General features: G+C 73.7%; 95 protein-coding genes and 1 pseudogene (1 of these 96 running past the window's edge). 58 read left to right on the top strand and 38 right to left on the bottom strand.

From position 1 onward, the window contains the following. Together groL and AB0M03_RS14985 are read left to right on the top strand one after the other, a co-directional pair. Positions 1-897 carry the 3' portion of a chaperonin GroEL gene (groL, locus tag AB0M03_RS14990; RefSeq protein WP_363491890.1) on the top strand. It extends 732 nt beyond the left edge of the window, so only the last 897 of its 1,629 coding nucleotides appear in the window; the start codon falls outside the window, past its left edge; its stop codon occupies positions 895-897. 181 nt (positions 898-1,078) lie between these two features. Beyond that, complete coding sequence (locus tag AB0M03_RS14985) at positions 1,079-2,083, top strand: LysR family transcriptional regulator (protein ID WP_363491889.1); 1,005 nt, start codon at positions 1,079-1,081, stop codon at positions 2,081-2,083. A gap of 91 nt (positions 2,084-2,174) precedes the next feature. Here the strand turns inward: AB0M03_RS14985 and AB0M03_RS14980 are convergent, their stop codons facing one another. Beyond that, positions 2,175-2,504, bottom strand: a complete 330-nt coding sequence (locus AB0M03_RS14980; RefSeq protein WP_095874485.1) for a WhiB family transcriptional regulator — start codon at positions 2,502-2,504, stop codon at positions 2,175-2,177. Positions 2,505-3,085: 581 nt separating this feature from the next. On the opposite strand from AB0M03_RS14980, the gene AB0M03_RS14975 reads away from it, so the two are divergent. The 5 genes from AB0M03_RS14975 to AB0M03_RS14955 all read left to right on the top strand — a co-directional run bounded on the left by AB0M03_RS14975 (position 3,086) and on the right by AB0M03_RS14955 (position 10,020). Further along, complete coding sequence (locus tag AB0M03_RS14975; RefSeq protein ID WP_014136228.1) at positions 3,086-3,697, top strand: response regulator transcription factor; 612 nt, start codon at positions 3,086-3,088, stop codon at positions 3,695-3,697. A 249-nt stretch (positions 3,698-3,946) separates the two neighbouring features. Further along, a complete protein-coding gene (gene shbA / locus AB0M03_RS14970; RefSeq protein WP_363491888.1) occupies positions 3,947-4,639 on the top strand; it encodes an RNA polymerase sigma factor ShbA in 693 nt (230 codons plus the stop codon). A 280-nt stretch (positions 4,640-4,919) separates the two neighbouring features. Next, positions 4,920-6,422, top strand: coding sequence for an IMP dehydrogenase (gene guaB, locus AB0M03_RS14965; protein ID WP_363491887.1), 1,503 nt, complete (start codon positions 4,920-4,922; stop codon positions 6,420-6,422). 217 nt (positions 6,423-6,639) lie between these two features. Beyond that, the gene (locus AB0M03_RS14960) at positions 6,640-7,767 is read left to right on the top strand and encodes a GuaB3 family IMP dehydrogenase-related protein (RefSeq protein ID WP_363491886.1); all 1,128 of its coding nucleotides are present in this window, start codon (positions 6,640-6,642) and stop codon (positions 7,765-7,767) included. A gap of 360 nt (positions 7,768-8,127) precedes the next feature. Beyond that, positions 8,128-10,020 carry a serine/threonine-protein kinase gene (locus AB0M03_RS14955; RefSeq protein ID WP_363491885.1) on the top strand — a complete coding sequence of 631 codons (1,893 nt, stop codon included), beginning with the start codon at positions 8,128-8,130 and terminating at the stop codon, positions 10,018-10,020. Between the two features lie 58 nt (positions 10,021-10,078). On the opposite strand, the gene AB0M03_RS14950 is transcribed toward AB0M03_RS14955, so the two are convergent. Next, the gene (locus AB0M03_RS14950) at positions 10,079-10,615 is read right to left on the bottom strand and encodes an SHOCT domain-containing protein (RefSeq protein WP_363491884.1); all 537 of its coding nucleotides are present in this window, start codon (positions 10,613-10,615) and stop codon (positions 10,079-10,081) included. A gap of 57 nt (positions 10,616-10,672) precedes the next feature. Between AB0M03_RS14950 and AB0M03_RS14945 the strand changes: the two genes are divergently transcribed. The 7 genes from AB0M03_RS14945 (at position 10,673) to AB0M03_RS14915 (ending at position 22,660) form a co-directional block, all read left to right on the top strand. Next, positions 10,673-11,743 (top strand): hypothetical protein, encoded by a 1,071-nt coding sequence (locus tag AB0M03_RS14945; protein ID WP_363491883.1) that lies wholly within the window; start codon positions 10,673-10,675, stop codon positions 11,741-11,743. A 147-nt stretch (positions 11,744-11,890) separates the two neighbouring features. Beyond that, positions 11,891-13,669, top strand: a complete 1,779-nt coding sequence (locus tag AB0M03_RS14940; protein WP_363491882.1) for a serine/threonine-protein kinase — start codon at positions 11,891-11,893, stop codon at positions 13,667-13,669. Positions 13,670-13,757: 88 nt separating this feature from the next. After that, on the top strand, positions 13,758-15,392 hold the full coding sequence (locus AB0M03_RS14935; RefSeq protein ID WP_363491881.1) for a succinic semialdehyde dehydrogenase: 1,635 nt from the start codon (positions 13,758-13,760) through the stop codon (positions 15,390-15,392). Between the two features lie 89 nt (positions 15,393-15,481). Next, complete coding sequence (locus tag AB0M03_RS14930) at positions 15,482-17,281, top strand: GMC family oxidoreductase (RefSeq protein WP_363491880.1); 1,800 nt, start codon at positions 15,482-15,484, stop codon at positions 17,279-17,281. A 66-nt stretch (positions 17,282-17,347) separates the two neighbouring features. Beyond that, on the top strand, positions 17,348-18,829 hold the full coding sequence (locus AB0M03_RS14925; RefSeq protein WP_363491879.1) for a hypothetical protein: 1,482 nt from the start codon (positions 17,348-17,350) through the stop codon (positions 18,827-18,829). 984 nt (positions 18,830-19,813) lie between these two features. Beyond that, positions 19,814-21,409, top strand: a complete 1,596-nt coding sequence (guaA, locus tag AB0M03_RS14920) for a glutamine-hydrolyzing GMP synthase (RefSeq protein ID WP_363491878.1) — start codon at positions 19,814-19,816, stop codon at positions 21,407-21,409. A gap of 171 nt (positions 21,410-21,580) precedes the next feature. Next, positions 21,581-22,660, top strand: coding sequence for a Rieske 2Fe-2S domain-containing protein (locus AB0M03_RS14915; RefSeq protein WP_363491877.1), 1,080 nt, complete (start codon positions 21,581-21,583; stop codon positions 22,658-22,660). A gap of 28 nt (positions 22,661-22,688) precedes the next feature. On the opposite strand, the gene AB0M03_RS14910 is transcribed toward AB0M03_RS14915, so the two are convergent. Then, positions 22,689-22,922: a hypothetical protein gene (locus AB0M03_RS14910; RefSeq protein WP_363491876.1), complete on the bottom strand. Its 234-nt coding sequence runs from the start codon at positions 22,920-22,922 to the stop codon at positions 22,689-22,691. Continuing rightward, entirely contained in the window at positions 22,919-24,430 is a 1,512-nt protein-coding gene (locus AB0M03_RS14905) for a PspC domain-containing protein (protein ID WP_363491874.1), read from the bottom strand. The genes AB0M03_RS14910 and AB0M03_RS14905 overlap by 4 nt, the downstream gene beginning before the upstream one ends. 132 nt (positions 24,431-24,562) lie before the next feature. Here AB0M03_RS14905 and AB0M03_RS14900 point away from each other — a divergent pair, with 132 nt between their 5' ends. The 7 genes from AB0M03_RS14900 (at position 24,563) to pcrA (ending at position 35,229) form a co-directional block, all read left to right on the top strand. Next, positions 24,563-26,008, top strand: a complete 1,446-nt coding sequence (locus AB0M03_RS14900; RefSeq protein ID WP_363491873.1) for a PspC domain-containing protein — start codon at positions 24,563-24,565, stop codon at positions 26,006-26,008. Continuing rightward, the gene (locus tag AB0M03_RS14895; protein WP_363491872.1) at positions 26,001-26,687 is read left to right on the top strand and encodes a response regulator transcription factor; all 687 of its coding nucleotides are present in this window, start codon (positions 26,001-26,003) and stop codon (positions 26,685-26,687) included. The genes AB0M03_RS14900 and AB0M03_RS14895 overlap by 8 nt, the downstream gene beginning before the upstream one ends. A gap of 289 nt (positions 26,688-26,976) precedes the next feature. Then, complete coding sequence (locus tag AB0M03_RS14890; RefSeq protein ID WP_363491871.1) at positions 26,977-28,176, top strand: acyltransferase; 1,200 nt, start codon at positions 26,977-26,979, stop codon at positions 28,174-28,176. Positions 28,177-28,240: 64 nt separating this feature from the next. Further along, positions 28,241-29,761, top strand: coding sequence for a glycosyltransferase family 39 protein (locus tag AB0M03_RS14885; protein ID WP_363491870.1), 1,521 nt, complete (start codon positions 28,241-28,243; stop codon positions 29,759-29,761). 144 nt (positions 29,762-29,905) lie between these two features. After that, complete coding sequence (locus AB0M03_RS14880; protein WP_363491869.1) at positions 29,906-31,087, top strand: hypothetical protein; 1,182 nt, start codon at positions 29,906-29,908, stop codon at positions 31,085-31,087. An 839-nt stretch (positions 31,088-31,926) separates the two neighbouring features. Beyond that, positions 31,927-32,565: a hypothetical protein gene (locus AB0M03_RS14875; RefSeq protein WP_363491868.1), complete on the top strand. Its 639-nt coding sequence runs from the start codon at positions 31,927-31,929 to the stop codon at positions 32,563-32,565. Positions 32,566-32,649: 84 nt separating this feature from the next. Beyond that, positions 32,650-35,229, top strand: a complete 2,580-nt coding sequence (gene pcrA / locus AB0M03_RS14870; RefSeq protein ID WP_363491867.1) for a DNA helicase PcrA — start codon at positions 32,650-32,652, stop codon at positions 35,227-35,229. Positions 35,230-35,293: 64 nt separating this feature from the next. Here the strand turns inward: pcrA and AB0M03_RS14865 are convergent, their stop codons facing one another. Continuing rightward, the gene (locus AB0M03_RS14865; RefSeq protein ID WP_363491865.1) at positions 35,294-36,082 is read right to left on the bottom strand and encodes a M23 family metallopeptidase; all 789 of its coding nucleotides are present in this window, start codon (positions 36,080-36,082) and stop codon (positions 35,294-35,296) included. A gap of 87 nt (positions 36,083-36,169) precedes the next feature. Beyond that, positions 36,170-36,958, bottom strand: coding sequence for an alpha/beta fold hydrolase (locus tag AB0M03_RS14860; protein WP_363491864.1), 789 nt, complete (start codon positions 36,956-36,958; stop codon positions 36,170-36,172). Positions 36,959-37,260: 302 nt separating this feature from the next. On the opposite strand from AB0M03_RS14860, the gene AB0M03_RS14855 reads away from it, so the two are divergent. After that, positions 37,261-37,668 (top strand): cobalamin B12-binding domain-containing protein, encoded by a 408-nt coding sequence (locus tag AB0M03_RS14855; protein WP_363491907.1) that lies wholly within the window; start codon positions 37,261-37,263, stop codon positions 37,666-37,668. 74 nt (positions 37,669-37,742) lie between these two features. On the opposite strand, the gene AB0M03_RS14850 is transcribed toward AB0M03_RS14855, so the two are convergent. Beyond that, entirely contained in the window at positions 37,743-39,350 is a 1,608-nt protein-coding gene (locus AB0M03_RS14850) for a DUF5691 domain-containing protein (protein ID WP_363491863.1), read from the bottom strand. A gap of 61 nt (positions 39,351-39,411) precedes the next feature. Beyond that, a complete protein-coding gene (locus AB0M03_RS14845; RefSeq protein WP_363491862.1) occupies positions 39,412-40,728 on the bottom strand; it encodes an SWIM zinc finger family protein in 1,317 nt (438 codons plus the stop codon). A gap of 265 nt (positions 40,729-40,993) precedes the next feature. Between AB0M03_RS14845 and AB0M03_RS14840 the strand changes: the two genes are divergently transcribed. From AB0M03_RS14840 to sucD, 5 genes are all read left to right on the top strand, one after another. After that, the gene (locus tag AB0M03_RS14840) at positions 40,994-42,100 is read left to right on the top strand and encodes an AAA family ATPase (RefSeq protein ID WP_363491861.1); all 1,107 of its coding nucleotides are present in this window, start codon (positions 40,994-40,996) and stop codon (positions 42,098-42,100) included. A 59-nt stretch (positions 42,101-42,159) separates the two neighbouring features. Then, entirely contained in the window at positions 42,160-44,520 is a 2,361-nt protein-coding gene (locus tag AB0M03_RS14835) for a DUF5682 family protein (RefSeq protein WP_363491860.1), read from the top strand. Positions 44,521-44,645: 125 nt separating this feature from the next. Then, the gene (locus tag AB0M03_RS14830) at positions 44,646-45,842 is read left to right on the top strand and encodes a VWA domain-containing protein (protein ID WP_363491859.1); all 1,197 of its coding nucleotides are present in this window, start codon (positions 44,646-44,648) and stop codon (positions 45,840-45,842) included. A gap of 348 nt (positions 45,843-46,190) precedes the next feature. Next, entirely contained in the window at positions 46,191-47,366 is a 1,176-nt protein-coding gene (sucC, locus tag AB0M03_RS14825) for an ADP-forming succinate--CoA ligase subunit beta (RefSeq protein ID WP_363491858.1), read from the top strand. A 16-nt stretch (positions 47,367-47,382) separates the two neighbouring features. Continuing rightward, positions 47,383-48,273, top strand: a complete 891-nt coding sequence (gene sucD, locus AB0M03_RS14820; RefSeq protein WP_363491857.1) for a succinate--CoA ligase subunit alpha — start codon at positions 47,383-47,385, stop codon at positions 48,271-48,273. Between the two features lie 77 nt (positions 48,274-48,350). On the opposite strand, the gene AB0M03_RS14815 is transcribed toward sucD, so the two are convergent. Further along, a complete protein-coding gene (locus tag AB0M03_RS14815; RefSeq protein WP_363491856.1) occupies positions 48,351-49,955 on the bottom strand; it encodes a LuxR C-terminal-related transcriptional regulator in 1,605 nt (534 codons plus the stop codon). A gap of 117 nt (positions 49,956-50,072) precedes the next feature. On the opposite strand from AB0M03_RS14815, the gene AB0M03_RS14810 reads away from it, so the two are divergent. Continuing rightward, positions 50,073-51,431: a DUF6350 family protein gene (locus AB0M03_RS14810; RefSeq protein ID WP_363491855.1), complete on the top strand. Its 1,359-nt coding sequence runs from the start codon at positions 50,073-50,075 to the stop codon at positions 51,429-51,431. Between the two features lie 111 nt (positions 51,432-51,542). Here AB0M03_RS14810 and AB0M03_RS14805 read toward each other — a convergent pair whose 3' ends face one another. Then, positions 51,543-52,253: a hypothetical protein gene (locus tag AB0M03_RS14805; protein ID WP_363491854.1), complete on the bottom strand. Its 711-nt coding sequence runs from the start codon at positions 52,251-52,253 to the stop codon at positions 51,543-51,545. A gap of 431 nt (positions 52,254-52,684) precedes the next feature. Between AB0M03_RS14805 and purN the strand changes: the two genes are divergently transcribed. Further along, positions 52,685-53,344, top strand: coding sequence for a phosphoribosylglycinamide formyltransferase (purN, locus tag AB0M03_RS14800; protein ID WP_363491853.1), 660 nt, complete (start codon positions 52,685-52,687; stop codon positions 53,342-53,344). Continuing rightward, a complete protein-coding gene (gene purH / locus AB0M03_RS14795) occupies positions 53,341-54,921 on the top strand; it encodes a bifunctional phosphoribosylaminoimidazolecarboxamide formyltransferase/IMP cyclohydrolase (protein WP_363491852.1) in 1,581 nt (526 codons plus the stop codon). The genes purN and purH overlap by 4 nt, the downstream gene beginning before the upstream one ends. 71 nt (positions 54,922-54,992) lie before the next feature. On the opposite strand, the gene AB0M03_RS14790 is transcribed toward purH, so the two are convergent. From AB0M03_RS14790 to AB0M03_RS14780, 3 genes are all read right to left on the bottom strand, one after another. Beyond that, positions 54,993-55,658 (bottom strand): RDD family protein, encoded by a 666-nt coding sequence (locus AB0M03_RS14790; protein ID WP_363491851.1) that lies wholly within the window; start codon positions 55,656-55,658, stop codon positions 54,993-54,995. 130 nt (positions 55,659-55,788) lie between these two features. Beyond that, positions 55,789-56,223: a DUF2752 domain-containing protein gene (locus AB0M03_RS14785; RefSeq protein WP_363491850.1), complete on the bottom strand. Its 435-nt coding sequence runs from the start codon at positions 56,221-56,223 to the stop codon at positions 55,789-55,791. Further along, positions 56,220-56,621 carry a hypothetical protein gene (locus tag AB0M03_RS14780; protein ID WP_363491849.1) on the bottom strand — a complete coding sequence of 134 codons (402 nt, stop codon included), beginning with the start codon at positions 56,619-56,621 and terminating at the stop codon, positions 56,220-56,222. Before AB0M03_RS14780 ends, AB0M03_RS14785 begins: the two co-directional genes overlap by 4 nt. Positions 56,622-56,935: 314 nt before the next feature. On the opposite strand from AB0M03_RS14780, the gene AB0M03_RS14775 reads away from it, so the two are divergent. The 6 genes from AB0M03_RS14775 to AB0M03_RS14750 all read left to right on the top strand — a co-directional run bounded on the left by AB0M03_RS14775 (position 56,936) and on the right by AB0M03_RS14750 (position 62,449). Next, positions 56,936-57,790 carry a bifunctional methylenetetrahydrofolate dehydrogenase/methenyltetrahydrofolate cyclohydrolase gene (locus tag AB0M03_RS14775; protein ID WP_363491848.1) on the top strand — a complete coding sequence of 285 codons (855 nt, stop codon included), beginning with the start codon at positions 56,936-56,938 and terminating at the stop codon, positions 57,788-57,790. Between the two features lie 5 nt (positions 57,791-57,795). Beyond that, entirely contained in the window at positions 57,796-58,209 is a 414-nt protein-coding gene (locus AB0M03_RS14770; RefSeq protein ID WP_363491847.1) for a DUF3017 domain-containing protein, read from the top strand. Positions 58,210-58,424: 215 nt separating this feature from the next. Next, complete coding sequence (locus AB0M03_RS14765) at positions 58,425-59,417, top strand: malate dehydrogenase (protein WP_363491845.1); 993 nt, start codon at positions 58,425-58,427, stop codon at positions 59,415-59,417. 72 nt (positions 59,418-59,489) lie between these two features. Then, positions 59,490-60,803 carry a hemolysin family protein gene (locus AB0M03_RS14760; RefSeq protein WP_363491844.1) on the top strand — a complete coding sequence of 438 codons (1,314 nt, stop codon included), beginning with the start codon at positions 59,490-59,492 and terminating at the stop codon, positions 60,801-60,803. Positions 60,804-60,833: 30 nt separating this feature from the next. After that, the gene (trpS, locus tag AB0M03_RS14755) at positions 60,834-61,871 is read left to right on the top strand and encodes a tryptophan--tRNA ligase (RefSeq protein WP_363491843.1); all 1,038 of its coding nucleotides are present in this window, start codon (positions 60,834-60,836) and stop codon (positions 61,869-61,871) included. Then, positions 61,871-62,449, top strand: coding sequence for a 2'-5' RNA ligase family protein (locus tag AB0M03_RS14750; RefSeq protein WP_363491842.1), 579 nt, complete (start codon positions 61,871-61,873; stop codon positions 62,447-62,449). The genes trpS and AB0M03_RS14750 overlap by 1 nt, the downstream gene beginning before the upstream one ends. 22 nt (positions 62,450-62,471) lie before the next feature. On the opposite strand, the gene AB0M03_RS14745 is transcribed toward AB0M03_RS14750, so the two are convergent. From AB0M03_RS14745 to AB0M03_RS14730, 4 genes are all read right to left on the bottom strand, one after another. Then, positions 62,472-63,935, bottom strand: coding sequence for a hypothetical protein (locus AB0M03_RS14745; protein WP_363491841.1), 1,464 nt, complete (start codon positions 63,933-63,935; stop codon positions 62,472-62,474). Positions 63,936-64,003: 68 nt separating this feature from the next. Then, positions 64,004-66,469 carry a CDP-glycerol glycerophosphotransferase family protein gene (locus AB0M03_RS14740; protein WP_363491840.1) on the bottom strand — a complete coding sequence of 822 codons (2,466 nt, stop codon included), beginning with the start codon at positions 66,467-66,469 and terminating at the stop codon, positions 64,004-64,006. A 238-nt stretch (positions 66,470-66,707) separates the two neighbouring features. Further along, the gene (locus AB0M03_RS14735; RefSeq protein ID WP_363491839.1) at positions 66,708-70,256 is read right to left on the bottom strand and encodes a bifunctional glycosyltransferase family 2 protein/CDP-glycerol:glycerophosphate glycerophosphotransferase; all 3,549 of its coding nucleotides are present in this window, start codon (positions 70,254-70,256) and stop codon (positions 66,708-66,710) included. Positions 70,257-70,359: 103 nt separating this feature from the next. Continuing rightward, a complete protein-coding gene (locus tag AB0M03_RS14730; protein ID WP_363491838.1) occupies positions 70,360-70,995 on the bottom strand; it encodes a methyltransferase domain-containing protein in 636 nt (211 codons plus the stop codon). A 222-nt stretch (positions 70,996-71,217) separates the two neighbouring features. Between AB0M03_RS14730 and AB0M03_RS14725 the strand changes: the two are divergent. The 3 genes and pseudogenes from AB0M03_RS14725 to AB0M03_RS14715 form a co-directional block, all read left to right on the top strand. Then, a pseudogene (locus AB0M03_RS14725) lies at positions 71,218-72,069 on the top strand (glycosyltransferase); the annotation flags it as partial. Between the two features lie 385 nt (positions 72,070-72,454). Beyond that, positions 72,455-73,378, top strand: coding sequence for a YihY/virulence factor BrkB family protein (locus AB0M03_RS14720; RefSeq protein ID WP_363491837.1), 924 nt, complete (start codon positions 72,455-72,457; stop codon positions 73,376-73,378). Between the two features lie 135 nt (positions 73,379-73,513). Continuing rightward, positions 73,514-74,395: a class I SAM-dependent methyltransferase gene (locus tag AB0M03_RS14715; protein WP_363491836.1), complete on the top strand. Its 882-nt coding sequence runs from the start codon at positions 73,514-73,516 to the stop codon at positions 74,393-74,395. Between the two features lie 24 nt (positions 74,396-74,419). On the opposite strand, the gene AB0M03_RS14710 is transcribed toward AB0M03_RS14715, so the two are convergent. Continuing rightward, a complete protein-coding gene (locus AB0M03_RS14710; RefSeq protein ID WP_363491835.1) occupies positions 74,420-75,697 on the bottom strand; it encodes a serine hydrolase in 1,278 nt (425 codons plus the stop codon). Positions 75,698-75,823: 126 nt separating this feature from the next. On the opposite strand from AB0M03_RS14710, the gene AB0M03_RS14705 reads away from it, so the two are divergent. Further along, entirely contained in the window at positions 75,824-76,069 is a 246-nt protein-coding gene (locus AB0M03_RS14705; protein WP_363491834.1) for a hypothetical protein, read from the top strand. Between the two features lie 99 nt (positions 76,070-76,168). Then, positions 76,169-77,746, top strand: coding sequence for a hypothetical protein (locus tag AB0M03_RS14700; RefSeq protein ID WP_363491833.1), 1,578 nt, complete (start codon positions 76,169-76,171; stop codon positions 77,744-77,746). Between the two features lie 73 nt (positions 77,747-77,819). On the opposite strand, the gene AB0M03_RS14695 is transcribed toward AB0M03_RS14700, so the two are convergent. From AB0M03_RS14695 to sdhC, 4 genes are read right to left on the bottom strand one after another with little or no spacing between them, the layout of a single operon-like run. Further along, positions 77,820-78,593 (bottom strand): succinate dehydrogenase iron-sulfur subunit, encoded by a 774-nt coding sequence (locus AB0M03_RS14695; protein WP_363491832.1) that lies wholly within the window; start codon positions 78,591-78,593, stop codon positions 77,820-77,822. After that, positions 78,593-80,335, bottom strand: coding sequence for a succinate dehydrogenase flavoprotein subunit (sdhA, locus tag AB0M03_RS14690; RefSeq protein ID WP_363491831.1), 1,743 nt, complete (start codon positions 80,333-80,335; stop codon positions 78,593-78,595). The genes AB0M03_RS14695 and sdhA overlap by 1 nt, the downstream gene beginning before the upstream one ends. A 27-nt stretch (positions 80,336-80,362) precedes the next feature. Beyond that, positions 80,363-80,854, bottom strand: a complete 492-nt coding sequence (locus tag AB0M03_RS14685; RefSeq protein ID WP_363491830.1) for a succinate dehydrogenase hydrophobic membrane anchor subunit — start codon at positions 80,852-80,854, stop codon at positions 80,363-80,365. Positions 80,855-80,860: 6 nt separating this feature from the next. Continuing rightward, on the bottom strand, positions 80,861-81,241 hold the full coding sequence (gene sdhC, locus AB0M03_RS14680; RefSeq protein ID WP_363491829.1) for a succinate dehydrogenase, cytochrome b556 subunit: 381 nt from the start codon (positions 81,239-81,241) through the stop codon (positions 80,861-80,863). A gap of 252 nt (positions 81,242-81,493) precedes the next feature. Between sdhC and AB0M03_RS14675 the strand changes: the two genes are divergently transcribed. Beyond that, positions 81,494-82,258, top strand: a complete 765-nt coding sequence (locus AB0M03_RS14675) for a hypothetical protein (RefSeq protein WP_363491828.1) — start codon at positions 81,494-81,496, stop codon at positions 82,256-82,258. 28 nt (positions 82,259-82,286) lie between these two features. On the opposite strand, the gene AB0M03_RS14670 is transcribed toward AB0M03_RS14675, so the two are convergent. Together AB0M03_RS14670 and AB0M03_RS14665 are read right to left on the bottom strand one after the other, a co-directional pair. Continuing rightward, complete coding sequence (locus AB0M03_RS14670; RefSeq protein ID WP_363491906.1) at positions 82,287-82,784, bottom strand: 2-oxo-4-hydroxy-4-carboxy-5-ureidoimidazoline decarboxylase; 498 nt, start codon at positions 82,782-82,784, stop codon at positions 82,287-82,289. A gap of 372 nt (positions 82,785-83,156) precedes the next feature. Beyond that, positions 83,157-83,900 carry an SDR family oxidoreductase gene (locus tag AB0M03_RS14665; RefSeq protein ID WP_363491827.1) on the bottom strand — a complete coding sequence of 248 codons (744 nt, stop codon included), beginning with the start codon at positions 83,898-83,900 and terminating at the stop codon, positions 83,157-83,159. 184 nt (positions 83,901-84,084) lie between these two features. Here AB0M03_RS14665 and AB0M03_RS14660 point away from each other — a divergent pair, with 184 nt between their 5' ends. The 8 genes from AB0M03_RS14660 to AB0M03_RS14625 all read left to right on the top strand — a co-directional run bounded on the left by AB0M03_RS14660 (position 84,085) and on the right by AB0M03_RS14625 (position 94,547). Continuing rightward, the gene (locus AB0M03_RS14660) at positions 84,085-85,674 is read left to right on the top strand and encodes a methylmalonyl-CoA mutase family protein (RefSeq protein WP_363491826.1); all 1,590 of its coding nucleotides are present in this window, start codon (positions 84,085-84,087) and stop codon (positions 85,672-85,674) included. A 333-nt stretch (positions 85,675-86,007) separates the two neighbouring features. After that, a complete protein-coding gene (locus AB0M03_RS14655) occupies positions 86,008-87,165 on the top strand; it encodes an amidohydrolase (RefSeq protein ID WP_363491905.1) in 1,158 nt (385 codons plus the stop codon). A gap of 266 nt (positions 87,166-87,431) precedes the next feature. Beyond that, on the top strand, positions 87,432-88,496 hold the full coding sequence (locus AB0M03_RS14650; RefSeq protein ID WP_363491825.1) for a BMP family ABC transporter substrate-binding protein: 1,065 nt from the start codon (positions 87,432-87,434) through the stop codon (positions 88,494-88,496). 276 nt (positions 88,497-88,772) lie between these two features. Then, on the top strand, positions 88,773-90,344 hold the full coding sequence (locus AB0M03_RS14645; RefSeq protein ID WP_363491824.1) for an ABC transporter ATP-binding protein: 1,572 nt from the start codon (positions 88,773-88,775) through the stop codon (positions 90,342-90,344). A gap of 3 nt (positions 90,345-90,347) precedes the next feature. Continuing rightward, a complete protein-coding gene (locus AB0M03_RS14640; RefSeq protein ID WP_363491823.1) occupies positions 90,348-91,502 on the top strand; it encodes an ABC transporter permease in 1,155 nt (384 codons plus the stop codon). Next, the gene (locus AB0M03_RS14635) at positions 91,499-92,764 is read left to right on the top strand and encodes an ABC transporter permease (RefSeq protein WP_363491822.1); all 1,266 of its coding nucleotides are present in this window, start codon (positions 91,499-91,501) and stop codon (positions 92,762-92,764) included. Before AB0M03_RS14640 ends, AB0M03_RS14635 begins: the two co-directional genes overlap by 4 nt. Then, positions 92,761-93,159 (top strand): cytidine deaminase, encoded by a 399-nt coding sequence (locus AB0M03_RS14630; RefSeq protein ID WP_363491821.1) that lies wholly within the window; start codon positions 92,761-92,763, stop codon positions 93,157-93,159. Before AB0M03_RS14635 ends, AB0M03_RS14630 begins: the two co-directional genes overlap by 4 nt. Before the next feature lie 110 nt (positions 93,160-93,269). Next, the gene (locus AB0M03_RS14625; protein WP_363491820.1) at positions 93,270-94,547 is read left to right on the top strand and encodes a thymidine phosphorylase; all 1,278 of its coding nucleotides are present in this window, start codon (positions 93,270-93,272) and stop codon (positions 94,545-94,547) included. A gap of 42 nt (positions 94,548-94,589) precedes the next feature. Here the strand turns inward: AB0M03_RS14625 and AB0M03_RS14620 are convergent, their stop codons facing one another. After that, the gene (locus AB0M03_RS14620) at positions 94,590-95,144 is read right to left on the bottom strand and encodes a Uma2 family endonuclease (protein WP_363491819.1); all 555 of its coding nucleotides are present in this window, start codon (positions 95,142-95,144) and stop codon (positions 94,590-94,592) included. 28 nt (positions 95,145-95,172) lie between these two features. Next, a complete protein-coding gene (locus tag AB0M03_RS14615) occupies positions 95,173-96,459 on the bottom strand; it encodes an MFS transporter (RefSeq protein ID WP_363491818.1) in 1,287 nt (428 codons plus the stop codon). A 63-nt stretch (positions 96,460-96,522) separates the two neighbouring features. On the opposite strand from AB0M03_RS14615, the gene AB0M03_RS14610 reads away from it, so the two are divergent. Further along, on the top strand, positions 96,523-97,479 hold the full coding sequence (locus tag AB0M03_RS14610; RefSeq protein ID WP_363491817.1) for a LysR family transcriptional regulator: 957 nt from the start codon (positions 96,523-96,525) through the stop codon (positions 97,477-97,479). A 199-nt stretch (positions 97,480-97,678) separates the two neighbouring features. On the opposite strand, the gene AB0M03_RS14605 is transcribed toward AB0M03_RS14610, so the two are convergent. Together AB0M03_RS14605 and AB0M03_RS14600 are read right to left on the bottom strand one after the other, a co-directional pair. Beyond that, on the bottom strand, positions 97,679-98,080 hold the full coding sequence (locus AB0M03_RS14605) for an SRPBCC domain-containing protein (protein WP_363491816.1): 402 nt from the start codon (positions 98,078-98,080) through the stop codon (positions 97,679-97,681). Continuing rightward, positions 98,077-98,388, bottom strand: a complete 312-nt coding sequence (locus AB0M03_RS14600; protein WP_363491815.1) for a metalloregulator ArsR/SmtB family transcription factor — start codon at positions 98,386-98,388, stop codon at positions 98,077-98,079. The genes AB0M03_RS14605 and AB0M03_RS14600 overlap by 4 nt, the downstream gene beginning before the upstream one ends. A gap of 113 nt (positions 98,389-98,501) precedes the next feature. On the opposite strand from AB0M03_RS14600, the gene AB0M03_RS14595 reads away from it, so the two are divergent. Next, positions 98,502-99,647 carry an adenosine deaminase gene (locus AB0M03_RS14595; RefSeq protein WP_363491814.1) on the top strand — a complete coding sequence of 382 codons (1,146 nt, stop codon included), beginning with the start codon at positions 98,502-98,504 and terminating at the stop codon, positions 99,645-99,647. Positions 99,648-99,901: 254 nt separating this feature from the next. Then, the gene (locus AB0M03_RS14590; protein WP_363491813.1) at positions 99,902-100,330 is read left to right on the top strand and encodes a hypothetical protein; all 429 of its coding nucleotides are present in this window, start codon (positions 99,902-99,904) and stop codon (positions 100,328-100,330) included. 62 nt (positions 100,331-100,392) lie between these two features. On the opposite strand, the gene AB0M03_RS14585 is transcribed toward AB0M03_RS14590, so the two are convergent. The 4 genes from AB0M03_RS14585 to AB0M03_RS14570 all read right to left on the bottom strand — a co-directional run bounded on the left by AB0M03_RS14585 (position 100,393) and on the right by AB0M03_RS14570 (position 104,119). After that, the gene (locus AB0M03_RS14585) at positions 100,393-100,575 is read right to left on the bottom strand and encodes a PspC domain-containing protein (RefSeq protein ID WP_363491812.1); all 183 of its coding nucleotides are present in this window, start codon (positions 100,573-100,575) and stop codon (positions 100,393-100,395) included. A 294-nt stretch (positions 100,576-100,869) separates the two neighbouring features. Next, the gene (locus AB0M03_RS14580) at positions 100,870-101,484 is read right to left on the bottom strand and encodes a VanZ family protein (protein WP_363491811.1); all 615 of its coding nucleotides are present in this window, start codon (positions 101,482-101,484) and stop codon (positions 100,870-100,872) included. A gap of 420 nt (positions 101,485-101,904) precedes the next feature. Beyond that, complete coding sequence (locus AB0M03_RS14575; protein WP_363491810.1) at positions 101,905-103,395, bottom strand: HAMP domain-containing sensor histidine kinase; 1,491 nt, start codon at positions 103,393-103,395, stop codon at positions 101,905-101,907. 43 nt (positions 103,396-103,438) lie between these two features. Then, positions 103,439-104,119 (bottom strand): response regulator transcription factor, encoded by a 681-nt coding sequence (locus AB0M03_RS14570; protein ID WP_363491809.1) that lies wholly within the window; start codon positions 104,117-104,119, stop codon positions 103,439-103,441. Positions 104,120-104,387: 268 nt separating this feature from the next. On the opposite strand from AB0M03_RS14570, the gene AB0M03_RS14565 reads away from it, so the two are divergent. Continuing rightward, entirely contained in the window at positions 104,388-105,335 is a 948-nt protein-coding gene (locus AB0M03_RS14565; protein ID WP_363491808.1) for a SigE family RNA polymerase sigma factor, read from the top strand. Between the two features lie 187 nt (positions 105,336-105,522). Here the strand turns inward: AB0M03_RS14565 and AB0M03_RS14560 are convergent, their stop codons facing one another. The 5 genes from AB0M03_RS14560 to deoC form a co-directional block, all read right to left on the bottom strand. Next, entirely contained in the window at positions 105,523-106,164 is a 642-nt protein-coding gene (locus AB0M03_RS14560; protein WP_363491807.1) for an ATP-binding protein, read from the bottom strand. A 92-nt stretch (positions 106,165-106,256) separates the two neighbouring features. Beyond that, positions 106,257-106,649, bottom strand: coding sequence for a hypothetical protein (locus AB0M03_RS14555; RefSeq protein WP_363491806.1), 393 nt, complete (start codon positions 106,647-106,649; stop codon positions 106,257-106,259). Between the two features lie 179 nt (positions 106,650-106,828). Continuing rightward, positions 106,829-107,731, bottom strand: a complete 903-nt coding sequence (locus tag AB0M03_RS14550) for an aldehyde dehydrogenase family protein (protein WP_363491805.1) — start codon at positions 107,729-107,731, stop codon at positions 106,829-106,831. Next, positions 107,724-109,211 (bottom strand): aldehyde dehydrogenase family protein, encoded by a 1,488-nt coding sequence (locus tag AB0M03_RS14545; protein WP_363491804.1) that lies wholly within the window; start codon positions 109,209-109,211, stop codon positions 107,724-107,726. Before AB0M03_RS14545 ends, AB0M03_RS14550 begins: the two co-directional genes overlap by 8 nt. A gap of 5 nt (positions 109,212-109,216) precedes the next feature. Beyond that, a complete protein-coding gene (deoC, locus tag AB0M03_RS14540; RefSeq protein ID WP_363491904.1) occupies positions 109,217-110,203 on the bottom strand; it encodes a deoxyribose-phosphate aldolase in 987 nt (328 codons plus the stop codon). A gap of 171 nt (positions 110,204-110,374) precedes the next feature. Here deoC and AB0M03_RS14535 point away from each other — a divergent pair, with 171 nt between their 5' ends. The 4 genes from AB0M03_RS14535 (at position 110,375) to AB0M03_RS14520 (ending at position 113,361) form a co-directional block, all read left to right on the top strand. After that, entirely contained in the window at positions 110,375-110,986 is a 612-nt protein-coding gene (locus AB0M03_RS14535; RefSeq protein WP_363491802.1) for a TetR family transcriptional regulator, read from the top strand. 128 nt (positions 110,987-111,114) lie between these two features. After that, entirely contained in the window at positions 111,115-111,879 is a 765-nt protein-coding gene (locus AB0M03_RS14530) for an ABC transporter ATP-binding protein (RefSeq protein WP_363491800.1), read from the top strand. Then, complete coding sequence (locus tag AB0M03_RS14525) at positions 111,876-112,613, top strand: ABC transporter permease (protein WP_363491798.1); 738 nt, start codon at positions 111,876-111,878, stop codon at positions 112,611-112,613. Before AB0M03_RS14530 ends, AB0M03_RS14525 begins: the two co-directional genes overlap by 4 nt. A 103-nt stretch (positions 112,614-112,716) precedes the next feature. Continuing rightward, the gene (locus AB0M03_RS14520; RefSeq protein WP_363491796.1) at positions 112,717-113,361 is read left to right on the top strand and encodes a PH domain-containing protein; all 645 of its coding nucleotides are present in this window, start codon (positions 112,717-112,719) and stop codon (positions 113,359-113,361) included. A 141-nt stretch (positions 113,362-113,502) separates the two neighbouring features. On the opposite strand, the gene AB0M03_RS14515 is transcribed toward AB0M03_RS14520, so the two are convergent. After that, on the bottom strand, positions 113,503-115,206 hold the full coding sequence (locus AB0M03_RS14515; protein ID WP_363491794.1) for a phospho-sugar mutase: 1,704 nt from the start codon (positions 115,204-115,206) through the stop codon (positions 113,503-113,505). Positions 115,207-115,343: the final 137 nt, after the last annotated feature.

Here is a 115,343-nt window from a genome sequence, read left to right as displayed (position 1 = left end):
CCGCTGCTGATCATCGCCGAGGACGTCGACGGCGAGGCGCTGTCCACCCTCGTGGTCAACAAGATCCGCGGCACCTTCAACGCGGTGGCCGTCAAGGCCCCGGGCTTCGGCGACCGCCGCAAGGCGATCCTCGGCGACATCGCCGTCCTCACCGGCGGCACCGTCATCTCCGAGGAGGTCGGCCTCAAGCTCGACCAGGTCGGCCTGGACGTGCTCGGCACCGCCCGCCGCGTCACCGTCACCAAGGACGAGACCATCCTCGTCGACGGTGCCGGCGACTCGGACGCCGTGGCCGGCCGCGTCGGCCAGATCAAGGCCGAGATCGCCGCCACCGACTCCGACTGGGACCGCGAGAAGCTGCAGGAGCGCCTGGCCAAGCTGGCCGGCGGCGTCTGCGTCATCAAGGTCGGCGCAGCCACCGAGGTGGAGCTCAAGGAGCGCAAGCACCGCCTGGAGGACGCCATCTCCGCGACCCGCGCCGCGGTCGAGGAGGGCATCGTCGCCGGCGGTGGCGCCTCGCTCGTCCACGCCGCCAAGGTCCTCGAGGGCGGCCTCGGTCTGTCCGGCGACGAGGCCACCGGTGTCGCGGTCGTCCGCAAGGCGCTCGCCGAGCCGCTGCGCTGGATCGCCCAGAACGCCGGCCTGGAGGGCTACGTCATCACCTCCAAGGTCGCCGACCTGGAGACCGGCCACGGCTACAACGCCGCCACCGGCGAGTACGGCGACCTGGTGAAGGCCGGCGTCATCGACCCGGTCAAGGTCACCCGCTCCGCCCTGGAGAACGCCGCCTCCATCGCCTCCCTGCTCCTCACCACCGAGACCCTCGTGGTGGAGAAGAAGGAGGAGGAGGCCGACAACGGCCACGGTCACTCGCACGGCCACGGCCACTCCCACTGACCCCGAGTCGGCCACCCCGGAGGCCCGGCCCTCCCGCCCCACGGCGGGAACGGCCGGGCCTCCGGCGTTCCCGGAAGCGGGGACGTGCCGACGCACAGGGGCTCCTGTCGTGGTTGCCCGGGCGGGCACGGCCTGGGGCGTTCGGTTCCGTCGGGGTCAAAGGGTGGCTTATAACTGAGCCATGATCGAGGCCCGCCACCTTCGTGTTCTCCGTGCCGTCGCCCGGACCGGCTCCTTCTCCGCGGCCGCCCGCGAGCTCGGCTGCACCCAGCCGGCCGTCAGCCAGCAGATGAAGGCGCTGGAGAAGTCGGTGGCCACCCCCCTGGTGGTCCGCTCCGGGAAGGGCATGCAGCTCAGCGAGGCGGGCGAGGTGCTGCTGAAGCACGCCTCCGGCATCCTGGCCGGTCTGTCCGCCGCGGAGGAGGAGGTGGCGGCGATCGCCGGCCTCCGCTCGGGCCGGGTGCGGCTGGTGTCGTTCCCGACGGCGAGCTCCACGCTGGTGCCGCGGGCGGTGGCCCAGGTCAGGGCGGCCAGCCCGGGGATGCGGGTGTCACTGGTGGAGGCGGAGCCGCCGGAGTCGCCGGGGATGCTGCGGGCGGGGGAGTGCGAGGTGGCGCTGGCGTTCCGGTACCCGGACTCGCAGGGCGGTGCCGCGGTGGCACCCTCCCCGCACGCCTCGCCCCGGGAGGCCCGTGCGGCGGCGGTGCTGGAGGCGGCCGCCTCGGCCGCGGCGACCGATTGGTCGGACCTGGTGGTGCAGCCGCTGCTGGACGATCCGCTGGTGGTGCTGGTGCCGGCGGGCCACCGGCTCGCGGACCGGGACGGCCGGCAGCCGGTGGGGCTGGGGGAGCTGGCGGACGAGCCGTGGATCGCGGGCTGTCCGCAGTGCCGCGGGCACCTGGTGGAGCTGTGCGCCGGGGCGGGCTTCGAGCCCCGGATCGACTTCGCGACCGACGACTACCCCGCGGTGGTGGGCCTGGTGGCGGCCGGGCTGGGGGTCGCGGTGCTGCCGGGCATGGCGCTGGACGCGGTGCGCCGCGAGGGGGTGGCGGTGGTGCCGCTGGCGACCACCGCGGGGGAGCCCGTGCGGCGCGAGGTGGTGGCCCTGACCCTGCCGGACCTGGCCGGGGTGCCCGCGGTGGGCCTGATGCTGGATCAGCTCACGGCAGCGGCCGCCGCCCGCTGACCGGTCGGCGGCCGCCCTGCCTGGTCGCCGCTGAAACGTTTCTTCACTCTCGGCCCGGCCGGACCCCGGTGCGCCGAGTCCTGATCGCACCTCACCGCCGGACGTTCGCCGGCATGGCCAGCGGCACCTCGGCCAGCTGCCGGTTGCGGGAGCGGCCGAGCAGTTCCTCGCGCTCGTCCTCGGTCAGGCCGCCCCACACACCGTACGGCTCGCGCACGGCCAGTGCGTGCGCCGCGCACTCGGCCCGCACCGGGCACCGCATGCAGACCTCCTTGGCACTGGCCTCGCGCGAGCTGCGCGCGGCCCCGCGCTCGCCCTCGGGGTGGAAGAAGAGAGAACTGTCGACGCCGCGGCAGGCGGCGGAGAGCTGCCAGTCCCAGAGGTCTGCGTTGGGGCCGGGGAGGCGGGAGAAATCTGCCATGGCTCATTCCCTTCAATGACTCAGGACTCGGGCTCGGATCGACGGCTGCGAAAAAGGACTCGGGGCCCGCTAGCTGCGGCGAGGCTGCACGGGGCCGGTACGGACACCTGGAAATATGACTTACGCCACTCACCAGGACAAGTCACCCACACACCGACACAACAGTCAATGACCGTATGGAAGCTATAAAAACGGACAAACAGGGCATGGTGGTGGTCAGGCTCCGCGTGGCAATCGGGTGGCAGTGCGCCGGGTCGTCCCGGGGTGCGAGCCCGGGGCTCCGGGCGTACGCACCTCCCGGGCGGCGCGCCGGCCGCAGGAAACTGCGGCGTGTGCACCGCGCGGTGGCTGATCGGTGATGGGTCGGCCACGTACAGTGGTGGGGATGGCCCCGAAGGCCGTAACTCATTCGAGTGACGGTCGTTGGATGTACGGAGGCGGTTAGCGGGCGCCGGACGCCGGGAACGATCGCGGGTGGCATCGGCGATCAGAACGGGGTCCGTCGCCAATCGGCCGTGTCGGAGAGAGTTCGTACCAGCCAGGAGGCTCAACGTGACGCGGATCAGCTGCGGAGGACGGTCATGACATCCGTCCTCGTCTGCGACGATTCCCCGCTCGCCCGGGAGGCGCTTCGCCGAGCGGTCGCGACCGTGCCCGGCGTCGACCGGGTGACCACTGCGACGAACGGTGAGGAGGTCCTCCGCCGCTGGGTGGCCGACCGCTCCGATCTCGTTCTGATGGACGTCCGGATGCCCGGCCTCGGCGGGGTGGAGACGGTCCGGCGGCTGCTGTCCGCCGACCCGGGCGCCCGCATCATCATGCTCACCGTCGCCGAGGACCTGGACGGTGTCGCCCTCGCGGTCGCCGCCGGCGCCCGCGGCTACCTGCACAAGGACGCCTCGCGCGCCGAGCTGCGGGCCACCGTCACCCAGGCGCTCGCCGACCCGACCTGGCGCCTCGCGCCGCGCCGGCTCCGCAGCCCCGACATGGGAGCGGCCCCGACGCTGACGGCCCGTGAGATCCAGGTGCTGGAGGGCATGAGCCACGGCCGCAGCAACGCGGAGATCGGCCGTGAACTGTTCCTCTCCGAGGACACCGTGAAGACGCACGCCCGGCGCCTCTTCAAGAAGCTCGGCGCATCGGACCGCGCGCACGCCGTGGCGCTCGGCTTCCGCTGGGGCCTGGTCCGCTGACAGGGTGCCGCTTTTGCGGCTCCCCGGGCTCGGACGTGTGACGTCGTGGTCCCGAGGCTGCACCATGGAGGAGTGGAGCACCTCGGGGACCAGCGGACGGGTACTGCGGAGACGAGTGCAACCGCAGCAGGAACGACGGGCACAGGGGCGGGAGGCGGCGCGGTGGGTACGGCGATCACGCATAACGTTCCGGTGCACAACTCAGGACGCGATGCCGCGTTCGTCGGACCGACCAGGCACCATGGACCGATGCGTGACGACGAGGCCGCCGCCCCCGGCGAGGCCCGGCCCGACGAGGCACAGCCCGGCGGTTCGGGCGCCGCGCCGTACGCCGCGCCGGGCGCGCCGCGCCGGCCGGTGCTCGGCAACGGGCCGTCGCCGCAGCTCAACGAGGTCGTCGCGGCCGCCGTCGCCGGCGAGGGCCCGGCCGTCGACGCCCTGCTCGCCTACGTCCACCCCCTTGCACTGCGCTACTGCCGCGGCCGGCTCGTCCGGTTGCCCGGCGGTGCCCGGCACCACGTGGACGACGTGGTGCAGGAGGTCTGCGTCGCGGTGCTGTGCGCGCTGCCGCGCTACCGCGACGAGGGCCGGCCCTTCGAGGCCTTCGTCTACGGCATCGCCGCCCACAAGATCGCGGACCTGCAGCGGGCCGCGATGCGCGGCCCCGGTTCCACCGTGATCCCGCCCGACGACCTGCCGGAGACCCCGGACGAGTCGCTCGGCCCGGAGGAGCGCGCGCTGCTCAGCAGCGACGCCGCATGGATCAAGGAGCTGCTCTCCAACCTGCCGGCCCGCCAGCGCGAGCTGGTGCTGCTGCGGGTCGCCGCCGGCCTGTCCGCGGAGGAGACCGGCGAGGTGCTCGGGATGTCCCCGGGGGCCGTCCGGGTCGCCCAGCACCGCGCGCTCAGCCGACTTCGCGCGCTCGCGGAAGAGTCCTCCTGACTTCTGGGTTGTCAAGGAGGGCGCCAACCGACACTCCGGACACCAGTACCATGAGGTATCGGCGCCTGGGCAGGTCGCCAAAGTTTCGTGGGTGCGACCGGGGTTCCCTTGGAGGAACCTCCGAGCATTGCGGTGTCTTGGCGGTCCGCCCGTGCCGGTGCGCGCGGGTGCGGCGACGGTTCTGACCCAGGCCGACGCCCCGCCCTCCTGAGACCAACGCTCCGGACGCCCTCAGCCGGAAGCGATCAGATCAACGGCCGCCACGGAAGGTCCCCACACGATGTCTTACAACGCCGCAGGCGTACCCGAGAAGTTCGCGATGCTCGGACTCACGTACGACGACGTCCTGCTGCTGCCCGGGGCCTCCGAGGTGCTGCCGAACCAGGTCGACACCTCCTCGCGGGTCTCCCGCAACGTCCGGGTGAACATCCCGCTGCTGTCGGCGGCGATGGACAAGGTCACCGAGTCCCGGATGGCCATCGCCATGGCCCGCCAGGGCGGCGTCGGCGTGCTGCACCGCAACCTGTCGATCGAGGACCAGGTCGGCCAGGTCGACCTGGTCAAGCGCTCCGAGTCCGGCATGGTCGCTGACCCGATCACCGTGGGCCCGGAGGCCACCCTGGCCGAGGCCGACGCGCTCTGCGCCAGGTTCCGGATCAGCGGCGTGCCCGTCGCCGACCCCGAGGGCCGGCTGCTGGGCATCGTCACCAACCGCGACATGGCCTTCGAGTCGGACCGCAGCCGCCAGGTCCGCGAGATCATGACCCCGATGCCGCTGATCACCGGCAAGGTCGGCATCTCCGGCGAGGACGCCATGGCGCTGCTCCGCCGGCACAAGATCGAGAAGCTCCCGCTGGTCGACGACGACGGCCGGATCAAGGGCCTCATCACGGTCAAGGACTTCGTCAAGGCCGAGCAGTACCCGAACGCCGCCAAGGACGCCGAGGGCCGGCTGCTCGTCGGTGCCGCCGTCGGCGCCTCCGCCGAGGCCTTCGACCGCGCCCAGGCCCTGGTCGGCGCCGGCGTGGACTTCCTGGTGGTCGACACCTCGCACGGCCACAGCCACAACGCGCTGGCCTGGATCGCCAAGATCAAGTCGGCCGTCAAGGTCGACGTCATCGGCGGCAACGTCGCCACCCGCGACGGCGCCCAGGCGCTGATCGACGCCGGTGTCGACGGCGTCAAGGTCGGCGTCGGCCCGGGCTCCATCTGCACCACCCGCGTCGTCGCCGGCATCGGCGTCCCGCAGGTCACCGCCATCTACGAGGCCTCCCTCGCCTGCCGCGAGGCCGGCGTGCCGGTCATCGGCGACGGCGGCCTGCAGTACTCCGGCGACATCGGCAAGGCGCTCGCCGCCGGTGCCGACACGGTCATGCTCGGCTCGCTGCTGGCCGGCTGCGAGGAGTCGCCCGGCGAGCTGCAGTTCATCAACGGCAAGCAGTTCAAGTCGTACCGCGGCATGGGCTCGCTCGGTGCCATGCAGTCGCGCGGCCAGGGCCGCTCGTACTCCAAGGACCGCTACTTCCAGGCCGAGGTCGCCTCGGACGACAAGCTCGTGCCCGAGGGCATCGAGGGCCAGGTGCCCTACCGCGGCCCGCTCTCCGCGGTGCTGCACCAGCTGGTCGGCGGCCTGCGGCAGACCATGGGGTACGTCGGCGCGGCCACCATCGCCGAGATGGAGAGCAAGGGCCGCTTCGTCCGGATCACCGCGGCCGGCCTCAAGGAGAGCCACCCGCACGACATCCAGATGACCGTCGAGGCCCCGAACTACACCAGCCGCTGATCCGGCGGGCAGGTCGGTTCGACCACCGGGGGCGCGGGGGACCGCGCGCGGCGGGAGGTGCAGGCAGCATCCTCCCGGCCCGCGCGGTCCCCCGCGCCCCTTTCTCCGGTCCGCCCGTGTCGCGGACGGTGGGGCGGGCGTCCGGGCAGGTGCGGGATACTGGGGGGCGGCCCGGGGTGACCCGGCCTGGAGAAGCAAAGCAGCAGAAGGGCTCGAAGTGACTGAGATCGAGATCGGGCGAGGCAAGCGCGGCCGCCGGGCGTACGCCTTCGACGACATCGCCGTCGTCCCCAGCCGCCGTACGCGTGACCCGAAGGAGGTCTCGATCGCCTGGCAGATCGACGCCTACCGCTTCGAGCTGCCCTTCCTGGCGGCCCCGATGGACAGCGTGGTCTCGCCGCAGCAGGCCATCGCCATCGGCCGCCTCGGCGGTCTCGGCGTGCTCAACCTCGAAGGCCTGTGGACCCGTTACGAGGACCCGCAGCCGCTGCTCGAGGAGATCGCCGCCATCTCCGACGAGGCCGCCGCGACCCGCCGCCTCCAGGAGATCTACTCCGAGCCGATCAAGGCCGAGCTGATCGGGCAGCGCATCAAGGAGGTGCGCGACTCCGGCGTGGTCACCGCCGCCGCGCTCTCCCCGCAGCGCACCGCCGAGTTCTCCAAGGCCGTGGTCGACGCCGGCGTCGACGTCTTCGTCATCCGCGGCACCACGGTCTCCGCCGAGCACGTCTCCTCCGCCGCGGAGCCGCTCAACCTCAAGCAGTTCATCTACGAGCTCGACGTGCCGGTGATCGTCGGCGGCTGCGCCACCTACACCGCCGCGCTGCACCTGATGCGCACCGGCGCGGCCGGCGTGCTGGTCGGCTTCGGCGGCGGTGCCGCGCACACCACCCGCAACGTGCTCGGCATCCAGGTGCCCATGGCCACCGCGGTCGCCGACGTGGCCGCCGCCCGCCGCGACTACATGGACGAGTCCGGCGGCCGCTACGTGCACGTCATCGCGGACGGCGGCGTCGGCTACAGCGGCGACATCGCCAAGGCCGTCGCCTGCGGTGCGGACGCCGTGATGATCGGTGCCGCGCTCGCCCGCGCCACCGACGCCCCCGGCAAGGGCCACCACTGGGGCATGGAGGCCGTCCACGACGACGTGCCGCGCGGCAAGAAGGTCGACCTGGGCACCGTCGGCACCATCGCGGAGATCCTCACCGGTCCGTCCCACACCCCGGACGGCACGATGAACCTCTTCGGTGCGCTGCGCCGCGCCATGGCCACCACCGGCTACTCGGAGCTCAAGGAGTTCCAGCGCGTCGAGGTGACCGTCAACCCGGCGCTGAACCACGGCTGATCCGGTCGGCGCACCTGCGCCTGTGAAGCCCCCGGCCGCTGCGGCCGGGGGCTTCGGCGTACGCGGTGAAGGCCTGTCAGGGGTGGCCCCGGGTGGAGTGATCGTGCAGCCGGATGGGAGAATTCGTGAACGTGTGCGAGCCGGTGGGACGACCGACCCGCTCGCGCCAGTGCTTTTTCGGCCACGAACGGGGCCCCGGCCGGTTTCCGACCGTCCGAAGCCTGCGGGGCCGATTGGTCCAGGGCCGAAGCGACAGGGGATGATGGACACTTGGCGTTCTGAGCCCCGGGTGGCGCCGCCCGCTGCGGCCCGATGCGCCGTCATGAACACACGGCCAGCAAAACATGGGGGAGCGCACCGATGACGCAGCCGCAGGAGCCCACCGGCCGTCTGCTCGCCGGCCGGTACCGGTTGAGCGAGGTGCTCGGCCGTGGCGGGATGGGCACGGTCTGGCGGGCCGAGGACGAGATGCTCGGCCGGATCGTCGCCGTCAAGGAACTGCGGATGACCGACGCGGTCGACGAGGACGAGAAGCACCGCCTGATCGTCCGGACCCTGCGCGAGGCCAAGGCCACCGCCCGCATCCGGCACACCGCCGCCGTCACCGTCTTCGACGTCGTCGAGGAGGACGAGCGGCCCTGGATCGTCATGGAGCTGGTCGAGTCCCGCTCGCTCGCCGACGTCGTCAAGGACGACGGCCCGCTGGAGCCCGCCCGCGCCGCCGCCATCGCCCTCGACGTCCTGGGCGTGCTCTGCGCGGCCCACGAGCACGGCATCCTGCACCGCGACGTGAAGCCCTCCAACGTGCTGATCGGCGACGACGGCCGGGTGGTGCTCACCGACTTCGGCATCGCCAGCGTCGAGGGCGACACCTCCGTCACCTCCACCGGCATGCTGGTCGGCGCCCCCTCGTACATCTCGCCCGAGCGGGCCAGGGGCAAGAAGCCCGGCCCGCCGGCCGACATGTGGTCGCTCGGCGGCACCCTCTACGCGATGGTCGAGGGCAACCCCCCGTACGACCGCGGCTCGGCGCTCGCCACGCTCACCGCCGTGATGACCGAGGACCTCACCCCGCCGGCGAACGCCGGACCGCTGCGGCCGGTCATCGAGGGGCTGCTGGAGAAGGACCCGGAGAAGCGGCTGGACGCCTCCGCGACCCGCGCCATGCTGCGCCGGATCGTCGCCGAGGACACCGCGCGCGCCGAGGCCACCACCCAGCAGGCCGTCCCGCTGGCCGGAACCGGGCGCACCACCGCCGCGGCGACGGCCGCAGCGGCGGCGCCGGCCGCCGCGAAGCAGCCCGCGCCGGCGAAGCCCGCAGCCGCACCGCCGACCGCCCCGCCCGCCGAGCCCAGGCGGGGCGGCGTCGGGACCGTCCGGGTCGGCAGCCGCTCGGCCGAACCGCTGCCGGTCGCCGCCACGGCCGCCGCTGCCGTGCAGCCGGCCCCGCCGACCGAGCCGATGCCCGCCATGCCCGGAGGAGCGGGCGGGAACGGGCGGCAGGGTGGTGTCCCGCGCCCGGCCCTGCTGGCCGGCGGCGCGCTGCTGCTCGTCCTGGTGCTGGTCGGCACCGTCCTGCTGATGCGCGACACCGGCGGCAAGCACAAGGCCGGCCGGTCCACCGACTCCGCGGCCTCGGCCTCCGCCCCCGCGACCACCGGCGGCTCGGCGGCCCCGGCCGTCTCCCCGCCGTCCGGCGCGCCCTCCTCCGCGGCCCCGGCCTCCCCCTCGGCGAGCGCGCAGGCCCCGGACACCGCCGCCCCGGGCACCCCGGCCCCCGGCACGCCCGCCCCCGGCGGCGACGGCGCCGTCCCGGCGGGCTACCGGACGGTCCGCGACGGCTCCGGCTTCTCGATCGCGCTGCCCGACTGGATGGCCGACAAGGGCCAGGACTACGACGCGACCAGCCGCAAGTTCGAGGGCAACGGGCTCAAGCTGGTGGTCGACTGGACGGTCGGCGCCGGCGAGAGCGCGCTCGCCGACTGGGAGGACAGCGAGCGCAGCCAGACCTTCCGCAACTACAAGCGCGTCCAGCTGAAGGGGATCACCTACCGGGGCTGGACCAACGCCGCCGACTGGGAGTGGACGTACGGCAGCAGCACCACCTACCACTCGCTGAACCGGGGCTTCGTCACCGGCGAGGGCAAGTACGGCTACGCCCTCTACTGGACGACCACGGACGCGGACTGGAACTCGGCGGCCAACGCGGCGGCCCGCACGACCGGCTTCGCCACCTTCCAGCCCGCCCCCTGACACTCCGACGCGCAGGCGGCCCGGACGCGCACCACCGTCCGGTCCGCCTGCGCACCGGTCAGCCGATCAGGCGCTGCTTGGCCCGGGTGAACTCCTCGTCGGTGAGCGCACCGGCGGAGTGCAGTGCGGCCAGCCGCTCCAGCTGGTCCAGCAGGTCGGCCGGGGGCGCCGCAGCGGCCGGCGCGGCGGTCTGCGCCTCGGCGGCCAGGCGGCGGGCCTCCGCGGCCGCGGTGCGCACCCGCTCGGCGAACGGCTCGGCCTTCACCACGTCCTCGAAACGGTGCGCCCCGGTCAGCGCGACCACCTTCAGCACCTCGCCGTTGATCCGGGAGCGGGTCACCGTCACGTCGGTCACCGCGGTCAGCGCAACCGGCACCGGCGGCTTGCCGTCCTTGAGGAAGAGCAGCCGATGGCTGGTCAGCACCAGGGCGCCCTTGCGGAAGTGGTCGGGGTGGCGCCCGGCGGTCGCCGCGACGGGCTCCTCGCCCGGTACGGCCCCGGCCTCCACGGTGCGCACGGCCGCGTTCCTGGCGTCCTGGTTGTTGCCGCTGCCGAGCACGTCGAAGGCCACGTCGATCAGATCCGTCCAGTCCATGCTGCGAGCTTATGGCGTGCGGCGACGTACCCTGGCCGGGTCGAGAGGAAGTCGGACATGCAAGCGGCCCCCGGTCAGTTGGTGGCCGGACGGTACCGGGTGACGGACCGTCCGACGGGAGCCGGCCTGCCCGCACAGGACGTGCACACGGGCGCGCCGGTGCTGCTGCACGCCCTCGACCTGCCCGAACTCCTCGTGCCCGGCCAGCTGTACGACGAGCCGGACCCGCGCGAGGGGCACCGGCTCGCCGAGCGGGTCGCGGCCGCCGCCGAACGCGCGCCCCGGCACCCCCGGCTGCTGGTGGAGCCCGGCGCGGCGGCCGAGCAGGGCGTGCTCTGGATCGCGTCCGAGCGCCTCGCCGGCGCGCCGCTCGCCGAACTCGCCGGGGCCGGCCCCGTCCCGCCGTACCGGGTCGCGGAGCTGGCCGCGGACCTCGCCGGCGCCCTGCGCGCCCTGCACGAGGCCGGGACCACCCACGGCAACGTCACCGCCGACGCGGTGACCGTCTGCGAGGACGGCGCGGCGATGCTCGGCGGGCTGCTCCTCGGCACGGCCGAGGAGGCACTCTGCGAGGAGCTCGGCGGCGGGGTGCCGCACCGGCTGTACGAGGTGCGGGCCGACCTGCTCGGCCCCCGCGCCGAGCGCTGGCCGGCCGATGCCGGCCCGCCCGCCGACTGCTGGGCGCTCGGCGTGCTGCTCTACCGGCTGCTGACCGGCCACGGCCCCTACCCGGAGGGCGATCTGCCGACCCTGCTCGCCGCCGTCCGCGACGGGCGCCGCTACCCGGCCGACGGCTGCGGGCCGCTGCGCGGCCTGGTCGAGGAGCTGCTGGACCTCGGGCCGGAGGCCCGGCCCACCGCGGCCGCCGTCCAGCAGCGCCTGCGCGCCCTGCTGGCGGGTGCCCCGGAGCCGTTCGGGCCGGCGGAGGAGACGCCGCTGCTGCCGGTGCCGCGCCCGGCCGGCCCGGTCGTGCCGCACCCCCGCGGGCGGACCCGGGGCGAGGGCCGGCTGCCGGTGCCGCGCGGGCCGTCCCGGGTGCCGCCGGCGCTGCTCGGCCCGCTGCTCGTCGGCGGGGTGATGCTGGCCCTGCTGGCCGCGCTCGCCGCGGTCGTCCTGACGGCCGGCTGAGGCGGAGCGGCGGGCGCCGGGCCCCTTTTTCGGGCCCCGGCGCAGGGCCGCCTAATCTGTGGTTGGAAGATGTCCGTGCGGTGAGTCTGCGGTGCACCGATACCTCCGTCACGGTGACGGTGGACTGAGTATGGGGGAGCGGTCGCCATGGGCGTGCAGGACCGGTCGACGGAGGGCACGGACACCGGCCGGGTACTGGCCGGCCGCTACGCGCTGGGGGACCGCCTCGGCCGCGGCGGCATGGGCACCGTGTGGCGCGCCCGCGACGAGATGCTCGACCGCGAGGTGGCGGTCAAGGAGCTCACCGTCAGCCACCTGCCCGAGGAGGAGCTGGAGATCCTGCAGTCCCGCATGAAGCGGGAGGCCAGGGCGGCCGCCAGGATCAAGCACCCCGGTGTGATCACCATCCACGACGTCCTGGAGGACGACGGCCGGCCGTGGATCGTCATGGAGCTCGTCGACGGGCGCTCGCTCGCCGACGTGATCAGCCAGGACGGCACGCTGCTCCCGCGCGAGGCCGCCGAGGTCGGCCTGCAGGTGCTCGCCGCACTGCACCGCGGCCACCAGCTCGGTGTGCTGCACCGCGACGTCAAGCCGGCCAACGTGCTGCTGGAGAAGGGCACCGGACGGGTCGTCCTGCTGGACTTCGGCATCGCCACCTTCGAGGGCTCCACCGAGCTCACCCGCCCCGGCGACCTGGTCGGCTCGCCCGACTACCTGGCGCCCGAGCGGGCCCAGGGCGAGCGGCCGGGACCGGCCTCCGACCTGTGGGGCCTCGGCGCCACGCTGTACGCCGCGGTGGAGGGCGAGTCGCCGTTCCGCCGCACCTCCCCGCTGACCACCCTGGCCGCCGTCGTGGGCGACCCGCTGCCGGAGCCCCGCCGGGCCGGCGCGCTCGGCCCGGTGCTGGCCGCGCTGATGACCAAGGACGCGGCCCAGCGGCCCACCGCCGACGAGGCCGCCAGGATGCTCCGCCAGGTGACCGCCGGGCACACCATCGGGATGAAGGCGCAGCCCGGCCCCGCGCACCGGGTGCCGACCCAGCAGGTGCCGGTGGTCGACCGGACGGAGTCGCCCGCGGGCCCGGCCGCCGGGGCCGTCCCGACCGCGCCGACGCTGCCCGTCCCGGACGGTGCCGCACCGGCCCCCGCTGCCGCACCTGCCGCTGCCGCACCTGCCGCGGCCGTCCCGGAGGCGGCCGTCCCGCCGGTGGAGACGACCCCGCCCGTCGGGCCCGCGGCGGGCGGTGCCGGCAGGCGGGGCCGCCGCGCCCGGACCCTGCTGGTCGCCGCGCTCGTCGTCGCCCTGCTGGCCGCCGGCGGCGTGTACGCCTACCAGAGCCGCCCCGGCACCGGCGCCACCCCGGACGACGGGAAGAGCACCGCCACCCCGGACGACGGGAAGAGCACCGGCACCCCGCAGATCACCGTGCCGACGACCGGCCCGTCCGACACCCCCGGCCCGGCGCCCAGCGGCTACAGCTGGAAGCAGGACGCGGCGGGATTCCGCTTCCCGCTGCCGAACGCCGTCAACGGGAAGCCGTGGCTGCGCTCCACGGACAACAACGAGATCTACTACAGCCCCGACAACAAGGTGCACTACCTGCAGTTCGCGGTGACGGTCGGTCAGCCGCTCACCCCGCTCGAGCACTTCGAGCAGATGGAGGAGAGCATCGCCAAGAACCGGCCCGCCTACCGCCGGGAGAGCCTGAGCAAGATCAAGGTCAACGGCCAGGAGGGCGCGGTCTGGGAGTTCAGCTACCAGTCGCTGGACGGCTCCGGCGTCCGCCGCCACCTCAAGGAGGCGGAGTTCCGCACCGAGGACGGCACCTCCTACGACGTACTGGTCGCCTCGCCGGAGAAGGACTGGCAGGAGGCGTTGCGGCGCTTCACCATCGTGCTGAACAACTTCTCGGTGGAGCGCTGATCCTGCACGGGGCGTGACCGGGCCGGCACGGAAAATGGGTGTTACCGGCGGGTACACATCCGGGCCGGGAAGGCCTAGGCTGCGCTCCATGACGGACACCACGGCAGACACCCAGGCCCGGGCCACCGACGAGGCCGGACGCAACCCCGCGGCCCCGGGCGGCGCCCGCACGGTCGCCGCGGCCGTCACCCCCGCCCTGGTCGCCCGGCTCGCCCGCGGCATCACCACCGGCGAGGACGCGGAGCTGGTGGTGACCGCGGCCCCGCTCACCGGCGAACCGCTGGCGAGCCTGCCGCAGTCCACCCCGGCCGCCGTCGAGGAGGCCTACCGGCGCGCCCGCCGCGCCCAGAAGGCCTGGGCCGCCCTGCCCGTCCGCCGACGCGGCGCCGTCCTGCTGCGCTTCCACGACCTGCTGCTGGCCCGGCAGGACGAGGTCCTCGACCTGATCCAGGCCGAGACCGGCAAGACCCGGCTGCACGCCTTCGAGGAGGTGCTGGCCGCCGCCTCCGCCGCCCGGCACTACGGCCGCAAGGCCGCCTCCTACCTGCGCGACCGCCGCCGCGGCGGCGCCCTGCCGGTGCTCACCCACACCCTGGAGGGCCGCCGCCCCAAGGGTGTGATCGGCCAGATCTCCCCCTGGAACTACCCGCTGGAGCTGTCCGTCAGCGACGCGCTGCCCGCCTTCGCGGCCGGCAACGCCGTGGTCAACAAGCCGGACACGCAGACCGCGCTCACCGCGCTGTGGGCCCGCGAGATCCTCGTCGAGGCCGGCCTGCCCGCCGACCTCTGGCAGATCGTGGTGGGCGACGGCCCGGTGGTCGGCCCGGCCGTGGTCGAGCACGCCGACTACGTCTCCTTCACCGGCTCCACTCGCACCGGCCGCCAGGTCGCGCAGCAGGCCGCCGGCCGCCTGGTCGGCGCCTCCCTGGAGCTCGGCGGCAAGAACGCCCTGCTCGTCCTCGCCGACGCCGACCTCGACCGGGCCGCCGAGGGCGCCGTCCGGGCCTGCTTCTCCTCCGCCGGCCAGCTCTGCATCTCCATCGAGCGGCTGCTGGTGCACCGCTCGGTCGCCGACGAGTTCCTCGCCCGCTTCACCGCCCGCACCAGGGCGCTGCGGCTCGGCGGCGGCCTCGCGTACGGCGCCGACATGGGGTCGCTGGTCTCCGGCCGTCAGCTGGAGACCGTCACCCGGCACGTCGAGGAGGCCGTCGAGGCCGGCGCCACCGTGCTGGCCGGCGGCCGTCCCCGCCCCGACCTCGGCCCGCTGTTCTACGAGCCCACCGTGCTCGACGGCGTCACCCCCGGCATGGCGGTCTGCACCGAGGAGACCTTCGGCCCGGTCGTCTCGGTCTACCGCTTCGACACCGAGGACGAGGCCGTGGAGATCGCCAACTCCACCCCGTACGGCCTGAACTCCAGCGTCTGGACGAAGGACGCCCGGCGCGGCCGCGCCGTCGCCGCCCGGCTGCACACCGGCACCGTCAACGTCAACGAGGCCTACGCCGCCGCCTACGGCTCGGTGGCCTCCCCGATGGGCGGCATGGGCGACTCCGGCCTCGGCCGCCGGCACGGCGCCGAGGGCATCCTGCGCTTCACCGAGGCGCAGACCGTCGCCACCCAGCGGCTGCTGCCTATCGGCCCCTCGCACGGGCTGGACGACGAGCGGTTCGCGGCCCTGCTGACCACCGGCCTCAAGGCCCTCAAGGCCTTCGGCTTCCGGTAGGCCCGCACGCGCCGGGGCGGGCCCCACCCGGCCGCCCGCGGCCGGCCCGTACCGCGGACCACCCCCACCCTCGAAGGAGCAGCGGCACCATGGCGGACAACGGCGGATTCGACTACGACGTGCTGGTGGTCGGCTCGGGATTCGGCGGCTCGGTCGCCGCCCTGCGCCTCACCGAGAAGGGCTACCGGGTCTGCGTCCTGGAGGCCGGCCGCCGCTGGTCGGCCGACAGCCTGCCCAAGAACTCCTGGGACCTGCGCAACTACCTGTGGGCGCCCGCCCTCGGCCTGTACGGCATCCAGCGCATCCACCTGCTGAGCAACGTGCTGGTGCTGGCCGGCGCCGGCGTCGGCGGCGGCTCGCTCAACTACGCCAACACCCTGTACGTCCCGCCGAAGCCCTTCTTCGAGGACCGCCAGTGGGGGCACATCACCGACTGGCAGGAGGAGCTCGCCCCGTACTACGACCAGGCGCAGCGGATGCTCGGCGTGCGGCTCAACCCGACCGTCACCGCCGCCGACACCCACCTGAGGGCCACCGCCGAGCGGATGGGCGTCGGCGACACCTTCCACCTGGCCCCGGTCGGCGTCTTCTTCGGCGACGGCAAGGACTCCGACGGCAGCTGCTCCGCCGCCCCCGGCGGCGAGGTGCCTGACCCGTACTTCGGCGGCGCCGGCCCCGCCCGCCGGGCCTGCACCGAGTGCGGGGAGTGCATGACCGGCTGCCGGCACGGCGCCAAGAACATGCTGATCGAGAACTACCTCTACCTGGCCGAGCAGGCCGGGGCCGAGGTGCGGCCGCTGACCACCGTGACCGGCCTCACCGAGGACGCCGACGGCGGGTTCTCCGTCACCACCGTCGCCACCGACCGTCGCCGCAAGGGCCCGCGCGCCGTGCTGCGCGCCCGCCAGGTCGTCCTGGCGGCCGGCACCTACGGCACCCAGACGCTGCTGCACACCATGCGCGACACAGGCCGGCTGCCGCGGATCTCCGCCAAGCTCGGCTTCCTGACCCGCACCAACTCGGAGTCGCTGGTCGGCGCGCTCACCGACAACCGCCGCTACCGGCGGAAGACCGGCGCGGACAAGGCCGACTTCACCCGGGGTGTGGCCATCACGTCCTCGATCCACCCGAACGAGAACACCCACATCGAGCCGGTCCGCTACGGCAAGGGCTCCAACGCCATGGGCCTGATGACCATCCTGCAGTTCCCGCACCGCCGCTCCAACCTGCTGTCCTACCTGGCCACCACCGTCCGCCACCCGGTGCTGTCGGCCCGCAACCTGTCCAAGTACCGCTGGTCGGAGCGGACGATCATCGGCCTGGTCATGCAGTCGCTGGACAACTCGCTGACCACCTTCCGCAAGCCGAAGGGCCTCGGCCGCGGCCTGCTCACCGCGAAGCAGGGCCACGGCGCACCCAACCCGGAGCACATCCCCGAGGGCGAGGAGGCCGCGCGCATCCTCGCCGACGAGATCAACGGCTTCGCCGGCACCAACATCGGCGAACTGATGCGGATGCCGATGACCGCGCACTTCCTCGGCGGCTGCCCGATCGGCGAGGACGCCGAGCACGGCGTCATCGACCCCTACCACCGGCTGTACGGGCACCCCGGCATCCACGTGGTGGACGGCGCAGCCGTCTCCGCGAACCTGGGCGTCAACCCCTCGCTGACGATCACCGCGCAGGCCGAGCGCGCCATGTCGCTCTGGCCGAACAACGGCGACGCCGACCAGCGGCCCGCCCAGGGCGGGGCCTACCGCCGGGTGGCCGCCGTCGAGCCCAAGCAGCCGGCCGTCCCCGCCGGGGCCTTCGGTGCGCTGCGGCTGCCCCTGCTGCCCGTCCCGACGGTGCCGGCCCGCAAGGACCCGGCCCGGCCGACGGCCGATTGACACCCCTCCGCCCCCGGTGGGAGAACGGTGCTTCCGACCGTCGGGCGGGGGACTTGGGGGAGCACCATGCCGATTTGCAGGGGCTGCGGGGCGGCCTCGGCGGGGTGGGCGCGCAGCTGCGCCGCCTGCGGCCGGGCCTTTCCGCCCGCCCGCTCCGATGACGGCCACCGGGCCGGCACGGCCGGACGGATCGGTGAGGCCGGACGGATCGGCGAGGTCGGCGAGGTCGTGGAGACCGCGCCGGACGGCCGCTGGGGCCTGGGCGTCCCGTACCGCCCGGAGCGACCCTGGGCGGCCGCGGGCAGCAGGCTGCTCGCCGACTGGCTGCCCGCGCTGAAGGCCGTCGCCGCCCCGACCGGCCTGCTGGTGGCCGCGGCCGTACTGCTGGCCCTGCCCGAGCGCCTGCTGTGGCCCGTCACCGCCGAGTACGGCGACCGCCTGCGTGCCTCGCTGGCCCTGGTACTGACCGCGTTCGGTGCACCGCTGCGCCTGCAGGCGGGCCCCGGCGCCGAGCTGTGGACACCGGGGCCCGGCCTCCAGCTGCGGGTCGTGCCGCTGCTGGTCGGCGCCGGCTGGCTCGTCCTGCTCGGGCTCGGCCTGCGGGGCCGGCGGCGCGCGAACGGCCCTGCCGACGCCGGGTCGGTGCTCGCCGAGTCGGCGCGGACGGCGGCCGCGGCCGCAGCCGGCGCCCTGCTGCTGGGCGCCGTCGGCCGGGTCACCCTGCTGCCGAAGGGGGCCGGTCCGCAGGAGGGCGGCGCGACGGTCGAGCCGGGGCTGCTGTCCGCCGCCGCCGGTGCGGCGCTGGCCGCCGCCCTGCTCGCCGCGGCCGTGCACGGCTCCGGCCCGGTGCGGGCCTGGTTCGCGCGGCGCCCCGCGCTGCACGGCCTGCCGGGCGCGGCCCGGGCGGCCGGCCCCGCGCTGGCGGGCACGCTGGGTGCGGCCGGCGCCGCCGCGCTCGTCCTGGCCGCGGTGCTGCCGCAGGCGCCGCCGGTGTGGGTGTGCCTCCCGCTGGCGGTCAACGGCGGACTGTTCCTGCTCGCCCTCGGTTCGGGCGCCGTCCTGCAGTTCCGCGACCGCGGCCCGGGGGCCGGTTGGGAGCGCGAGCTGTCGCTGTTCGACCCGGACGGGACGGCCGGGCCCTGGCCATGGGCGGTGCTGCTCGCGGTGGCGGGCGCGCTGCTGCTGGCCCGGTCGGTGCACCGGCAGCGGCTCGGCCCGGCGGACCGGCTGACGGCGGCGGCGCTGTACGCCTGCGCACTCACCGCCCTCGACGCCGTGGCGGGGCTGTCGGTCCGTTCCGCGGCGGCGCCGGGCGGTGACGCCGGGGCCTCCTGGGCGATCGCGGCCGACACCGCCCTGATCGCCCATCTGCTCTGGGCGGCGGTCGGAGCACTCCTGCTGCCGCCGCTCTTCGCCCGGCTGCGCCCGGCGCACGGGGCACCGCCCGCGCCGGCGCACGGCCCGGCCCACACGCCCCCGCCGCCCGGGCCCGCGGTGCCCTTCGCGGGAGAGGTCCTGGACTCGCACCGGGACCGGCACCGCACCTGATCGGTCGCCCGGGTCCGGACAGGGCAAAGGGCCCCGCGGGGGAACGGGGCCCTTTGTCGTTCAGCACGCGGCGTCAGGGCTGCGCCGGGTGCTGGGGTGACGGCGCCGGGGGAAGTGCGCCGTCGTGTCGAATGGCTTGGGAACGGCGGCAGGTCGCCCGGTGGTGTACGGGCCCCTCCGCGTGCGCGGGCCGGGTCGGCCCCTCACGGAGCGTGAGGTGATAACCGTTGTCGTCGCCGGGCCGCGGACTCTCCGCAGCACCGGCCGCGCCGCCCTCGCGAGGCGGTCGGCCAACCCCCACAACCAGCATCGTGATGGACGGAAGCCGTACTGTGCAACCGATTCGGCGCACTTCGACAGAGTCCGTTTCCCGTTGGTGATCCCTCCGTCCCTCCGGTCGGCGGGGCGGCGCGGGTGCCGCCCCGCCGGGGCCGGGTGGGAGTGTCGACTACGCTGCGTAGTAGTTGCAAGCAGGGGCGCACAGGGGCGTGCACAGGGCGGCCGAAGGGTGGGACGGGGCGGCCGGGGAGTGGTACGGCCCGTGGGTACGGGCGGGGCGCAGGTGCGCCCGAGAGGCGGGGAGGTCGGCGCCGGCGCCGACCTCCCCGCCCCGACGGTCCGTTCCGGTCGCGGCCGGGGTCGCTGTCCCCTGCTGCCCGGCAGCCGCACCGCCGCGCGGTCCCACGGCGGGCCGCCGGCCCGCCACGCGCGGGGGTGGACCGGATCGGGGTCCACGCGTGGTCCTGCCGACCGTCCGGTGCTGCCCGGGCCTGGCGGGCTCGGTGCGGTCCGTACGGTCATGCGGTGCAACGATTCGCTTGACGGCCGGTCACGGCCCCGGCGGTCGGCAAGCGGGTGAACCGCCGACGTGCGGGCGCAAGGGGGACGGCGGAACGGCGGCCCGGCCGCCGGGCGGTCCGAGCGTTCGAGCCGCCCCGGTAGACTCGGCTGCAGACACTCCCCACACCCGCCGGAAGGCCGTCCGTGTCCTCTGCTTCCCCGGACCAGTCCGCAACCGAGAACGACACCGTCCTGGTCGTCGACTTCGGTGCCCAGTACGCCCAGCTCATCGCCCGCCGGGTGCGTGAGGCCCGGGTCTACAGCGAGATCGTGCCGAGCACCATGCCGGTCGCCGAGATGCTCGCCAAGAACCCGAAGGCGATCATCCTCTCCGGCGGGCCTTCCTCGGTCTACGAGGAGGGCGCGCCGCGGCTCGACCGTGCGCTGTTCGAGGCCGGTGTCCCGGTCTTCGGCATGTGCTACGGCTTCCAGCTGATGGCGATCACGCTCGGCGGCACCGTCGACAACACCGGTGCCCGCGAGTACGGCCGCACCCCGCTGACCGTCAGCCGCACCGGCTCCACCCTGTTCGAGGGCGTCCCGGCGCAGCACTCGGTGTGGATGTCGCACGGCGACGCCTGCTCGGCCGCGCCCGAGGGCTTCACCGTCACCGCCTCCACCGACGTGGTCCCGGTCGCCGCCTTCGAGAACGACGACCTCAAGCTGTACGGCGTCCAGTACCACCCCGAGGTGCTGCACTCCGACCACGGCCAGCAGATCCTCGAGCACTTCCTGTACCGCGGCGCGGGCATCGCGCCGGACTGGACGACGCACAACGTCGTCGACGAGCAGGTCGCGCTGATCCGCGCGCAGGTCGGCGACAAGCGCGCCATCTGCGGCCTGTCCGGCGGTGTGGACTCCGCGGTCGCCGCCGCCCTGGTCAACAAGGCCATCGGCGACCGGCTGACCTGCGTGTACGTCGACCACGGCCTGATGCGCAAGGGCGAGACCGAGCAGGTCGAGAAGGACTTCGTCGCCGCCACCGGCGTGCAGCTGAAGGTCTTCGACGCCAAGGAGCGCTTCCTGACCGCGCTGGCCGGGGTCAGCGACCCGGAGCAGAAGCGCAAGATCATCGGCCGGGAGTTCATCCGGGTCTTCGAGCAGGCGCAGGCCGAGATCGTCGCCGAGGCCGGCGAGCACGGCGAGTCGGTGGAGTTCCTCGTCCAGGGCACCCTGTACCCGGACGTGGTGGAGTCCGGCGGCGGCACCGGCACCGCGAACATCAAGTCGCACCACAACGTCGGCGGCCTGCCGGAGGACCTCCAGTTCCAGCTGGTCGAGCCGCTGCGCAAGCTGTTCAAGGACGAGGTCCGGATGGTCGGCCAGGAGCTCGGCCTGCCCGAGGAGATCGTCCAGCGCCAGCCGTTCCCCGGCCCGGGCCTCGGCATCCGGATCGTCGGCGAGGTCACCGAGGAGCGCCTGGACCTGCTCCGCGAGGCCGACGCCATCGCCCGCGAGGAGCTCACCGCGGCCGGCCTCGACGGTCAGATCTGGCAGTGCCCGGTCGTGCTGCTCGCCGACGTCCGCAGCGTCGGCGTCCAGGGCGACGGCCGCACCTACGGCCACCCGATCGTGCTGCGCCCGGTCTCGTCCGAGGACGCCATGACCGCCGACTGGTCGCGCCTGCCCTACGACGTGCTGGCGAAGATCTCCACCCGGATCACCAACGAGGTCCGCGACGTGAACCGCGTCGTGCTGGACGTCACCAGCAAGCCGCCGGGCACCATCGAGTGGGAGTGATCCCGCCGGCCGATCGCACGGCCGATTGAACAACCGCGCCGCCGCTTCCGTACCAGGGAGTGGCGGCGCGGCTGTGTGCGCCGCCGGACCTGCAACAGAACACGCAAAGCAACGGGCAGAATCGGACCGGACCTGTCAGCAGTTGACAGGCCGTGAGGGAAGGGCGACGGCATGACCGGGGCGCACGACGGACACGGACGGCCCGACGGCACCGCGCGGCACTCGCCGTCGCCGCACACCCCCTCCCGCCGCGAGGAGTGGAAGCGCACCGCCACGCGGTACGCGACCCTGCCGCTGCGGTTGTTCCTCGGCCTCACCTTCGTGTACGCCGCGTTCGACAAGCTCTCCGACTCCCACTACCTGGCCGGGGCGGGCGACGCCGCCTCCTTCGTCTCGCAGACCCAGGCCGCCGAGGAGAGCAGTCCGATCGGCTGGGCACTGGGCCCCGCGCTCCATGCGCCGACCTTCTTCGCCCTGCTGATCGCCTTCGGCGAGCTCGCCGTCGGCCTCGGCACCCTGTTCGGGCTCTGGGGCAGGCTCGCCGCGGCCGGCGGCGCCGTGATCAACCTGACGCTGTTCCTCACCGTCAGCTGGAACGTCTCGCCCTACTACCTCGGCAACGACCTCGCCTACCTGATGGCCTGGACGCCGCTGGTGCTGGCCGGCACCCCGTACCTGTCCGTCGACGGTTACCTCGCCCGGCGCGCCGAACGGGACCGCCTGCGCGGCCTGCCCGAGGGCGCCGTCCGCCGGCGGGCGCTGCTCGACGGCGGGATCGCCGCCGTCGCCCTCGGCGGCGCCGGGCTGCTCGCCGGCTCGCTCACCGCCACCTTCGGCCGCGACCGCAAGGCCGTCGCCGACAACCCGCCCACCCCCGCGACGCCCGGCTCCACCAACCCGGCCCCGGGCGGCAGCCCGAGTGGCTCGCCCACCGGCGGCAGCAAGGTCACGGTGGCCGCCAAGGACGTCCCCGTGGGCGGATCGGCCCAGGTCAAGGACCCGGCCACCGGGGACGCCGTCTACATCGTGCAGCCCACCACCGGGCAGTACTGCGGCTTCTCCGCGATCTGCACCCACTCCGGCTGCACCGTCGACGCCCCGCGCGACGGCCGGATGTACTGCCCGTGCCACGGCTCCCGCTTCGACGCCAAAACCGGCGCGGTGGTCAACGGCCCGGCCACCAAGCCGCTCCCCAAGTACACCGTGACCAAGAGCGGCGACCGGCTGGAGCTGGGCCCGCAGCAGGCCTGAGCCGCGCGGCCCGCGGACTCCCCGCCCCTCACGGCTCCCGGGGCGGGGAGGGCGGCGGCAGTTCGCCGCCCCGGCCCCGCCGGGCGACCGCCGCCACCGCTCCGGCCAGGCCGGCCGCCCCGAGGCCGATCAGCGCCACCGGGATGACGATCCGGCCGTTCACCGTCCGGTCGTTCAGCGACGCCACCAGGTAGACCGCGGCGACCACCGTGAACAGCGTTCCCGAGATCAGCGAGAACAGGTCGAGCCGGTGCTTCCTCATGCCTGGGCCACCTTGATGTCTCCGAGCCCGACCGTCAGCGTGAGGTCGAGCTTCCCGCGGGAGGCCGTCCCGCTCGGCGGGTGCAGCGTGTACGTGTGGTTGTTGTTGGTGCCGGACAGGTGCTCCCCGTTCGGCAGCCGGATGTCGCCGGCCAGGTTGCGCACGGTCAGCTCGACCTCGACGTCCTGCCGCAGCAGCACCTTCAGGTCGCCCGCGCCCAGCCGGACGGAGCTGGTCAGCGTCGCGCCGGCCGGGTCCAGCCCGGTCAGGTCGAGGGTCGCGTCGCCCGCCCCCAGGTCGTAGCGCTCCTGCAGCGCCGCGGCGCTCACCGGTGCCCAGGTGCGGTCGCCGACGCCGGCGTGCAGTGCCGCACCGGAACCGCCCGCCACCGCCAGCACCAGGGTCAGCAGCAGCGCCGGGACGGCCAGCCCGCGGGCCCGCCCGAACTTGGCGCCGACCAGCTGCACCAGGCCCAGCGCCAGCAGCGCGGCCGCCAGCACCGTCGCGATGCGCACGGGCTCGCCCTGCCGGTCGGCCAGCCACCAGGCCAGCGCACCCGCACCGGCCGCCAGCAGCACCCCGACCCCGCCGAGGCCCGCCCCGCCGCGCCGCCCGTGCCGCTGCACGGCCGGCGATCGCGGGGGCTCGGGCGGCCCGGTCGGCGTCTTGCGCAGCGGATCGCCCTCCGGCAGGTCCGTCCGCTGCCACCAGGCCTGCGCCGGCACCCCCGGCGGCGGCGTCTGCGCACCGTACGGATTGCGCTCCGGGTGCCGCGGGTCCCACAGGTACCCGCTCGGGCCCGGCGGCGGCGTGTCCTGCGGGACCAGGCCTGCCGCGCGGTCCCGGGCGTGCTGCGCGGCGCGGTCCTCGCGGGCGGCGCGCAGCTTCTCGTGCATCTCCGCCTTGCGGGCCTGCCACTCCGCCTGGAAGTCCTCGCCGAACCGGCGCTGCCAGGTCTTCCAGTCCAGCTGCTCGACCGGTTCCTCCAGCCGGTCGTACGGGCCGTCCTGGCCCTGCGGGACCGCACCGCCGCGGGCCCGGCGGCGCCGCTCCGGGTCGTGGCGGACCGCCAGGAACACCAGGCCGCCGAGCAGCAGCAGCGGGAAGAGCTGCCCGCCGTCGCCCATCGAGGAGAAGAACACCCCGGTGCCGATCACCGTCAGCAGCACCGCGCCGATCGACTGCCCGTCCACCCGGCCGGTCAGCACCCGCTGCAGCTCCGTCCGCCCCGGCTCCCCGTCGACCGGCTCGCGCGGCACGATCAGCCACGCCAGGCCGTACAGGAACAGGCCGAGGCCGCCCGACAGGCAGAGCACCGCGACGACCACCCGGAACACCACCGGGTCGATGTCGAGGTGGCGGCCGAGCCCGCCGCACACGCCGGCCACCACCCGGTGCTGCCCGCTGCGGGTCAGCGGCGGGCGCTGCGCCGCGGGCGGCGGGGTGTCCCCGGCCGGTGCGTCGGCGGCGGTGTCGGCCTGCGCGGCCGTGCTCTGCTCGTCGGTCATGGCACCATCCTGGTGGCTGCCGGGCCCGCGCCCAACCGCCCGTGGCCCCGGACGGACCCTGATCTGTCCCTGAGGGACTTCCGGGGCCGACCCTGATGCACCGCCACCGCTTGACATGAGACCGTCTGTGGCGTGGCAGCACCCGGCAGCGAGACCCAACACAGCGAATCCGACGCCCCGACCGTCCCCGGCGGGCCGGCCGACCCGCCCTACCGCCGGCTGTACCGCAGCCCGCACGGGCGGATGCTCGGCGGTGTGGCGCACGGGCTGGCCGTCCACCTCGGGCTGCCCGTCAGCTGGGTCCGCGGCGCCTTCGTGCTGCTCTTCTTCGCCCAGGGCATCGGCGCGCTGCTGTACGCCGCGTTCTGGTTCGTGGTGCCGATCGGCATCGGCGAGCCCGCCCCCGGCGCGGCCACGCAGTGGGCGTACGTCAACGGCTCCTTCGTCCGGGTCGGCGCCGGAACGAGGGCCGACGGGCCGACCAAGCGCGAGCGCCGCGGCCTCGGCCGCCTGCGCGACGTGCTCCAGCGGACCTTCCACGGCCTGCCCGCCGACGCCCCCGCCCCGCAGGCCGGCGCCGCCGCCCCGCCCGCCGGCGGCCGGCGCACCGGGGGGATAGGCCAGCTCCTCGCCCTGCTGATGCTGGTCGTCGGCATCGTCGCCCTGCTGAACGCCCTGCACATCCAGACCGCCAAGCCGTACGTGTGGCCGCTGCTGACCATCGGCGTCGGCGTCGCCCTGGTCTGGCGGCAGGCCGACGACTCCCGCTGGCAGCGCTGGTTCGGCCTGGACGAGGGGTCGAAGCGGCGCAGCGCCTTCGCCCGGGTCGGCGCCGGTGTGCTGCTGGTCGTGGCCGGCATCGTCGGCTTCCTCATCCTGCAGGGCAGCGGCTCCACGGTGGCCTCGATCGTCGAGGCCTCGCTCGCGGTGCTGGCCGGCATGCTCGTCCTGGTCGGCCCGTACGCGCTGCGGATGTGGCAGGACCTCGGCGCCGAGCGCACCGCCCGCATCCGCGCCCAGGAGCGCGCCGAGATCGCCGCCCACGTGCACGACTCGGTGCTGCACACCCTCACCCTGATCCAGCGCAGGGCGGAGGACCCGAAGGAGGTGCTGCGCCTCGCCCGCGCCCAGGAGCGCGAGCTGCGGCTGTGGCTGTACCGCCCGGAGGCGGTCGCCGAGTCCGCGCCGGACACCCTCGCCGAGCACATCAGGGCCGTGGTCGCCGAGGTCGAGGACCGGCACGGGGTGGCCGTGGAGCTGGTCTGCGTCGGCGACTGCCCGATGGACGAGCGGATCGCGGCGCAGATGCAGGCCGCGAGGGAGGCGATGGTCAACGCGGCCAAGTACGGTGGCGGGGGACCGGTCCAGGTCTACGCGGAGGTGGAGGGGAGGACGGTGTCGGTGTTCGTCCGCGACCACGGCCCCGGCTTCGACCCCGACGCGGTGCCCGAGGACCGGATGGGCGTGCGGGAGTCGATCGTCGGCCGGATGAAGCGCAACGGCGGCACCGCACGGGTGCGGCCGGCGGCGGGCGGCGGCACCGAGGTCGAGCTGGAGATGGAGAGGGCAGATGACTGACGCAGGGGGAACCGTGCCGGAGCGCACCGCGCGCGTCGTCCTGGTGGACGACCACCGGATGTTCCGCACCGGTGTGCGGGCCGAGATCGGCCGCACCGAGACCACGGGGATCGACGTGGTGGGCGAGGCCGACGACGTCGAGTCGGCGGTGCAGGTCGTCGCCGAGACCCGGCCGGACGTCGTGCTGCTCGACGTCCACCTGCCCGGCGGCGGCGGCGTCGAGGTGCTGCGCCGCTCCGCGCCGCTGATGGGCGAGCAGGGCGGGGTGCGCTTCCTGGCGCTGTCCGTCTCCGACGCCGCCGAGGACGTGATCGGCGTGATCCGCGGCGGTGCCCGCGGCTACGTCACCAAGACCATCACCGGCACCGACCTGGTGAACGCGATCTTCCGGATCGCCGACGGCGACGCCGTCTTCTCGCCGCGCCTCGCCGGGTTCGTGTTGGACGCCTTCGCGGCCACCGACACCCCGCCCGTCGACGAGGACCTCGACCGGCTGACCCAGCGCGAGCGCGAGGTGCTGCGGCTGATCGCCCGCGGCTACGCGTACAAGGAGATCGCCAAGCAGCTGTTCATCTCGGTGAAGACGGTGGAGAGCCACGTCTCCGCGGTGCTGCGCAAGCTGCAGCTGAGCAACCGGCACGAGCTGACCCGCTGGGCGACCGCCCGCCGCCTGGTCTGACCGCGGCGGGCTCCCGGCACGGCGGCCGCCCGGGGCGTGACGAGCATCACCTCGGCCCCCGGGAGGGGCCGCCGGGCCCCGGGTGTCCGCTCCGACCAGCGGCGGGGCCCCCGCCGGGGGGTGGATCAGGAGTGCGCGAACGGCGCCCGGGGCTGCTGAGCCACATGCAACTCTCGGGGTGGATTCATGCGTCTATAGGATGAGCCCCGCCCGTGCCGGACCACATCCTCCCCGAGCTCCGGTGGGCCACCCGACCCCCCGGACCGAGAGCGCGGCTATGACCTCCCCCGTGAAGACATCGGCATCTGTGCCCGTGCAGTACCAGCAGGTGGCCGCAGAACCGGGGCAGGGAGCCCCCGAGCCGCCGGCCCCCGCCGTACGGCCCAAGCGCCCCCGCCTCTACGTCCTGGACGGCCTGCGCCTGATAGCCGCGCTCGGCGTCCTCGCCTGGCACTGGCTCGGCGTCGAGCGCTTCCCCGACATCTGGCACGGATCGCCGGGCAAGCTGATGCCGCTCGGCCACCTCGTGGGCGCCTACAGCTGGACGGGCGTGGAGCTGTTCTTCCTGATCAGCGGCTTCGTCATCTGCATGTCCTGCTGGGGCCGCTCGGTCGGCGACTTCGTCACCTCCCGCGTGGTGCGGCTCTTCCCGGCGTACTGGGTCTGCGTGCTGCTCACCACGGCCGTCCTGATGGTCGTCCCGAAGATCTGGGGCGACAACACGCACCGCCCGGACCCGTCGCGCATCCTCACCAACCTGAGCATGGCCAACATGCCGCTCGGCGTGGACAACATCGACCCGGTCTACTGGACGCTCTGGGCCGAGCTGCGCTTCTACATCCTCTTCGGCGTGATGGTGGCCTTCGGCCTCACCTACCGCCGGGTGCTGGCCTTCTGCGGCGTCTGGGGCTTCATGGCGCTGATCGCCGGCTCGGTCGACATGCCGCTGCTCGTCACGGTGTTCCAGCCGACCTACGCCTGGTTCTTCATCGGCGGCATCGCGATCTACCTGATGTACCGCTTCGGCCAGAACCTGCTCCTCTGGGGCATCCTGGGCTTCTGCTGGCTGATGTCGCAGCACCAGATGAAGGGCGTCATCGGCGGCTACGAGTACGGCGCGCGCCACAACCTGTCCTGGGCGATCACGGTGTCCATCACCACCGCCGCGTTCGTGGTGGTCACCGCCGCCGCGCTCGGCGCGTTCAACCGGATCCAGTGGAAGTGGCTGACGGTCGCCGGCGCCCTCACCTACCCGCTCTACCTGCTGCACCAGGAGATCGGCTGGCAGTTGATCGCCCGGATCAGCCGCCACCTCGCCCCGTACCCGACGTTCTTCGTCGTCACGGCGATTATGCTGCTTGCCGCGTGGCTCGTGCACCGACTGGTCGAGCGCCCGCTGGCGCCGGTCATGAAGCGCCTCATGGAGAAGGCCTTCCAGCAGGTGCGCGCCGCCGACGGCGCGCCGGTGCCGGCGGCCCGCAAGCACTGACGGAGCGGCTCAGGGCCTCCTCCGCCACCATCCGACGACGACCACCTCTGGAGACCCGACAGCCATGACCGCGAGTGTCGCTGACCGAGACCGCCACCTGGACCCGGAAACCGCCGGGTCCACGGCGGCGGGCCGGCTGACGGGGGGAGCACGCGCTCTGCTGACCAGGGCCGTCTGGCTCTGGCCCGCACTGTTGACACTGGCGCTGGGCGTCCGCGGCAGCTGGCGTCCACAGCTGTGGCGCGACGAGCTCGCCACCTGGAGCGCCGCCACCCGCAGCACCGGCGAGATGTTCGACATGCTCAAGCACGTCGACGCCGTCTCCGGGCTCTACTACCTGTTCATGCAGGGCTGGATCGGCCTCTTCGGCGACTCCGCGGCGGTGATGCGGCTCCCGTCGGCCCTGGCGATGGCGGGCGCGGCGGTGTTCGTGACGCTCACCGCGCGCAAGGTGTTCGACGACCGCACCGCCCTCTTCGCCGGCCTGCTCTTCGCCGTCGTGCCGTCGATCTCCCGGTACGCGCAGGAGGCCCGGGCCTACGGCTTCGTGGTGCTGGCGGTCTCCGCCGCCACCTGGCTGCTGCTGCGGGCGATCGAGCGCCCCGTCCTGCTGCGCTGGCTGCCCTACACGGTGGCGGTCACCGCGGCGGGCCTGTTCCACATGGTGTCGCTGCTCTTCCTGTCCGGCCACGCGGTGATCGTGTTCTTCCAGTGGCGGCGGGAACGCAACCGCAAACTCCTGACGGGCTTCGGCGCCTCGGTGCTGATCGGCCTCCTGCCGGTCGTCCCGCTCGTCCTGATCGGGCAGCGCCAGGTCGGCCGGCAGATCTCCTGGCTGGAGACCCCGTGGCTGCAGACCTACATCGAGTACTGGCACAACCTGTTCGGCTCGGCCCTGGTCAGCGGCTGCTTCCTGGTGCTGGCCGCGATCCCGGGCGGCTGGGCGCGGCACCGCCAGCGGGTCTTCGAGATCGGCACGGTCGCGGTCCTGCCGATCGCGATCAGCTGGGTCCTCTCGCACGGCCCCAGCGTGTACTTCTTCGAGCGCTACCAGCTCTACACCGTGCCCGCCTGGTGCATCCTGGCCGCGGCCGGGCTCAACTCCCTGCGCCCCCGCATCCTCGGCGTCGTGGGCCTGGTGCTGGTGGCGGCGATCGGCATCCCGGACCAGCAGAAGCTCCGCACCTCCGTCTCGCACGAGCAGACCGACGGCCGGCGGGCCGCACAGGTCATCGCCGACCGGTACCGGCCCGGGGACGGCTTCGCCCCGATCCGCGGCGACGACAAGTGGATGATGATCGACCTGGAGATCCGCTACTACCTGCCGGACCGGGTGAAGCTGAAGGACGTCCTGATCGCGAAGGACGCGATCGAGCGCGGCGACCTGTTCGCCGCGAGCTGCCCGGCACCCGCCGACTGCCTGGGCACGCCGCGGATCTGGGTGGTGGCCATGGGCAACGGCGAGGACCCGCTGGAGCGCTTCCCGAAGAAGCAGGCCGCGGCGCTCCGCGCGTCGTACGAGCAGACCGAGATCAAGCACGTCCGGGGCCTGACGGTGGCCCTGTGGGAACGCACGTCCGACTGAGCGTCACGCTGGGTTGACGCCGCGTTTGCATTGTGCGGCGTCTGGGGCTGTCATCGTGAGGTGTCGCGTTTCCCGACTCGGTCCCGGCACCGGGAGCACGCGATGTCCACCGGTGCCGGAACCGCCTCCGCCACTGGGGTGCGAGTGTCCGCCGAACCAGCCGTCCGCAGCGCCGAGCCCGAACGGGCCGAACGGCGCCGCGACCGGCTGAGGACGGCCCTGCGCTCCGCCGCGCCCGCACTGCTCGGCTACGCCGCGGTCCGGGCCCTCGGCGTGCTCCTCCTCGTCGTCTGGGGCGCCCGCCGCGGCACCCCCGGCCTCGGGCGGCTCAGCACCCTCTGGGACGCCTACTGGTACAACCGGATCGCCACCCGCGGCTACGCCGGGACGGCGCCGGTGCCGGGCCCGTACGGTCCCTACGAGCCGTACGCGTTCTTCCCGGCCCATCCGGCGCTGGTCCGGCTGGTCGACACCGTGCTGCCGCTGCCGGCCAACCGGGCGGCACTGCTGGTCGCCTGGACGGCCTCGCTCGCCGCCGCCTGGGGCGTGTACGCCGTCGCGTCGCGGCTCTACGGGCAGCGGGCGGGCGTCGTCGCCGCCGTCCTGTGGGGGGTCACCCCGTACGCCGTGGTGGAGAGCGCCGCCTACTCCGAGCCGCTGTTCACCGCCCTCGCCGTCTGGTCGCTGTACGCCGTGCTGACCCGGCGCTGGGTGTGGGGCGGGGTGCTCTGCCTGCTGGCGGGGCTGGCCCGGCCGACCGGGATCGCGCTCGCGGCGGCGGTGTCCCTGACCGCCCTGTGGGAGCTCGTCCGGGGGCGCGGCGGCCCGCGAGCGGCGCTCGCCGCCGTCCTCGCACCACTCGGCTTCCTCGGTTACCTCGCCTGGGTCGGCGCCGTGAAGGGCCGCTGGGACGGCTACTTCCGGGTGCAGGACGCCTGGCACTCGCACTTCGACTTCGGCCGCAGCACCCTGCGCTCCTTCGGCGACCTGCTGACCGACGCCGACCAGGTCTGGCTCACCCAGGTCGTGGTCGCCGTCGTCCTGATCGGGTCGGTGGTGCTCCTCGGCATGTCCGCGATCCAGCGCCAGCCGCTCCCGCTGCTGCTGTACAGCGCCGCGATGCTCGCCCTGGCCCTGGGCGACGCCGCCTACTTCAATTCGCGGGCGCGCTTCCTGCTGCCGGCCTTCGCCCTGCTGCTGCCGGTCGCGACCGGCCTCGCCCGGGTCCGCAGCCGTGCGTCGCTCGTCCTGCTGCTCTCCTCCGCCGCCGTGGTCTCCGCGGCGTACGGCGGATTCGTGGCCTTCGTCTACCCCGACGCCCCCTGAGGAACCGTCGGCCCGACGGGCCGTCCGCCTGCCCCCCTCCGGGGCCCGGGCCGACGGACGGCCGCCCGGCGCCGCCTGGTACGGTGACGGGTCATCTGGTCGTATCGAACCGGCGTGCGGACTTCCGAGATCGGGGGAACCGCTGACATGACAGCCGGTCAGTGCTGCAGGTGAATCGCGTGGACCCGGCCCGCCGCGGCGGGCCTGCGCGGGCCTGCAGGGCGGCGCAGAGCCCAGGAGAGAAACAGCGGCCATGAGTGTGACCGACAGACCGGCGGCGCGGGCAGGCCCGCCGAAGCGCGGCACCGCCGCGGCCGGCCGGGGCCGGGTCGGCCGGGTCCTGGTGGACCTGGTCAAGCCGCTGGCCGTCTACGGCGTCGTCAAGGCAGCGGGCCTCGCCGTCTTCCTGTGGCTGCTGCACTACTCCCGCGAGTACCGCCACAAGCCGATCGGCCTCGGCGGCGGCCGCCGCCCGTGGGACGTCCTCGGCACCTGGGACGGCTGGTGGTACCAGGACATCGCCTCCCGCGGCTACCACCCCCAGGTGCTGTCCGCACACGCCCAGCTCTCCGAGGTGCGGCCCAACTCCGCGGCCTTCTTCCCGCTCTACCCGGGCCTGATGCGCGGAGTCTCGGAGGTCACCGGGCTCGGAGCGTACGGCGCGGGCATCCTGATCTCGGTCGTCGCGTCCTTCGTGGCCGCGGCCGGCATCTTCATGGTCGTCCGGCTGATGGGCGGCACGCGGGCCGGCGTCGTCGCGACCGGCCTGTGGGGCCGAGTGGGCGGTCTACTCGGACTCACTGTTCGTCGCGCTCGCCTCCTGGGCGTGCTGGGCCGTCATGACCAGGCGCTGGCTGACCGCCGGCACGCTGGCCTTCGTGGCGGGCTTCAACCGGCCGACGTCGGCGGCGATCATCGCCGCGGTCGGCCTGTCCGCGCTGATCGCGCTCTTCCGCCGCAAGGACGGCGTGCTCCGCCCGCTGACCGCCATGCTGATCGCCCCGTGGGGATTCCTCGGCTACCTGGCCTGGGTCGGCTGGGCGATGGGCCGGCCCACCGGCTACTTCATGATCCAGCGCTCCTGGAACCCCTACTTCGACGCCGGCAACTTCATGATCCACGCCATCCCGGAGATCATGATCGGCCGCTTCCACTACCTCTGGCCCTGGCCGCTCGCCGACATGTTCAGCCTCGCGGTCCTCCTGCTGGTGCCCGCCCTGCTCTTCCTCCTCCTGCGCCGGCGCCCGCCGCTGGTGCTGATCGTCTTCACCCTGCTCACCATCGCCTCGACCGTCACCAGCCAGCAGATCTTCTCCAACGTGCCGCGCTACCTGCTGCCGGCCTTCCCGCTGTGGATCCCGGTGGCGCTGGCCCTGCAGCGGCTGAAGTGGACATCGCTGGCGCCCGTGCTGCTCTTCTTCGACGCGGCCTCCGGCTGGTACGCCGGCTACCTGATGTTCCAGCTCGGCACCCCGTAGCGGCCGCCGCCGTGCCGTGGGCCCGGGGGCGGTTCGGCCGACCCGGGCCGGAGTGTCGGCGGCGGGTCATACACTCGGAATGCCATGACTAGCCTCTTTGACGACCTCCCGCTCCCCGGCTTCGAGAGCCCCTCGCTCGGGTCGAGCCCCGCCCACGACGAGCCGCCGATGGACGAGGAGCCGCCGTTCGAGGAGGCCATCCCGGACGGGCTCTTCGAGACCGACTTCACCGAGGAGCCGGACCGGGACGCCTGGCACCGCAACGGCGCCGCCCGCACCGTCGTCGACCCCGAGCAGCTGCTCGCCGGTATGAACGACCCGCAGCGCGACGCCGTCCTGCACCACGGCTCGCCGCTGCTGATCGTCGCCGGCGCCGGCTCCGGCAAGACCCGGGTGCTCACCCACCGGATCGCGCACCTGCTCGGCGCCAGGGGCGTGCAGCCCGGCGAGATCCTGGCGATCACCTTCACCAACAAGGCCGCCGGGGAGATGCGCGAGCGCGTCGAGGAGCTGGTCGGTCCGCGGGCCCGCGCGATGTGGGTCTCCACCTTCCACAGCGCGTGCGTGCGCATCCTGCGCCGCGAGTCCAAGCTGCTCGGCTTCACCTCGTCGTTCTCCATCTACGACGCGGCCGACTCGCAGCGCCTGATGGCCCTCGTCTGCCGCGACCTGGACCTCGACCCCAAGCAGTTCCCGCCGAAGTCCTTCACCGCCAAGATCAGCAACCTCAAGAACGAGCTGATCGACGAGGAGACGTACGCCGACCGGGCCGCCAACCCGATGGAGAAGAAGCTCGCCGAGGCGTACACCCTCTACCAGCGGCGCCTGCGCGAGGCCAACGCGCTGGACTTCGACGACATCATCATGACCACGGTCAACCTGCTCCAGGCCTTCCCCGACGTCGCCGAGCACTACCGCCGCCGCTTCCGGCACATCCTGGTCGACGAGTACCAGGACACCAACCACGCCCAGTACACCCTGGTGCGCGAGCTCTCCGGCGGCGCTCTCTCCGACGCGCCGAAGCTCACCGCCGACGGCGAGTTCGTCAACCCGAACGCGGCCCGGCTCGCCCAGATCCCGCCGGCCGAGCTCTGCGTGGTCGGCGACGCCGACCAGTCGATCTACGCCTTCCGCGGCGCGACGATCCGCAACATCCTCCAGTTCGAGGAGGACTACCCGAACGCCACGACCATCCTGCTGGAGCAGAACTACCGCTCCACGCAGACCATCCTCAGCGCCGCCAACGCCGTCATCGAGCGCAACACCAACCGGCGCAAGAAGAACCTCTGGACGGCCGGCGACCAGGGCGAGCGGGTGGTCGGCTACGTCGCCGACGACGAGCACGGCGAGGCCCAGTTCATCGCCGACGAGATCGACCGGCTCACCGACAGGGACGAGGCCCGCCCCGGCGACGTGGCGATCTTCTACCGCACCAACGCGCAGTCCCGCGTCTTCGAAGAGGTCTTCATCCGGGTCGGCCTGCCGTACAAGGTCGTCGGAGGCGTCCGCTTCTACGAGCGCAAGGAGGTCCGGGACATCCTGGCCTACCTGCGCGTCCTCTCCAACCCCGAGGACACCGTCCCGCTGCGCCGCATCCTCAACGTGCCCAAGCGCGGCATCGGCGAACGCGCCGAGGCGATGATCGACGCCCTCGCCGCCCGCGAGCGGATCAGCTTCGCCCAGGCGCTCCGGCGCGTCGACGAGGCGTACGGCATGGCCGCGCGCTCGGCCAACGCGGTGAAGAAGTTCAACGCGATGATGGCCGGGCTGCGGCAGGTCGTCGAGTCCGGCGCCGGCCCGGCCGCCGTGCTGGAGGCCGTCCTGGAGGAGTCCGGCTACCTCGCCGAGCTCCAGGCCTCCACCGACCCGCAGGACGAGACCCGGATCGAGAACCTCCAGGAGCTCGCCTCCGTCGCCCTGGAGTACGAGCAGGACCCGGGCGAGCGCCCCGAGGGCGAGGACGCCGAGGGCGCCCCGCCGGTCGGCTCGCTCGCCGACTTCCTGGAGCGCGTCGCCCTGGTCGCCGACTCCGACCAGATCCCGGACGACGAGGAGGGGCAGGGCGTCATCACGATGATGACCCTGCACACCGCCAAGGGCCTGGAGTTCCCGGTGGTCTTCCTCACCGGCATGGAGGACGGGATCTTCCCGCACATGCGGGCCCTCAACCAGGTCAAGGAGCTGGAGGAGGAGCGCCGGCTCGCCTACGTCGGCCTCACCCGCGCCCGGCAGCGGCTCTACCTGACCCGCTCGGTGCTCCGCAGCGCCTGGGGCCAGCCCGCCTACAACCCGGCCTCCCGCTTCCTGGAGGAGATCCCGGAGACCCTGGTCGAGTGGAAGCGCACCGGCGCGGCGGCCGTCCCGGCGACCCGCGGCTTCTCACCGTCCTCCTCGGGCCCCTCCCGTTCCTACGGATCCTCCGGCGGCGGCTCGGCCCGCTCCACGGTGGCGCCGCAGCCCGGCTGGGCGAAGTCGGCGCGGAAGGTCACCGAGCGCGAGGTCGTCGGCCTGGCGGTCGGCGACCGGGTCAGCCACGACACCTTCGGGCTCGGCACCGTCGTCGCCACCCAGGGCGCCGGCGACCGCGCCCAGGCGACCATCGACTTCGGCAGCTCCGGGCGCAAGCAACTGCTGCTGCGCTACGCCCCGGTCGAGAAGCTCTGAGCGGGTCGAGAAGCTCTGGGCGGGTGACCACGCAGGGGCGCCCGAGTGCCTTCCGAGGACGCGGTCAGCGGCGCCGCGGGTCCAGGCCGTGGGCGAGCAGCCAGGGCAGCGGGTCGACCGGAGCCCCGCCGGCGGGCCGTACCTCGAAGTGGAGGTGCGGCCCGGTGGCGTTCCCGGTCGCTCCCGCGAGGCCGATCACCTCGCCCGCCCGGACGCGGCCGCCCCGCACCCGGTACCCGCTCAGGTGCGCGTACCAGGTCTCGGTGCCGTCCGCCGCGGTGACGACCGCCAGGTAGCCGTACGAGCCGCTCCAGCCGGTGGTCACCGTGCCGTCGGTGACCGCGCGGACGGGCGTGCCGGCGGCCACCGGGAAGTCGAGGCCGGTGTGCCGCGCCGCCCGGTGCGGCCCGGCCTGCCCGAAGCGGGCGCTCGGCCCGGGTGCATCGACCGGCAGCACGTACGGCGGCCGCACGGCCTCTGCGGGCCGCTGCTCGTCCTCGCGTTGCCGCTCGGACTGCCGCCGGGCGGCGAGCGCCGCCCGGGCCAGTTCGCGGTCGGCCCGGTCGTCGTCGGGCCGCTGGCCCGCCGGCCCGCGCGAGGGGGTGTGGGGGCCCGACTGCGGAGGGCCGGGCAGCCTGGTGCGGTCGGCGTGGACGGTCGCGGCCGCCACCCCGAAGACCCCGAGGGTGGCCGCGGAGGGCAGTGCGACGGTGAGCACCGCCCGCCGGGTGGTGCTCGGGCGCGGGCCGCGGTGCTGGGCGCGCGGCCGGTCGGCGGTGCCGGCCGACCCGGGCAGCGGCCGGTGGATCGGGATACGGATCGGGATGCGGACGGGGGAGCGTCTGACCGTCATCGCGCCGCCTCCTCGGAATCGGGAGTGACCGGGAGAAAACAGTCGAGACTGTAGTCCTTGATCACGAGCGCGGACGAAGTGCGCATCTCAGCACGCGTGGCGCTCCGTCAGCGGGCCCGCCGCCCAGGCCTCCAGGGCGTGTCGGACGGCGGCCACCGCCCGCGGATGGGCCGGCAGCCCGATGTGTCCGGCGCCCGGCACGGCCACGTGGTCGGTGCACAGGTCGGGATGGTCGAGGCGGGCGTTGCGCCTCGGCAGCACCACCTCGTCCAGTTCGCCCCGGACGCAGGTGAAGTGGCTGGTGCACTGCGGCGCGGGCAGCCGCAGCTCGGTCAGCAGCTCGCTGCCGGGGCGCAGTTGCCGGGTGATCGGGAACGGGTTCGGCAGCAGCGCGGCCGAGGTGCCCCCGTGCGGGGTGGCCAGGGTGACCACCTCGGGGGCGAGTTCGTGTCCGCCGAGCCGCTGCACGTAGTAACGGGCGATCAGGCCGCCGAGGCTGTGCCCGACCAGGGCCACCGGCCGGCCGCCGTGCGCCTGCACCGCCCACTCGACGTGCCGGGCGAGCAGGACGGCGGCCGCCCGGACGTCCCGGGTGAGCGGCGAGTAGTTGAGGGCGTGCAGGTGCGTCCAGCCGTGCCGGTGCAGGGTGCGGCGCAGCGGCGCGAAGACGGCCCGGTTGTCGGCGAAGCCGTGCAGGAGCAGCACGGGGTCGTGCCGGGGCCGTGCGGCCGGCGGCACGGGCCGGTCGGGGCAAGGTCGGGGCCGCTGCTCCGGCGGGATGCCGGTGGGGTAGCGGACCAGGTGGGTGGCGAGCGCGGCGGCTTCCGCGCCGGCTCCGCGGACGGTGGCGGCCGTCCGCTGGAACGGGATGGTCATGCGGCTCTCCCCGGCAGGACACGGCGCGGGGGCCCCTGCGGCGGCCGACGCAGGGGACAGGGAAAGGGGCGGTACCTGGGCGCGCCCGGCAAGGCCCGCCGGGCGTGCGACGCGTGCGGTCGGACACGCCCCGGGGTCGGCTGCCGGGCAGCCCTGTGATTTTCCCCTGCGGTGGGCGGGCGAAAACCGTGGAGCCCTTCCGGCGGGGTTACGCTGCCTCCAGGTCCGTCGGAGGCTGTTGACACCGCGTCCGCGTCCGAGCGGTCGGCCGGACGGTGGACGACGAGGTCCGGGAGGCAGTGATGGGTGTGTCGGGGCCGATCCGCGTGGTGGTCGCCAAGCCGGGTCTGGACGGTCATGACCGGGGCGCGAAGGTGATCGCCCGCGCTCTGCGCGACGCCGGTGTGGAGGTCATCTACACCGGCCTGCACCAGACGCCGGAGCAGATCGTCGACACGGCGATCCAGGAGGACGCCGACGGCATCGGGCTGTCCATCCTCTCCGGTGCCCACATGACCCTCTGCGCGAGGGTGCTCGAACTCCTGCGGGAGCGCGAGGCCGAGGACATCAAGGTCTTCTGCGGCGGGATCATCCCGGACGAGGACATCGCGAAGCTCAAGGAGCTCGGCGTGGCCGACGTCTTCACCCCGGGCACGCCCACCCGGTCGGTGGTCAGCTGGGTCGAGGCGAACCTCCGCCCGGCGGGCTGAGCGCAGCCGATCGGCGTCCTTCCGGGCCGGGCCCCGCTCCGCGCGGGTGCCCGGCCCTCCGCCGTGCCCGCGTGTCAGGGCGCGAGTTCGGCGAGCATCACGGCCCGCAGCCGGAGCGTCTCGGCGAGCCGGGTGAAGGTGTCGGCCCAGGCGGTGTCCGGTGCGGCGTCGGCGACGAGCGCCTCCACCGCGGGGGCGGCCTCCGGGGCGAGCGCCCGCTCGGTCATGCCGAGCACGCCGCTGTGGCTCCACGGGTAGGCGCCGGAGCCGGCGGCCCGCTCCAGCGCGGCGACGACCGCGGTGGAGAGCGGGGGCGTCCACGGGGTGGCGCAGGCGCCGAGCAGTTGGAAGGCGTCGCCGAGCCCGTTGGTGCGGATGAACGCGGCCGTCCAGGCGGCCCGCTCGGCCGGCGGCAGGACGGCGAGCAGCTTGGCGGGCGCCCCGGCGGCCCGGCCGGCGCCGGCGGAGCGGGGGGCCGGGCCGAGCAGCGCCCGGGCCCAGGCCTCGTCCTGCTGGCGGACGGCGGCGCGCGCCCAGGCCTCGCGCAGGTCGGCCGACCAGTCGGTGCCGTCGGCCTCGCCGCCCTCGCGGGCGGGCAGCCTCAGCAGCTGCTCCGGGGCGAGCCCGGTGGACTCCGTCCACAGCGCGAGCGGGGCGGCCGCCACGATCTCGCCCAGCCACCAGGACCGCTGCCCGCGGCCGGTGGGCGACTTGAGCGGGACGCCGTCCCGCTGCATGGCGGTGTCGCACTCGGCGGGCGGGTGGACGGCGAGCCGGCCGTCGAGCGGTCGCACGCAGGCCTGCGCGCGCTCCGCCATCCGGGCGGCCAGGGCGGAGCCCGGCAGGGTGGAGAGCAGCTCGGCGGCGGTGCTGCGGACGTTCTTGCTGCGGTCGCCCAGGGCGGCCTCCAGGAACTCCTCGTCCGCCGTGGAGAGGCCCTCCTGCAGGGCGTCCAGGAACAGCAGGCGGTCCTCGGCGCGCTCGGTGGCCCAGGTGCTGCGGAGCAGGGCGAGGCCGGCCGCAGGATCGCTGCGGCGCAGCCGCGTCAGGTGGGTGACCCGCTCGGCGAACAGGCCCTCCTGCCAGATCTGCTCGCCGGCCGCGGGGCCGCCGTCGTCCGTTGCCCCGGTCTCTCCGGAAGGGCCGGCGCCGGTCGTGCGGGTGACGAACCGCCAGTCGGTGTTCCGCTCGGCGAGCCAGCGGCCGAGCGGCCCGGCCAGTGCCACCACGTCGGGGCGCAGCTCGCTGCGGGCGCGGGCGGTGTCCAGCAGTGCGGGGACGTGCGCGGGCGGCAGCCGGTACCCGTGCGCCCGGGCGGCGGCCAGCCACTGGGGGAGCAGCTCGGTGAGGTTGGCGAGGCTGGTGTCCGGCCCCCGGCCGCCGAGCAGGAAGCCCAGGCGGCGTGCGGCGGGCTCGGGCAGCTCGGGCCGCGGGTCGCCGTCGGCCGGCGCCGGGACGGCGGACGGGGGCAGCGCGCAGCTGCCGGCCCGGCGCGCCACGACGGTGAGCGCCGCCAGGTCGAGCAGGGCCGTCGCCGGGTCGGTGCGGTCGACGGCGTCGGCCGCGCCGGTGAACGCGGGGGAGCCGCCGACGCCGGGCAGCGGGCGGCGGTCGGTGCCGAGCAGCGCGGCGGTCTGCAGCTCGGACCAGCTGTCGTGGGCGGTGGTGGTCGGTGCCGTCACGGCCGGCCTCCCGTCGGGTGGGTCTGGTGTCGGTGGCGGGAGGTGCCCGCCCGGGGCGCGGTCACTGGCCGAGGCCGATCGCGCGGCCGTCGGCGGACCAGGCGGTGACCGGGGCGAACCCGGCGTGCCCGTACTCGCCGAACAGGGTGACCGGGTGCCCGGCGGAGACCGCGGCCAGCCGCCAGAGCGCCTGCTCGGGCGTCGAGCCGCGCCTGACCGGAACGGCGCTGCGGCCGTCCGTCAGCTGCCAGCCCTCCGGCCCGAGGACGGGCACCACCGCGCCCAGCACGGCCGGCCAGGCGTCCAGCCACGGGTCGTCGGCGACGGCCTCGCCGTAGCCGGCCACCGCCTCGGCGGGGGAGACACCGGCCGGCGGCCCGGGCGGGGCGGCCTCCGGCTCGCCGTACCGGGTGCCGAGGACGGCGCGCAGCGGGCGGGCGCCCGGGTGGTAGGCCATGTCGGCCTCCAGCACCCGGCCGGTCGGCAGCGCGACCTCGGGCGCCTTGCCGGGGCTGCCGAAGGAGAGCAGCAGGGCCGGGCGGCCGGTCTTGGCGCCGCGCAGCCAGATCCGGCGGGTGGTCAGCCGGTCGTCGGCGGTGTCCCGGCTGCCGAGGACGTGCCAGCGGTCGCGGACCGTCGGCCCGGCCAGCACCTCCTCGGCGCCGGTGCTGAACCCGACCCGGGTGCGGACGGTCGCGGCGAGCGGCGCGGGGAGCTCGCCGACCCGGCCGTAGGCGCCGGCCAGCAGGTGCAGCAGGGCGTACTCCTCCAGCAGGCCGTCCTGCGGGGTGTGCGCCAGCTCGCGGGCGCGGGCGGCGAGGCCGGGGGCCTGGGCGTCGACCATGCGGGCGGCGACCTCCTCCCAGCCGCCGGAGGCGTGGTCGGCCAGCCCGTGCCGGACGCCGTCGGCGAGCCGCAGCCGCAGCTCCTGGGCACCGGCGGCGACCCGGGCGGCCCGCTGCCCGGCGCGCCGGGCAGCGGCCGCGTCGTCCTTGGCGGACTCCCGGCGCTCCTGCTGCCGGACGGCCTTCTGCTCGGCGGCGTCCCGGCGCTTGGCCAGCCACTCGGCGACCCACTCGGGCTGCTCGGCCCCCTCCGCGACCGCCGGTGAGCCGGCGCTCCACAGCAGCAGCAGGCCGAGCACGTGCTTGCACGGGAACTTCCGGCTGGGGCAGGTGCACCTGTACGCCGGCCCGGAGAGGTCGACACAGGGGAAGTGCGGCGTCTTCCCGCTGCCCTTGCACGCGCCCCACAGCGCGCCGCCGCCCCACCCGGCGCCCGTCCACGGCGCGGGCGCGGACAGCTTGCCGGCCGCCTTCAGCGACGCCTGGTCGGGCGCGAGCGACAGGACGTGTTCGTTGCTCCAGCGTTCCTCCATGCCGACGACGCTAGGGCGGGCCACTGACAGCCGGGCGCGGAGGAACTGACGGCCGGTCACCGTGGCGTCCGCGGTTGTCAGTGGCCCGGTGCATGGTGGTTCCAGCAGGCCGAAAGGGCGTACGAAACGCCCGTCCGGCCGTGCCCGACCGCGCCCGTGACGGGTTCTCCGCGACCGATCCGGCGCCGACCCGACGGTCCGACGATCCCGATCAGCCCGTGCCCTGCCACAGCCATGCCCGGCGGCCCGTACCCAGGAGTTGCAGATGACCACCGAGACGACCACTCGTACGAGTGAAGTCCTCCGCCTCCACGCCGAGGACGCCTTCGCGGCCGAGCTCGACGCCCTCGCCGCCGCCGACGACCGCCCCCGCCCCGCGCGCTGGCGGCTCTCGCCCTGGGCCGTCGCCACCTACCTGCTCGGCGGCGAGCTGCCCGACGGCACCGTGATCACCCCCAAGTACATCGGCCCGCGCCGCGTGGTCGAGGTCGCCGTCACCACCCTGGCCACCGACCGCGCCCTGCTGCTGCTCGGCGTGCCCGGCACCGCCAAGACCTGGGTCTCCGAGCACCTGGCCGCGGCCATCAGCGGAGACTCCACCCTGCTCGTCCAGGGCACCGCAGGCACTCCCGAGGAGGCCGTCCGCTACGGCTGGAACTACGCCCAGCTGCTCGCCAACGGCCCCAGCCGCCAGGCCCTGGTGCCCTCCCCGGTGATGCGCGCCATGGCCGACGGCAAGATCGCCCGCGTCGAGGAGCTCACCCGCATCCCCGCCGACGTGCAGGACAGCCTGATCACCATCCTCTCCGAGAAGACCCTGCCGGTGCCCGAGCTCGGCGACGAGACCCAGGCCGTCCGCGGCTTCAACCTCATCGCCACCGCCAACGACCGCGACCGCGGCGTCAACGACCTCTCCTCCGCGCTGCGCCGCCGCTTCAACACCGTCGTGCTGCCGCTGCCCGCCACCCTCGACGAGGAGGTCGACATCGTCGGCCGCCGGGTCAACCAGCTCGGCCGCTCCCTCGACCTGCCCGAGCTGCCGACCGGCGCCGAGGAGATCCGCCGCGTCGTCACCGTCTTCCGCGAGCTGCGCTCCGGCATCACCGCCGACGGCCGCACCAAGGTCAAGACGCCCAGCGGAACCCTCTCCACCGCCGAGGCGATCTCCGTGCTCACCAACGGCCTCGCCCTCGCCACCCACTTCGGCGACGGCATGCTCCGCGCCTCCGACGTCACCGCCGGCATCGTCGGCGCCGTCGTCCGCGACCCGGTCGCCGACCGGACGGTCTGGCACGAGTACGTCGAGGGCGTGCTCCGCGAGCGGGACGGCTGGAAGGACTTCTACCGCGCGGCCCGCGAGCACACCCGCTGACGAGCCCGACCCGCCGCCGCGACCCACCCAGAGAACCACCGAGAGCGAGGTCCACGACCATGAGCGCAGAGGTCACCCTGCTCGGCGTCCGCCACCACGGGCCCGGCTCCGCCCGGGCCGTGGCCGCCGCCCTGGAGCAGCTCAAGCCCGATGCGGTGCTGATCGAGGGCCCGCCCGAGGCCGACGCGATCGCCGCCCTGGCCGCCGACAAGGAGATGCAGCCGCCGGTCGCCCTGCTCGCCCACGTCGTCGACGACCCGGCCAGGGCCGCCTTCTGGCCGTTCGCGGTGTTCTCCCCCGAGTGGGTCGCCCTCCGGTACGCCGTCGACCACGACGTCCCGGTCCGCTTCGTCGACCTGCCCGCCGCGCACACCTTCGCGCTCGCCGAGGCCCCGTCGGGCGTGCCGGGGGGCACGTCCGACGAGGCGGCGGACGCGGAAGCGGCCGGCGGGGGCACCGGCGACCCGATCGCCGCCCTCGCCGCAGCCGCCGGCCACGACGACCCCGAGCGCTGGTGGGAGGACGTCGTCGAGCACCGCTCCCCGGGCGACGACGCCCTCGCCCCCTTCGCCGCGGTCGCCGAGGCCATGGCCGCCATCCGCGACGGCGCCCCCGCCGGGCCGCACACCCGCCGCGACGAACTCCGCGAGGCGTACATGCGCCAGCAGATCCGCGCCGCCCGCCGGGCCGGCCACGAGCGGATCGCCGTGGTCTGCGGCGCCTGGCACGTCCCCGCCCTGCAGACCATGCCGACCGTCGCCCACGACCGCGCCCTGCTCACCGGCCTGCCCAGGGCGAAGACCGAGATCACCTGGGTGCCGTGGACGCACCGCAGGCTCTCCCAGCACACCGGCTACGGCGCCGGCATCGACTCGCCCGGCTGGTACCACCACCTCTTCACCAGCCCCGACCGGCCGATCACCCGCTGGATGACCGGCATCGCCGACCTGCTCCGCGCCGAGGACCACCCGGTCTCCTCCGCGCACGTCATCGAGGCCGTCCGGCTCGCCGAGACGCTCGCCGTGATGCGCGGCCGCCCGCTCGCCGGCCTCGGCGAGACCCTCGACGCCGTCCGCTCCGTCATGTGCGACGGCTCCGACGTCACCCTCGCCCTCGTCCACGAACGGCTGGTCGTCGGCGACGCCCTCGGCGAGGTGCCCGACGGCGCCCCAGCCGTGCCGCTCCAGCGCGACCTCGCCCGCCTCCAGCGCAGCCTGCGCCTCAAGCCCGAGGCCGCCGAGCGCGAACTCGTCCTCGACCTGCGCAAGGAGCTGGACGCCAACCGCTCCCGCCTGCTCCACCGGCTGCGCCTGCTCGGCATCGACTGGGGCGTCCCCGCCCGCTCCGCCGTCAACTCCACCGGCACCTTCCGGGAGACCTGGCGGCTGCACTGGGAGCCCGAGTACGCCGTCCGGGTCGTCGAGGCCGCGCACTGGGGCACCACCGTCGAGGACGCCGCCTGCGGCAAGGCCGCCCGGCAGGCCGCCGACGCCCCCGACCTCGCCGTCCTCACCGGCCTGGTCGAGCAGTGCCTGCTCGCCGGCCTCACCGGCGCCCTGCCCGCCGTGATGCGCGTCCTCGCCGACCGCGCCGCTCTGGACACCGACGTCGCCCACCTCGCCGCCGCGCTGCCCGCCCTCGTCCGCGCCCTGCGCTACGGCGACGTGCGCGGCACCGACGGCAGCGCACTCGAAGAGGTCGCCCGCGGCCTCGCCGAGCGGATCAGCGTCGGCCTGCCGCCCGCCTGCACCGGCCTGGACGCCGACGGCGCCGCGACCATGCGCGCCCACCTCGACGCCGTGCACACCGCCGTCGGCCTGCTGCCCGCCGCCCCGGCCGACACCGCCGGCGACACCCCCGCCGACCGGTGGGCCGCCGCCCTGCGTTCCCTGGCCGCCCGCGAGCCCTCCGCCGGGCCCGCCACCGGCGTCCCCGGCCTGCTCCGCGGCCGCGCCGTCCGGCTGCTCCTCGACGACACCCGGATCGACTCCGCCGAGGCCGGCCGCCGGATGGGCCTGGTGCTCTCCCCGGCCGGCGCCCCCGCCGACGCGGCCGGCTGGATCGAGGGCTTCCTGGCCGGCGGCGGCGCCCTGCTGCTGCACGACGCCGCCCTGCTCGGCCTGCTCGACGACTGGCTGACCGGCGTCCCCGGCGACACCCTGATCGACCTGCTGCCGGTGCTGCGCCGCACCTTCTCCGTACTGGAGGCGGGCGTGCGCCGCACCATCGGCGAGCGCGCCGCGACCGGCCCGCTCGGCACCGCCGTCCCGCTCGCCGCGGCAGCGCGGCCCGAGGCGTTCGACGAGCCCCGCGCCGACGCGGCACTCCCCGTCCTCGCCCTGCTCCTCGGGCTCCCGGGCACCGTCGCGCCGGCCCCGCTGCCCTTCGTCCCGCGCCAGCCCGACGGCCGCAACAGCTGACGGCCGCCGCCCGCCGGGCTGTCAGACCCGGCTGGTTGCATGGCCGTTGAGCAGCCCCCCGAGCAGTCCTTGCGGGCCCGCCGTGCCGCGCCCCCGCCCGCCCGCACCCTTCCGGAGGAGCACCCATGACCGCGACCCACGCTCCGCTCGACCCCGCCGCCGAGCGGCTGCGCCGCTGGCGGATGGTGCTCGGCGGCGAGGCCGACGGCACCGGCCACCGGCCGTCCGGGCGGGACGCCGCGATGGACGGCGCGCTCGCCGCGCTCTACCGCGGCGCCGACGCGGAGGGCGCCCGCGGTGCGGCCCGCAGCGCCGGCCTCGGCGGCTCGGCCCCGCAGGTCGCCCGCTGGCTCGGCGACATCCGCGAGTACTTCCCGACCACCGTCGTCCAGCTGATGCAGCAGGACGCGATCTCCCGCCTGGGCCTCGACCGCCTGCTGCTCGAACCGGAGATGCTGGAGGCCGTCGAGCCGGACGTCCACCTGGTCGGCACCCTGCTCTCGCTGAAGAACGCCCTGCCGGAGACCACCCGGGAGACGGCCCGCGCCGTGGTCGGCAAGGTGGTGGCCGACCTGGAGCGCCGGCTCGCCGACCGGACGCGGGCCACCCTCGGCGGCGCGCTGGACCGCTCCGCCCGGGTCAACCGCCCCCGGCACCGCGACATCGACTGGGACCGCACGATCCGCGCCAACCTCAAGAACTACCTCCCCGGCGCCGGCCCGGACGGCAACGGCACCGTCGTCCCCGAGCGCCTGATCGGCTACGCCCGGGCGCAGCGCGCGGTCAAGAAGGACGTCGTCCTGTGCATCGACCAGTCCGGCTCGATGGCGGCGTCGGTGGTGCACTCCGCCGTGTTCGGGGCCGTGCTGGCCTCCATGCGCAGCCTGGACACCCGCCTGGTCGTCTTCGACACCTCTGTGGTCGACCTGACCGAGCAGCTCACCGACCCGGTGGACGTCCTCTTCGCGACCAGGCTCGGCGGCGGCACCGACATCAACCGCGCCCTGGCCTACTGCCAGTCGAGGATCACCCGCCCGTCCGAGACGATCGTGGTGCTGATCAGCGACCTCTACGAGGGCGGCATCCGCAACGAGATGCTGAAGCGGGTCGCGGCGATGAAGGCGGCGGGCGTGCAGTTCATCGCGCTGCTCGCGCTCTCCGACGAGGGCGCCCCGGCCTACGACCGCTCCCACGCCGCGGCGCTGGCCGCGCTCGGCGCCCCGGCCTTCGCCTGCACCCCGGACGCCTTCCCCGAGATCATGGCCGCGGCGATCGAGAAGCGCCCGCTGCCCGTCCCGGACGAGCACCGGGTCCTCTCCTAGGGCCCGTCCCGGGGCCCGTCGTGGACGAATTCACCCTTTCGGGTGCGGGACGTTCGCATCTCACCCCGGCGGGGCACCGGATGAGAGCCCGCGCCGGACGTGCCCGGGTGCACCCGTTGTGACGGTTCTCACCAATCAGGACACGGCCCCGGGCGAAACACGCCCGTCGTACGGGGATAACCTGCCAGACGGACGTGACGCGCGTGTTGATTGACGATGCGCCCGGCGCTGTACGGACCGCAAGGCCGTAGTTCTGCGTACCCGCGCAGCTCCGACGCCCCGCAGCGAAGATCCTGCCGTGGCACGCTCGAAGAGACACAATCCGCGACCACGAACAAGGACAAACACGTGGACCTGTTCGAGTACCAGGCGAGGGACCTCTTCGCCAAGCACGGCGTGCCCGTGCTTGACGGCGATGTCATCGAGAACGCCGCAGACGCTGCCGCCATCGCGGAGCGCTTCGGCGGCCGCGCCGTCGTCAAGGCTCAGGTGAAGGTCGGCGGCCGAGGCAAGGCCGGCGGCGTCAAGCTCGCCTCCGACCCGGCGGACGCCGTCGCCAAGTCCGAGGCCATCCTCGGCATGGACATCAAGGGCCACACCGTCCACAAGGTGATGCTGGCCCAGACCGCCGACATCCAGGACGAGTACTACGTCTCGTTCCTGCTCGACCGCACGAACCGCACCTTCCTGGCGATGGCCAGCGTCGAGGGCGGTGTCGAGATCGAGGTCGTGGCGGAGGAGAACCCCGACGCGCTCGCGAAGATCCCGGTCGACGCCAACGAGGGCTGCACCCCGGAGAAGGCCGCCGAGATCGTCGCCGCCGCGAAGTTCCCGGCCGACGTCGCCGACCAGGTCGCCGAGGTCCTCCAGCAGCTGTGGAAGGTCTTCATCGCCGAGGACGCGCTCCTCGTCGAGGTCAACCCGCTGATCAAGTCCGGCGAGGGCAAGATCATCGCGCTCGACGGCAAGGTCTCGCTGGACGAGAACGCCGACTTCCGCCAGCCGGAGCACGAGGCGCTCGAGGACAAGGCCGCCGCGAACCCGCTGGAGGCCGCGGCCAAGGCCAAGGGCCTCAACTACGTCAAGCTCGACGGCCAGGTCGGCATCATCGGCAACGGCGCGGGCCTCGTCATGAGCACCCTCGACGTGGTCGCCTACGCCGGTGAGAACCACGGCGGCGTGAAGCCCGCCAACTTCCTCGACATCGGCGGCGGCGCCTCCGCCGAGGTGATGGCGAACGGCCTGGAGATCATCCTGGGCGACACCGACGTCAAGTCGGTCTTCGTCAACGTCTTCGGCGGCATCACCGCGTGCGACGCGGTCGCCAACGGCATCGTGCAGGCCCTGGCCCTCCTCGAGGAGAAGGGCGAGGCCGTCACCAAGCCGCTCGTCGTCCGCCTGGACGGCAACAACGCCGAGCTGGGTCGCAAGATCCTGACCGACGCCAACCACCCGCTCGTTCAGCAGGTGGACACCATGGACGGTGCGGCCGACCGCGCCGCCGAGCTGGCCAACGCCAAGTAAGGAAGGGGACTTTCACATGGCTATCTTCCTTACCAAGGACAGCAAGGTCATCGTTCAGGGCATGACCGGCTCCGAGGGCATGAAGCACACCCGCCGCATGCTCGCCTCCGGCACCCAGATCGTCGGCGGTGTGAACCCGCGCAAGGCCGGCACCACGGTCGACGTCGACGGCACCGACGTGCCCGTCTTCGGCACCGTCGCCGAGGCCATCGAGAAGACCGGTGCCGACGTCACCGTCATCTTCGTGCCGCCGAAGTTCACCAAGGACGCCGTCGTCGAGGCGATCGACGCCGAGATCGGCCTCGCGGTCGTCATCACCGAGGGTGTGCCGGTCCACGACTCGGCCGCCTTCTGGGCGTACGCCGGTGCCAAGGGCAACAAGACCCAGATCATCGGCCCGAACTGCCCCGGCCTGATCTCCCCCGGACAGTCGAACGCGGGCATCATCCCCGCCGACATCACCGGCCAGGGCAAGATCGGCCTGGTCTCCAAGTCCGGCACCCTGACCTACCAGCTCATGTACGAGCTGCGCGACATCGGCTTCTCCTCGGCCGTGGGCATCGGTGGCGACCCGGTCATCGGCACCACCCACATCGACGCCCTCAAGGCGTTCCAGGAGGACCCGGAGACCGAGCTCATCGTCATGATCGGTGAGATCGGCGGCGACGCCGAGGAGCGTGCCGCGGCCTACATCGCCGAGCACGTCACCAAGCCGGTCGTCGGCTACGTCGCGGGCTTCACCGCGCCCGAGGGCAAGACCATGGGCCACGCCGGCGCCATCGTCTCCGGCTCCTCCGGCACCGCCCAGGCGAAGAAGGAGGCCCTCGAGGCCGCCGGCGTCAAGGTCGGCAAGACGCCGTCCGAGACCGCCCGCCTGGCCCGCGAGCTCTTCGCGGCCGCCAAGTAAGGCTGCCTCCGGCAGACGCCACGCGCGAGGGCGCCGCGGACATCCGTCCGCGGCGCCCTCGCCGTTTCCTCCGCACCTCAGGGCAGAAGCTGCGGCACCTCGGCGGGCCCGAGCGTCGGGCAGGGCCAGAGCGGCGCGCAGGGGACGGACACCACCAGCGCCCGGTCCGAACCGCCCTGTTCCGGAACGGGGGCGCCATCGGCCGTCGGGCCGCCCCCCGCGGGCTGTTCCGCCGGCCCGGACGGGGTGTCGCCGGCGCCGTGCAGGGCGGCGGCGGGCCAAGCGCTCGCCCGCGGCGCCGCCGGGTTGCACCAGGGGCTCCGCAGCCCCGGTTCGCGCCCCGGTGCGGCCGGGCCCGCGCTGCCGGTGCCGAAGGACGAGCACACCTCCGGCGGCGGGGCCACCGCCGCGGGCCGGGGCTTGGCGGCGACCGGCGCGTCCGACTGCAGGGAGACCACCAGTGCGGCCACCATCGCGCCGCCCATCGCCAGCGTGAGCAGCGCCGCCGCACCGGTGACCGCATGGGCCCGCCGGCGCGCCCCGACCACCAGCAGCCCCGGCGAGGGCCGCCGCGGGGACGGGCAGGCCCGCACCGCGGCCCCGTGCAGGAGCGCGCCGAGTTCCGGGCCGAAACCCGGTGCCCACGGGTCGGTGCCCACCACCTCCGGCACCGCCCGGGCCAGCTCCTCGCGTGCCGCCCGCACCCGCCCCTCGGCGGCCGCCGTGCTGGACTCCACCTCCACCGCCACGGCCTCCGCCGGCAGCCCGACCGCGTCGTGCAGGACGACCGCCCGGCGCTGCGGCCGGGTCAGCCGGTGCATCGCCGTCAGCAGCGCCTTGTCCTGCGGAGTGGGCCGGCCTTCGACCGCCCGGCGCCGGTTCCGTTCCTTCCGCACCTTGATCGCCCGGTGCGGCAGGTGGTGCGCGCGGGCCCGCCGCGGGCCGCCCCGGCGCCACGGCGACAGCGCCGATTCGAACGCCGCAGCCCGGACGAAGCCCTCCGGGTCGGCCAGCGCCGCCACCTCCTCCCACCGCAGCGCCGCTGCCCCCAGGGCGATCCGGACGCTGTGCAGGGCCCGGTGCTGCGAGCCGGTGACCAGGTAGGTCTGCTGCACAAGCCGGGTGTGGACATCGGCGCTGAAGGCCGCGAAATCCGTGTGACGGTGCATTGGTGCGGAGGGTTCGGGCGCGGCAGGTTCGGGCGCGGCAGGTTCCGCTGCGGCGGCCGGCGGCGGACCGGGCTCCGGGCCGGTGGCGGGCTCCGTTGCAGCGGCCGGCGGCGGACCGGGCCCCTGGACGGGCGCTGCGGCGGCCCCCTGCGGCCGGTCGGCGCTGCCCTCCGCACCCAGCAGGGCGGCCAGCCGGGCGGCCTCGGCGCGCGAGCCGACGCCGAGTTTGCGCATCGCCCGGGTCAGGTGGGTCCGGGCGGTGGCGGGGGAGATGCCGAGGGCGGCGGCGATGGCCCGGTCGTCCTCGCCCGCCGCCAGCCGGGCGACGACCTGTGCCTCACGCGGGGTCAGCCGCCGCAGCAGCCGGGCCGCCTCCTCCCCGGCACGTGCCGAGGGGGCCCCGGCCGCCGGGGGAGTGCCGTCGGCCGGGGGCGCGTCGGCCGCCGGGGGAACGTCGCTGGTCGGGCCCGTGGGTTCGTCCCCGGCCCGGTCGGCCTTCGAAGGTGCGGTCACCGGAGATCCTCACGGCGACAGCAGGGTCGAATAAGGCACATAAGCAAATAATCCGGGACACGGCGAAGCTTTGCCGCTTCACGGGGCGCAACGGGTGATCTTGGGAGCATGTGGCCCATGACGCAGTTGATGGGCCGTCCGATCCTGGCCCTGCCCGAGGACCTGGGCAGTCGCTCCCCGTTCGCCGACCTCCTCGCCGGCGCCCGTACGGCCCTCCTCGCACTCTCCGTGATCGCCGTCCCCGTCCTCGGCCTGTGGGTTCTCACGCCGTACGCGGACGTCACCGCCCGCGGTGCACTGCGGCTCTCCTGCGCCCTCTGGCTGCTCGGCCACGGCGCCCCGCTCACCCGAGGCCCCGGCGGGGCACCGCTCACCCTCACCCCACTGCTGCTCACGGCCGTCAGCCTCGCGCTGCTCCGCCGGGCCGGCGCCCGGGCGGCGGCCCGCACCCCGCAGGGGTCCGGCGCCTGGCGGTCCGTGCTGTCGCTCGGCGCCGGCTACCTCGCCGTCGCCGCCCTCGCCGTCGCCGAGTGCAGCGGCACGGAGGCGGTCCTGCAGGCCGAACCGCTGACCGACCTCCCGGCCGTCGCCGCGGTCGCCGCCGCGGGCCTCGCCTGGGGCCGCTGGAGCGCGCACGGCACGACACGGCCCGCGCTCCCGGCGGCCGTCGCCGACCGGCTCCGGCGCTGGGAGACGGCCGAGTGGGCACCGCCCGCCGGAGCCGCCGCCGTCCTGCGCCGCACCGCCGGTGCCTGGCTGCTCGGACTGCTCGCCGCCGGCGGACTGCTCCTCACCGCGGCCGTGGCACTCGGCACCGCCGGACGTTCCGCGACCGGCCTGGCGGACGGCCCGGCCGGCATCCTCGGGCTCCTCCTGGCCTGCACCCTGCTGCTGCCGAACGCCCTGCTGTGGGCCGCCGCCTACGGCCTGGGACCGGGCTTCGCCGTCGGCACCGGCACCACCGTGTCGCCGCTCGGCACGCAGCTGGGCGCGGTGCCCGAGTTCCCGCTGTTCGCCCTGCTGCCGACCGGCTCCCCGGGGATCGCCTGGCAGGCCGTCCTCGGTGCCCTCCCGCTGCTGGCCGGTGCGGTGCCGGCCCTGCTGCTCGGCCGCGCCGCGGCGGGCCGCAGCACCGCCCGGCCCTGGCCCCCGGCCGCGGTCGCCGTGGTCGCCCTCGCCGCCGTCCTGGCCACCGCCGCAGCGGCCGGCGCAGCCGCCTGGCTGGCCGGCGGGGCACTCGCCGCCGGACGCATGTCCACCCTCGGCCCCGTCCCCTGGCGGGTCGCCCTCACCGCCGCAGGCTGGTCCGCCCTCGTCGTCCCGCCCGGCGCCCTGCTGACCCGCTGGACCCTCTCCCGCACCGCCCCGCGCCCCCGGGCCGCCGCCACCGTCCGCCTCCGCACCGCACAGCTACGGGCCACGCTCCACCGCCTGGTCACCCGCCTCGCCGCCCACCCCCGACCCACCGGCGACTGACCCACCCGCCCCCGGGGTCGCGGGGAACTGCGCGCAGCGGAAGGACCGGCGCCGCAGCCCCTGCTGCCCCGTACAGCCCCGCCTCCGCCGGGCACGCCTCCCCGGAGGGGGTCAGCGGTTGCCGGGGTTGGTGATCTGCGTGATGACGTCCGGGGCGAGGTCATTGCAGCTCTGCGACGCCTCCGTGGTCAGGGCGTCGTTGATGCAGGTCACGTAGTCGTGGTAGTAGAGCTGGAAGCCGAAGATGCTCAGCGTGAAGATCACGGCCACGCCGCCGGTGAGCAGGCCGCCGAGCGCCGCCGGCACCTGCGGGCGGGTCGGCTGCGGCTGTGCCCAGCCGCCGATCCGTGCCGTGCCCAGGGCGTGCGGATTGCCGCCGGAGGCCTCACCCGGCGCACCTGCGGCACCCACTGCACCCGCCGCGGCCGTGGCACGCCCGCTCCGCAGGGCACTGACCCCCCAGTACGCGGCGAGCGCGCCGAGCAGCAGGGCGAGGTACTGCATCCCGACGACCGAGCAGAACAGCCCGGCCATGCCGGCACTCAGCGCGTAGCGGGCACGCCGGTGGACCGGGTCGGTCGGGTCGAAGCGCGGCTGCGGCGGCTCGGACCAGCCGCCGCGGTAGCCGGGGCTCCACGGGTGCGGCGGCGGCACCTGGGGCCGCTCGTCCGGGTCGTCCCGGTCACCGCGGTTGTCGCGGTCGCCGCCGCCCTGGCCCGCCGGGGGGTGGGGGTGAGAGCGGGGCCGCCACGGCCGGTCGGGGGCATCCGCCGGCGGCGGCGCGAACGGGTTGCGCTCGCCGGTGTCGTCTCCGCTGCTCATCGTGTCAGCCATTCCTTCTCGTCCGGGGGCGTCGGACCGCTCCGGAGCGGTCCGCGCCTCCAATGATCCCGCAGGCCGATCCGGGCGCGGAGCCGCCCTGCCGGTCCGCCTCCGGAGCCGTACCACGGGCCCGCACTGCACACCTGCACGACCGCGCCGCCTGCCCCGTCCGGCGGGGCCCATGCGCACCGCGGCACCGCAGGGCGAGATCCGTGTCTCAACTACGCGCGTAGCGTGGTCCGCCGGTGACAGAACGCCTTCGACCAGCCGTTATCGTGGTGACGGTCAGCAGTCCACAACGGTTCCCGGGGTCCCGCAGCGCAGCGGCGACACCCCGCGGTGCCGTCCCAGGCTCGACCTGCCGCCGCCCGTAGTGGCCCCACCGACGGTGGACGTACCAGCGGGCGACACGACATACGGAGAATCGCGCAGTGGCCGCCGCTTCCGCCCAAGTCTTCCCGCCGCGTACGCCCGGACCGGCCCGTCTGGTGGTCCTGGTCTCGGGATCGGGCACCAATCTGCAGGCGCTGATCGACGCGGTTCAGGACCCGGCCTACGGCGCCGAGATCCTCGCCGTGGGTGCGGACCGCACCGACATCGCCGGCCTGAAGCGGGCCGAGGCCGCGGGCATCCCGACCTTCGTCCACCGCATCGCGGACCACGCCGACCGGGCCGCCTGGGACGCCGCGCTGACCGCCTCGGTCGCCGGGTACGAGCCCGACCTGGTGGTCACCGCGGGCTTCATGAAGATCCTCGGTCCGGAGTTCGTCGGCGCCTTCGCCGGCCGGATCGTCAACACCCATCCCGCCTTGCTGCCGTCCTTCCCCGGCGCGCACGGCGTGCCGGACGCCCTCGCCCACGGCGTGAAGGTCACCGGCTGCACCGTCCACCTGGTCGACGCCGGCGTGGACACCGGGCCGATCATCGCGCAGGGCGTCGTGGAGGTCCTCGACGCCGACCATGCCGATGGCGGCGAAGCGCTGCACGAGCGCATCAAGACTGTCGAGCGCAAGCTGCTCGTCGAGGTCGTGGGCCGGCTGGCCCGCGAAGGCCACCGCATCGAAGACCGAAAGGTATGGATTCCGGCATGAGCGCCGCCCACAGCACGCCCCCCGTCTCCGAGAACGTACGCCCGATCCGCCGCGCGCTGATCAGCGTCTACGACAAGACCGGACTGGAGGAGCTGGCCCAGGGCCTGCACGCCGCCGGGGTCGCCATCGTGTCCACCGGCTCCACCGCGGGCCGGATCGCCGCGGCCGGCGTGCCGGTGACCGAGGTCTCCGAGCTGACCGGCTTCCCGGAGTGCCTGGACGGCCGGGTCAAGACCCTGCACCCGCGCGTGCACGCCGGCGTCCTCGCCGACCTGCGCCTGGAGTCGCACCGCGAGCAGCTGGCCGAGCTGGGTGTCGAGCCCTTCGACCTGGTCGTGGTGAACCTCTACCCGTTCAAGGCGACGGTCGCCTCCGGTGCCACCCCGGACGAGTGCGTCGAGCAGATCGACATCGGCGGCCCGTCGATGGTCCGCGCCGCGGCCAAGAACCACCCCTCCGTCGCGGTCGTGGTCGACCCGGCCCGCTACGACGACGTGCTCGCCGCGGTCAAGGGCGGCGGCTTCGACCTGCTGACCCGCAAGCGCCTGGCCGGCGCGGCCTTCGCGCACACCGCCGCCTACGACGTGGCCGTGGCCTCCTGGTTCGAGGGGTCCGGCTACACGGAGTCGGAGGAGGCCTTCCCGGCGTTCCTCGGCTCCACCTGGGACCGCCAGAACGTGCTCCGCTACGGCGAGAACCCGCACCAGCAGGCGGCGCTCTACACCGACGGCACCGGCGGCCTCGCGGGCGCCGAGCAGCTGCACGGCAAGGAGATGTCCTACAACAACTACATGGACACCGACGCCGCGCGCCGCGCCGCGTACGACCACGCCGAGCCGGCCGTCGCGATCATCAAGCACGCCAACCCGTGCGGCATCGCCGTCGGTGCGGACGCCGCCGAGGCGCACCGCAAGGCGCACGCCTGCGACCCGGTCTCCGCGTACGGCGGCGTGATCGCGGTGAACCGCCCGGTCTCCGTCGAGCTGGCCGAGCAGATCGCCCCGATCTTCACCGAGGTCGTCGTCGCCCCCGGCTACGAGGACGGCGCCCTCGAGGTGCTGACCAAGAAGAAGAACCTGCGCGTGCTGCGCGCCCCCGAGGCGCCCGCCGACGCGCTGGAGGTCCGCCGGATCAGCGGCGGCGTCCTGCTGCAGCAGGTCGACAAGGTGGACGCGGCCGGTGACGACCCGTCGACCTGGACGCTGGCCACCGGCGAGGCGCTCTCCGAGGCGGAGCTCGCCGAGCTGTCCTTCGCCTGGCGGGCCTGCCGGGCCGTCAAGTCCAACGCGATCCTGCTGGCCAAGGACGGCGCCTCGGTCGGCGTCGGCATGGGCCAGGTCAACCGGGTGGACTCCTGCAAGCTCGCGGTCGAGCGGGCCGGCGACCGCGCCCAGGGCTCGTACGCCGCCTCCGACGCGTTCTTCCCGTTCGCGGACGGCCTGGAGATCCTGGTCGCCGCCGGCGTGAAGGCCGTCGTGCAGCCCGGCGGTTCGATCCGCGACGAAGAGGTGGTCGCGGCCGCCGCCAAGGCCGGCGTCACGATGTACCTGACCGGCACCCGGCACTTCTTCCACTGATCCCGACGCCGAAGGCCCCCGCACTCCGAGGAGTGCGGGGGCCTTCGGCGTTGCGGTCGGCGGGAGGCCGATCACTGGGACTTGACGACCACCGAGCTCATGATCTTGTCGGCGAAGGTCTGCTTCTTGGCGTCCCACAGCGGCCACAGGAAGCCGATGCAGCAGGCGAACTCGTCGAGCACGTGGCACAGGCGGCGGACGAAGGCCATGCCGAAACCCAGCGGCTGGCCGTCGGCCTCGCGGACGACCCGGATGTTGACCATCTTCTTGCCCGGGGTCTGGCCGGTGGTGCCCTCGCGGTGGATCAGCCACAGGCCGCCCGCGATCGCCAGCAGCCAGCCGATGCCCATGATGGCCAGGCCGACACCGGAGATGCCGCCGCCGGAGCAGCTGTAGGTGTAGGTGGTCGGGTCGGTGGTGCACTTCGCCGTGGAGGCACCGACCACGCCACCGATGGTGTAGAAGACGCCGCTGGGCACACCGACGATCAGGCCGTCGATGAGGGTCGCGGCGACCCGCGAACCCCAGCCCGCGTAGAACTGCTGCACCTGGCCGGCGTGGCCGTAAACGGGCTGCTGCGGGATGCCGTAACCGGCCTGCGGGGCGCCGTAGCCGGGGGCCGGCTGCTGCGGGTAGCCGTAGCCGGGGGCCGGCGGCGGGGCCTGCTGCGGGTAGCCGTAGCCGGGCGGCGGGGGCTGCTGGCTGTACGGGTTGTTGGGGTCGGGCGGGTAGCTCATCAATGCCTCCGGGCAGGATGGGACGTGGGGCGGACAGGAAGACCCTTGGGGCGGACAGGCGGTTGACGTGCCGACCGCAGGGGACACTAGCGGAAGATCCTGACAGCGCCGGACCGGCGCCGGCCAGGGGTCAAGGGCGGTACACGCCAAGGCGGTTGAGCTGCCACGCCCAGGATGCCGCCAGGGCCGCCAGAATCAGCGCGTTGCGCCGGCTGTTGGTCAGCTGCCACCACCAGCGGCCCGGGCCGAGCGGGGCGACCAGCAGGCCGACCGCCACCGCCACGGTGACCGGATTGGCGGCCAGCGCGGCCACCCAGTTGCCGTGCCCGGCCTCGATGAAGACCGTGGTGCTGCCACAGCCCGGGCAGGGGATGCCGGTGAAGCGGCGCAGCAGGCAGAGCACACCGGGGTCGTGGGCGTCGTGCAGCTGGGCGACCGCCACGGCGGCAACGGCGCCGCCCGCCCCGCGCAGCAGCACCCGCATCAGCGCACCCGACACCGTGTCGGCGGTGCGCCGCCAACGGGTCGTCAGTGCGCCTGCGAACGAGGGCGCGGGGACGGTCACGGCTGGACGCTGAAGTAGAAGACCACGATCGCGATGGAGATCAGCACCGCGAGGACGTTCAGCACGATCCCGCCGATCGCCGCGTTGCGGCCGACCCCCGTCTGGTTCGACTTGTTCAGGCCCGAGATGCCGACGCCGAGGCCGACCAGGCCGAGGAACCCGCCGTAGAAACACGACGTCAGAATGCCGATGAAGCCCAGTACCACGGACGCGGTGGCCGCCGAGTTGGCCTGGATCACCACCGGCCCCGGGGCTGCGTAGGGCTGCGGCTGCTGCGGGTAGCCGTACCCGGGCTGCTGCGGCTGCTGGTACTGCGGTGCGCCGTACCCGGGCGTGCCGTAGGGCTGCTGCGGCTGGCCGTAGCCGCCGTACGGGTCCGGCTGGTACGGATTGCTCACTGTGGTCTTCCCCCGACGATCGTCCCCCGTGTCCCCGACGGCCTGTCACCAGAACGCGGGCAGCAGAATTTGCTCCGGGTCATGGTGGTCGTTACCACGGGGCGCTGTCCAGCCGCGACCGGCCCGCGGACACAAATGTGGCACAACCGCAACCCGGGCCGCACGCTCCGTGCGCGGCTCCGCGACAGTCCGTGCGGCACCGGCCGGGCGCGCCGTACAGGGGCGTGCAAGGCGGCGTGCGCCGGTGTGGCCGCGCCCCCGGCAGGCCGCGGCCCGCGGCGCGGCCGCCGGCGCCGATCCGGGAGAATGGGGCCATGACTGCCCAGATTCTCGATGGCAAGGCCACCGCGGCCGCGATCAAGTCCGAACTCGCCGTCCGTGTGGCGGCCCTCAAGGAGCGGGGCATCGTCCCCGGCCTCGGCACCGTCCTGGTCGGCGACGACCCGGGCAGCCGCTGGTACGTCAACGGCAAGCACAAGGACTGCGCCGAGGTCGGCATCGCCTCCATCCAGCGCGAACTGCCCGCCACCGCGACCCAGCAGGACGTCGAGGACGTCGTCCGCGAGCTCAACGCCGACCCGGCCTGCACCGGCTACATCGTGCAGCTGCCGCTGCCCAAGGGACTCGACCCCAACCCCGTCCTGGAGCTGATGGACCCGGACAAGGACGCCGACGGCCTGCACCCCACCTCGCTCGGCCGCCTGGCGCTCGGCATCCAGGGCCCGCTGCCGTGCACCCCGCTCGGCATCGTCGAGCTGCTCCGCCGCCACCAGGTCGAGATCAACGGCGCCGAGGTTGTCGTGCTCGGCCGCGGTGTCACCGTCGGCCGCTCCATCGGCCTGCTGCTGACCCGCAAGAGCGAGAACGCCACCGTCACCCTCTGCCACACCGGTACCCGGGACCTCGGCTACCACCTGCGCAAGGCCGACATCGTGATCGCCGCCGCCGGTGTGCCGCACCTGGTCAAGCCGGAGGACGTCAAGCCCGGCGCGGCCGTGCTCGACGTCGGCGTCAGCCGCAGCGAGGGCAAGATCGTCGGCGACGTGCACCCCGGCGTGGCCGAGGTCGCGGGCTGGATCTCCCCGAATCCGGGCGGCGTCGGCCCGATGACCCGCGCCATGCTGCTCAACAACATCGTCGAGGCGGCCGAGCGCCGCGCCGACCACTGATTCCGATGGCAGTCGTACGGGCCCCCCGCTCCCGGCGCAGGCCGCTGAAGACCACCGGCACCCTGCCGCCGGAGGGCTCGGCGGCGGCGCTCGGCCGCGGCCACTCGCTGCCGGCGCGCCAGTGGCCGATAAGCCTGGTGCTGGCGGTGGCCGGTCTCGGCATCCTCGTGACCTGGGCCGCCGACTTCAAGATCGGTCTGCTGATCGTCGGCGCCTCGCTGCTGCTCGGCGCGGCCCTGCGGGCCGCCCTGCCGGAGGTCGGCATGCTGGCGGTGCGCAGCAGGTTCACCGACGTCGGCGTGCTGGCCTTCCTCGGCGGGGTGATCGTCCTGCTGACACTGGTGGCGCAGCCCGACCCCTGGCTGCACCTCGCATGGCTGGACGACATCGGGCGGCTGGTCGGCCGGCCCAGGCACTGACCGGTGCGGCCCGGCGGCGGCGCGCGGGCGGACACCCGCGCCCGCGCCGCCGGCGGGCCGCGCGCTGTGTGACGCATCAGCCACGCCCGCTAGGCGGCATAGGCTTGCCTTTGCGATAACCTGACGCAGGTCTCTCGATATCGAGAGATCATCCTCGGCTCCAGTGCGCCGACGACGTGCCTGGGGCACCTGGCGATTTGCTGGAGAAGGTAGAAATGACTCGCACCCCCGTCAACGTCACCGTTACCGGAGCTGCCGGCCAGATCGGCTACGCGCTGCTCTTCCGCATCGCCTCGGGTCACCTGCTCGGTGCCGACGTTCCGGTGAACCTCCGACTCCTGGAGATCCCGCAGGGCCTCAAGGCCGCCGAGGGCGTCGCCATGGAGCTCGACGACTGCGCCTTCCCGCTGCTGCGCGACATCACCATCACCGACCAGGCCGCCACCGCCTTCGACGGCGCCAACGTGGGCCTGCTCGTGGGCGCCCGCCCGCGCACCGCCGGCATGGAGCGCGGCGACCTGCTGCAGGCCAACGGCGGCATCTTCGGCCCGCAGGGCAAGGCCATCAACGACCACGCCGCGGACGACATCAAGGTCCTGGTCGTCGGCAACCCGGCCAACACCAACGCCCTCATCGCCCAGCGCAACGCCCCGGACGTCCCGGCCGAGCGCTTCACCGCGATGACCCGCCTCGACCACAACCGCGCCGTCGCCCAGCTCGCGAAGAAGGCCGGCGTCACCGTCGAGGACGTCAAGAAGGTCACCATCTGGGGCAACCACTCCGCCACCCAGTACCCCGACCTCTTCCACGCCGAGATCGCCGGCAAGAGCGGCTTCGAGGCCACCGGCTCCGACCAGGCCTGGGTCCAGGACTTCTTCATCCCGAAGGTCGCCAAGCGCGGCGCCGAGATCATCGAGGTCCGCGGCGCGTCCTCGGCCGCCTCGGCCGCCAACGCCGCCATCGACCACGTGTACACCTGGGTCAACGGCACCCCGGCCGGCGACTGGACCTCCATGGGCATCGTCTCCGACGGATCCTACGGCGTGCCGGAGGGCCTGATCTCCTCCTTCCCGGTCACCACCAAGGACGGCAAGTTCGAGATCGTCCAGGGCCTGGACCTCTCCGACTTCGACCGCGCCCGCATCGACGCCTCCGTCAAGGAGCTCGCCGAGGAGCGCGACGCCGTCGCCGAGCTCGGCCTCATCTGAGACCGGTCTCCCCGAGACTGACGCACGGCCGGGTGCCCCTGGGGCGCCCGGCCGTCCTTCTACACTCCTGTCGTGACCGAAAACCTCGAGGACGCCGCGCTCGTCCTCGTCTTCATCATGCTGGGCGGTCTGTTCAACGTCGCCGAGATCTCGCTGATCTCGCTGCGCGAGGGCCAGATCCGCGCACTGGAGGCGGCCGGCACGCGCCGCGCGGCCCGGGCGGCCCACCTCGCGGCCGACCCCAACCGCTTCCTCGCCGCCGTCCAGGTCGGCGTCACCTGCATGGGCTTCCTCTCCGCCGCCTTCGGCGCGGACACCCTGGCCGGCAAGGTCGCCCCGCTCTTCGTCGACCTCGGCCTCTCCGAGGGGCTCTCCGACACCGTCGCCCTGGTCGGCCTCACCCTGGCCATCAGCTACGCCTCCCTGGTGCTCGGCGAACTGACGCCCAAGCGGATCGGCCTGCAGCGCGCCGACTCCATCGCCGTGCTCGCCGCCCCCGTCGTCGACGTCATGTCGGTGGTGCTGCGCCCGGTCATCTGGCTGCTCGGCCACTCCACCAACCTGATGGTCCGACTGTGCGGCGGAGACCCGTCGGCCGGCCGCGGCTCGATGAGCTCCGAGGAGCTGCGCGGCCTGGTCGCCGCCAACACCGAGCTCGGCAGCGACGAGCGCGCCCTGATCAACGACGTCTTCGCGGCCGGCGAGCGGCAGCTGCGCGAGGTGATGAAGCCGCGCACCGAGGTCACCTTCCTGGACGCCGAGCGCCTGGTCTCGGAGGTCCGCCCGGAGACCGACTCCGCCCCGCACTCGCGCTACCCCGTGGTCGAGGGCTCCTACGACGCGGTCACCGGCTTCGTCCACGTCCGTGACCTGTACGGGGCGCGCGGCGCCAAGGCGGTGCGGGTGCGCGACCTCACCCGGCCGGTCAAGCTGCTGCCCGCCACCAAGCGGGTGCTGGAGGCGATGGGCGAGATGCGCCGCGAGGGCCACCACCTGGCCATCGTGGTCGACGAGTACGGCGGCACCGCCGGCATCGTCACCCTGGAGGACCTCGTCGAGGAGGTCATCGGCGAGATCCGCGACGAGTACGACGCCCTGGACACCACCGCCACCCGGCGCCTGGCCGGCGGCGGCGTGGAGCTCGACGGCCTGCTCAACCTGGCCGACTTCGCCGACGAGACCGGCGTCGCACTGCCCGAGGGCCCCTACGAGACGGTGGCCGGCTACCTCGTCCGGGAGCTCGGCCGGCTGCCCGAGAGCGGTGACGCGGTCACCACCGAGGACGGGGTCCGGCTGACCGTCGCCAAGCTGGACGGGCGGCGGATCGAACGTGTCCGGGTGAGTGCGGTCACACTGTCGGAACCTCCAGGGGCAGATGTTTCCTGAGCGGTCGGTGAAACTGGAACAATGGCCGACATGGTCAACGCAGCGGTCGCAGGTCCGGTCAAGGACCGTCCCCGGGTGCTCTCCGGCATCCAGCCCACCTCGGGCTCGTTCCACCTCGGCAACTACCTGGGCGCCGTCCAGCAGTGGGTCGCCCTGCAGGAGGCCAACGACGCCTTCTACATGGTGGTCGACCTGCACGCGATCACCGTCGAGCAGGACCCGGCCCAGCTCCGCGAGAACACCCGGATCTCCGCGGCCCAGCTGCTCGGCGCCGGCCTCGACCCGGAGCGCTGCACCCTGTTCGTCCAGTCCCACGTGCCCGAGCACGCGCAGCTCGGCTGGGTGATGAACTGCCTCACCGGCTTCGGCGAGGCCTCCCGGATGACGCAGTTCAAGGACAAGTCCGCCAAGCAGGGCAGCGACCGCACCACGGTCGGCCTGTTCACCTATCCGATCCTGCAGATCGCCGACATCCTGCTCTACCAGGCCGACCTCGTGCCGGTCGGCGAGGACCAGCGCCAGCACCTGGAGCTCACCCGGGACCTCGCGGAGCGCTTCAACACCCGCTACAGCCCCACCTTCACGGTGCCGAAGCCGCACATCCTCAAGGAGACCGCCAAGATCCTGGACCTCCAGGACCCGTCGGCCAAGATGAGCAAGTCGGCCTCCTCCGCCAAGGGCCTGGTCAACCTGCTCGACGACGCCAAGGTCAGCGCCAAGAAGTTCAAGAGCGCCGTCACCGACACCGGCACCGTCGTCTCCTACGACGAGGAGGAGAAGCCCGGCGTCTCCAACCTGCTGCGCATCCACTCCGCGCTCAGCGGGCAGTCGATCGAGCAGCTGGTCGCGCACTTCGAGGGCAAGATGTACGGCGCCCTCAAGACCGAACTGGCCGAGCTCTTCACCGAGTGGGTGACACCCTTCCAGGCCCGCACCAGGGCCTACCTGGAGGACCCGGCCGAGCTGGACCGCGTCCTCGGCCTCGGCGCCGAGAAGGCCCGCGAGGTGGCGTCCGAGACGCTCGCCACCGTGTACGACCGCATCGGCTTCCTGGCGCCCAAGCGCTGATGCCGCCGACCGCCGGAGCAGTGCCCGACGGCGGCGGTCTCCGGGAGCCCGAGGAGCTCCCGGAGACCGTCACCATCGGCGTGTCGATATCGGTGCCGGAGCCCTGGGGCTCGGCGATCCAGGACGCCCGCGCGGGCCACGGCGACCCGCGCGCCCGGTCCATACCCACCCACGTCACCCTGCTGCCGCCGACCGAGGTGCCGGCCGCCCGGCTGCCGGAGATCGAGGCGCACCTGCGCGCGGTCGCGGCCGTGCACCGGCCGTTCCCGATGCTGCTGCTGGGCAGCGGCACCTTCCGGCCGGTCTCCCCGGTGGTGTTCGTCCGCGTCGAGGGCGGCGCCCAGGAGTGCCGCGGGCTGGAGGCGGACGTCCGCTCCGGGCCGCTCGCCCGCGAGCTCGCCTTCCCGTACCACCCGCACGTCACGGTGGCGCACGGCCTGCCCGACGACATCCTTGACGAGGCGTTCGAGAAGGCGCGCGGCTTCAACGCGGCGTTCACGGTGCCCGGCTTCGGGCTCTCCCGCTTCGGCCCGGACGAGGTCTGGCGGCCCTGGCGCGACTACACCTTCGGCGGGTAGCCGCGCCGGGGCGCCGCCCCGGTCAGCCCTTCCGGTCCCGGCCCGCCCTGCGGGCCGGGACCAGCGCCAGGCAGAACGCGCCGATGAACATCGGGCCGACCATGTACCGGTACAGCGGGGCCGGGTTGGCCGCCAGGACCGTCAGCTGGAAGCCGACCATGACGCCGGTCAGCGCCAGTGCCGACCGCATCCGCCGGCCGCGGGCGAACACCAGCAGCGCCGCGTACCCGATGTAGCACCAGGTCGCGCCGCGGAACAGCAGCCAGTCGAGCTGCTTGACCTTGGCGGCGGTGTACCAGAACTCGGCCAGGTGACGGAGCTTGTACGACACCGGGTTGCTGTACAGCGCGAAGCGGTTGGGGTTGGAGGCCATCGGGCTGCCCGGCGGTGCGACGCCGTACAGCTCCTTCGGCGTGGGCGCCGGGCTGGCGATCCAGGTGTAGGCGGCCCGGTCGGCCGGGCCGGGGAACGGCGACCAGGCGATGTGGCCGCGGCAGATCCGTGCGTTCAGGACCAGGTCGGGGCGCTTCTTCGCGACCTTCGTCCAGATCCGCATCAGCCGGTCGTTGACCCGCTCCGCGGCCGGCCGGTCGAAGTTCCAGGCGAGCACCAGCTGGTCCGACACGTAGCAGTTGCTGCCGCCCCTGGTCCAGTCGGCCAACGGGGTGACCTGGGCCATCACGGCCTTGTCCGACGCGCTGAAGAGGCCCGGCTCGGAGGCGTACGCCACCGCGACGTCGTGGTAGTTCAGCGAGTAGACCGAGCTCTTGGCCGGCTGCTTGATGCCCAGCGACGGGTAGACCACCAGCTGGAGGACGAGCGACAGGCCCACCGCGAACAGCGTCAGCACGGTCAGGCGGACCCGGCGGCCGCGGATCCCCACGGCCAGCGCCAGGCCGGCGATCAGCGCCACGCCCAGGCCGTTGTTGCGGAACAGGCCCATGCCGACCAGGGCCGCCGCCAGCACCCACCAGTCCGCCCGGGTCGCGCGGCGGGAGACCAGCCGCGCACCGGCCGCGAAGGCGAGCACCGAGCACAGCGTGAACGGCACGTCCTTCCAGATGTAGACGACGAACGCACCGGTCGGCGGCGCCATCGCCAGCAGCAGCGCGATCGGCGCCGTCCAGCGGGCCCGCGCACCGAGGCCCTTCAGGGCCACACAGGTGTACGCCATCACCGCCGACGCCAGGAAGGTCTGGGCGAGGGTCAGCACGGCGAGCTTGCCCGGCACGTGCAGGGCGAGCCAGACCAGCACGTTGTAGGCCACCGAGTGCTCGGAGCTCCAGTAGCCGGTGGTCACCTGCGAGACGTAGGCCGCCGAGTCGTAGCTGGTCAGGCCCGGGTAGAAGGCGGCCCACCAGAGCAGCAGCACGGCCTCCACGCCGACGCCGACGTACAGCGGCAGCCGCCACCGGGCCGGGACGCGCCGGGCGTGCCTGGCGTGCTCCCAGTCCTCGGCCGTGGGGTCGTCGAGAAGTGCGGTCATCGGTCTGCCTCAGGGTCGGGCGGGGACGTGGTGGCCCACCTTATCGGTGGAACCGAACTCCCGATCGGTCACGGTCGCCGTGCGAGGTCGAGCATCCGGTCCACCACCCGGGCGGCGGCACCGCCGTCGTCCAGACGGCAGTGGGTGGCGCGGAACCGCTCGTACGCCGCGGCGTGCGCCCTGGTGAGCTCGGCCGGGCCGGCCAGGTCGCGCAGCGCCGCGACCACCTCGTCCGAGGTCGGGATCAGCGGCCCGGGGGCCTCCGCCTCGAAGTCGAAGTAGAAGCCGCGCAGGGTGTCCCGGTAGTGCTCCAGGTCGTAGGTGAAGAAGAGGATCGGCCGGCCGGTGATGGCGAAGTCGAACATGATCGACGAGTAGTCGGTGACCAGCACGTCCGCGGCGAGCAGCAGCTCCTGCACGTCCGGGTAGTCGCCGACGTCGTACAGGAAGCCGTCCCCGGCACCCGGCAGCGGCTCGCGGACGTGGGCGTGCGGCCGCACCAGGAGCACGTGGTCCTCGCCGAGGGCGGCCCGGACGGCGTCCGTGTCGAGCCGCAGGCCCAGCTCGAAGCCGTCGCCGTTGGCGCGCTGCTGGTCCTCCCGCCAGGTCGGCGCGTACAGCACGATCCGCTTCCCGTCGGGGATGCCCAGCCGCTGCCGGACGGCCTGCCCGCCCTCGCCGACGGCCAGCACGTCGTTGCGCGGGTAGCCGGACTCCAGGACCTCGCCCTCGTACCGGAACGCCCGCCGCAGGATCGGCGTCGCGAACGCGCTGGGGGAGACCAGCAGGCTCCACTGCGGCACCTCGCGGGCCAGCGTCTCCAGGTAGCCGTGGTCGGCCAGCCAGTCGTTCTCCACGTCGTGCGCTATCCGCTTCAGCAGCGAGCCGTGCCAGGTCTGCACGACCACCTGCCCGGGGCGGCGCTCGAGGAAGTCGGGGAAGTGCGTGTTGCCGACCAGGTAGCGGCTGGTGGCCAGCGCCTCGTACCACTCGGCGCTGTGCGAGCGGACGGCCCGGGCGCCGGGCGGCACCGCGGCCTGCGCGTCGTCCACCACCCACAGGTGCTCCAGCCCGGCGCCGCGCCGCACCAGTTCGGCGTGGACGGCCTTCGGGGAGTCCGCGTAGCCGCGGCCGCCGAAGACGTCGTACAGCACGGTCTCGCGCAGCGGCAGCTCCCGGGCCGCCCGGTAGCCGGTGGTGCGCAGCCGCTCCTGGGCGTAGGCGCTGCGTTCGGCCGCCGGTATCACCGGCGTCGAGTCGACCAGCAGGGTGTTGTGCCAGCGGCGCTGCAGCACGATGCGCTTGTCGCCGTCGGTCCGTATCTCGGTGGGCAGGTCGTCCAGCACGGCGGGGGCGAGCATCAGCGACTGCTCGGCGGACGCGTCGCCGACCGGGCGGAGCCACAGCTCCCACACGCCCTGGCGGAGCGGGTGCGCGACTCCGTCGGAGGCGGTGACGACGGCCGGCACCCGGACGCCCGTCCGCTCGGCCCGCGCGACGGGGCGGCGCACCTCGCCGGTGCCGTTGGAGTGCCGCAGCACGAGCTCCAGCGGCCCGTCGCCGGGCAGCAGGGCGTGCACGCCCAGGTCGAAGCCGTCGCCGTCCGCGGCGACGGAGTCCACCAGCACGCCGCCGCCCTGCACGCACAGCTGCAGGTGGCCGTCGGCGAGCTGCTTGACGTGCAGGACGCGGTCGGTGCCGGGCAGCCGGTGCAGGCCGGACACCGGGCCCCCGCGCTCGTCGAGGACGACGCGCAGGCGACCGCCGTCCGGCAGCGCGAACTCGGCGTCCCAGTGCTCCAGGCCCTCGGCCCCGCGGCCGTCCGCGGTGAGCGGGGCGAGCGGCAGGTCGACGGCGAATCCGGAACCGTCGGCGCCGACCGGGTGGTCCAGCAGCGCCTCGGACTGCCGGTGGCGCAGCCGCAGCACGGCGCCCTCCGGCAGGTCGCCCCGCCCGGACAGGTGCAGGACGCCGCCGTCCGCGGTGAGGCCGGTGATCCGGGCACGCACCTGCTCGACCCGCAGCCGCAGCCCCTGGTCGGTGGCGAAGTACGGGACGATCCGCACGTCGTGGTCGACCCAGCGCAGTGTCGGGTACTCGCCCGAGCCGCACCAGTGCGGGGCGAGCGCGCCGGTGTGCCGGCGCAGGCCCGCCACCAGGGTGGCGCCGATCCGCCAGACGCCCTTCTTCCAGCCCCCGCCCGACCGCAGCCGCTCCAGGTCGAGGACGGCGGTGAAACCCGACCAGTCGTGGTTGAAGCGGGTCTGGCCGCTCTCGTCGGTCGCCTCGGGGAGGTGCACCCGGCGGGTGCGCAGCAGGACCGGACGGGCCCGCCCGCCCGGCTTCGCGGTGAGCGTGGTGAGCCCGGCGGAGAGGCGGCCCGTGTCGCGGTCGCCGGGGTGGGCGAAGCCGGTGATCTCCAGTCCGCGCTCCGTCCAGCGGACGGCACGGGCCCCGAAGACGGCGGGTTCGGGCTCGGCGGGGTTCGCCGCCTCCGGGGAGGAGACGACGGCGGGCACGGTGGCGGTGGGCATCGGGGGCGGCTCTCCGAGGTGCTGGCGGCCGGGTGGCCGGCTGTCCCCGTCGTGTCGCTGGGGGAGGGCCGGGGGAGCGGCGACGACACTGGCGTGAACTGCGGACGCCATCTCACACCGGGTCCGACGCACAGGTCAACCGCCCGACCCTGGGAGTTTCCCCAGTACACGGGGGTGCGTCGGGCGCGAACCGCTGCCCGGAGGGTGTACGACCCTCCGGGCAGCCCCTCCGAGGGCCTCAGCCCAGCAGCGCGTCCACCGCCCGGGCCGCGGCCCGGCCGTCGTCCAGGTCGTTGTACGTCTCGCGGAACACGGCGTACGCCTCGGCGTGTTCGGCCGCGACCCGGTCGGTCCGGCCGAGCGCCTCGACCACGGCCTCCGAGGTGGCCAGCAGCGGCCCGGGGGCCGTCGCCTCGAAGTCGAAGGAGAAGCCGCGCAGGTTGTCCCGGTAGTGCTCCAGGTCGTAGGTGAAGAAGAGGATCGGCCGGCCGGTGTTCGCGAAGTCGAACATGATCGACGAGTAGTCGGTGACCAGCACGTCCGCGACCAGCAGCAGCTCCTGCACGTCCGGGTAGGTGGAGACGTCCCAGACGTAGCCGTTGCCGGCGTCCGCGACCTGGCCGCACACCATGTCGTGGGTGCGCACCAGCAGCACCTGGTCGTAGCCGAGCGCGGCCCGGGCGGCGGCCAGGTCGAGCCGCAGGTCGAGCTGGTAGCCGCCCTGCGGCCGGCGGCGGTCCTCGCGGAAGGTCGGCGCGTACAGCACCACCTTCTTGCCCTCCGGAAGGCCGAGCCGCTCGCGGACCCGCTCCGCGGTCTTCTCCCGGTCCGCGGCGAACAGCACGTCGTTGCGCGGGTAGCCGGACTCGACGATCTCGCCCTCGAAGCGGAAGGCCCGCCGCAGCACCGGGGTGGACCAGCGGTTCGGCGAGAGCAGCAGGCTCCACTGCGGCACCTCGTGGTCGAGGTGCTTGAGGTATTCCGAGTCGGTGAACCAGATCTTCTCGAAGTCGTGGCCGATCCGCTTGAGCGGCGTGCCGTGCCAGGTCTGCAGTACGGTCTGGCCCTCGCGGCGGACGAAGAAGTCGGGCAGGTGCGTGCCGGTGACGACGTACCGGGCGGTGGCCAGCGCCTCGAACCACTCCGGGCTCCACTGCCGGACGGCCTCGGCGGTCTGCGGCAGGTCGGCCTGCATGTCGTCGGAGGTCCACAGGTGGCGCAGCGGTGCGCCGCGGCGGACGAGCTCCTCGTGGATCGCCCGCGCCGAGTCCGCGTAGCGGCCGCCGAGCGGGGACACGTACAGCACGCTGTCGGTCAGCGGGCGGGTCTTCCGCTCGGGGAAGCCGTGCCGCAGCTTGCGCTGCGAGTAGCCGCTGCGCTCCTCCGGGAGCAGCGCCTGGTGCGACTCCAGCGACAGGCCGTCGTAGCCGCGGCGCTCCAGGGTGATCCGCTTGCCGCGGGCCTCGACCTCCAGCGGCAGGGTGCCGTGGCAGGCGGGGGAGAGCAGCGCGGTCGGCCAGAGCGTGTCGGCGGCGGCGCCGACCCGGCGGAAGAAGACCTCCCAGGTGCCCTTGGCGAGCGGGACCCGGCCCGCGAAGGAGGCGGTCGGCACGGCCGGCAGCGCGGCCTTGAACCGGCGGTCGGTGATCTCCACCGGGTAGCAGTGCTCCTCCTCCCGCCAGCTGTGCCGGATCACCAGTTCGTAGCGGTGGGTGCCGCCGAGCGGGAACGAGCCGCTGACCAGGAAGCCCTCGGTGTCGCGGGCCGCGGCGATCCCGTCGATCACCGGCTGCAGCACCTGGTCGGCGAACTGCAGGTACCCGCTGGGGGAGGCCTTGGTGTACAGCGCCCGGGTGTCGCCGACGATCGGCAGGTCGAGCTGCTCGGTCGAGGCCCGCTCGTCCAGCACCACCGGGACGGTGGTGCCGTCGGCGAGCTCGACCTCGGTGTCCCAGCGGTCGCGCAGCCGCTCGGCGGAGCCCGGGTCGAGCGCGGCCCAGGCCTCGCGGACGGCCGTCATGTCGGCGATCGGGAAGGTCGAGGTGAACGGCACCTCGCGGCCGGCCGGGGCACCGAGCTCCAGCGGGAAGTACAGGTCGCGGTCGGACTCGACGTGCTTGAGGCGCAGCCGGGCACCGGCCAGGTTCATCCCGGAGACGGCGAGGCCGGCCACGGTCACGCTGCCGCCCGAGGCGGTGACGCCGGCGGCCCGCACCCGCACCCGCTCGATGCGCAGGTTGAGGTGGTTGTCCTTGAGCCACGGCACGACCCGGACGTCCTGCTCGACCCAGTGCACCGGCGGGTACTCGGCGGTGTCGCTCCAGCCGCCGGAGATCCGGCCCTTGTAGACGCCGCCCTTGCCGACGCCGGCGACCAGCACCCGCCAGGAGCCCTCGCGCCACTCGCCGCGGTGCTTGAACCGCTTGGGGTCGATCGTCGCCGAGAAGCCGGCCCAGTCGCAGCTGTACAGGTCGTGCGGGGAGCTCGCGGTGGCCTCGGGGCTGTACTGCGCCTTGGCGGGCAGGGCCAGCACCCGGCGGCCCTTGGCCTCGCGGAGCACCAGTAGCCGGACCATGTCGGTGCGGTGCTCGACGCCGAGGTGCTCGGGGAAGGCGTGGCCGGTCAGCCGGAGCCTGCCGCCCACCCAGGCGGCCTCGTACAGGCGGCTGCGCATGACCAGGGCGTTGTCCAGCCGCAGCACGTCGGCGGGCACGCTCTTGCGGCCGCCGCGCAGGAACGGGTAGTCGGCGTAGGCGCGGAGCAGGCCGCGGGCCGGGGCGGCGCCGTTGCTGTCCTTCTCGAACCGCATCTGCTCGACGAGCTCGTCCATCCGACCCTGCAGGGTCAGGTGGTACTTGAGGCGCAGCGGCGCGCGCAGCTTGCGGATCTGCTCGGGGCCGATGGCGCGCAGCAGCCGGCCGACGCACTCCTGATAGGCGTTGCGGTAGTCCCGGTCGCCCTCCAGGACGGACCAGAAGAACATCGGGATCTCCTCGACGAGGTTGTTCTCGTCGTAGGTGCGCAGGTAGCGCTTGAACTTCGGGTCGGTCTGCTTGAGCAGCCAGGCCCGGACGAGCTCCATCGAGGTGACCCGGTCGATCAGGCCCTTCGGGTTGGTCTTCATCTGCGTGATCGACATTTCGCCGACCTCGCGCTCGCGCCAGTGGTAGATCGGCTCGGAGAGCACGTCGACGCTGGTCGCCAGGTAGTGGTGGGGCACGCTCACCGGGGCGTCCTCGTACAGGATGCCCTCGGGGTAGAGGATCTCCGCGCCGTCGAAGAAGGAGCGGCGGTAGACCTTGTTCCACGCGGTGCGGTCGGTGACCAGCGTGGGGATCTCGGTGATGTGCGTCCGCAGCCGGGTCTCCTTGAACGGCTTGCGGTGGCCGCCCGACTGGTAGTAGCCGACGGCGCGGAAGCGCAGCACGTTGCCGGTGCAGAAGTCGGAGCCGGTCTCGTCCAGGGTGCCGATCATCAGCTCGTAGGCGCTCGGCGGGAGCGTGTCGTCGCTGTCGACGAAAGCGAGGAACTCGGTGCCTTCGGCGATGTGCCGGTAGCCGGTGTTGCGGGCCGCCCCCAGGCCCTTGTTCTCCTGCTGCACGAGCCGGAACCGCGGATCCTTCGCGGCGTACGCCTCGGCGATGGCGGCGCTGCCGTCCTTGGAGCCGTCGTCCACCATGACGCACTCCAGATCGGTGAAGGTCTGGGCTGCGATGGAGTCCAGGCACTCCTCGAGGTAGCGCTCGACGTTGTAGATCGGGACGACGACGGAGAGTCGAGGGGCCATCGGGCTTGCGGGCCTTTCATCGGGGGCGTCGGCCGCGGGTGAATCGGCACAGATGTACGGAGATCCTACCGTCCGGGGCTCGGACGTCTTTGGTACGGCAGGGTCAGGGAACGAGGCCGACGAGCACGTACTCGTTGTACTTGAAGACCTTGCCCGCGGCCTCCGGCAGCGGGAAGGAGTACGTCCGCCCGATGCGGAGCCCGAACTCCCCGGCGAGGGTGCGCAGCCCCTCGAAGTCGACGAAGCGCACGTGCGTCGGGTCGGAGCGGTAGCCCGCCGCCTGCGGGGTGATCAGCACGACCTTGCCGCCGGAGCGGATGCTCGGCAGGTAGCCGGCCATCAGCTCCTTGCAGGTCTCCAGGTCCAGGTGCTCCAGCACGTGCGCGACCAGCATGCTGTCGAAGGCGCCGGGCCGGCTGAGCTCCGGGTCCGCCCGGAACTCGTCGGCGGTGTACGCCTTCAGGCCGCGGGCCCGGGCGGTGGCCACCGAGGTCTCGTTGTGGTCCACGCCGACGCTGTCCGGGCCGCAGTTCTGCAGGTTCCGGCCGACGCCGCAGCCCACGTCCAGCACCCGGCCGAGGCCCAGCCGGCGCAGGTTCCAGCGGTACGGCGCCTGGGTGGGCAGCAGCCGCTTGATGCCGGACTGCTCCAGGGTCACCAGGCGCTCCGTGTAGGAGGCCTCGGCGGTGGCGCCGCCGGCGGGGACGGACGCGGCGTTCGGCTCGCGGTCTTCGGGCATGGTCGGCCTCTTGGGGAGTGGGCGGTGCGGCGGGGCCGGGGGGCGCCACCGCGCACGGGGGTGACCCGATGGTACGGCCAGCGGTCGAGACCTGTCCGACCGGTCGGGGGGTGCGCGGCCCGGGCCGCGGCGGCTAGTCTGCCGCTGGCCGCGCGCCGGTTCCCGGGCGAGACCCGTCCGGAGATCACGGTCGACTGAGCGCCCCCTTAGAATGAGCTGCAAATGCCCCGCTTCAGCGTGATCGTCCCCGTCTACCAGGTCGAGGAGTACCTGGCCGAGTGCCTCGACTCGGTGCTGTCCCAGTCGTGCGCTGACTTCGAGCTCGTTGCCGTCGACGACCGCTCGCCGGACGGCTGCGGGGCGATCCTGGACGAGGCCGCCGGGCGCGATCCGCGCATCAAGGTGCTGCACCTCGACGAGAACGTGGGCCTCGGCCGCGCCCGAAACGCCGGCCTCGAGGTCGCCACCGGCGACTACGTGATCTTCCTGGACAGCGACGACACGCTCACCCCCGGCCTGCTGCAGGCCGTCGACGACCGCCTCGAGGCCTGCGCCGACCCGGACATCCTGGTCTACGACTACGCGCGCACCTACTGGGACGGCCGCGTGGCGCGCTCCAACTCGGCACCGCTGTTCGCCCGTCCGGGCCCGGACGTGTTCGACCTGGACGGCCGCCCGGACCTCCTCGACCTGCTGATGGTGGTCTGGAACAAGGCCTACCGCCGCGACTGGATCGACGCCGAGGGCCTCACCTTCCCCGCCGGGTACTACGAGGACACCCCGTGGACCTTCCCGGCGCTGCTCGCGGCCGGCCGGATGACCATGCTCGACCGGGTCGGCGTCCACTACCGCCAGCGCAAGCAGGGCGGGAACATACTCGCCACCGTCAGCCGCAAGCACTTCGACATCTTCGACCAGTACGACCTGGTCTTCGCCTTCCTCGACCGGCGCCCCGACCTCGACCGCTGGCGGCCGGTGGTCTTCGCCCGGATGGTCCACCACCTCAGCACCGTGGTCAGCCGCCCCGACCGGGTGCCGCCCGGCGACCGCCGCGAGTTCTTCCGCAGAGCCGCCCGGCACTGCGCCCGGCTCCGCCCCTCCGGCTACCGGCCCGCCGCCGGCGCCGAGGGCGTGCGCACCGAACTGCTCAGCCACGGCCACTACCTCACCTTCCAGAGCGTGCGCGCCCTCGCCCGGACGCGGCAGCTCGCCGCCCGGGCCGCCCGCCGGGCCAAGCGCGCCGCCGCCGTCCGCGACGTCACCCCGCCGCAGGGCCGTCCCGCCGCACCTCCCGCGGGCACCACCCGCCCCGACGGCACCGCCTCCGACCTCGGCACCTGACCCCGCCGGCAGGTCGTAGGCCACTCGGGCACTGCCCGGCCGCCGCGCCGACGGGCTCGGCCGACCCGCCCGGAGCGGGCGGTATACAGGACCGGTCGTCGCTCTTTCAGGTGATCCGATGGGTAAGCCCGTGGAATTCCTCGCCCGTCTCCCGGTCGTCGGCCCGCTCGCGACCCGCCTGATGCGGACCCGCGCCTGGAAGGCCTACCGGCTCTTCACGGACACCCAGGGCAACCGGCTGGCCGGCGCGGTGACCTTCTTCGGCTTCCTCGCACTCTTCCCGCTGCTCACCGTGGCCCTGGCGATCGCCGCCGCGACGCTCTCCGACGCCCGGGTGGACGAACTCCAGCAGGACATCGCCGACCAGGCCTCCGGCCTCTCCGACGTCATCGACCTGGACGCGCTGGTCGCCAACGCGGCCACCGTCGGTGTGATCAGCGGGGTGATCCTGCTGCTGTCCGGGCTCGGCTGGGTGGAGACCATGCGCAGCTCGATCCGCGCCGTGTGGCGGCTGCCCGAGGACCCGGGGAAGGTGCTCGTCCGCAAGGCCTGGGACTGCCTCGTGCTGCTCGGCCTCGGCGCGGTCTGCCTGCTCTCGCTCGGCGCCTCCGCGGGCGCCACCACCCTCGCCCGGCGCCTCGCCGATGCCATCGGCCTGTCCGACGGGGCCGGCCGCGCCGTGTTCACCCTGGCCGGCTTCGTCATCGCCGTCGGCGCCGACCTGCTGCTCTTCGCCTACCTGCTGGCGCCGTTCCCGCGGATCACCGACCAGACCCGCCGGGGCGTCCTCGGCGGCGCACTGATCGGCGCGATCGGCTTCGAGGCGCTCAAGGTGGCCCTCTCCTCGTACCTCGGCTCGGTGGCGGGCCGCAGCCTGTACGGGGCCTTCGGCGTCCCGGTGGCGCTGCTGCTGTGGATCGACTTCGTCGCCAGGCTGCTGCTCTACTGCGCCGCCTGGACGGCCCTGGCCGATCCGGCCGCGGCCCGGATGCGTACCCACGACCAGGGACGCAGGCTGATCGAAGCGTCCCACGAGAAGTGAGTCCGGCCCCCTGTCGGGCACACTCGGACGTGACTAGGATCACGTCCTACCTCTCATCCGGCTCTCATCCGGCACATCCCCGCCGGCCGAGCCCGCATCGCGACATCCTGTCCGCCGCCACACCTGGAGCGCCACGTGACCAGCGCAGAAACCACCGCCGCCACCCCCGTCCCGCGCACGCCGGACGACGTGCCGGGCTGGTTCTGGAAGGCAGACCAGGACATCTTCGGCTGGCTGCTGAGCCGCCAGACCGCCGCCGGGACCACCGGCGACCTGCTGGAACTCGGCGCCTACCTCGGCCGCAGCGCCGTCGTACTGGGCCAGTACCTGCAGCCCGGCGAGACCTTCACCGTCTGCGACCTCTTCGACTCGGACGCCCCGGACGACGAGAACTCGGCCGAGATGGCGATGTCCTACCGCAAGACCCTCACCCGGCAGGCCTTCGAGGCCAACTACCTGGCGTTCCACGCGGAGCTGCCGGCCATCGTCCAGGCGCCGACCTCGGTGCTGGCCGACGGCCGCATCCCGGCCGACTCCTGCCGCTTCGTGCACGTGGACGCCTCGCACCTGTACGAGCACGTCGCCGGCGACGTGCTGGTCGCCCGGGACGTTCTCGCCAAGGACGGCGTGGTGGCCTTCGACGACTACCGGGCCCCGCACACCCCCGGCGTGGCCGCCGCCGTCTGGGAGGCGGTCTTCGACCTCGGCCTCAAGCCGGTCTGCCTCACGCCGGAGAAGTTCTACGGCACCTGGGGCGATGCCGAGGCCGTGCAGAAGGAGCTGCTCGCCCGCGACTGGAAGGCCGAGGGCTTCCGGATGGACGACGAACTCATCGCCGGCCACACCTGCTACCGGCTCGCCTTCGACGGCCCGCAGCCGAACGGTGCGCCCGCCGCCCGTCCGGCCCCTCCGCAGCGCTCCACCGCCCGGAAGATCGCCATCGACGTGCTTCCGCCGTTCGCCACCCGCGCCGCCCGCAAGGCGCTCCGCGCAGCCCGGGCCCGCGGCCGGCGCTGACGCCCGCGGCGGCCCGGGCCGGGGTCAGCGCCGCCGCACCGTCGTGGCGGCGCCGGCCCACCGGCGCAGCGCCGGGCGCAGCGAGAGCCGCCCGGCCCGCTGCCGGCGCAGCCGGAGGGCCGCCACCACCGCGGCCGCCGCGCACAGCCCGGCGGCCAGCATCCCCGCCGTGCCGCCCTTGCGGTGCGCGCGCTCGGACTCGCGGTCCGGGGCCGGGGCGGCCACCGGCGGTGCGGGTGCCGGCCGGTGCGGGCTCGGCGCGGTGGAGGGCACGACGTCCGGCACCGGATTGGGCTGCGGCTCGGCCGACGGAGCGGCCTGCACGGCCGAGGTGTCCTCGGCCAGCACGCCCACCGGCGTCACCCGGTCGACCGCGGCGAAGCCCCAGTCGAGCAGGGCGGCGGCCTCGTCGTACACCTTCTGGTAGGTCGAGGTGTGCATCACGGTGACCAGCAGCAGCCGGCCGTCCCGCTCGGCCGCGCCGGTGAAGGTCGAGCCGGCGTTGGTGGTGTAGCCGTTCTTCACGCCGATCAGGCCCGGGTACTTGCCCAGCAGCCGGTCGGTGTTGGCGATGCCGAAGCTGCCGCGCTGCCCGGTGGCCCGGTCGACGGCGCCGGGGAACTGGGCGTCCCGGGTCGAGCAGTACGCCCGGAAGTCCGGGTTGCGCAGGCCCGCGCGGGCGAACAGGGTCAGGTCGTACGCCGAGGAGACCTGGCCGTCCTGGTCGTAGCCGTCCGGGGTGACCACGGTCGTGTCGTTGGCCTGCAGCGCGTCCGCCCTGGCCTGCATCTGGGCGACGGTCCGCTCGATCCCGCCGTTCATGTGGGCGAGCACGTGCACCGCGTCGTTGCCGGAGCTGAGGAAGACCCCGCGCCACAGGTCCTCCACCTTGTAGTCGAGGTCCTCCTTGATCCCGACCAGGCTGCTGCCCGGGCCCAGCCCGGTGAGCTCCTCCGGGGCGACCCGGTGCACCGCCTCGCGGTCCAGCTTGGGCAGCACCGTGTCGGCGAACAGCATCTTCAGGGTGGACGCCGGCGGCAGCCGGGTGTGCGCGTTGTACGAGGCCAGCACCTCGCCGGTGGTGCCGTCGGCGACCAGCCAGGAGCGCCCGGTCAGCCCGCCCGGCAGGTCCGGCGCGCCCGAGTCCGGGGCCACCTGCACCCCGGGCCGGGCCAGCCGCTCGCCGCCGACGGCCTCGGCGGCGGCCTGCGGGACGGCCGCCGCGGCACCCGGGGCGAGGGCCAACAGACCGGCGACGGCTGCGGCGGCACATCGGTGGACGAAGTGACGGTCGGTCAGCATTTCCGGAACGTACCCGCCGGGCCGTCCGGCGCCGCCCGGCCGCCGCCGACTCCCCCCGAACGGATGCGCCCGGGCGGGCTGCGCATACTGGACGGGCAGCACACCGACGCCCGCGAAGGACCCCCGATGAAGCTCAGTCGCCGCACCTCCTGGTTCCTCACCGCCTTCGGCGTGTGGTCCCTGATCATCTGGACGACCTTCGTCAAGAACCTCTGGAAGGACTCCGGCGGCCAGGCCTTCACCGGCGGCGACCACTCCCAGCCGACCGCCTTCTTCTGGGTCCACCTCCTGCTCGCCGCGACCTCCCTCGTCCTCGGCATCGCCATCGGCGTCCTCGGCGTCCGCGGCCTGCGCGCCCGCTCCGCGGACTGACGCCGAAACCCTTTGCCCGGCGGGGAGTTCGGCTGGAATGATCTCCGCCGTGTGCGCATCGTGCGTACACACGCGCGTCTCCTTGGGGTGGGTCACACAGTGTTCCGTACGGTCTCTCCGCGCCTGCTGGCCTCGGCCGCCGGCATCGCCCTCGCCACCGGGCTCCTGGCAGCACCGGCGGCCTCCGCCGCCACCGACGGCAGGGCCACCGACCCCGCCGTCGTGCCGAGCCCGGGCTTCTTCGGCACCGGCGTCCGCACCGACGCCTGCGACGGCACCACGGCGCCCGGCTGGATCGCCACCGCCGAGCCGGCCCTCACCGCCCGCACCGCCGCGGACCGGGCGCGCTTCAAGGTCTGGGACGAGACGGGCAGCAAGGTCCTCGACGCCGAGGGCGCCGCGGTCGACGGCACCGCCACCGCGCGGCCCGCCGGCCTCACCGAGGGCCGCACCTACACCTGGCAGGCCAAGGGCGCCGGCGGCGGAGCCCCCACCGCCGAGTGCCGCTTCCGCATCGACACCACCGCACCGGCCCTCACCGTCGACTCGGCCGACTTCCCGGCCTCCGACAGCGGACGGGCCCCGCAGAAGTACGCCGGCCAGACCGGCACCTTCACCGTCGCCGGCAGCGACGCCGCCTCCGGCGTGGCCTGCTACCGGTACGTCCTCAACGGCACCCCGAGCGTCGGCAACGACTGCACCGACGCCGTGCGGCCCGCCGCGGACGGCACCGCCACCTTCACCCTGAAGCCGAAGGACTGGGGCACCAACATCCTCACGGTGCAGGCCTTCGACGAGGCCGGCAACGCCTCCCAGCCGGTCGCCTACGCCTTCTACGCGCCGTCGAACCCCACTCCGCCGCCGAGCGCCCCGGGCGACGTCGACGGCGACGCCGTACCGGACATCCTCGTTCCCGGCGGCGACGGCTCCCTGCAGATCGTCAGCGCCGCGGCCGACAGCACCGCCGCGGCCACCACCCTCCCTGCCACCCTCGCCCCCGACACGACCGACTGGTCCGCCTACCGGCTCGCACACCGCGGCTGGGACCCGGGCAGCCACGGCCCGGTCGACGACCTGCTCGCCCACCGGCCCGGCGGGACGGCGCTGTACCTGTACCGGAACTTCGACCAGGGCGCCTTCCGGCACAGTGTCACCCTGGTGTACCGCCCGGAGTCCGCCGACCCGGCCTTCACCACCGACTGGTCGCACACCGAGCAGCTCGTCGCGCTCGGCTCGCTCGACGACTACCAGCAGAGCTCCCTGCTGACCGTCGAGGACGGCGACCTCTGGCTGCTCACCGACCCCGGCTTCAACTACGGCTACCAGACCGTCCGACGTCTCTCCACCACCGGCACCTGGGCCGGCTACGACGTGGTCGCACCCGGCAGTGCGGCCGACGGCAGCCTCGCCCTGTGGGCCCGCGAGCGGGCCACCGGCACCCTGCGCACGTACCCGATCGCGAAGCAGGCCGACGGCACGTACGACTTCTCCGCGCTCGCCGACCCGTCCGCCGGCACCGCCGTCGGCACCTTCCCCGCCGCCGAGTACCCGCTGCTCGGCAGCTCCGGCGACGGCAACGGCGACGGCCGGCCCGACCTGTACGCCGTCACCGCCGCCCGCCACCTGCTGACCTTCGACGGCACCGCCGCCCCGAAGGACCTCGGCGCCCTGCGCTGAACCCCGCACGGCAGAACGCCCGAGGGCCCGTCCGGACGAACCGGACGGGCCCTCGGGCGTTCGCTGCTCCGAATCAGAAGCGGCGGGTGACCAGCGCGCGCTTCACCTCGGCGATCGCCTTGGTGACCTCGATGCCGCGCGGGCAGGCCTCCGAGCAGTTGAAGGTGGTGCGGCAGCGCCACACGCCCTCACGGTCGTTGAGGACCTCGAGCCGCTGCTCCGCACCCTCGTCGCGCGAGTCGAAGATGAAGCGGTGCGCGTTGACGATCGCGGCCGGGCCGAAGTACTGGCCGTCGTTCCAGAACACCGGGCAGGACGACGTGCACGCCGCGCACAGGATGCACTTGGTGGTGTCGTCGAACCGCTCGCGGTCCTCCTGGGACTGCAGGCGCTCACGCGTCGGGTCGTTCCCCTTGGTGATGAGGAACGGCATGACGTCCTTGTACGCCTGGAAGAACGGGTCCATGTCGACGATCAGGTCCTTGAGGACCGCGAGGCCCTTGATGGGCTCGACCGTGATCGGCTTCTCCGGGTTGACGTCCTTGATCAGCGTCTTGCACGCCAGCCGGTTGCGGCCGTTGATGCGCATGGCGTCCGAGCCGCAGATGCCGTGGGCGCACGAGCGGCGGTACGTCAGGGTGCCGTCCTGCTCCCACTTGACCTTGTTGAGGGCGTCCAGGACGCGCTCCTTCGGGTCCATCAGCAGCTGGTAGTCCACCCACACCGGGTCCGGGTGCTCCTCCGGGTTGAACCGGCGGATCCGCAGGGTGACGTTGATCAGCGCGGTCGCGCCCGCCTCGGCCGCGTCCAGAGCGGCCGAGTGCTTCTCCAGGGTCGGAGTGCTCATCAGTACTTACGCTCCATCGGCTGGTAGCGGGTCTGCACGACCGGCTTGTAGTCGAGGCGGACGGAGGTGCTGCCGTCGGCGGCCTCCTCGCGGTACGCCATGGTGTGCTGCATGAACTTCACGTCGTCGCGGCTCGGGAAGTCCTCGCGGTAGTGGCCGCCGCGGGACTCCTCGCGGGCCAGCGCCGAGACGACCGTGACCTCGGCCAGGTCGAGCAGGTTGCCCAGCTCGATGGCCTCCAGCAGGTCGGTGTTGAAGCGCGAGCCCTTGTCCTGGATGGCGACGTTCTTGTACCGCTCGCGCAGCGCGGCGATGTCGGCGACGGCCTGCTTGAGGGTGTCGCCGGTGCGGTACACGGACGCGTTGGCGTCCATGGACTCCTGCATCTCCTTGCGGAGCTGCGCCACCGACTCGGTGCCGGTCGACTCGCGCAGCGCGTCGACCATGTTCTGCACCAGCTCGGCCGGGTTCTCCGGCAGCGGCACGAACTCGTTGTTGGCGGCGAACTCGGCGGCGGCGAGACCCGCGCGGCGGCCGAACACGTTGATGTCCAGCAGCGAGTTGGTGCCCAGGCGGTTGGCGCCGTGCACCGAGACGCAGGCGACCTCGCCGGCGGCGTACAGGCCGGGGACGACGTCGGTGTTGTTCAGCAGCACCTCGCCCTCGACGTTGGTCGGGATGCCGCCCATGCCGTAGTGCGCGGTGGGCTGGATCGGGATCGGGTCCGTGTAGGGCTCGATGCCGAGGTAGGTGCGCGCGAACTCGGTGATGTCCGGCAGCTTGGCGTCCAGCTGCTCCGGCGGGAGGTGCGTCAGGTCCAGGTAGACGTGGTCGCCGTCCGGACCGCAGCCGCGGCCCTCGCGGATCTCGCTGTAGATCGCGCGCGAGCAGACGTCGCGGGAGGCGAGGTCCTTCATGACCGGCGCGTAGCGCTCCATGAAGCGCTCGCCGTCCTTGTTGCGCAGGATGCCGCCCTCGCCGCGGGCGCCCTCGGTGAGCAGGATGCCCATGCGCCAGATGCCCGTCGGGTGGAACTGGAAGAACTCCATGTCCTCCAGCGGCAGGCCCCGGCGGTACGCCACGGCCTGGCCGTCACCGGTCAGGGTGTGGGCGTTCGAGGTGACCTTGAACATCTTGCCGGTGCCGCCGGAGGCGAACACGACCGCCTTGGCCTGGAAGACGTGGATCTCGCCGGTGGCCAGCTCGTAGGCGACGACGCCGGCCGTGCGGCCCTCGTTGATCAGCAGGTCGAGGACGTAGAACTCGTTGAAGAACTCGACGCCGTGCTTGACGCAGTTCTGGAACAGCGTCTGGAGGATCATGTGACCGGTGCGGTCGGCCGCGTAGCACGAGCGGCGGACGGGGGCCTCGCCGTGGTTGCGGGAGTGGCCGCCGAAGCGGCGCTGGTCGATCCGGCCCTGCTCGGTGCGGGAGAAGGGGAGACCCATCTTCTCCAGGTCGATGACCGCGTCGATGGCCTCCTTGCACATGATCTCGGCGGCGTCCTGGTCGACCAGGTAGTCACCGCCCTTGACCGTGTCGAAGGTGTGCCACTCCCAGTTGTCCTCCTCGACGTTGGCGAGGGCGGCGCACATGCCGCCCTGGGCCGCGCCGGTGTGGGAGCGGGTCGGGTAGAGCTTGGTCAGCACCGCGGTGCGGCTGCGCTGGGTCGACTCGATGGCCGCGCGCATGCCCGCGCCGCCGGCGCCGACGATGACCGTGTCGTACTGGTGAATCTGCATGGGGGTAAGCGCCTCTGGCTCTGCCGATTAGATGTTCGGGTCGAAGGTGAAGATCACCAGGGTGCCGAGCAGCACGGTGAACACCGTGGCGACGCCCATGATGGTCTTCAGCCAGAGCCGAGTGGAGTCCTTCTCGGCGTAGTCGTTGATGACGGTCCGCATGCCGTTGGCGCCGTGGAGCATGGCGAGCCACAGCATCAGCAGGTCCCAGCCCTGCCAGAACGGCGAGGCCCAGCGGCCGGCCACGAAGGCGAAGCCGATCTTGGAGACGCCGCCGTCCAGCACCAGCATGATCAGCAGGTGGCCGAGGATCAGGAAGACCAGCACCACGCCGGAGAGCCGCATGAACAGCCACGCCAGCATCTCGAAGTTGGTACGGGTGCGGCGCGGGGTCTTCTCGGTGCGCGTGCGGGCCGGCTCGACGACGAACGCGTCGGCAGGGTTGCCGGTACCCAGGCCCTGGCCGGTGTGGGCCTGGGCGGACGGGACGACAAGAGTGTCGGAGATCTCGTTGGCCATCGCGGATCAGCCCCCGAACCAGGTGCGAAGAGTGTGCTGAAGGATCGGGTAGAAGGCGCCGGCCATCAGGACGACCCACACGCCCACGACGGTCCACAGCAGCTGCTTCTGGTACTTGGCACCCTTCGACCAGAAGTCGACCGCCACGACCCGCAGGCCGTTCAGCGCGTGGAACAGGATGGCGGCGGTGAGGCCGTACTCCATCAGGTTCACGAGGGGCGTCTTGTACGTCTCGATGACGGTGTCGTAGTCCTGCGGGGAGACCCGGACCAGAGCAGTGTCGAGGACGTGCGCGAAAAGGAAGAAGAAGATGAGGACGCCGGTGACTCGGTGAGCCACCCAGCTCCACATGCCTTCCCGGCCGCGGTACAGCGTTCCAGCCGGCACGGAAAACCCTCCGGAAGCGATTGGGGGCTCGGCCGGCTTCGGTGTCGGTCAGCCCGGCCGGGTACGGTCCACCGGCCGCGAGCATCCTATCGACGCGTTGTCGGGAACCGCCTCCGGGGGGCTCAGGTGTGATCAATCAGGCACTCACGGCCTAACGCGGCCCCGATTCGTGACAGGCTGTGCCGGTGCGGTCGCACTGCGGTGCCGATCGTCCGACCCGCCATGCCCGGACCGAGCCGTACGAGGACCGCCTTGCCCCTCCGCCCCACCGCCGTCCTCTGCTGCACCGTCCTCTGTGGTGCCGTGCTGCTGTCGGCGGTCGGCTGCACCACCGTCTCCGCCTCCGCGGACCGGGCGGTGCCGGCCGAGCGCACCCTGGACGCCGCCGGACTGCGGGCTGCCGCCGTCACCGCGGCCGACCTCGGCGCCGGATGGAGCGTCACCGTGATGAGGCCCGAGCCGGGGCGCCCGGCGCCGGCGGCGGGGCGCGAGACGGCGGACGTGCCGGCCTGCCAGCCCGTCCTGGACGCGCTGGCGCCGGACAAGGGGAAGTCCGGCCCGCTCGCCGAGACCGATCTGAGCGTGGCCCCGGCCGGGCGCCCCCGGGCCACCGTCTACGCCGGGCTGCTCGCCTTCGAACCCGGCCGCGCGGAGCAGGTCCGCCGCGCCCTGGACGTGCTGCTGACCCGGTGCCGGACGTTCCGCTCGACGACCCCGGTCGACGGTGCGAGCCGCGGGCCCGGCGCCAAGGGCGCCCCGGCCAGGCCCGTCACCACCCTGCACCGTCTGGAGCGGGCCGAGGCCGCCGTGCCGGAAGGGGTGGACGCGGTCACTGCATTCACCCTGACGGGTGAATCGGGCGGCATCGAGCTGCGCCGCCGTGCCGTGGTCGCCCGGGTGGGCACGGCACTCGCCTTCTTCTCCACGCTCGGCACCGCGGCCGAGCCCGCCCCCGTGCCGGACGAGCGGATCGTCCGGGCACAGGCGGCGCGGCTGCGGGCGGCCCAGCGCGGGTGACCGGCCGGGGCGGTGCGCCGGCCGGTCGTCAGCGGGCTCCGGCCTCCGCGGAGTGCCTGGCCACCAGGTGGGCCAGCCGCATCAGCGCTATCCGGCGCAGCTCGTCCGCGGAGACCAGCCGTTCCTCGTCCGGGTCGTTGGCCAGCCGGGTGCGGATGGAGGTGAGCACGGTGTCGAGCATCTCCTCGGGGGCCACGCCCTCCAGACAGACCACGAAGACATGGCCGAACCGTGCCTCGTACGCCGCGTGCGCCGCCCGCAGCGCGGTGTGCGCGGCCTGGCTGCCGGGCGCCCGCATCCCGAGCAGCGGCTGCGGCATCCAGCTCTCGTCCGCCAGGGCCTCCGCGAGGTCGGCCGGGCGCAGGTCGTAGGAGGCCTCGCTCGCCGCGGCGAGCAGGGACTCTATGTCGGGGTAGGGCCGGTGGGCGGTGAGGCGCAGGGCCCAGCGGTGGCTGCCGCAGCAGGCGAGCAGGGCTTCTTCGGCGGCGCCGGCGTCGGCCTCGTTGAAGCGGTGCAGCCCGAGCAGGGACGGATCCGTCGAAGCGTCGGGACGCTGCGGCGGGATGTCGCTGGCCAGCGGGTCCTCCTCGTGAGGGCGGGAAGGGGGGATGCTCCAGAGACGAAAGGTAGGTGCTGCACAGTTGCGCGGCGGACCGGAGAAGAGCGGAGAAGGGGAAAGGGGGCCGGGCACGCAGACGTGCACCCGTGCACTCGTGCTGTGCCATCAAGGTAGTTGAGGGCACATCAGTTGGGGAGGGAGCGCGCAGAATTCACTCGATCGAGCTATCAAGTTGTGACGTTGACGCTTCTTCGTCAGCTCGCTCCCTCCGGACGACCCCTGGACGCCCCTGGACGGACCCCCTGTGGAGCCCGTCGTGGGGCCGCCGCCGCGGCCGGCTCAGAGCTCGCGGTGCACCTTGTGGTTGGCGGCCTGCGCGCGGGGGCGGACGACCAGCAGGTCGATGTTGACGTGCGGGGGCCGGGTGACCGCCCAGGACACGGTGTCCGCGACGTCCTCCGAGGTGAGCGGCTCGGCGACGCCCGCGTACACGGCGGCGGCCTTGTCCTCGTCTCCGCGGAAGCGGGTCACCGCGAACCCCTCGGACTTCACCATGCCGGGCGCGATCTCGATCACCCGGATCGGCTCTCCGCACAGCTCCAGCCGGAGCGTGGCCGCGATGGTGTGCGCGGCGTGCTTGGCCGCGACGTACCCGCCGCCGCCCTCGTACGCGGCCAGGGCCGCGGTGGAGGACATCACGAGCACCGTGCCGTCGCCGGTGGCGCGCAGCGCGGGCAGCAGCGCCTGCGTCACGTTGAGCACGCCGATCACGTTGACCTCGTACATGGCCCGCCAGTCGGCCGGGTCGCCGCTCTCCACGCTCTCCGCGCCGATGGCGCCGCCGGCGTTGTTGACCAGCACGTCGACCCGGCCGATCCCGGCCGCGAAGGCGTCCACGGCCGCCCGGTCGGTGACGTCCAGGGTGCGGGCGCGGCCGCCGATCTCCTTGGCCAGCGCCTCGATCCGGTCGGTGCGGCGCGCGGTCAGCACCACGTCGAAGCCGTCCGCGGCCAGGCGGCGCGCGGTGGCCGCGCCGATCCCGCTGCTGGCGCCGGTGACGACGGCCACCTTCTGCTCGGTCATTGCCACTCCCACAAAAACGGTCCGGTCTGCACCGCCGATCATCTCAACCGGCTCCCGGCCGGTCGCGGGCGGCGTCCCGGCCACGGCCTCCACCCGCTGCCGGGCTCCTGGGACTAGATTGCGAAGCCCGGCCAGTCCGCGTCCCGGGCCCCGCCGCCCGGGCTCCCCACCACGGAGGACCGCCATGCCGTCCGAGCCCCGCCGCTCCGAGTCGGGCCTGCCGATCGAGCCGCTGTACGGCCCCGAGAGCCTCGCCGGATGGGACCCGGCGGAGAGGCTCGGCCGGCCCGGCGAGTACCCCTTCACCCGGGGCGTCTACCCGACCATGTACACCGGGCGGCCGTGGACGATGCGGCAGTACGCGGGCTTCGGCACCGCCGCCGAGTCCAACGCGCGCTACCGGCAGCTGATCGCCAACGGCACCACCGGCCTGTCCGTCGCCTTCGACCTGCCCACCCAGATGGGCTACGACTCGGACGCCGCCCTCGCGTCCGGCGAGGTCGGCAAGGTCGGCGTGGCGATCGACAGCGTCGAGGACATGGGCGTGCTGTTCGACGGCATCCCGCTGGGCGAGGTCTCCACCTCGATGACCATCAACGCGCCCGCCTCGGTGCTGCTGCTGCTCTACCAGCTGGTCGGCGAGGCCCAGGGCGTCCCGCCGGCCCGGCTCTCCGGGACGGTCCAGAACGACGTGCTCAAGGAGTACATCGCCCGCGGCACCTACATCTTCCCGCCGAAGCCCTCGCTGCGGCTGGTCGCCGACGTCTTCCGGTACTGCCGGGCCGAGATCCCGCGCTGGAACACCATCTCGATCTCCGGCTACCACATGGCCGAGGCCGGGGCCGACCCCGCGCAGGAGATCGCCTTCACGCTCGCCGACGGCATCGAGTACGTCCGCACCGCCGTCGCGGCCGGCATGGCGGTGGACGACTTCGCCCCGCGGCTGTCCTTCTTCTTCGTCTCCCGCACCACCCTGCTGGAGGAGGTCGCCAAGTTCCGTGCCGCCCGGCGGATCTGGGCCCGCGTCATGCGGGACGACTTCGGCGCGAAGGACCCGAGGTCGCAGATGCTCCGCTTCCACACCCAGACCGCCGGCGTGCAGCTCACCGCCCAGCAGCCCGAGGTCAACCTGGTGCGGGTCTCCGTCCAGGCGCTGGCCGCGGTGCTCGGCGGCACCCAGTCGCTGCACACCAACAGCTTCGACGAGGCCATTGCGCTGCCCACCGAGAAGGCCGCCCGGCTGGCCCTGCGCACCCAGCAGGTGCTGGCCCACGAGACCGACGTCACCGCCACCGTCGACCCCTTCGCCGGCTCCTTCGTCGTCGAGCGGATGACCGACGAGGTGGAGGCCGCGGCGCTGGACCTGATGGCGAAGGTGGAGGAGGCCGGCGGGGCGGTCGCCGCGATCGAGCAGGGCCTGCAGAAGGCCGCGATCGAGCGGACGGCCTACCGGATCCAGCAGGAGCAGGACTCCGGCACCCGCACCGTGGTCGGGGTGAACCGCTTCCGGCTGGACGAGGAGGAGCCGTACGAGCCGCTGCGGGTCGACCCGGCGATCGAGCAGCAGCAGGCCGCCCGGCTGGCCCGGCTGCGCGCCGACCGGGACGGCCGGGCGGTCCGGAGCGCCCTGGACGCCCTGCGCCGGGCGGCCGGCGGCCCGGACAACGTGCTGTACCCGATGAAGGGGGCGCTGGCCGCGCGGGCCACGGTGGGCGAGGTGTGCGACGCCCTGCGCGAGGTGTGGGGCACGTACACCCCGGTCGACCGGTTCTGACGGCCTGCCGGGGGCTCCGCCCGGACAGCCCGTCAGGGGCGTGCGCCGGTGTGCGGCCGCTGCCGCGGCGGCTGCCGTGTCCACCCGGGGGCGGGGCTCGTTGGGCAGGGCGGCGATCACCAGGAAGGCGGCTGAATCGGAATGTCATACCCATCTGCCAGGCCGCTATGCACCGAAAGGGGCACGACTTCGCGGGAAGTCGGGCCAAATCCCCTCCACCGGCCTACTCTTGTTGAGGTGAACGATCCTCAGCCCGTTGATCGGGCCGCCCTCGCCACCGCCGTCCGCCCCGGCTCGGACCTCCGCGCCCGGGTACGGGCGCACGAGGCCGAGCTGATCGCGTTCCGCCGCGATCTTCACCGGCACCCGGAGCTGGGCCGCCAGGAGTTCCGCACCACCCGGCTGCTGCGCGAGCGGCTGACCGAGGCCGGGCTGGAGCCGCGGGTGCTCCCCGGCGGCACCGGGATGACGGTCGACATCGTGCCGGCGGGCACCCCCGAGGGCACGCCGTTGCTGGCGTTCCGGGCGGACATCGACGCGCTGCCGATCGACGACGCCAAGACCGACGTGCCCTACCGCTCCACGCTGCCCGGGCGGGCGCACGCCTGCGGGCACGACGTGCACACCGCGGTGGTGCTGGGCACGGCGCTGGTGCTGGCCGAGGCGGCCCGGTCGGGCGAGCTGCGGCAGCCGGTCCGGATGATCTTCCAGCCGGCCGAGGAGGTCATGCCGGGCGGGGCGCTGGACGTCATCAAGGCGGGCGGGATGGAGGGGGTCGGCCGGATCTTCGCCGTGCACTGCGACCCCAAGGTGCAGGTCGGCCGGATCGGCCTCAAGGTCGGCCCGATCACCTCGGCCTGCGACCGGCTGCTGTTGTCGCTCGACGGCCCGGGCGGCCACACCGCCCGCCCGCACCTCACCACCGACCTGGTGACCGCGGTCGCCCGGATGGCTGCGGACCTGCCGGCGGCGCTCGGGCGCCGGATGGATCCGCGCTGGGGCGTCAGCCTGGTCTTCGGCCGGATCGCGGCCGGCTCCGCGCCCAACGCCATCCCGCAGCACGCCGAGCTGGAGGGCACCGTCCGCTGCCTGGAGCTGGCCGGCTGGCGGGAGGCCCCGGAGATCCTGGACGAGCTGATCGCCCGGATCGCCGAGACTCACCGGGCGAAGTGGACGCTCGACTACCACCGCGGCGTCCCGCCGGTGGTCAACGAGCACGTGTCGATCGGCCAGCTGGAGCGGGCGATGACCGCGTGCTTCGGCGACGGGGAGGCACCGGTGGTGGAGGACACCGAGCAGAGCCTCGGCGGCGAGGACTTCTCCTGGTACCTGGAGCACGCGCCGGGCGCGCTGGCCCGGCTCGGTGTCCGCGCCCCGCACGAGAAGGGCGTCCGGGACCTGCACCAGGGCCGGTTCGACGTCGACGAACGGTCGATCGGCATCGGGGTGGAGCTGTTCTGCGCGCTCGCCCTGGAGCACGCGGGCGTCTGAGGGGGCCCGCCCGCAGGCCGCGCCGGCCGCAGCCCGGCGCGGCTTCGGCCTGTCGTGGACGCATCGGCGTAGGGTGGTGTCCTGATACCACTCGGTAGTGACATCGTGTTGAGCAATGGTGGCGGTCTGTCCGGTTTCGTCCGGGCGGATGACCACATTTTGATAACAACCCGAATGCCTCCGCAGGCCGTAATACAACCGTGTTCTACGCGCGTTACGGTGGCGCTCGACCACGCCAAACGGGTGTGTGAGAAGGAGATACTCCCTTGCGCCGTTCACTGAAGCTCGCCGCGGTAGTGCTCTCGGGTTCCCTGGGCATCGCCTCGCTCGCCGCTTGCGGCGCAAAGAGCACCGACAACACCTCGTCCGGCGCCTCCTCGGGCGCCGCCTCCGGCATCAAGGTCGGCATGGCGTACGACATCGGCGGTCGTGGCGACCAGTCGTTCAACGACTCCGCCGCCCGCGGTCTCGACCAGGCGAAGGACCAGCTGGGCGTCCAGGTCACCGAGGCCGAGGCCAAGACCGGTGAGGCGGAGGCCGACAAGGAGGCCCGCCTCAAGTCCCTGGTCAGCGCCGGCTACAACCCGGTCATCGCCGTCGGCTTCGTCTACCAGGCCGCGGTCGAGAAGATCGCCAAGGAGAACCCGAACGTCAAGTTCGCGATCATCGACTCGGCGTCCGACACCCAGCCGAGCAACGTCACCTCGCTGACCTTCTCGGAGCAGGAGGGCTCGTACCTCGCCGGCGTCGCCGCCGCCTCCAAGAGCAAGGCCAAGCACATCGGCTTCATCGGCGGCGTGCAGTCCGAGCTGATCAAGAAGTTCGAGGCCGGCTACAAGGCGGGCGCCAAGTCCGTCGACCCGAACATCGTGGTCGAGACCACCTACCTCACCACCCCGCCGGACTTCAGCGGCTTCACCGACCCCGGCAAGGGCAAGGAGGCCGCGCAGGGCCAGCTCGACAAGGGCGCGGACGTCATCTACTCGGCCGCCGGCTCCTCCGGCAACGGCTCCATCGAGGCCGTCGCCTCCAAGGGCAAGTGGGCCATCGGCGTCGACTCCGACCAGGCCAACCAGCCGGCCCTGTCCAAGTACAAGGCGAACATCCTGACCTCCATGGTCAAGAACGTGAACGTCGCCGTGTTCGACTACATCAAGTCGGTCAAGGACGGCAACCCGATCACCGGCGTCAAGAACTTCGACCTCAAGGCCGAGGGTGTGTCGCTGGCCCAGACCGGTGGCTTCCTGAAGGACATCCAGCCGAAGCTCGACGCCGCCACCCAGGCGATCACCTCCGGCGCCACCAAGATCCCCACCACCCCGGAGAACTGATCCGGCGCTCCTGACCACCGCCTCCTGCCCGGCGGTGGCACCGGGGCCGACGACATCACCGGAGGGCCCGGCGGGGCGCGTAGGACGCGTCCCGCCGGGCCCCGCCCGTTCCACCCACAGACACCAGGCACTCCGGCGCAACGGTGCGCACGACGACCACAGGAGATCGCCATCACCGCTTCCGATCCCGCCCTCGACCAGGGCGGCACCCCCAGCGCGGGGACGGCGACACCGGCCGTCGAACTGCGCGGCATCACCAAGCGCTTCCCCGGCGTCGTGGCCAACCACGACATCGACATCACCGTGCGACGCGGCACCGTGCACGCCCTCATGGGCGAGAACGGCGCCGGCAAGTCCACCCTGATGAAGATCCTCTACGGCATGCAGAAGCCGGACGAGGGCACCATCGCCGTCAACGGCAAGCAGGTCCAGCTCAACACCCCGGCGGACGCCATCGCCCTCGGCATCGGCATGGTGCACCAGCACTTCATGCTCGCCGACAACCTCACCGTCTGGGAGAACATCGTCCTCGGCGGCGAGAAGCTCCACGGCATGGGCGCCAAGGCCCGGGCGAAGATCCAGGAGATCTCCGACCAGTACGGCCTGGGCGTGCGCCCGGAGGCCCTGGTCGAGGACCTCGGCGTCGCCGACCGCCAGCGCGTGGAGATCCTCAAGGTCCTCTACCGCGGCGCCACCATCCTGATCCTCGACGAGCCCACCGCCGTCCTGGTGCCCCAGGAGGTGGACGCGCTCTTCGACAACCTCCGCGAGCTGAAGGCGGAGGGCGTCACCGTCATCTTCATCTCCCACAAGCTGCACGAGGTGCTCGCGGTCGCCGACGCGATCAGCGTCATCCGCCGCGGCACCACCGTCGGCGACGCCGACCCCAAGACCGTCACCGCCCGGCAGCTCGCCGAGCTGATGGTCGGCGCCGAGCTGCCCTCCCCGGAGAGCCGCGAGTCGACCGTCACCCAGGACGAGATGCTCCGCGTCGACGGCCTGCGGATCGCCAAGACCGACGCCGAGGGCATCGAGCGCGTCGTCCTCGACGACATCTCGCTGCGCATCCGCCGCGGCGAGGTCCTCGGCATCGCCGGCGTCGAGGGCAACGGCCAGGCCGAGCTCGTCGAGGCCATCATGGGCATGCTGCCGCTGGACGCGGGCACCGTGACCCTCGGCGGCAAGGACGTCACCAACGAGCTGACCCGCGCCCGCCGCGAGGCCGGTGTCGGTTACATCCCCGAGGACCGCCACCGCCACGGCCTGCTGCTGGAAGCCCCGCTCTGGGAGAACCGCATCCTCGGCCACGTCACCGAGACGCCGAACTCCAAGGGCGTCCTGCTCGACCCGGCCGGTGCCCGCAAGGACACCCAGCGGATCGTCGAGGAGTTCGACGTCCGCACCCCCGGCATCGAGGTCACCGCGGCCTCCCTCTCCGGCGGCAACCAGCAGAAGCTGATCATCGGCCGCGAGATGAGCCACAACCCCAAGCTGCTGGTCGCGGCCCACCCGACCCGCGGCGTGGACGTCGGCGCCCAGGCGCAGATCTGGGAGCACATCCGCAGGGCCCAGCGCGAGGGCCTCGCCGTGCTGCTGATCTCCGCCGACCTCGACGAGCTGATCGGCCTCTCCGACACCATCCGGGTGATCTACCGCGGTCGCCTGGTCGCCGACGCCGACCCCGCCACCGTCACCGCCGAGGACCTCGGCACGGCCATGACCGGTGCCGCCCGCGGCCACATCGAGTCCGAGCCCGAGGCCGTTGCCGAGGAGCGGGCCGCCTCGGCCGAAGGCACCGATGCGGCCTCCGACCACACCGCCGACGACGACACGCAGGCGGGGGAGTAATCCATGACCAGTCCCAACCCGCCCGCCAAGCGCTCGTTCGCCTCGCGGTTCGACGGCGAGAAGATCCTGCTCGCCCTGGCCGCGCCCGTGCTGGCCGTGCTGCTCTCGGTGGCGATCTGCTCCCTGCTGCTGGCGGTCTCCGGCAAGGACCCGTTCGACGCCTTCGACGTGATGATCCGGTACGGCACCGCCTCCGACGGCCAGGTGCTGACCCTCAACCGGGCCACCGTCTACTACATCGCCGGTTGCGCCGCGGCGTTCGGCTTCCGGATGAACCTGTTCAACATCGGCGTCGAGGGCCAGTACCGCCTCGGCGTGCTGTTCGCCGCCTACGTCGGCAGCCAGGTCGACCTGCCGTCCTTCATCCAGATCCCGCTGCTGCTGGTCACCGCCATGCTCGTCGGCGGTCTGTGGGCCAGCGTCGCCGGTGTGCTGAAGGTCTACCGCGGCGTCAGCGAGGTCATCTCGACCATCATGCTGAACGCGATCGCCACCGCCGTCGTCGGCCTGCTGCTCCTCCCCGGCCGCTTCGCGCCGGCCAAGAGCGCCAACGCCAACGTGATCCAGACCGCACCGGTCTCCGAGTCGAGCCACTTCTTCTCGATCGAGACCGCCGGCGGCACGCTCTGGGGCTTCATCTTCGTCGCGATCCTGATCGGCGTGCTGTTCCAGTTCACCCTGACCCGCACCCGGTTCGGCTTCGACCTGCGCGCCACCGGCCGCTCGGAGACCGCCGCCAAGGCGTCCGGCGTCAACGTCAAGCGCATGGTGCTGACCAGCATGGCGGTCTCCGGTGCCATCGCCGGCCTCATCGGCATCCCCGAGCTGCTGCAGAGTTCGTTCTACTTCGGCCAGAGCATCCAGCTGAACCTCGGCTTCATCGGCATCTCGGTGGCCCTGCTCGGCCGCAACAGCCCGATCGGCATCGCCTTCTCCGCGCTGCTCTTCGCCTTCCTGGACGTCTCCGGCACGCAGCTCCCGCTGCAGGGCGACTACCCGCAGGAGATCGTCGTCGTCATGCAGGGCACCATCGTCATCTGCGTCGTCGTCGCCTACGAGCTGGTCCGCCGCTACGGCCTCAAGCGCCAGCAGCAGAAGGTCGGCGCCGAGCTCGCCGCCCAGGCCGCCGCGGCCGCCAACAAGGAGGTTGCCGCGTGAGCACCGCCACCACCGCCCGGCCGAAGACGCCGGGAGCCCCGACGAAGAAGCCGAAGATCACCTGGCCGGTCGTGCTCCTGCTGATCGCGGGCGCCCTCGTCCTGGTCTCCGCCGTCGGTGCGGCCACCGACAACCACGGTCTGACCGCCTCCGGCCAGATCACCGCGGCCCTCGGCGCCGCCGTCCCGATCGCGATGGCCGGTCTCGGCGGTCTGTGGTCGGAGCGGGCCGGCGTGGTCAACATCGGCCTCGAAGGCATGATGGTCGCCGGCACCTTCTGCGGCGCCTGGGGCGGCTTCCTGGTCAGCCCGTGGTTCGGCCTGCTCGCCGGCATGGCGGGCGGCGCGCTCGGCGGCCTGCTGCACGCGCTGGTCACCGTCACCTTCGGCGTCGACCACATCGTCTCCGGCGTCGGCATCAACCTGCTGATCCCGGGCATCTGCGCCTACGTGAACCGGATCTACTACCGGGACTACGTGGCCGACGGCGCCGGCGCCAACCAGTCGCCCCCGGCCGACGCGCTGCCCTCCATCACCGTCCCCGGCCTGTCGGACTGGCTGAAGGACATCGAGAACCACCACTGGTTCCTGGTCTCCGACGTGGCCGGCATCGTCGGCGGTGTGGTCACCAACCTGTCGGTGGTCATCTTGATCGCCGCCGCGCTCATCGTCGCCAGCTACTTCCTGCTGTGGCGCACGGTGTTCGGCCTGCGCCTGCGCTCCTGCGGCGAGAACCCGACCGCCGCCGAGACGCTGGGCGTCAACGTCTACAAGTACAAGTACTTCGCGGTCATCGCCTCGGGCGCGTTCGCCGGCCTCGCCGGCGCGTACCTCTCGCTGGTCGCGGCGCACTTCTACAAGGACGGCCAGACCCAGGGCCGAGGCTTCATCGGCCTCGCCGCGATGATCTTCGGCAACTGGATGCCGGGCGGCCTCGCCATCGGCGCCGGCCTGTTCGGCTTCACCGACAGCCTCCAGCTGCGCGACGCGGACAACGTCCACGTGCTGCTGCTGGTCATCGCGCTCGCCATGGGCCTGCTCGCCATGTGGCACGGCTACCGCCGCAAGTACACCGCCGCGGTGATCAGCCTGGTGGTCGGCGGCGGCCTCGGCCTCTGGTTCGCGCTGACCGACTCGGTGGAGCGCCCGCTGATCGTCGCCACGCCGTACGTGATCACGCTCGTCGTGCTCGCACTGGCCTCGCAGCGCCTGCGTCCGCCGAAGGCCGACGGCCAGATCTACCGCAAGGGCGAAGGCAAGTGACCGCCGCAGCACCGGCACCCGACTGGGAGGCGCTGCGGGACGCCGCCCGCGCCGCCATGGGGCACGCGTACGCGCCGTACAGCAAGTTCCCGGTCGGTGCGGCGGCGCTGGTCGACGACGGGCGGATCGTCACCGGCTGCAACGTGGAGAACGCCTCGTACGGGCTCGGGCTGTGCGCCGAGTGCGGCCTGGTCTCCGCGCTGCACGCCAGCGGCGGCGGCCGGCTGACCGCGTTCACCTGTGTGGACGGCGCCGGCACCCTGCTGATGCCCTGCGGCCGCTGCCGGCAGCTGCTGTACGAGCACGGCGGCCCGGAGCTGCTGGTGGACCTGCCGTCCGGGGTGAAGACCATGGACGAGGTCCTGCCGGACGCCTTCGGACCGGAGCGGCTCTAGCACGCTTCGTTGTTACGCGCGTAGAGTGTCGCGCAGAGCCCCCCGGGGCCCTGCGCGGCACTCTTCGCCTTTCCCGCACCCTGAGCCGCCCTGCACCTCTTGGAGACCCCATGGACGCCCCCTCCGTCATCCGGACCAAGCGCGACCGCGGAGAGCTGACCGACGCCCAGATCGACTGGGTCATCGACGCCTACACCCGCGGCGAGGTCGCCGACGAGCAGATGTCGGCCCTGGCGATGGCCATCCTGCTGAACGGCATGAACCTCCGCGAGATCAGCCGCTGGACGGACGCGATGATCCGCTCCGGCGTCCGGATGGACTTCTCCTCGCTCGGCGTGCCCACCTCCGACAAGCACTCCACCGGCGGCGTCGGCGACAAGATCACCCTGCCGCTCGCCCCGCTGGTCGCCGCCTGCGGCGCCGCCGTCCCGCAGCTCTCCGGCCGCGGCCTCGGCCACACCGGCGGCACCCTCGACAAGCTGGAGTCCATCCCCGGCTGGCGCGCCCTGCTCTCCAACGAGGAGATGCTCCAGGTCCTCCGCGGCACCGGCGCGGTCATCTGCGCCGCCGGCGACGGCCTCGCCCCCGCCGACAAGAAGCTCTACGCGCTGCGCGACGTCACCGGCACCGTCGAGGCCATCCCGCTGATCGCCTCCTCGATCATGTCGAAGAAGATCGCCGAGGGCACCGGCGCGCTCGTCCTCGACGTCAAGGTCGGCTCCGGCGCCTTCATGAAGAACCTCGGCGACGCCCAGGAGCTCGCCCGCACCATGGTCGGCCTCGGCAAGGCCGCCGGCGTCAACACCGTCGCCCTGCTCACTGACATGTCCACCCCGCTCGGCCTCACCGCCGGCAACGCGCTGGAGGTCCGCGAGTCCGTCGAGGTGCTGGCCGGCGGCGGCCCCGCCGACGTCGTCGAGCTCACCCTGGCGCTCGCCCGCGAGATGCTCGACGCGGCCGGCGTGCACGGCAAGGACCCGGCCGACGCCCTGCGGGACGGCTCCGCCATGGACCACTGGCGCCGCATGATCGCCGCCCAGGGCGGCGACGTCGACGCCCCGCTGCCGGTCGCCCGCGAGCAGCACGTCATCCCCGCCCCCGCCTCCGGCGTGCTCACCGCCCTCGACGCGTACGCCGTCGGCGTCTGCGCCTGGCGCCTCGGCGCCGGCCGCGCCCGCAAGGAGGACCCGGTGCAGGCCGGCGCCGGCGTCGAGATGCACGCCAAGCCCGGCGACACCGTGGTGGCCGGCCAGCCGCTGCTGACCCTGCACACCGACACCCCCGAGCGCTTCGACTACGCGATCGAGGCCCTCAAGGACGGCGTCGCGGTCGCCCCCGAGGGCACCTCCTTCACCCCGAACCCGATCGTCCTCGACCGCATCGCCTGACCGGAACCGACCACCCCGGGGCTGCCGGCGCCCGCCTGCCCGTCAGGCGTACGTCAGCAGCCCCGAGGTGTCGACCCGCCAGGGGCCCACGGCGACGGTGTCCCCGAACGCGAAGTGCGTCCGCGAGGCGTACCCGGGTTCGTCGTGCACGATGCCGGTGCCCTTGCGGGGGTCGACCAACAGGTAGAGCGGGATGCCCATGGCGGCGTAGTCGCGGACCTTGGCCTCGTGGTCGTTCTCCGGGTCGGACTTCGAGACGACTTCGACGACGAGCAGGACCTCGTGGGGGAGGAACGAGGGCTGTTCCCTCTCCAACGCCTCCTCGGCGAACACCATGAGGTCCGGGCAGCGCAGCCGGCCGAGGCCGACGTCCTCCAGATCGGCGCCGGGGTGGGCGACATACCCCGGATGTGTCGAGGGGAGCTGGGCGTTGAGCTGTCGGGCGATCCTCAGCACGGCGAGTTCGTGGCGATTCACCGGAGGGAGCGTCAGCCGGATCGCCCCCTCCGAGATCTCCGTCCTGCCGACGCCCGGCAGCGGGGGAAGTCCGTCGAGGATCTCCCGCAGCCGGGCGTAGTCCGTTGACGCGGTACTCATGCGTCGGAGGGTAGTGCGCGGCCGTCCGTCAGCGGGCCGTGGCGAGGGCGCGGCGTTCGACGGCTGCGCGGCGGGTGGCGTAGAGGGTGATGCCGGCGGCGAGGGCCATGGCGGACAGGCCCACGGCGGCGGCTCCGGACCAGCCGGTGGCGTGGTAGGCGTCGGCGCCGATCGTGCCGCCGAGGCTGTTCCCGAGGTAGTAGGCGATCAGGTAGAGCGCCGAGGCCTGGGCGCGGCCGGTGGTGGCGGTGCGGCCCACCGCCGAGGAGGCGGTGGCGTGGCCGGCGAAGAACCCGGCCGTGATGAGGACGAGCCCGGTCAGGGCGGCCGCCAGCGAGCCGGAGAGCGAGAGCAGCAGGCCCGCGGTGGTGAGGCCGATCGCCGCGTAGAGGGTGCCGCGGCGGCCCAGCCGGCCGACCAGCTTCCCGGCGAAGGCCGAGGAGGCGGTGCCGACCAGGTAGACCACGAAGATCGAGGCGGCCACCGACTGCGGCAGGTCGAAGGGCGCGGCGACCAGCCGGTACCCGACCGTGTTGTAGACCGCGCCGAACACCGCCATGAAGAGCAGCCCCAGGGCGTACAGCCGCAGCAGCAGCGGGTTGCGCAGGTGCCCGCCGACGGTGCGGGCGAGCGCGCGGGCGTCCACCGGGGCCGGGGTGAAGTTCCGGGCCGCCGGGATCAGTGCGCGGAAGGCGAGCACGGAGAGCAGCGCCAGCAGCGCGGAGACCGCGAGGCCCCAGCGCCAGCCCCAGACGGCCGCGGCCCAGCCGGAGACGAGCCGTCCGCTCATCCCGCCGATCGAGTTGCCGGCCACGTACAGCCCCATCGCCGAGGCCAGCGCACTCGGGTGGACCTCCTCCGCGAGGTAGGCCATCGCGGTGGCGGGCAGCCCGGCGAGTGCGGCGCCCTGCAGCACCCGCAGCACCACCAGGGTGGTGAGGTCCGGGGCGAAGGGCAGCGCCAGCGCCAGTACGGCGGCGGAGGCGATCGAGGCGGTCATCACCGCCGTCCGGCCGTACCGGTCGGAGAGCGCGCTGGCGGGCAGCAGTGCGAGGGCGAGGCCCAAGGTGGCCGCCGAGGCCGTCCAGCTGGCCTGGCCGGGCGTCAGGTCGAGGTCGGCAGAGAGGATCGGCAGCAGGCCCTGCGTGGAGTACAGCAGGACGAAGGTGGCCACACCGGCCGCGAAGAGGGCCAGGTTGGCGCGCCGGAAGGCGCGGTCCCCCGGGCGGAGGCGGCGGTCGGCGGCGGAAGGGGACGACGGCGAGAGGGCACCCGGCAGCGTGGCTGCGGATGCCCCGGTACTGGCGGGCGACATGCCTCGAACGTAGGGCCCGTGCGGCTGATGCGTCCAATGCATGAATCGTGGAGAATCCATGCCATGACGCATGACAGCAGCTCACTGCCGCCCCGCCCGGCCGAGCTGGACCCGGAGTCGCCCGTGGTCCGCCTCACACCACAGCTGGCGCAGTTCGCGGCGGTCGCACGGCTGGAGCACGTCACCCAGGCCGCACAGCTGTTGGGCATGCCGCAGCCGACGCTCTCCCGCGCGGTGGCACGGCTGGAGGCCGAGCTCGGCGTCGACCTGCTGGCCCGTCAGGGGCGTACCGTGCGGCTGACCCGGGCCGGCCGGCTGCTGCTCGTCTCGGTGGAACGGGCGCTCGCCGAACTGGAGCGCGGTGCGGAGACGGCCCGGGCCGAGGCCGATCCGGCGGCCGGCCGGGTCGCGTTCGGCTTCCTCCACACCATGGGGACGGAGGCGGTGCCCGCCCTGCTGCGGGACTTCCGCACCACGCATCCGCGGGTGCGGTTCCAGCTGGTGCAGGACTACGTCGCCGCCATGCTGGAGCGGCTGCGGGCCGGCGAACTCGACCTGTGCCTGGTCTCGCCGCTGCCGGACGCGCCCGACCTCACCGCCCGGCACCTGGACGAGCAGCGGCTGCCGCTGGCCGTCCCGGCCGACCACCGGCTGGCCGGGCGGCGGCGGATCAGGCTGGCCGAGGTGGCCGAGGAGCCGTTCGTCGCGGTCGAGGAGGGGTACGGGCTGCGGGTGATCACCGACGGGTTCTGCGCGGAGGCGGGCTTCGCGCCGCGGATCGCCTTCGAGGGCGAGGAGGCGGAGACCCTGCGGGGGCTGGTCGCGGCCGGGCTGGGGGTGGCGCTGCTGCCGCCGGCGCTGGTGCCGCGGCCGGGTGTGGTGGAACTGGAGGTGACCGCCCCGCGGACCCGGCGGGCGATCGGCCTGGCCTGGGTGACGGGCCGACCGCTCACACCGCCGGCGGCGGCCTTCCGCGACTTCGTGCTGTCCCGCAAGGGCGTACTGCTGGGCGGGCACTGAAGGGGGCACCCCGAGGGCGCCGGGGACACTTCCCGGCCGAAGGCCGGGGGCGGCACTGCGCAATTCGGACGGGGTCGCCGTGCAGATCACGGGCCGGCCCGTGCTGCCGTGATCGCCGCACCCGGACTGCGCAGTTCTCCCCGGCCTTCGGCCGGAGGTGCCCCCACGCGCCCCTGATGTGACCACCGACTGCCCTGGGTCAGGCGAGGGTGGTGGCGAGGCGCTCCAGGACGTCGGGCCAGCCCTTGCCCATGCCGTCGAGGGCGGCGCGGCCCATCGGGGAGTCGAGGTCGAAGCCGGCGTGTTCGAGGAAGAGCCGGGTGCCGTGGCCCTCGGGGGCGAGCCGCCAGGTGATCGTGGTGTCCAGGTTGCCCTCGGCGAAGGTGTACCGCAGGAGCCGCTCCTCCTCGACCGCGGTGACCTCGCACTGCTGCCGCCCCCAGGGCCCCATGTCCAGGGTGAAGCGGTGCCCGACGACCGGCCGGACGTCGCCCGCCGCCCACCATCGGGCGTGCAGCTCGGGGTCGGTGAGGGCGCGCCAGACGGCGGCCGGCGGGTGCGGAAGGAAGCGGTCGCAGTGGATCGTGTCGGAGTCGGTCACGGTCTCTCCTCGTCGAGCAGGTCGCTGAGGGCGCTCATGCGCTCGCGCCAGTAGTGTTCGAACGGATGCAGCCAGGAGCCGACCTCGGCCAGCGGCCCGGCGTCGAGGTGGTAGTACCGCTGCCGGCCGCGCGGCTCCTCGCGGACCAGCCCGGCCTGCCGGAGCACCTGGAGGTGCTCGGAGACCGCGGGCCGGCTGAGGTCGAACCGGCCCGCCAGGTCGTTGACCGGCCGCGGGCCCTCCAGCAGGGCTGCGAGCAGGGCGCGCCGCACGGGGTTGGCGAGCGCGCCGAAGACGTCCGTTGCCATGCCCGAACCATAGGTCGGGAATTTCCGACGCGTCAAGCGTCGGAAATCTCCGACATGACGACACGCGGGCGGATCGAGTAGGAATCTACGCGCGTAGGAGCTACACTCCCGCAATGGAGAAGCAGATCCCTGCCACCGCGGGCACCACAGGCCCCCGCATTCCCACCGCCGACCAGATCGCCCGTGCCCCGAAGGTGCTCCTGCACGACCACCTCGACGGCGGGCTGCGCCCGGAGACCATCGTCGAACTCGCGGCCGCCTGCGGCTACGAGGGCCTCCCCACCACCGACCCGGTCAAGCTCGGCGAGTGGTTCCGCGAGGCGGCCGACTCCGGCTCGCTGGTCCGCTACCTGGAGACCTTCGCGCACACCTGCGCCGTCATGCAGACCCGCGAGGCGCTGGTCAAGGTCGCCGCCGACTGCGCCGAGGACCTCGCCGCCGACGGCGTCGTGTACGCCGAGGTCCGGTACGCCCCCGAGCAGCATCTGGAGGCCGGGCTCACCCTCGACGAGGTCGTCGAGGCCGTGAACGAGGGCTTCCGCCTCGGCGAGGCCAACGCCCGCGCCGCCGGCCGCCGCATCCGGGTCGGCACCCTGCTCACCGCCATGCGGCACGCCGCCCGGTCCACCGAGATCGCCGAGCTGGCCAACCGCTACCGCGACCAGGGCGTGGTCGGCTTCGACATCGCCGGCGCCGAGGCGGGCCACCCGCCCACCCGGCACCAGGCCGCCTTCGACTACCTCAAGGGCGAGAACAACCACTTCACCATCCACGCCGGCGAGGCCTTCGGTCTGCCGTCGATCTGGGAGGCCCTGCAGTGCTGCGGCGCCGACCGGCTCGGCCACGGTGTCCGCATCGTCGACGACATCACCGTCGGCGAGGACGGCTCGGTGCAGCTCGGCCGCCTCGCCGCGTACGTCCGCGACAAGCGCGTCCCGCTGGAGATGTGCCCCACCTCCAACCTGCAGACCGGCGCTGCCGCCTCCTACGCGGAGCACCCGATCGGGCTGCTCAGCCGGCTGAAGTTCCGGGTCACCGTCAACACCGACAACCGGCTGATGAGCGGCACCAGCATGAGCCGCGAGTTCGGGTACCTGGTGGAGGCCTTCGGCTACACCCTGGGCGACATGGAGTGGTTCACCGTCAACGCGATGAAGTCCGCCTTCCTGCCCTTCGACGAGCGCCTCGCCATGATCAACGACGTGATCAAGCCCGGCTACGCCGAGCTCAAGGCGGAGTGGCTGTTCTCGGGCGCCTGAGCCCGGGTGTCCGCCCCCTCCCGGTCCGCCGGGCGGGGGCGGGGCCGTCGCCGGGGCCCCGCTCCCGTCCGGTCGCGGTACCGCCGCCGGCCATCCTGGGATCGTCCGACTAATCAGTCCTGTGAGTGACGCTCCGTTGATCCGTATTCGATGTTCTCACTACGGTGTGCCAGTCACTGCTGACCCGGTGTGACGGCGGGTGCTCCCCGGGGCGGCCGCATCACGGGCACCGACGAGGACTCGAGGACCAACGCATGAAGCAGGCAACTCTGAAGGCCGCCGGCACCGCCGCTCTGGGCGTCGCGATCGCCGCAGCGGCCGCCGGCACCGCCTCCGCCGCCGCCCCGGGCGGGCTCGGGCTCCCGACCAGCGCGCTGACCAACCCCGGCGTGACCGGTGCGGTGCCCGGCGCCGTCCAGAAGGTGCCCGGCGGCAACGAGGTCACCCAGGCCGTCGGCACCCTCAACCCGGAGGTCGGCGGCAAGCTGACCCCGGCCGCCCCGGCCGAGGCGCCCGCCCCCGAGGCGGCTCCGGTCGCCGACGCCGCGCCGGAGGCCGCCGCGGACCGTGCCCTGCCGCCCGTCCCCGGCGCCCAGGGACTGGAGAAGACGCCGGTCGGCGGCGTGCTCGGCACCGTGAGCGGCCTCGGCGCCGGCGGCGGCCTGCCCGGCATCGGCGGCTGACACCGCACGCGCCGACGGCGAAGGACCGCCCCCGGGTTGCGGGGGCGGCCCTTCGCCGTCGGTCACGGCTCCTGCGGGAGCAGCAGCCAGAGCGCCAGGTAGATCAGGAACTGCGGGCCGGGCAGCAGGCAGGACAGCAGGAAGATGATCCGCACCGTCCACGGGGTGAGGCCGAAGCGCTTCGCCAGCCCGGCGCAGACGCCGGCGATGACGCGGTTGTGGCGGGGGCGGGCGAGCTTGCTCATCAGAGGACTCCCAGGTCACGGGCCCGGTCCGGTCCGTCCGGCGGGCATGTGTCCATCGTGCTCGTCCGGCCCGCGGAAAACGTCAGCCCCGATACCGATCCACACCCCTGGCATCTCACCGGGGCGGCGGACGGCGCTCTCAGGGTCCCCCTCAGGGCTGCCCCCGAGACCGCGGCCCCGGAGCCGGCTGCTGCGGTGGTGCAGTGGGGTCGTCCGGCGGATCGGCGGGCACGGCGACTTCACGCGGACGAACGGAACGGCTGGCCGAAGTGGCCCGTCCGAACCCGCCCGCGGTTACCGTGCGGTGGGGCTGCTGGAGGCGAACGGGGCCGCGGGGGACGCGAGTTCGTACCTGAACTGGTGCGGCTCGGCCGACTCGCGGGGGCGCTCGGCGCGCGCCCGGTTGCGGCTGCGCGCGTTCAGCAGCAGGGCCCGGGCGGCCGGGACGACGAGCAGGTGGCAGGCGGCGGCGCCCGCGGTGCCCAGGATGATGTCGTCCACGTTCAGCACATGGCCCGGGGCCCAGCTCTTGAGGATCTCCAGCCCGGTGGCGAGCAGGGCGGCCCCGCCGACCGTGCGCAGGAAGGACGGCAGCCAGGCCGTCCGCAGCCGGCCGGAGGCGAGCGGCAGCAGCACCCCGAACGGGGCGAGCGGCAGGATGCCGGTGGCGAGCTCCCAGGCACCGGCGTACCCGCCCAGGGTCAACGCCCGCTCGACCGAGGCCAGCGGGGTGAGGTTGGCCGGGTAGGTCCACCCCACGGCGGCCGGGCGCAGGACGAGGCCGACCAGCAGCAGGCCGTACACCACCGGAAGCAGCCGCGCGGCGACCCGCAGCGGGCGGAACGCGCCCTGCGGGGGCGAGGTCCGACCGGTCGGCTCGCCGTCCTCGATCGCTTCGTCCCCGGTCACTGCGCCGGTGCGGGTGGTGGTGCCATGTCGGTGCACAACCGGGTGGACGCGACCTCGGCCGCGGACGGTTCCACACCGGTTCCCGGGGCTGTCACGGGCAGTGCGAGGCCGAAGCGCTCGGCGTCGTGGTCGTGCTGAACAGCGGTGCCGGGCTCTTCGCGGCCCCTGCCGTCGCCCCCGGTGCCGCCGGGGACGCCTCCCCGGGGGTCTGCTGTCCGGACTGGGCCCCGGCCCGGGTGCCCGTCGCGGTCGGGGCGGCGGACGCCGTCGGCGTGGCCGCCCGGGGGACCTGCACCGGCGTGGGGCAGGCAGTGCGGCTGGCGGGCGCCCCGGCGTCCACCGGGACCGCCGTCGGGCGGATGCCGCAGCCGGCCGCGGCCCCCGCCAGCAGGACCAGCGCCGCTGCCCTCCGTACCGCGCTCACTGTTCGTCCTCCAGGCTGGGCGGGGTGTGCGGCAGGGTCAGGGTGAAGACCGCTCCGCTCTCCGCGTTGGCGGCCGTGATGGTGCCGCCGTGTATCTGTGCATTGGCCATCGCGATGGACAGGCCGAGGCCGCTCCCCTCGGACCGGGCCCGGCCCTTGTCGGCCTTGTAGAAGCGGTCGAAGACGTGCGGCAGGACTTCCTCGGGGATGCCGGGGCCGCTGTCGCGGACCTTGACGACGACCTGGTCGCCCTCCTCCCGCACCACGACCCGCACCGGCGAGCCGCCGTGCTTGAGCGCGTTGCCGATCAGGTTGGCGAAGACGACGTCCAGCCGGCGCGGGTCGGCCATCAGCCGGACGCCGCGCGGGGCGTCCACCTCGACGGCGTCGTACCATGCGCGGCCGTCGATGCAGGACATCACCAGGTCGGCCATGTCCACCTCGTCGGCGACCAGCTTGGCGGTGCCGGCGTCGAAGCGGGTCACCTCCATGAGGTTCTCCACCAGGTCGGAGAGCCGGCGGGTCTCGCTGACCACCAGCCGCACCGCGGGCTCGATCATCGGGTCGAGCGAGTCCGCCTCGTCCTCCAGGATGTCGGTGACGGCGGTCATCGCGGTGAGCGGGGTGCGCAGTTCGTGCGACATGTCGGCGACGAACCGGCGGCTCTGCGCCTCGCGTGCGCTCAACTCCTCGACCTGGTGCGACAGGGACTCCGCGGTGCGGTTGAACGTCCGGGCCAGGTCGGCGAGTTCGTCGCCGCCCTCGACCTCCAGGCGGGTGTCCAGCTTGCCCTCGCCGAGCCGCCGGGCGGCCTCGCCGAGTCGGCGCACCGGCCGCAGCACGGTCGCCGAGGCGGCCTGCGCCAGCAGCGCCGAGCCGATCAGCGCGAGCAGCGTCGCGATCGCCAGCGACCAGCCGAGCGTGTTGAGGTCGGCCCGCTCGTCCTCCAGCGACTTGAACATGTAGGCCGTCGGCCCGGACGGCACGACCTTGGTGCCGCCCACCAGGAACGGCCGGTTCCCCAGGTTCACCCGCTGCCAGTACAGGTGGTACGCGTACGGGTTGCCGGCGCCCACGTCGCGCGGGGTGGCCACCGCCCGCTGCAGGGCCTCCGGCACGTTCGCCAGGGTGAACCGCGCCGGGTCGGAGGAGACCTTGCACCCCGGCAGCGCCGGATCGTCCACCACCACGTCGTAGTTGAGCCCGGAGGACGCCACCTGCTGCGCCAGCTCGGAGAGTTGGGGGCAGTCGGGCTGCAGCGGCAGGTCGGAGACGTTCCGGGTCAGCGAGACCCTGAAGTCGTTCAGCGCGGTGTCCTGGGCGCGCTTGAGGACGGCGTCGCGGTTCAGCCAGTACGCGATGCCGGAGGCGGACACCGCGGTGATCAGCGCGACGGCGGCGAACACCGCGATCAGGCGGACCCGGAGCGAGCGCAGGCGCCGCCACGGACCGGAGCGGCGGCGCTGCGGGGTCTGGGGGTCAGTCAACGGGTCTCACAGACGGGAACGGGAGGAACAGGCGGCCGGTCGGTCACTGGGAGGGCGGGTCGAGCCGGTAGCCGACCCCGCGCACGGTGCGGATCAGCGTCGGCGCGGACGGCACGTCCTCGACCTTGGCCCGCAGCCGCTGCACACAGGCGTCCACCAGCCGGGAGTCGCCCAGGTAGTCGTGCTCCCACACCAGCCGCAGCAATTGCTGCCGGGACAGCGCCTGGCCCGGCCGGCGGCTCAGCTCCAGCAGCAACCGCAGCTCGGTCGGGGTGAGTTGGAGATCCATCCCGTCCTTGGTCACGGTCATCGCCGAGCGGTCGATGACCAGGCTGCCGTAGGTCGAGGAGTCGGAGCTCTCCCGTTCGCCCCGGCGCAGCACGGCCCGGATGCGGGCGTCCAGCACGCGCGGCTGCACCGGCTTGACCACGTAGTCGTCGGCGCCGGACTCCAGGCCCACCACCACGTCGATGTCGTCGGAGCGCGCGGTGAGCAGGATGATCGGCAACTGGTCGGTCCGGCGGATGCGGCGGCACACCTCGAAACCGTCGATGCCGGGCAGCATGACGTCCAGCACGATCAGGTCCGGACGCTGTTCCTTGAACAGCTTCAGGCCGTCCTCGCCGGAGGACGCGGCGGCCACACGGTGGCCCTGGCGGGTGAGGGCGAGTTCGAGACCGGTCCGGATGGCGTCGTCGTCCTCGATCAGAAGCAGGAAAGGCACGGCCTCATTCTGGCCCACCCGGGCCCGCAGATCACCCACCCGGGTGGTTGCTGAACGGTCGCGGGAACCGGAGGCGCCGATTCTGTCGTCCGGCGGGGTGTGGCACAGCTGCGGCCGGAACCGCCGGAGGCTGTGACAGCCCTGTGACAGTCGGCGGACACCGCCATGACGACGGGCGGGCAGGATTTTCCTTGTCGCCGGGAACGACCGGGTGAAACCGGAGGGAACGGCGACGGGGAACCGCACGTACCGACCATGGGGGCGCACGATGAACGCAACGCTTCTGACCCGCAACGCGGCCGTCCGCGCAGCGCGTTCGACCGCGAACCCGCGGACCAGGTACGAGGTGCGGACCGACGAGACGTCCGGTGCCGTGATCGTACGGGGGTGCGCACACCGCACCGGCGCCCACCGCCCCAGTGGCGGCGGGCACGTGGGGGAGCTGTACGGGATCGGCCGCAAGGGGAGTGCGGCCGACAGCAGCTCGACCCTGACGCTCCGGGGAGTTCTCCCGGTCGGCGGCCAGGGCCGGGGCATCCCGATGGGGGAAGGCCTGCGCGGCGCCGGCTCGGGGGAGCCGGACGCCCGCCAGGCCGCAGGCACCACGCTGCTGCGGCTCACGCCCGCAGCAGCGGGTGCCGAGGACGGTCGGCAGGGAGGCGCGCAGGGGGAGCGCTCGGCCGAGGCGGTGGACCGCATCGCGGAGTTCACCGCGTACGTGCGCGAGCGCCGCGCCTCCCTGTACGCCACCGCGTACCACCTCACCGGTGACCGCTACGAGGCCGAGGACCTGCTGCAGAGCGCGCTCTTCAGCACCTACCGCGCCTGGGACCGGATCACCGACAAGGCCGCGGTCGGGGGCTACCTCCGCCGCACCATGACCAACCTGCACATCTCCGCCTGGCGGCGCCGCAAGGTCAACGAGTACCCGACCGAGGAGCTGCCGGAGACGGCCGGCGACACCGACGCGATGGGCGGCACCGAGCTGCGCACCGTGCTGTGGCAGGCGCTGGCCAAGCTGCCGGAGAACCAGCGGACCATGCTGGTGCTCCGCTACTACGAGGGCCGCACCGACCCGGAGATCGCCGACATCCTCGGCATCAGCGTCGGCACCGTCAAGAGCAGCATCTGGCGCGCCCTGCGCCGGCTGCGCGACGACGAGCAGCTCAACCGCACCGGCGACACCGTGCACGCCTTCGGCGAGCTGGTCGCCTGACAACAGAACTCCCGTCGGGGGACGGGTGAAGGGTTCGCGGATTCGCGGCAGGCCTACTCGGGGGAGTGGCCGGCCGACGGGGGAACGTCCGCCGACCCTGACATGCAGGAGCCCGGTGCCGGGGAGAGGCACCGGGCTTCTGTGCGTCGTTCGGGAGCCGCCGCCCGGGGCGGCCGGCCGGGACGGGTCAGGCGTTGGCGGGCTCGGGGCGGCGGACGGCCAGTGCGGTGATCCGCCGTTCGGCCTCCGGCCCCGCGCAGGCGTGGGCGCCGAGCCCGACCTGGCGGGCCACGATGCCGCGCTCGGCCCGCATCAGCCGCCAGCCGCGGCGCAGCAGGTACGGCACCGATTTGCGCCCTTCGCGGACGTCCCGGCGGAAGCGCCGCCAGGCGGTCGTGGTGGCCCGGTTGCGCAGGCAGATCGCCGCGCCGAGCAGCCCCTCGGCCTCGCAGCGGCCGACGAGTTCAGCGGCGAAGATGCCCTCGGCGACGAACGCGGGCGCGCCGTCCAGGGAGAGCGGGCGGGAGCCGGTGCGGCCGTTGGCCGGGATCGAGTACACCGGGACGTCGGCCCGGCCGTCCTCGGCCAGGGCGCGGATCGCCGCCATCGCCTGGTCGGCGTGCCAGGACAGCGGGGAGTCCCAGTCCGTCCCGCCGTCGGGCAGCTGCGGCAGCGTCGGGTCGTCGCCGTCCTTGTAGAAGTCGTCGAGCTGGAGCACCGGGAGGCCTGCGCGCTCGGCGAGCGAGGACTTCCCCGATCCCGAGGGGCCCGACAGCAGGACGACGCGGGCGCGCAGGGTCGGCGCCGGGTTCAGCGGGGAGTCACTCACGGGACACCAGTCTGACGCATCCGGGGCGCCCGCCGGTACCGGTCGGACGCCCCCGGGCCAATCTCACACCGCACACGCCAGCCCCGGCGGGCTCACGCCCCCTGCAGGGCCAGCTTCGTGGTCACCAGGTACCGGGTGTGCACCTGCACCAGCAGGGCCGGGCCGCCGTCCGGCGGCAGGTAGCCGGTGGCCGCCCAGTCCTGGTCGTACCAGGCCTCCGGCTCGGGATCGTGGTGCTCGCCGCCCAGCGCGAACTCCAGCCCCGGGAACGCGCGGCACGTGAAGACCGCGGTGCGGCCGCCGGGGGTGAACAGCAGCCGGCCGTCCCGGTACTCGGCGGGCCAGCCCGGGCGTTCGGAGCGGACCGCGCAGGGGATGCGGAACGGCCGCCCGGCCCGCAGCCGCCGGTGCGCCCGTCGTGCCCGCAGGGCCCGCAGCGGCCCGTCCGCGAGCAGTACCGCCAGATCGGTGCCGATCTCCCACATGTGCTTCGTCCCCTCCGGTTCGGTGTTCCGACCGGTAGGACTCACGGGCCGGGCCGGGGAGTTGCCCGCCGACCGGCCGATTCCGGGAGCGACGAAAGTAGGGCCCGCACCCCCGGTCGGGAGGGTGCGGGCCCTACTTTCGTCGCGGCGGACGCCGCTGTCCTGGGTGCAGCTGCGGGTCAGATGCCCATCGGGTGCCAGACCGTCTTGGTCTCCAGGAAGGAGGTCAGCCGCTTGGTGCCCGGCGCCTCCGTCCAGTCCGCGGCGGCCGGGTCGGCGGCCGGCCGCAGGACGCGCTTGAGGGTCTCCGCGGCGGCCGCCTCCAGGGCGGCGGCCGCGCCCGGCCCGTCCGGCTGGATCGCGCCGGTCAGGTCGATGCCGTTGACGTCCTGGTGGGACGCCAGCGTCGGGGCGATGTCGGCCGTCCGGCCGGACAGCACGTTGACCACGCCGCCGGGCAGGTCGGAGGTGGCCAGCACCTCGCCGAGCGACAGCGCCGGCAGCGGCGCGTCGGTGGCGGCGGCGACCACCACGGTGTTGCCGGTGGCGATCACCGGGGCGATCACCGACACCAGGCCGAGGAACGAGAAGCCGTGGCCGGCCTGCGGGGCCAGCACGCCGACCACACCGGTCGGTTCGGGCGTCGACAGGTTGAAGTACGGCCCGGCGACCGGGTTGGCGTTGCCGGCGACCTGGGCGACCTTGTCCGTCCAGCCCGCGTACCAGACCCAGCGGTCGATCGCGGCGTCCACCAGCGCGGCGGCCTTCTTGGCGCCCAGGCCCTCCGCGGTGGCCACCTCGGCGATGAACTGCTCGCGGCGGCCCTGCAGCATCTCGGCGACCCGGTACAGCACCTGGCCGCGGTTGTACGCGGTGGTGCCGGACCAGCCCTTGACCGCGGCGCGCGCTGCCACGACGGCGTCCCGGGTGTCCTTGCGGGTGCCGAGCGGGGCGTTGGCGAGCCACTGGCCCTTGGAGTCGGTCACCTCGTACACCCGTCCGCTCTCGGACCGCGGGAACTTCCCGCCGACGTACAGCTTGTAGGTCTTGAGGACGTCAAGACGCAGTGCCACATCAGACATCGAGGTAGGCCTCCAGACCGTGCCGGCCACCCTCGCGGCCGTAACCCGACTCCTTGTAGCCGCCGAACGGCGAGGCCGGGTCGAACTTGTTGAAGGTGTTGGCCCAGACCACACCGGCCTTGAGCCGGCTCGCCGTCCACAGGATGCGCGAGCCCTTCTCCGTCCAGATGCCGGCGGAGAGGCCGTACGGGGTGTTGTTGGCCTTCTCGACCGCCTCGGCGGGGGTGCGGAAGGTCAGCACCGACAGCACCGGGCCGAAGATCTCCTCGCGGGCGATCCGGTGGGCCTGGCTCACGCCGGTGAACAGGGTCGGGCGGAACCAGTAGCCGGTGCCCGGCAGGTCGCAGGACGGCGACCAGCGCTCGGCGCCCTCGGCCTCGCCGGAGTCGGTCAGCTCGGTGATCCGGGCCAGCTGCGCCGAGGAGTTGATGGCACCGACGTCGGTGTTCTTGTCCAGCGGGTCGCCGACCCGCAGGGTCGACATCCGGCGCTTGAGCGCCTCCAGGAACTCGTCCTGCACCGACTCCTGGACGAGCAGCCGGGAGCCCGCGCAGCAGACGTGGCCCTGGTTGAAGAAGATGCCGTTGACGATGCCCTCGACGGCCTGGTCGATCGGCGCGTCGTCGAAGACGATGTTCGCGGCCTTGCCGCCGAGCTCCAGCGAGAGCCTGGTGCGGCTGCCGGCCAGCTGCCGGGCGATCGAGCGGCCGACCGGGGTGGAGCCGGTGAAGGCGACCTTGTCCACGTCCGGGTGGGCGGTCAGCGCGGCGCCGGTGCGGCCGTCGCCGGTGACGATGTTGACGACGCCCTTCGGCAGACCGGCCTGGCGGCAGATCTCGGCGAAGCGCAGCGCGGTCAGCGGGGTGGTCTCGGCCGGCTTGAGGACGACCGTGTTGCCGGTGGCCAGCGCCGGGGCGATCTTCCACGCCAGCATCATCAGCGGGAAGTTCCACGGGATGACCTGGGCGGCGACGCCGACCGGCTTCGGGTTGGGGCCGTAGCCCGCGTAGTCCAGCTTGTCCGCCCAGCCCGCGTAGTAGAAGAACCACGCGGCGACCATCGGCACGTCGAAGTCGCGGGTCTCGCGGATCGGCTTGCCGTTGTCGATCGACTCCAGCACCGCCAGCTCGCGGGAGCGCTCCTGGACGATCCGGGCGATCCGGAACAGGTACTTGGCGCGCTCGCTGCCGGGCAGCGCCGACCAGTCGGCGAAGGCCTTGCGGGCGGCGGCGACCGCGCGGTCGACGTCCTCCCCGGTGCCCTGCGCGAACTCCGCCAGCACCTGCTCGGTGGCCGGGTTGACGGTCTTCAGGGCCTCGCTGCCGGAGGAGTCGACGAACTCGCCGCCGATGAAGTGGCCGTACGAGGTCGCGATGTCGCCGGCCGCGGCCGGGGACTCCGGCGCGGGCGCGTACTCGAAGAGGCCGCCGCGGGGGGCCTGCGCCACGGGCTCGTCGGTCTTCTTGGTGTTCTTGGCCATCTGTCTCAGTCCACCGTCACGTAGTCAGGGCCGGAGTACCGTCCGGTGGTCAGCTTCTGGCGCTGCATCAGCAGGTCGTTGAGCAGGCTGGAGGCGCCGAAGCGGAACCAGTGCGGGCTCAGCCAGTCGTCGCCGAGGGTCTCGTTGACCATCACCAGGTACTTCATGGCGTCCTTGGTGGTCTTGATGCCGCCGGCCGGCTTCACGCCGACCTGCACGCCGGTCGCGGCGCGGAAGTCGCGGACGGCCTCCAGCATCAGCAGGGTCACCGGGGGAGTGGCGTTCACCGCGACCTTGCCGGTGGACGTCTTGATGAAGTCCGCGCCGGCCAGCATCGCCAGCCAGGAGGCGCGGCGCACGTTGTCGTACGTCTGCAGCTCGCCCGTCTCGAAGATCACCTTCAGGTGGGCGGAGGTGCCGTCGGGACGGCGGCAGGCCTCCTTGACCGCGGTGATCTCGTTGAAGACGTCCAGGTAGCGCCCGGACAGGAAGGCGCCGCGGTCGATCACCATGTCGATCTCGTCGGCGCCGGCGGCGACCGCGTCCGCGGTGTCGGCGAGCTTCACCGGCAGGGCCGCGCGGCCGGCCGGGAAGGCGGTGGCGACCGAGGCGACCTGGATGTCGGTGCCGCGCAGCGCCTCCTTGGCGGTGGCGACCATGTCCGGATAGACGCAGATCGCCGCGACCCGCGGGGCCGTCGGGTCGGACGGGTCGGGGTTCCGGCCCTTGGTGCACAGCGAGCGCACCTTGCCGACCGTGTCCGCGCCTTCCAGCGTGGTCAGGTCGATCATCGAGATCGCCAGGTCGATGGCGTACGCCTTCGCCGTGGTCTTGATCGAACGGGTGCCGAGGGTGGCGGCGCGAGCCTCCAGGCCGACCTGGTCGACGCCGGGCAGGCCGTGCAGGAAGCGGCGGAGCGAGGCCTCGGACGCCGCGACGTCCGCGAGGCCGCTGGCCGCAGCGCCAGGGGCGTGGGCTGCAAGAGTGGACATAGTCACCAGACCAGCATATCTACGCGCGTAGCGATCCGCTAGGGGCCCCGGATTTCGATGCCGGACCGAGATGTGGCCGGTCATGGGTGCCTCCCCGGCGCGGCGGCGCCGCTTGCGCCCGGTGCGGCGGCGTGTTCGAGCGCGGCGCGGGCGGCCGGGAAGAATGCCAGGGTGACTTCCGCAGCCGAACAGCCCGCGCCCCGCAAGAAGACCGGCCGACGCCCCGGCGGTGCCGACACCCGGCGCACGGTCCTGGAGGCCGCGCGGGCCGAGTTCGCCGCCCGCGGCTACCAGAAGGCCAGCATGCGGGCGATCGCCCGGGCGGCCGGGGTGGACGCCGCGCTGCTGCACCACTACTTCGGCAGCAAGGACAAGCTGTTCCTGGCCGCCCTGGAGTTCCCGATCGACCCGCGCACGGTGGTCGACCAGGTGCTGGCCGGCGACCGGGCGGCGGTCGGCGAGCGGGTCGCCCGGTTCGTCCTCGCCCTGTGGGACCGGCCGACCGTCCGGGACAGGCTGCTGGCCGTGCTGCGGACGGCCGCCGCCTCCGAGGAGGTCGCCGGGCTGATGCGCGGCTTCATGGTGACCGAGGTGGTCTCCCGGCTCGCCGCCGACCTCGACGTGCCGCAGCCCGAACTCCGGGTCGAGCTGGTGATGTCGCAGATCCTCGGGCTGGCCATGGCCCGGTACGTGATCGCCGTCGAACCGCTGGCCTCGGCCGCCCCCGAGGAGGTGCTGCCGCTGCTCGCCCGCACCGTCCAGGGCTACCTCGTGGAGCCCTGACGCCGGAGACGCGTGGCCGGCCCCGACGGGTGCGGGGGGCTCGGGGGCGGGCCGATCAGGTGCCCCCACGTCCGCGGCCCGTCTCCGGGTGTCTTGACGGGCCGCCTGCGGCGCGCAAAACTCATCGCATGATGAATTCAGCGGCGGGGCCCGGCCCCGCGATCCGGACCACCGGGCTCACCGTGGTCCGCGGCGGCCGCCCCGTGCTGCACGGCCTCGACCTGGAGATCCCGCGCGGCTCGGTCACCGGCCTGCTCGGCCCCAGCGGCTGCGGCAAGACCACCCTGCTCCGCTCGATCGTCGGCGTGCAGCGCACCGCCGGCGGCGAGGTCGAGGTGCTCGGCCGCCCCGCGGGCCACGCCGACCTGCGCCACCGGGTCGGCTACGTCACCCAGGCGCCCTCCGTCTACGCCGACCTCAGCGTCACCGAGAACCTCGCCTACTTCGCCGCCGTCCTCGGCGCACCGAAGAGCGACCCCGCCCGGGTGATCCACCAGGTCGGCCTGACCGGCCATGAGCACGACCCCGCCGGCCGGCTCTCCGGCGGCCAGCGCGCCCGCGTCTCGCTCGCCGCCGCCCTGCTCGGCACCCCCGAACTCCTCGTCCTGGACGAACCGACCGTCGGCCTCGACCCGGTGCTCCGCCAGGACCTCTGGCAGCTGTTCCGCTCCCTCGCCGAGGACGGCGCCACCCTGCTGGTCTCCAGCCACGTCATGGACGAGGCCACCCGCTGCGACCGCCTGCTGCTGATGCGCGACGGCGGGCTGCTCGCCCACGACACCCCGGCCGCGCTGCTCGACGCCACCGGCGCCGCCGACATCGACACCGCCTTCCTCCGCCTCGTCGAGGGCGCCCCCGCCGACACCGCCGACGCCCTGGAGGGCGGCCGATGAGCACCCAGCGCACCCTCGCCACCGCCCGCCGCGTCCTCGCCCAGCTGCGCCACGACCCGCGCACCGTCGCCATGCTGCTGGTCGTCCCGTGCGTCCTGCTGACCCTGCTCCGCTACATGTACGACGGGCAGCCGCAGGCCTTCGACCGGATCGGCGCCGCCCTGCTCGGGATCTTCCCGCTGCTGGTGATGTTCCTGGTCACCTCGGTCGCCATGCTGCGCGAGCGCACCACCGGCACCCTGGAGCGGCTGCTCACCATGCCGCTCGGCAAGCTCGACCTGCTGCTCGGCTACGCCCTCGCGTTCGGGCTCGTCGCCCTCGTCCAGGCCGCCCTCGCCTCCGCGCTCACCATCGGCCTGCTCGGCCTGGACGTCGCCGGCCCCACCTGGCTGCTGTTCGCCGTCGCGGTCGGCGACGGCCTGCTCGGCATGGCCCTCGGCCTGTTCGTCTCGGCCTTCGCCGCGACCGAGTTCCAGGCCGTGCAGTTCCTGCCCGCCGTCCTGCTGCCGCAGTTCCTGCTCTGCGGCCTGTTCGTGCCGCGCGAGCAGATGGCCGACGTGCTGCGCTGGGCCTCCGACGTCATGCCGCTCTCCTATGCGGTCGACGCCATGAGCAGGCTGACCGTGCACTCCGGCGTCGGCGGCGAGGTCGTCCGCGACCTGGCGGTCATCGCAGGCTGCGCCCTGCTCGCCCTCGGCCTCGGTGCGGCGACCCTGCGCCGCCGCACCCCCTGACGGCCGCGCCGGCCGGCCCGCCAGGCCCGCGCACCGTGACCCGCACGAACCACCGGCCCCCGGTCCCCGGGGCCGGTGGTTCCCATGCGGCAGAATCGTCCTCATGACCGATTCCGACGGCACGCCGCACCCCGGCCCGGCCGCACCCGAGGAGCAGTACGCCGACCGCGTCTACCGCTCCGGCCCCGGCATCATCTCCGGTGTCCTGCTGCTCGCCGTGGCCGCCTGGCTGATCGGCGACGCCGTGATCTCCGGCACCGGCCGCACCCCCTGGGTGGCGCTGGCGGCCGCGCCGGTCTTCGTCTTCCCGGTGATCGCCTACACCCTGCGGCCCGCCGTGTACGCCAACGAGCGCCGCCTGCTGGTCCGCAACCCGCTGCGCACCGTCCACGCGCCGTGGTCGGAGGTGGAGGGGCTGCGCTCCGGCTACTCCGTCGAGCTGTTCGCCGGCGGCCACAAGTACCAGGTGTGGGCGGTGCCGGTGTCGATCCGCCAGCGCAAGGCCGCCACCCGGCGCGCGGCGCGGGTCGCCAAGGACGGCACCCCGCAGCCCACGGTCCGGCCCGGCGAGAACGACCCCACCCGGGCCTGGTCCGACCAGGTGGTCGGTAACCTGCAGGAGATGGCCGAGCGGTGCGCCGGCAAGCCCGAGGCGAAGGGCGAGGTGTCCGTCAGCTGGTGCTGGTGGGTGATCGCCCCGACCGTGCTCGGGCTGATCGCCCTGGTCACCCTGATCGTCGCCGGCTGACGGCCGGCCGCCGTACGGACAGCGCAGTACGGACGCCGCAGCGAACGAAGGGGCCCGCCGACCACTGGTCGGCGGGCCCCGGTGCTGTCGAGGGCGCCTCCCGGCCGGCGAAGCGGGGTGCCGGCCGGGAGGCGCCGGCCGTCAGGCGTCGATGCCTGCGGCAGCCGCGAGGTCGTGCTTGATGCCCGCGAGCAGGACGGCGGCCCGCTCGCGCGCGGCGGCCAGCCCGGTGGCACCGGCGACCGGCAGGACGACCTCCAGGTAGCACTTGAGCTTGGGCTCGGTGCCGGAGGGGCGGACGACGATGCGGGCCGAGCGGACGCCCTCGCCGGCCAGGTAGTAGCGCAGGCCGTCGGTGGGGGGCAGGTCGGCGGAGCCGGCCGTGAGGTCGTCGGCGCGCTCCACCCGGAGCCCGGCCAGTTCCACGGGCGGCCGCTCGCGGAGCCGGTGCATGGCGTCGGCGATCAGCGCCAGGTCCTCGACCCGGACGGAGAGCTGGTCGGTGGCGTGCAGGCCGTGCTCCAGCGCCAGGTCGTCGAGCAGGTCGGCCAGCGTGCGGCCGGACCGCTTGAGGGTGGCGGCGAGTTCGGCGACCAGCAGGGCGGCGGTGATGCCGTCCTTGTCGCGGACGCCGGCCGGGTCGACGCAGTAGCCGAGCGCCTCCTCGTAGCCGTAGCGCAGCTCCTCGGCGCGGGAGATCCACTTGAAGCCGGTGAGCGTCTCGGCGTAGCCGAGGCCCGCGGCGGCGGCGATCCGGCCGAGCAGGGTGGAGGAGACGATGGTGGTGGCGAAGGTGCCGCCGACCCGCTTGGCGACCAGGGCCGAGCCGAGCAGGGCGCCGACGTCGTCGCCGCGCAGCATCCGCCAGCCGCCGTTGCCCTCGACCGGGACGGCCACCGCGCAGCGGTCGGCGTCCGGGTCGTTGGCGATGACGATGTCCGGGCCGACCGAGGCGGCCGTCCGGAAGGCGAGGTCCATCGCGCCGGGCTCCTCCGGGTTGGGGAAGGCCACGGTCGGGAAGTCGGGGTCGGGCTCGGCCTGCTCGGCGACCACGGTGGGCGCGGGGAAGCCGGCCTGCTTGAAGGCGGCGAGCAGCACGTCGCGGCCCACGCCGTGCAGCGGGGTGTAGACGACGTCCAGGTCGCGCGGGCCGGCCGGGTCGAGCACGGTGACGGCGCGGTTCAGGTAGGCCTCGACGACGTCGTCGCCGAGCACCTCCCAGCCGCCCTCGGCGAGCGGGACGTCGGCGAGGGCGCCGATCGCGTCGATCTCGGCGGCGATGTCGGCGTCGGCCGGCGGGACGATCTGCGAGCCGTCGCCCAGGTAGACCTTGTAGCCGTTGTCCTGCGGCGGGTTGTGGCTGGCGGTGACGGTGACGCCGGCCGCGGCGCCGAGGTGGCGGATCGCGAAGGCGAGCACCGGGGTGGGCAGCGGCCGCGGCAGCAGGGCGGCGCGCAGGCCGGCGCCGACCACCGCGGCGGCGGTGTCCCTGGCGAAGTCCCACGACTTGTGCCGGGCGTCGTAGCCGATCACCACGAGGTCGCCGAGCTGCGGGTTCTTGCGCACGTAGGCGGCGAGGCCGGCGGCGGCGCGGATGACGACGGCCCGGTTCATCCGCATCGGGCCGGCACCGAGCTCGCCGCGCAGGCCGGCGGTGCCGAACTGCAGGCGGCCGGCGAAGCGCTCGGCCAGCCGGGACCAGGCGATGCGCTCCCCGGACTCGGCGTCGGGGCCCTCGGCGGCGGCGAGCAGCTCGGTGAGCTCCGCGCGGGTCTGCGGGTCTGGGTCCTCCGCGAGCCAGGTGCGGGCCCGGGCGAGGAGGTCGGTGGTTTGTGCCTGCGCCATGCTGCGAGCTCCAAACGGGGTGTGGGCCGGTCGGGGGGGGGGGGGGGCCCCCCCCCGGGGGGGGGGCCCCCCCCCGGGGGGGGGGGGGGGGGGGGGGGCGCGGGGGGGGGGGCGCCCCGGGGGGGTGGTAATGTCAT

The organism is Kitasatospora sp. NPDC051914 (assembly GCF_040680995.1).
GTDB lineage: Bacteria > Actinomycetota > Actinomycetes > Streptomycetales > Streptomycetaceae > Kitasatospora.
The sequence above is the reverse complement of the archived record's forward strand: the minus strand, read 5'-3'. Positions and strand labels throughout refer to the sequence as shown.

Bases quoted from the DNA above. Each gene is read 5' to 3' on its own strand.
- AB0M03_RS14665 (WP_363491827.1), bottom strand. From the start codon at position 83,900: ATGACCGAGCAGAAGGTGGCCGTCGTCACCGGCGCCAGCAGCGGGATC.
- AB0M03_RS14775 (WP_363491848.1), top strand. From the start codon at position 56,936: ATGACTGCCCAGATTCTCGATGGCAAGGCCACCGCGGCCGCGATCAAG.
- AB0M03_RS14840 (WP_363491861.1), top strand. From the start codon at position 40,994: ATGACCACCGAGACGACCACTCGTACGAGTGAAGTCCTCCGCCTCCAC.
- AB0M03_RS14955 (WP_363491885.1), top strand. From the start codon at position 8,128: ATGACGCAGCCGCAGGAGCCCACCGGCCGTCTGCTCGCCGGCCGGTAC.
- sucD (WP_363491857.1), top strand. From the start codon at position 47,383: ATGGCTATCTTCCTTACCAAGGACAGCAAGGTCATCGTTCAGGGCATG.
- sdhA (WP_363491831.1), bottom strand. From the start codon at position 80,335: ATGCAGATTCACCAGTACGACACGGTCATCGTCGGCGCCGGCGGCGCG.
- AB0M03_RS14865 (WP_363491865.1), bottom strand. From the start codon at position 36,082: ATGACGGTCAGACGCTCCCCCGTCCGCATCCCGATCCGTATCCCGATC.
- AB0M03_RS14590 (WP_363491813.1), top strand. From the start codon at position 99,902: ATGAAGCAGGCAACTCTGAAGGCCGCCGGCACCGCCGCTCTGGGCGTC.
- AB0M03_RS14930 (WP_363491880.1), top strand. From the start codon at position 15,482: ATGGCGGACAACGGCGGATTCGACTACGACGTGCTGGTGGTCGGCTCG.
- AB0M03_RS14705 (WP_363491834.1), top strand. From the start codon at position 75,824: ATGAAGCTCAGTCGCCGCACCTCCTGGTTCCTCACCGCCTTCGGCGTG.
- trpS (WP_363491843.1), top strand. From the start codon at position 60,834: ATGGTCAACGCAGCGGTCGCAGGTCCGGTCAAGGACCGTCCCCGGGTG.
- AB0M03_RS14915 (WP_363491877.1), top strand. From the start codon at position 21,581: ATGACCGGGGCGCACGACGGACACGGACGGCCCGACGGCACCGCGCGG.
- AB0M03_RS14855 (WP_363491907.1), top strand. From the start codon at position 37,261: ATGGGTGTGTCGGGGCCGATCCGCGTGGTGGTCGCCAAGCCGGGTCTG.
- AB0M03_RS14550 (WP_363491805.1), bottom strand. From the start codon at position 107,731: ATGTCTGATGTGGCACTGCGTCTTGACGTCCTCAAGACCTACAAGCTG.
- AB0M03_RS14530 (WP_363491800.1), top strand. From the start codon at position 111,115: ATGATGAATTCAGCGGCGGGGCCCGGCCCCGCGATCCGGACCACCGGG.
- AB0M03_RS14600 (WP_363491815.1), bottom strand. From the start codon at position 98,388: ATGGCAACGGACGTCTTCGGCGCGCTCGCCAACCCCGTGCGGCGCGCC.
- shbA (WP_363491888.1), top strand. From the start codon at position 3,947: ATGCGTGACGACGAGGCCGCCGCCCCCGGCGAGGCCCGGCCCGACGAG.
- AB0M03_RS14730 (WP_363491838.1), bottom strand. From the start codon at position 70,995: ATGCCCGAAGACCGCGAGCCGAACGCCGCGTCCGTCCCCGCCGGCGGC.
- AB0M03_RS14975 (WP_014136228.1), top strand. From the start codon at position 3,086: ATGACATCCGTCCTCGTCTGCGACGATTCCCCGCTCGCCCGGGAGGCG.
- AB0M03_RS14790 (WP_363491851.1), bottom strand. From the start codon at position 55,658: ATGAGCTACCCGCCCGACCCCAACAACCCGTACAGCCAGCAGCCCCCG.
- AB0M03_RS14710 (WP_363491835.1), bottom strand. From the start codon at position 75,697: ATGCTGACCGACCGTCACTTCGTCCACCGATGTGCCGCCGCAGCCGTC.
- AB0M03_RS14810 (WP_363491855.1), top strand. From the start codon at position 50,073: ATGACGCAGTTGATGGGCCGTCCGATCCTGGCCCTGCCCGAGGACCTG.
- deoC (WP_363491904.1), bottom strand. From the start codon at position 110,203: ATGTCCACTCTTGCAGCCCACGCCCCTGGCGCTGCGGCCAGCGGCCTC.
- AB0M03_RS14925 (WP_363491879.1), top strand. From the start codon at position 17,348: ATGCCGATTTGCAGGGGCTGCGGGGCGGCCTCGGCGGGGTGGGCGCGC.
- AB0M03_RS14515 (WP_363491794.1), bottom strand. From the start codon at position 115,206: ATGGCGCAGGCACAAACCACCGACCTCCTCGCCCGGGCCCGCACCTGG.
- AB0M03_RS14565 (WP_363491808.1), top strand. From the start codon at position 104,388: ATGAACGCAACGCTTCTGACCCGCAACGCGGCCGTCCGCGCAGCGCGT.
- AB0M03_RS14980 (WP_095874485.1), bottom strand. From the start codon at position 2,504: ATGGCAGATTTCTCCCGCCTCCCCGGCCCCAACGCAGACCTCTGGGAC.
- AB0M03_RS14610 (WP_363491817.1), top strand. From the start codon at position 96,523: ATGACGCATGACAGCAGCTCACTGCCGCCCCGCCCGGCCGAGCTGGAC.
- AB0M03_RS14695 (WP_363491832.1), bottom strand. From the start codon at position 78,593: ATGAGCACTCCGACCCTGGAGAAGCACTCGGCCGCTCTGGACGCGGCC.
- AB0M03_RS14895 (WP_363491872.1), top strand. From the start codon at position 26,001: ATGACTGACGCAGGGGGAACCGTGCCGGAGCGCACCGCGCGCGTCGTC.
- AB0M03_RS14525 (WP_363491798.1), top strand. From the start codon at position 111,876: ATGAGCACCCAGCGCACCCTCGCCACCGCCCGCCGCGTCCTCGCCCAG.
- AB0M03_RS14830 (WP_363491859.1), top strand. From the start codon at position 44,646: ATGACCGCGACCCACGCTCCGCTCGACCCCGCCGCCGAGCGGCTGCGC.
- AB0M03_RS14875 (WP_363491868.1), top strand. From the start codon at position 31,927: ATGACCAGGCGCTGGCTGACCGCCGGCACGCTGGCCTTCGTGGCGGGC.
- AB0M03_RS14595 (WP_363491814.1), top strand. From the start codon at position 98,502: ATGGAGAAGCAGATCCCTGCCACCGCGGGCACCACAGGCCCCCGCATT.
- guaB (WP_363491887.1), top strand. From the start codon at position 4,920: ATGTCTTACAACGCCGCAGGCGTACCCGAGAAGTTCGCGATGCTCGGA.
- AB0M03_RS14745 (WP_363491841.1), bottom strand. From the start codon at position 63,935: ATGACCGCACTTCTCGACGACCCCACGGCCGAGGACTGGGAGCACGCC.
- pcrA (WP_363491867.1), top strand. From the start codon at position 32,650: ATGACTAGCCTCTTTGACGACCTCCCGCTCCCCGGCTTCGAGAGCCCC.
- AB0M03_RS14985 (WP_363491889.1), top strand. From the start codon at position 1,079: ATGATCGAGGCCCGCCACCTTCGTGTTCTCCGTGCCGTCGCCCGGACC.
- AB0M03_RS14615 (WP_363491818.1), bottom strand. From the start codon at position 96,459: ATGTCGCCCGCCAGTACCGGGGCATCCGCAGCCACGCTGCCGGGTGCC.
- AB0M03_RS14520 (WP_363491796.1), top strand. From the start codon at position 112,717: ATGACCGATTCCGACGGCACGCCGCACCCCGGCCCGGCCGCACCCGAG.
- AB0M03_RS14735 (WP_363491839.1), bottom strand. From the start codon at position 70,256: ATGGCCCCTCGACTCTCCGTCGTCGTCCCGATCTACAACGTCGAGCGC.
- AB0M03_RS14845 (WP_363491862.1), bottom strand. From the start codon at position 40,728: ATGGAGGAACGCTGGAGCAACGAACACGTCCTGTCGCTCGCGCCCGAC.
- AB0M03_RS14750 (WP_363491842.1), top strand. From the start codon at position 61,871: ATGCCGCCGACCGCCGGAGCAGTGCCCGACGGCGGCGGTCTCCGGGAG.
- AB0M03_RS14860 (WP_363491864.1), bottom strand. From the start codon at position 36,958: ATGACCATCCCGTTCCAGCGGACGGCCGCCACCGTCCGCGGAGCCGGC.
- AB0M03_RS14545 (WP_363491804.1), bottom strand. From the start codon at position 109,211: ATGGCCAAGAACACCAAGAAGACCGACGAGCCCGTGGCGCAGGCCCCC.
- AB0M03_RS14910 (WP_363491876.1), bottom strand. From the start codon at position 22,922: ATGAGGAAGCACCGGCTCGACCTGTTCTCGCTGATCTCGGGAACGCTG.
- AB0M03_RS14620 (WP_363491819.1), bottom strand. From the start codon at position 95,144: ATGAGTACCGCGTCAACGGACTACGCCCGGCTGCGGGAGATCCTCGAC.
- AB0M03_RS14885 (WP_363491870.1), top strand. From the start codon at position 28,241: ATGACCGCGAGTGTCGCTGACCGAGACCGCCACCTGGACCCGGAAACC.
- AB0M03_RS14685 (WP_363491830.1), bottom strand. From the start codon at position 80,854: ATGGCCAACGAGATCTCCGACACTCTTGTCGTCCCGTCCGCCCAGGCC.
- AB0M03_RS14945 (WP_363491883.1), top strand. From the start codon at position 10,673: ATGCAAGCGGCCCCCGGTCAGTTGGTGGCCGGACGGTACCGGGTGACG.
- AB0M03_RS14740 (WP_363491840.1), bottom strand. From the start codon at position 66,469: ATGCCCACCGCCACCGTGCCCGCCGTCGTCTCCTCCCCGGAGGCGGCG.
- AB0M03_RS14660 (WP_363491826.1), top strand. From the start codon at position 84,085: ATGCCGTCCGAGCCCCGCCGCTCCGAGTCGGGCCTGCCGATCGAGCCG.
- AB0M03_RS14905 (WP_363491874.1), bottom strand. From the start codon at position 24,430: ATGACCGACGAGCAGAGCACGGCCGCGCAGGCCGACACCGCCGCCGAC.
- AB0M03_RS14950 (WP_363491884.1), bottom strand. From the start codon at position 10,615: ATGGACTGGACGGATCTGATCGACGTGGCCTTCGACGTGCTCGGCAGC.
- AB0M03_RS14940 (WP_363491882.1), top strand. From the start codon at position 11,891: ATGGGCGTGCAGGACCGGTCGACGGAGGGCACGGACACCGGCCGGGTA.
- AB0M03_RS14805 (WP_363491854.1), bottom strand. From the start codon at position 52,253: ATGAGCAGCGGAGACGACACCGGCGAGCGCAACCCGTTCGCGCCGCCG.
- AB0M03_RS14585 (WP_363491812.1), bottom strand. From the start codon at position 100,575: ATGAGCAAGCTCGCCCGCCCCCGCCACAACCGCGTCATCGCCGGCGTC.
- AB0M03_RS14770 (WP_363491847.1), top strand. From the start codon at position 57,796: ATGGCAGTCGTACGGGCCCCCCGCTCCCGGCGCAGGCCGCTGAAGACC.
- AB0M03_RS14835 (WP_363491860.1), top strand. From the start codon at position 42,160: ATGAGCGCAGAGGTCACCCTGCTCGGCGTCCGCCACCACGGGCCCGGC.
- AB0M03_RS14555 (WP_363491806.1), bottom strand. From the start codon at position 106,649: ATGTGGGAGATCGGCACCGATCTGGCGGTACTGCTCGCGGACGGGCCG.
- AB0M03_RS14935 (WP_363491881.1), top strand. From the start codon at position 13,758: ATGACGGACACCACGGCAGACACCCAGGCCCGGGCCACCGACGAGGCC.
- AB0M03_RS14640 (WP_363491823.1), top strand. From the start codon at position 90,348: ATGACCAGTCCCAACCCGCCCGCCAAGCGCTCGTTCGCCTCGCGGTTC.
- AB0M03_RS14765 (WP_363491845.1), top strand. From the start codon at position 58,425: ATGACTCGCACCCCCGTCAACGTCACCGTTACCGGAGCTGCCGGCCAG.
- purH (WP_363491852.1), top strand. From the start codon at position 53,341: ATGAGCGCCGCCCACAGCACGCCCCCCGTCTCCGAGAACGTACGCCCG.
- AB0M03_RS14625 (WP_363491820.1), top strand. From the start codon at position 93,270: ATGGACGCCCCCTCCGTCATCCGGACCAAGCGCGACCGCGGAGAGCTG.
- AB0M03_RS14720 (WP_363491837.1), top strand. From the start codon at position 72,455: ATGGGTAAGCCCGTGGAATTCCTCGCCCGTCTCCCGGTCGTCGGCCCG.